A 111,412-nucleotide genomic window follows, 5' to 3' on the forward strand; every position below is an offset into this window, starting at 1 on the left:
TAAGTCTTCGGCGAGGTCAGGATCTCCATCTCCTCGCTGACCCAGTCGCTTCGCCCGCGCTTCTTCAGGTCGGCATCGAGCGCGGCAAACACGTCGCGCAGATGGGTGACATCGGCCTCGGCGTAATGCGCCTGCTCCTTGGTCAGCGGCCGCCGCGACCAGTCGGTGAAGCGGTGGGTCTTGTCGGGGCGGTGGCCGGTGATGCGCTCGACCAGCTGGTCGTAGGCGATGCTGTCACCGTATCCCAGCACCATCGCGGCGACCTGGGTGTCGAAGATCGGGTGCGGCACGATGCCGGCGCGGTGCCAGATGATCTCGATGTCCTGGCGGGCGGCGTGGAAGACCTTCAGGACCTTCTCGTTCGCCATCAGCTCGAAGAAGGCTTTGAGATCGATGCCCTCGGCAAGGGCGTCGATCACCACAGCCTCGTCCGGGCTCGCCATCTGCACGACGCAGAGCAGGGGGTAGTAGGTGGTCTCCCGCAGGAACTCGGTATCGACGGTGACGACCGGGTGCTGGGCGAGGCGGGCGCAGGCGGCCGCGAGGTCCGCGGTGGTGGTGATCAAGTCCATGAACGATCCATGACGAGGCACTTACGCCGTCGTCCGAAAACGCTGACAAGTCAAGGGTGTCGGCAAAGGGGAAGGAACGAAATTCGTCTTCGCTTGTCGGCCCAAACCGCCCGGAACGCAAGCGCTCCGGTGTCAGCTGATCGCTCTATGGTTGACGATGGGCGGTCCGGGGTGGCCTCAGTGATGCCGGACGCGGCCCGACGGCCGCCGCGCCGAGGGCACCGCGAGCACGATCAGGCACAAGGCGATCATCGCCAGACCCATGAATTCGAACACCAGCGCGTCCACGTGCGCGACCTCCCGACTTGTTGCTTCAACTTGTCGGGGCTGCGTTGATCGTTTCTTAAGGACCCGGGCGTGACGCCGGCGATGGTGGACGCGAGGTTAAGGCAGGGAGCTTGCCGTTTACGTGCCGCAGAACGTCTGCAGCACGCGTTCCTGGGGCTGCGGCGGCTCGGCATAGGCGGCCTGGTCCGGCTGGTCGTCGTACGGCCGGGCCAGCACCGCATGCAACTCCTCGAACGGCGCGTAGTCGTCGTTCTCGACCGCCGCGGTGATGACCGCCTCGATGCGGTGGTTGCGCGGGATGAAGGCCGGATTGACCTTACGCATGGCCTCGCCCCGCTCCGCCGCCGTCTGCGGTTCCTCCGCGAGGCGCCGGCGCCAGCGCTGAGCCCATTCGTCGAAGTCCGTGGGATCCTCGAACAGGGCGCGGACCTCGCTGAGATCGCCGCTGCCGGCGGCGTCGCTGAGACGGCGGAACGTCAGCGTGAAATCGGCTCGGGCCGCCGCCATCGCATCGAACAATGCTTGCGCCAGCGGCTGGTCGCCCTCGCGTTGCATGAACAGGCCGAGCTTGCGGCGCAGCCCCGCCTGGTGCGCGTCGGTGAACTGGGCGGCAAAGCCGTCGAGCGCCGCCTCGGCCTCCTTGATCGCCTGGTCCTTGTCGTCGCCGAACAGCGGCAGCAGGCATTCGGCGAGCCGGGTCAGGTTCCACATTGCGATGCGCGGCTGGTTGGCGAATGCATAGCGGCCGAACTCATCGATCGAGGAGAACACCTGCTTCGGGTCGTAGCCGTCCATGAAGGCGCACGGGCCGTAATCGATGGTCTCGCCGGACACCGAGGTGTTGTCGGTGTTCATGACGCCATGGATGAAGCCGACCAGCAGCCAGTCGGCGATCAGCCGGGCCTGGCGCGCGATCACCGCATCGAGCAGGGCGTGATAGGGCCGCTCGGTGCCGGCGAGGTCAGGGTAGTGCCGGCTGATGACGTGGTCGGCGAGCCGGCGCACGGCGTCGGTGTCCTGGCGCGCGGCGAAATACTGGAACGTGCCGACCCGGATGTGGCTGGTCGCGACCCGCGTCAGCACCGCGCCGGGCAGGGCGGTCCCGCGATAGACCTGCTCGCCGGTCACGACCGCCGCCAGCGACCGGGTGGTCGGGATGCCGAGCGCCGCCATCGCCTCGCTGACGATGTATTCGCGCAGCACCGGCCCCAGCGCGGCGCGGCCGTCGCCGCGGCGCGAGAACGGGGTCGGCCCGGAGCCCTTGAGCTGGATGTCGCGGCGGACGCCGTTGCGGTCGACGACCTCGCCGAGCAGGACCGCCCGGCCGTCGCCGAGCTGCGGCACGAAATGCCCGAACTGGTGGCCGGCATAGGCCATCGCGATCGGCTCGGCGCCCTCCGGCACGGTCTTGCCGGCCAGGATCTCGGCGCCCTCCGGTGTCTCCAGCTCGGCCGGGTTCAGCCCCAACTCCGCGGCGAGAGGCCGGTTCAGCTTGATGAGACGAGGCGCTGCGACGGGGGTCGGCGCCACCCGGGCAAAGAAATTGTCCGGCAGCGTGGCGTAGGAGTTCTGGAAGGGGAAATGCACGGTCATACCTTCCAAGATAGGCGCGAGGAGGCCGCTTTTCGAGCCCAAACGGCCGCCAGATGAGCGTTTCAGCGCCAGCTCAATTCGGCGGCAGCGCGCCTGGTTGCATCGGTGGCTCGAGCGAGGCGGCCTTTTCCCCGCTGCGAGGCGGAAAAGGAGCCGTTCCTGCGGTTGCCGCGCCGGGGCGGCTCGGCTAAACCCTGCGCGCATTCGGAGCGCGCCTTTAAGGGCTGCGCCGATTCCTTCTCCTCACGACGACCATTCAGGACGACCATGCATCGCTACCGGACCCACACCTGCGGCGCGCTCCGCGAGAGCAACATCGGAGAGACGGTCCGGCTGTCCGGCTGGTGCCATCGCATCCGCGACCATGGCGGCGTCCTGTTCGTCGACCTGCGCGACCATTACGGCATCACCCAATGCGTGGTCGATCCGGACTCGCCGGCGTTCAGCCTGGCCGAGAAGCTGCGCTCGGAATGGGTCGTGCGCATGGAGGGCAAGGTGCGCCGCCGCCCGGCCGGCGCCGACAACAAGAGCACCGACAATGACGATCTGCCGACCGGCAAGATCGAGCTCTACGTGTCCGACATCGAGGTGCTCGGCCCCGCGGACGAGCTGCCGCTGCCGGTGTTCGGCGAGCAGGAGTACCCCGAGGACATCCGGCTGAAATACCGCTTCCTCGACCTACGTCGCGAGAAGCTGCACCAGAACATCATGACGCGCGGCGCGATCATCGATTCGATGCGCCGGCGCATGAAGGAGCAGGGCTTCTTCGAATTCCAGACGCCGATCCTGACCGCGTCGTCGCCGGAGGGCGCGCGCGACTTCCTGGTGCCGTCGCGCATCCATCCCGGCAAGTTCTACGCGCTGCCGCAGGCGCCGCAGCAGTACAAGCAGCTGCTGATGATGTCGGGCTTCGACCGCTACTTCCAGATCGCGCCGTGCTTCCGCGACGAGGATCCGCGCGCCGACCGCCTACCGGGCGAGTTCTACCAGCTCGACGTCGAGATGAGCTTCGTCGAGCAGGAGGATGTGTTCGCGGCGATGGAGCCGGTCATCACCGGGGTGTTCGAGGACTTCGCCAAGGGCAAGCCGGTGACCAAGGGTTGGCCGCGCATCCCGTTCGCCGAGGCGATCCGCAAATACGGCTCCGACAAGCCTGATCTGCGCAACCCGATCGAGATGGCCGACGTTTCCGAGCACTTCCGCGGCTCCGGCTTCAAGGTGTTCGCGCGCATGCTCGAGGACCCCAAGAACCAGGTCTGGGCGATCCCGGCGCCATCCGGCGGCAGCCGCGCGTTCTGCGACCGCATGAACTCGTGGGCGCAGGGCGAGGGCCAGCCCGGCCTCGGCTACATCATGTGGCGCGAGGGCGGCGAGGGCGCAGGTCCCCTGGCGAACAACATCGGTCCGGAGCGCACGGCTGCGATCCGCAGCCAGCTCGGCACCAAGGAGGGCGACGCTGCCTTCTTCGTCGCCGGCGATCCCGACAAGTTCTGGAAGTTCGCAGGCCTCGCCCGCAACAAGGTCTCGGACGAGCTGAACCTCGCCGACAAGGATCAGTTCAAGCTGGCCTGGATCGTCGACTTCCCGATGTACGAGTACAATGAGGACGACAAGAAGGTCGACTTCTCGCACAACCCGTTCTCCATGCCGCAGGGCGGCCTCGAGGCGCTGCAGACGCAGGACCCGCTGACCATCAAGGCGTTCCAGTACGACATCACCTGCAACGGCTACGAGATCGCCTCCGGCGGCATCCGCAACCACAAGCCGGCGGCGATGGTGAAGGCGTTCGAGATCGCAGGTTATGGCGAGCAGGAGGTGGTCGACCGCTTCGGCGGCATGTACCGCGCCTTCCAGTATGGCGCCCCGCCGCATGGCGGCATGGCCGCCGGCGTCGACCGCATCGTGATGCTGCTCTGTGGCACCACGAACCTGCGCGAGATCTCGCTGTTCCCGATGAACCAGCAGGCCATGGACCTGCTGATGGGCGCGCCGTCGGAAGCCAGCACGAAGCAGCTGCGCGAGCTGCACATCAAGACCAACCTGCCGAACAAGTAGTTCGGCGGACTGAGGTTGATGCTCGAATCTTCGTCATTGCGAGCGCAGCGAAGCAATCGAGGGTGGCACGAGGACTCTGGATTGCTTCGTCGCCTGCGGCTCCTCGCAATGACGATCGTGTGGGGATCGCAGAGCGGTCGTCACGGGTCGCGCATCGTTCACGCGGCCGAACGGCCCGGCAGCATCCGTGTCAGGACGCCGTCGCGGCGGACGACGTGATGAAACAGCGCGGCCGCGACGTGCAGGGCCACCACGATCCACGCGATCCATTTGCCGACGACATGGTGGATTGCGTCGACCGGCGGCTCGAACGCCTCCCAGGTGATCCCCCAGCGCGTCTCGATCCAGCCGAATAGCGCCGTCTCACGGAAGTTCGGCAGCGCGAACGCTCCGAAGTCGGTGGCGGCATCGGTGCCGATATAGCCGGTCAGCGGCATCAGGATCAGCAGCACGTACAATCCCCAATGCGCGGCGTGCGCGAGCCACGCCTCGGCATGCGATGCATGCGGCTGATCGGGCTGAACGTTGACGAGCCGCCACAGCAGGCGAGGCAGGACGGACAGGCCGACGATCATGCCCAGCACCCAATGGACGTTGAGCACGGGCAAGGCGTCCGGGGAAGTGTCGTCCATGAACCAGATGACATAGTACACGACGGCATAGGCCGCGATGAAGGCCCCGGCGCCGGTCCAGTGGAAGAGCTTGGCGATCGCACCGAACTCCATCGTCGTATTCTTCCATGGCATCACGAACCTCTTCCCACCGCTATGAGCTGCGATCTGCTGCTATCGCCAAAATCGGCAGCGAGCCAGCGATGGGCCGGCGGGTCAGGACGCTTCTCCCGTCAATTCAGTCTCACCTCGTCGTTATCGGATGCTGAGCTGCGGCATGTCGTCGCCGGTGACTCGAGACTGCGGCGCAAGATGACCCAGCCTTGAAGGCGTCGCCCGGCATTTGATGGTCTCGCGTTAATGCTGGTTAAGACTGCGAACAACTTCGTCCGGGCATCCCGATGGCGTCCAGGCGGCTCCGGAGACGCCTCGCGCATCACGCTGAGCTCTTCGACCGGCCGGTGAAGCCGGTCGCCATGCCCCGCGGCAAACTGTTGATTCTGAGAACTAATCGTTCGTGCCGCCTGTTAGTTCGGCGGGTTGCGCGACACGGCGCGAAACACGATCGAGCAGTGCGCCCCGCTATGAGTTCCAGGCGACCGCGATTGGCCGAATGGATATTGCGGTGTCATGCAACCTGTCCTTAATAGGAAGCCTGTCTGACTCATGGTGTGAACTTAGCCAACCAATCACAAGAAGACGGATAGTTCAAAATGACCGTTCGCTGGTGTGCGCTCCTTCTCGGAACCTGCTTCTTCGTCCCTGCCGCCTCCGCTGCTCCCATTTCCCCCGATGTCGTTCGTGATCTCGCCGCCCGCGTCGGTCCGGTCGTCGGCCAGGCCGCGACGTGCCGCGAGATCGCCCAGGGGCGCGTCCAGACCATCATCGATCAGTTCAGCGAAGTGATCCGCCAGGGCTCTTCGAACGGCGGCGAGCGCGATGGGCTCATTCGCACCTTCAACAGCTACATCGCCGAGGGCCGCGGCCGGGTCGCGTCCTCGCAGGTGAGCTGTCAGACCGCAGAACGCCAATTGGCGGAGCTGGAGCGGTCGCTCAGCCAGCAGCAGTCGGCGGCTCCGTCGCTGTCCTTCGCGCTGGCGCCCTCGACCGCAGCCGCGTCGACGCAGCCCACGGCCAACCTGCCGCCTCCGCTTCCGCACGGCGTCAGCGACACCGAGATCCGGTTCGGCACCGTCATCCCGTTCTCCGGAGTCCGCAAGGAGTCCGCGCGCCAGATGAAGCTCGGCATCGAGACCGCCTTCAATCGCGCCAACGACGCCGGCGGGATCAACGGCCGCAAGCTGCGGCTGATCGCGGCCGACGACGGCTATGATCCGACGCGGACGCTGGGTGCGATGACGCAGCTCTACGAGAAGGACCAGGTGTTCGGCTATATCGGCAACATGGGCACCGCCAACAACGCGGTGGCGATCCCCTACGCGCTGGAGCGCCGCGCGCTGTTCTTCGCGCCGTACAGCGGCTCCGCCGTCGTCCGCCGCGATCCGCCCGACCGCTACGTCTTCAACTATCGTGCGAGCTATGCGGAAGAGACCGCGGCGATCGTGCGCTACCTGATGAAGGTCAAGCGCATCCCGGCGAAGCAGATCGCCGTATTCGCGCAGAACGACGCCTATGGCGACGACGGCGCCAACGGCGTCGCCAAGGCATTCCGCGCGCTCGGCATCACCGATCCGATCATCCGCTACGGCTTCCCGCGCGGCTCGCTGGACGTCGACGAGGCCGTCGGCAAGCTGAAGGCGCAGACCAAGCCACCGATCAAGGCCGTGATCATGATCGCGACCGACCGCGCGGCGGCGAAATTCATCGAGAAGACCCACGAGGCGGTTCCAGGTCTGATCTACGCCAACATCTCGGCGGTCGGATCGTCGTCGCTCGCCGCCGAGCTGAAGCTGCTCGGCTCGAAATACACCAACGGCGTCATCGTCACGCAGGGCGTTCCATCGGTCGCCGGCTATTCGAGCCTGGTGCTCGACTACAAGACTGCGCTGGAAAAGTACTTCCCCGGCGAGGCGCCGGACTACACCTCGCTCGAGGGCTTCATCTCGGCGAGCATCCTGATCCAGGCGCTGAAGCAGACAACGCCGCTCGAGACCGAGCGGCTGGTCGACACGCTGGAGTCGATGCAGAGCATCGACCTCGGGCTCGGCAGCAAGCTCTCGTTCGGACGCGCCGAGCACCAGGCCTCGCACAAGATCTGGGGCACCGCGCTCGACGAGACCGGCACCTACCAGGCGATCGAGCTGGAATGACGGGCGGGGGGCGGCACGACGCAGCCGAGCTTGTCGTCCCCCGTCAGCGCCGCAGTGCAAACGACGTCCCCCGGCCGGCTTGTGGCCGGCCGGGCGACACGGAACCGACCTCGAGACCATGGTGAGCCGGAACTGTTCGACGGATACTTCATTGACTTGCAGGCGCAACAACCGTGAGCGACCGCAATGTCCATGCGAACACAGATTTCGGCGATGGTCTTCATGATGGTTCAGGCCGTGCTGTTCGGTGCGGGAGTTCTGACGATTCTTCTCACGCCGCTCAGCAATCACGCGATGCTCGCAGTGCCGGTCATGATTGCCCTGAGCGTGGCGCTGTCAGCCATCGTCTCGTGGCAGATCGCACCGCGGCTGCGCGCGCGATATTGGCGCCGGCGTGGAATCAACCACGACCTGATCTCGGGCTGACGCCAGAGCGAAACCGGCGACCGCCCTGGCTCAGCCTCCCAGCTCTCTTCTGCGTCCGGTTGTCATCTGCTCTGCGGTGCAGCATCGAAAGAGCAGGTGTCGTTCGAACCAACGCTGACCCGCACGGTTAGACAGCCTTCTCTTGGAGGATGAACCATGCGCGTTCCGACAGCAGCGACCGTCCTATTGATATCCTCTTGTCTCCTCTCCGCGGGAGCGTCCGCTCAGCAGGCCGACAGCACGCCGGGAGCCGGCCAAACCCAGGCCGTTCCGGTGCAGCCGGAACGTACGCCCCAGCAGTCGGACCGGGCTCGTGAACGCGAGCGCCAGAGTGCCGAAGACACGCGGGTGAACCGCGACTGGACGGCACAGCAGCGCGACGACGAACGCATGGGCATGGATCGCATGGACATGGATCGGATGCGCCAGCACCGCATGGGCCGGATGATGGATCAGGACATGGATCATCGCACCACGGGCCGAAACGCGCGAATGCAGCGCGATGATGACGACATGGATCGTCGCGCGCGCAGCTCCGAGGGGGATCGGCCCTACCGGCGCGTCAAGATCTGCTACGAATACGAGAACGGCGACGAGCTCTGCCGCTATCGCGATTAGCCCGGCAGGGGCGATCGCAAAGACGCATCGGCTCGTGCGTGCCGGCATAGCGATGCCGGCACGCCGCGGAAATGTTGGTATGGAACGTGACTTGGCGCCAGAGCCAGTCTGGTCGTCAGCTCGTGCGCCGCGCCAACAACAGCGCGCCGCCAAGGCTGCACATGACGGCGCCCGACGCTTGCCGCATCCGCGTCACGAGGCTCGGCCGGTGGGCGAAACGATGCCGCGCCTTGGCGGCCCAAAACGTCACGACCAGGTCGACGCTGGTGTTGAGCGTCACCGAGATCAGCCCGAGCACGACGAACTGCGCGGCGACAACCCTTGCAGGATCGACGAATTGCGGGACGAAGGCGAGGAAGAACGCCGCCGTCTTCGGGTTCAGCGCCTCGACGATGATGCCCTCGCGAAACGCGCGCCGGCTGCCGGTCGTCGTTACTTCGGTCGGTTCTGCGCCCCAGGCCTCACGCCAGGTCTTGATGCCGAGCCAGATGAGATAGAGAGCACCGGCGATCTTCAGCACCGTGAACGCCTCGGCGCTCGCCATCACCAGCGCGGAGAGGCCAACCGCACCGGCGATCACGTGGACCAAGCCGCCGAGACCGAGGCCAGCGCTCGACGCCAGCTCTTCCGCACGGCCGCCGGCCAGCGTCCGCGCCGCGATGTAGAAAATGCCGGGGCCTGGCGTCAGCGCGACCACAAGGGCGGCGGAGAGATACAGGAGGAAAGTGCTGAGTTCGGGCATGGGGCTTTCTTTGCCGGGAGATGGCCGCGTCTTGTAGGGCAATCCGCTAGACGGAGCAAAGCCGCCTCAGGTGCCACGTGCTCGCCGGCCGCCCGGTCGCGCCGCCGCTGACTGCGTCATGGTCGCAAACACCTGTATGTTGATCCGGCACAATGATGGATTGAGCCGCACGCCCCGCATGTTGACGATCTCACCGGAAGATCCTGCTTCTGCCGATGCGTAAGTCTCGATGGTCAGCTCTCAGCGACGCTCGCCCGCATCACCGGCGATAGCGGCCAGTCATCGTTGGACCCGGCGGACGTGAGCGGACGGCCGGCGAGCTTCCTCATGGCGCGTGATGAGGCCGGGCCGGCCGCCGGCTGCGGCGCGCTGCAGAATGGCACTACCGAAGCGAAGCGGATGTATGCGCGACTGGGTACACGCGGCGATCCTGTCGCATCTCGAAACTGCAGCGGCCGGCTTCGGCTATCACGCGATCCGGCTGGAGACGCGTCTGGTGAACACGCGCGCTGTCGCATTCTACCAACGTCAAGGCTATTGTCGAATCCCGAGCTACGGGAAGTACGTCGGCGGACCAGAGGCTGCAACTGCAATCTCCCCAGTCGTCCTGGGCAAGTCGAGCTTGGACTCATACCAACAAATGCGAAGCGGGTGAGTTGATGATAGAATCATGCTGAGCTTGTTGATAGCGCGCCCTGCGCAGTCAAATACCGTGCGGCGGGATGCCGGACGTATTGATGTGTACCCAAGCGAATGGTTCAGCGACGGTTCGAAAACCTATACGATGTCCTCTTCATCGTCGTCCTCTTCATCGTCGTCTGACTGCACGGCCATTGTTTCGATGTATCTGCGCCTCACGTCCCGCAACGACTGCTTACTGGTCTGATCTGTCAAAAAGAACCACCACCCGCCGATCTTTCTTCCGGCTATGGCGGTCGCGGCTTCATTGGGCGTATCGTATACCTTCCCATCTACATCAATTTTTCCATCACTGAGCAAGGTTGCCGTCACGTGGCTATACTTTTTCCTTCGGGGAAAAAGAGCTATTCCCACTTGGAGCATCCCGGCGGTTAGCAGGTCGACGAGTTCGACCGTTCTGAAGGTCTTCGGCTTGTCGGGAGCAAATTCCGACTTGTAGTTGGCTGGTACCGGCCAAATCTCTTGTATCAGGTCTACAAGCTGTTCACTCCGTTGGCGGATAGACTCTTCTGTCCATGCTTGTTCTGAGTTCCTCAAAAGCTCGCGATTCAAAAATAATACATCATGCGCCTCGAGGCCTTCACGCTTTCCCCCCGAGCCGATCCATAGTCCATTTGACACTTTCGAATTAAGTTTTCCTGTGAGGAGGGTCAGGTTTCCTATGCTATGGATTATTCGGTCACGCTCTGCATCCCGACCTGTGTCGGATATGGGCCAATTGGCTTGCCATTTCCGTGGCATGACATGTTCGATCGCGAGTTTTCCTCTCGATACCCTCTCACTGCCTAGACCCTTCTTGCCGTTTTTCCAGCCGCGCAAGTAGTCTTCGATGCCTTCTAGGACCATTCGCAATCGTCCGCGGCCAAGGCGCCGGTACGCTTGCATTTGGGTCAGTTCTTGCGTGAGTTCTGTGTTGTCCGGCCAGTATCGGCTTGCGCTTCGTTGGCTTGTTAAAAAGTCCTCTATAATGTCGCCTGCGCGGGCGCGATCTGATTTGGAGAGGCGGGAGATTATTTCTGCAATTGCTTGACTGTATGATTTTGTGGTGGCTCGCACCAGCATGCGTCGAACCATCCAGCTCTCGATTAGTTCAAGGCATTTCGACAATTGAGGTTCTGGAATTTGAGATTTTTCTGTATCGAAGAGGAAGATCACTAGTGGCTTTACGACTTCGCTCTCCAAGACACTAGTTCGATAGGCAAAGAGATCAATTCGGTTTGAGGAAAGGCTATTGGACTGAGCGGCGGTTATAAACGCTCGATAGTTCCCCGCTGCATGATGAATCTGTCTCAACAGCACTTCCATTTTGAATTCAGATTCATCGTCAGCGTACCGCTTGAAGCGATCAAAGACCTCGCGGGCAACAACTTCCTCGCCCGTTTTGGCTACCAGCCAATGGTTCAGAAAAAGCGCGGAGCGAGGATACCGCAATCTGCCAACGCTTATTTCCGTTTCCCAGAATCCGGTCTCAAACTCTTTCCAGTATTCTTGGTAGGCGAGCTCTACATCCGCGCCGTCTTCTTGCAGTCGCTGGAATATAAAATTCTTGATCAGATCTGCAGCCGAGAGTTGGGCTCCTCTCGCGTTTAAAGTTTCGAATATTTCCTGAGCGTTTTCGTCTGCCGTTAGATCAATTACGACAATCTGAAGTAGCTCCCTTGCGGCGGTTTCGATAGCTATCGCTCGCCTTTGAGTCTCGTTTGGGTCTTCTGATTTCAGCCAGGTCTCTGCTTGCTCACAAAAAAAGCGGTGAGCCTCCACGATACGCTCGCCTCGTGGACCTTCAACGTTTGGTCCTTGAGAGTTGCCGTTGCTCATTACTTGATAAAATGCGGGGCGATCGCGGTTTGTTGGCCAGACTTTGAATTTGTCTTCTGGGGCTGAGCAGAACGGCTCGGCGTTCCGAACTAATGCTTCTATTCGCCGTGATGGTTGAGTAGCCTGCGCTACGGACAGCTGAGATGCGAGTGCATCCAATAGTATTTGGAGGGTCGTTAGTCGTTGCTGTCCATCAATGATGGTTCGCTCTTGCATTAGGCCGGTCTGTCGTGGAACTTGTTGCAATACCACCGCACCCAAAAAATGTGGCTGGTGCTTTTCGGTGGGATTCTTCATCAAGCGGTTTGCAACCCGGGTAAGGTCTTCCCAAAGTGGCTCCCACTGATTTTCTTCATTCCAGACGTAAGGTCTTTGGAATAGGGGCGCCACAAGGCGCTGCGGTTGCATGAAAATCAGTTGAGGAGTACGGACTTGAGTTTCCATTGTTCTTCCTTGCAATCAATCAACGTAGGCTAGAAGTTTGTTGGGGCGATTTCAATCCTTCACGGTCAAATTCAAACGGAGATGAAGCTGATCGCCGCGCTCGTTCTTCCTTTGTGGCATTGCAAAAGTGGCCGAACATTTGGTTATGTTGGATGCCTTGTTTAGGTGCCAATGGATGCCGATGAATGGGTCGTGCGTAGCTATAACAGCGCGGCTGGCCATGAAGTCCCAGTGAATGAATGTGGTCCGACGGGCACTCCTCGCAACTCCGTCATGCGCCAATTGCCCGTCGTGTTAGTTTGTCGCAGCATCGGGGCTTGCACCGTCGGGCAAATCACCTTCACGTTTCGGCCATCCCGCCTCGATGAAGAGGGACGGTTCGCGGTCGTCACGAGACGTGAGGCGGGGAGGCGGTGGCCGCAGTCTGTCGCAACGCGTGTGAGCGCGCGGACGAACGGCGGGTTGCGGGCGGTCAAGTCGCGTGGTCCTGGCACCCCGATGCTGGTGTCAAGCTCGCGCCGATGCCTTCCGGCATTGCGCGGATGACGGGGGCAAACAAGCCGGTCCCCGGGGAGAGCGCGAAGCAGCCGAAAAGCCCACCGCGCAGGGAATGCCGGATGATCGGCAGCACCTGTGGTACCTGCCGCCTGCATTTTTTTTCGCAGGCGGGCCATGGGTGAGGCCTTCACCCGGCATTCCCTGCGCCCTCTTCGAATGAGAGAGGGCCGAACGACCGGACGAACTCGGGTGGAGAAAGCCGCGAGATCGTGGAGGCGCGGGTTGAGTTCATGCGCATGAATCGGCGACATGGTGAGAGCGGACGTCATGGGTCCCGCGCGGTCCTCACCGTCGGCGCCGATGTCAGCCCATGCGGAATCCCTCCGTCGTCATTCCGGGGCGCGCGCAGCGCGAGCCCGGAATCCATACTCCCGAACAGTAGTTGGTGAAGAATGTCGTGCGTTCAGGCGTCTCGATCCTCGCGCAGAGTCGTGACTATGGACTCCGAGCTCGCGCTGCGCGCGCCCCGGAATGACGGAGGAGAGAGACGGGTACTCGCTCCTCCTTCCACGTCACGGCTCAAGTTACGGCGCGGTCTGCGCCTCGATCTTGAACTGCGCCAGCGCGCTCGGCGGGTCGATGGCGATGAGCTGGGCGAGCTGCAGGGCCGGGACCTTGGCGCGCGGCGAGAGCTTCAGCGTGAAGGTCTGGTGCGGCCGCTCGACGAAGCGGCTGATGGCATCGACGGCACCGGCGACATCGACGTTGTCGGCCGCGACCTGCGCGCCGATTGCCTTGATGCTGTCGACCAGCGCCTTGCGCGCGGCGTCCCGCGTGATCGCATGACCGCGCGCATAATTGGCGACGAGCACGTCGACCGCGCCGAGATCGCGCAGGGTCAATTCCAGCCCGCTGGCCTCGATCTGCGCCGCGGCCGTCGTCGCCTGCTGCAGGTCGATGGTGAACACGTCGCGCGGCACCTGCGACAGCGACATGCTGGCCGAGGCTGCGATGAGGTTGCTGACCTCGAGCTTGAACGGTTGAAGCGCGAAGGCGCCCGAGCTCTCGGTCCAGCCGAGGCCGAGATCGGCGTCGAAGGCGGCGGTGTCGATGCCGGCGACCAGCAGCGGCAGCAACGCCGGATTGGACGCATCGAGCGGTCCGGCCATCTTGGCGACCAGGTGTGCCTGGGTCGGGATGGGACCGACGAACTGGCCCCAGTCGAGGCTGAAATTGTCGATCTGGACCGGCTTGGTGCTCGCCTTGTAGGACGTCGTCAGCGCCTTCAGCTCGATGCCGCCGATCAGCTTGAATAGCGCCAGGGCTTCGGCCGGACCTGGCTTGGCTCCCGGTACGGCGAATTTGGCGGTGTGGCGCAGCAGGCCGCCCATGTCGAAGCGCTTCACGGCGAAGCGGCCGAGCTTGACCGGTCCGTTCGGGGTCCGGCCGTCGAAGCCCTCGAACGCGACGTCGCCCTTGCCGTCGTCGAGGTCGAACCGCGTCAACGCGACCTTGACCGGGCCGTCGGGAGTCTCGACCGCGAGGCCTCGGACCTCGACGTTCTTGAACAGGACGCCGTCATAGATGCTGGCCACCTTGTCGATGAGGTCCGGCGTCATGGCGCTCGTTCGCGGCGAGGTCGGCGTCAAGGCGGCGACCAGCGCCGGCAGTTGGATGCGCGACGGCCGCACGCCGAACTGGTCCATCGTGAGGCTGTCGATGTGCATGCGCATGCCGAGATCGGACGTGATCTCGTAGAGGCCTGCCCCGGCGACGCCGCTCAGGCGGACGACACGATCGTCGGTGGTGGACTCGGGCGCGAGCAGGGCGACGATGGCGTTGACGTCGATGTCCTTGGTCACGACGTCGAGCATGCGGCCGCGCACCGTCTCGACCTTGCCGTTCGGCGGTTGCGCCGCGGTGCTGAAGGTGACCTCCTGGATCTTGTAGTTGCCGATGCGGCCGCCCTTGATGTCGTCCACCACCAGCCCGGAATAGCCGAACTCGGTCGGCCCGACCGAGGGGCCGCCTTCCATCGTGCCGGTGACCCGCGGCACCGTGGCCGAGGTGGCGCTGATGGTGGCGAGCTGTTGGGCGAGCGCGCGGGAGGTCTCGAGCATGCCGGCGCCGGCCGGGAGCGCGGCGAACCGCGTCGGGCCGGCATAATCCTTCACCAGCAGTTGCGGCAGCTTGTAGCTCAGCCGGAGCGGCGACGGGCCGGGGATCTGGCCGGCCATGGCGATGTCGCTGATCTCGATGCTGGCGGCCGTGACATGCTCGGAATCAGGCTGGCTCAGCCCGGTCGCGGTGATGGTGCCGAGCGTGACGCTGGCCGGCGGCTGGGCGGCCGATTCGAGCTTGACGTCGGCGATGGTCAACTTGCGGCTCCAGAGGTCGAAGGCGACCTTGCCATGGGTCGCCGTGGCGCCGCTCCGCCGGATTTGGGCAAAGCTGGCCTCGACCTCGCGCTCGGCGCGGCTCTGGGCGTACCAGGGCACGCCGACGAAGCCGGCGACGGCCAGCGCGGCAGCCGTGAGAATTCCGATCAGGATACGGGTCATTTGATGTGCTCCGCCCAAGGCTTAGGCAGCAAGTGATGATGGTCTCAATGAAATCGATGGAGTAGGGATGTGCTTCTGCGAACTGGGGAATCGCTGGCCCGGGATGCCGGCGAACATGGTTTCGGATGTTGCATGAAAGCCGCCCAACGTGCATCACATGCACTTCCACCGGCCGGAAAAACCGACGTCTGACCGAGACTCAAGAGACCAAAAATCCGGGTCGGAAACGCTGGAGCACGTATGTCGTCGTCCTATTCTGAAGATCTTCGTTCCGCAGCCCTGGCCTATCACCGGCTGCCACGGCCGGGCAAGCTGGAGATCCAGGCTACCAAGCCGCTCGCCAACCAGCGCGACCTGGCGCTGGCCTATTCGCCGGGCGTTGCCGCCGCCTGCACCGAGATCGCCAACAGCCCGGCCGAGGCCGCCACGCTGACTGCGCGCGCCAACCTGGTCGCCGTCGTCTCCAACGGTACCGCCGTGCTCGGCCTCGGCAATATTGGCCCGCTGGCGTCCAAGCCGGTGATGGAGGGCAAGGCGGTCCTGTTCAAGAAATTCGCCGGCATCGACGTGTTCGACATCGAGATCGCGGCCGACACGATTGATCGGGTGGTCGAGACGGTCGCGGCACTGGAGCCGACCTTCGGCGGCATCAACCTCGAGGACATCAAGGGACCGGAGTGCTTCGAGATCGAGGCGCGGCTCAAGGAGCGCATGAAGATTCCGGTCTTCCATGACGATCAGCACGGCACCGCGATCATCGTCGGCGCCGCGATCAAGAATGCGCTGTCGCTGGCCGGCAAGCAGCTCTCCGAGGTCAAGATCGTGACGTCGGGCGCCGGCGCCGCCGCGATCGCCTGCCTCAATCTGCTGGTCTCGATGGGCGCGCAGCGCAAGAACATCTGGGTCTGCGACATCGACGGCGTCGTCCATGAGGGCCGCAACACGCTGATGGACCCGTGGAAGGCGGTCTATGCGCAGAAGACCGACAAGCGGACCTTGGCCGAGGTGATCGGCGGCGCCGACATCTTCCTTGGTCTCTCGGCCGGCGGCGTGCTGAAGCCGGAGCTGCTCAAGCAGATGGCCGAGAAACCGCTGATCATGGCGCTGGCCAATCCCAACCCGGAGATCATGCCGGAGGAGGCGCGCGCGGCGCGGCCGGACGCGATGATCTGCACCGGGCGTTCGGACTTCCCGAACCAAGTCAACAACGTTCTCTGCTTTCCGTTCATCTTCCGCGGCGCGCTCGACGTCGGCGCCACCGCCATCAACGAAGCGATGAAGCAGGCGGCGGTCGACGCGATCGCGCAGCTTGCCCAGGACCCGCCGTCGGACGCGGTCAGCCGCGGCTTCGACACCGGCGAGACGCAGGGTTTTGGTCCGGGCTCGCTGATCCCCTCGCCATTCGATCCGCGCCTGATCCTGCGCATTGCGCCGGCGGTGGCGAAGGCGGCGATGGAGTCCGGCGTCGCGACGCGGCCGATCACCAATTTCGACGAGTACACTGCGCTGCTGGAACGTTTTGCGTTCCGCTCTGGCCTGGTCATGAAGCCGGTGTTCGCCAAGGCGAAGACGCAACCGGTCCGCGTGATCTATGCCGAGGGCGAGGACGAGCGTGTGCTGCGCGCCACCCAGGTCGTGCTGGAGGAGAAGCTGGCGCGGCCGATCCTGGTCGGTCGTCCCAGCGTGGTCGAGGCCCGCATCAAGCGCTTCGGCCTGTCGATCAAGGCCGGGCGTGATTTCGACCTGATTAACCCCGAGGACGATCCGCGCTACCGCTCTTATGTGCAGAGCTACATCGAGATCGCGGGACGGCGCGGCGTGACGCCGGATGCGGCGCGCACGGTGGTGCGCACCAACGCCACCGTGATCGCGGCGCTCGCCGTCGTCAGGGGCGAGGCGGATGCGATGATCTGCGGCGTCGAGGGCCGCTACATGAGCCATCTGCGCCACGTCCGTGAGATCATCGGCTTCATGCCGGGGGTCAGCGACTACGCGGCGCTAGCGCTCACCATCACCAGCAAGGGCGCCTATTTCATCGGCGATACCCAGGTGCGGCCGGATCCCACGGCCGAAGAGCTCGCCGAGATGGCGTCGCTCGCGGCCAACCACGTCACGCGATTCAACATCAAGCCGAAGATTGCCTTCGTCTCGCATTCCGATTTCGGTGGCTACGACACCGAGTCCTCGCGCAAGATGCGGCAGGCGACGGCATTGCTGAAGCAGCATCGTCCCGACCTCGAGGCCGACGGCGAGATGCAGGGCGACACCGCGCTGTCGGCGACCGCGCGCAAGGCGATCCTGCCGCATTCGGATCTCGAAGGCTCGGCCAATGTCCTGATCATGCCGAATCTCGACGCCGCCAACGTCGCCTATCAAATGATCAAGGTGCTGGCGGATGCGGTCCCGGTGGGGCCGATCCTGATCGGCCCGGCGCGCCCGGCGCACATCCTGACGCCGTCGGTGACGGCGCGCGGCATTCTCAACATGACGGCGGTGGCCGCGGTCGAAGCCCAGGAACGGGCGGGGAGGGCGCAGCCGACGCTGTTTGCGTGACGTTGTTGGCGTGATCGAAGTGTGGCGGAATTCGTCCGGTTTCGGTCGTATTCCGCCCGCCTTTATTGTTGAAAAGCGTTCGCGACGTCACATATCCGGCCCGGTGGGCCGACGACACATCGTTTGAAGTTGATCCGTGAGGGCGAGAATGCCGGGTTTCATTACATTCGGGCGCGTTCTGTTCGCCGTGATCTTCATCTACACGGGCGCGACCAAGCTGTTCGGCATTCCCGCCACCGCCGATCTCATCGCCGCCAAGGTCACGATTCCCACGATGCTCGCGCCCTATGCGGCGCAGCTCGAGGCCGCTGCCAAGATGCCGATGCCGCAGATCCTGGCGATCGCGGCCGGCGCGTTCGAGGTGATTGCCGGCGTGATGATCGCGCTCAACTTTCTCGGGCGTTTCTTCGCGGCTCTGATGATCGTGTTCGTCGGCGCGACCATCTTCTACTTCCATGACTTCTGGAACCAGGCCCCGCCCGACAACGCCAAGACCCTGATCGACGCGCTGAAGAACCTGTCGATCATCGGCGCGCTGTTCATGATCTTCGGCTACGGCAAGGGCCCGAAGGCACCGGAGCAGAGCGCGTATGGAGACATCTAGAGGGGAGCCTCAAGCGGTGCGTTTCCAGGCGGTCACGCTGACGTCGTGGGCGGGATCGAGCATCAGCTGATTGGCGGGCGTGTAGCCGTGGGCCGTCAGCACCTGCTGCGGCGAACGGTCGGGACCGATGCCGGGAAAGCACGGCACGCCGCCGGGCAGGGAGACGTGGGGCGCGAGCGACAGGAAGAAGGTCTCGTAGCGGTCCATGAACATCTCGAACACGACGGGGCCGCCGATCACCGCCACCGTGCCAGAGCTGACGCCCGCGGCTTCACAGGCGGCTTCGAACGAGGCACCCGCCGGATTCCAAAGGGTGGAGAGCGGCTTTTCCGGATCCGGCGCCAGCCCCGCGACCTTGCCGGTCACGACGATGCGCCGGCGCTTCGGCGAATTCGGCTGGTCCTCATAGGAGTTGCGGCCGTGGACGATCAGATCGGCGCCATCGAGGGCCTGGGAAAAGAATGCGGCGTCGCCGGGAAATTTCAGGGCGGGCGGCATCGCATTGCTCGCGTCGGCCAACATCCCGTCGGCCGACACGATCACGTAACCTTCGAGACGAAGCTTGGTCACTGACGAAAGGAATCCTGTCTCATTCGGACACTGTCGTCACAACGCTCGAGACCGGCCGTTGGCTCACCGTCGGCAGCTTCGCGACCTTGCTGAGCTGCTCGTCATACTGCGGCAGCGACTGCACCGGCGCCTTGGCGCGCATCGCGACCACCTTGTAGCCGCCGGCCTTCAGGCGGCGCAGCAGCTCGGGCAGGGCCTCGGCGGTGTGCTTGTGGAAGTCGTGCATCAGGATGATGCCCTTGCCGAGCTTGTCGAGCTTCTTGAAGGTGACGTCGATCACCGCCTGCGCATTGCGCGCCTTGAAGTCGAACGAGTCGAGATCGCAGGAGAAGATGCCGATGTTGCGGGTGCCGAGATAGGTCACGATCTCCGGCGGATGCTGCAATGCCGGGAAGCGGAAGAACGGTGCCGGCGAATTGCCGCCGAGCGCCCATTTCACGGCGCTGATGCCGAGCTCGATCTCTTCCTTGCGTTGATCCTCGGTCAGCTTCTTGTTCGTCAGCGCCGCGTGCGACCAGGTGTGCGTGCCGACCGTGTGGCCGGCATTGTAAACCTGCTTCAGGATCTCCGGATAATAGGTCGCATGCTTGCCGATGATGAAGAAGATGCCGGTGGTGCACTGGTCGGCAAGCGCCTTGAGCACGCTGGGCGTGTTCTCCGGCCATGGGCCGTCGTCGAACGTCAGGACCACTTCATGATCCTTGAGGAAGTCGAGGTCCTTGAAGTGCTCGAAGCCGAATCCCGGACCGCCCGTCGTGTCGATCTCGACGGTGCGGCCGACGCCGAGCGCCTCGGGGTTCATGCAGGGTGCGCGCGGCGGCTGCGTCTGGGCGGCCACGGCGGGAACAGGGGCCGGTGCGGGACCAGCAGCAGCCGGGGTCGGCGCCGCCGCCGTGCGCTGCGCCTGCGACCAGGCCGCGCCAGACGTCAACAGCGAAGCCGCCAAAGAACTCGCGAACACCAATCCTGCTGCAATCCGCATCGTGTTTCCTCGGGGTTGTTGCAACGGGAGCGCCAGCGTCGAGAGTCGCTCCGTCATCCGGTTGGGGATACTAGCCCAGCTGCCGGATGGGCGCCAAAAGGAAACGAGGCAAAAACACGGGGGAAGTTGCCGGCTTCCGCCGCATTCCTGTCGAGTGTTGCTCAGCCGTCCGCCAGCAGCCGGGCGACCGTGGTCTTGACCCGCGTATCCGTCGGCTCGACCGAGGAGGCGAACACGTCGGCGATGTAGCCGTCACGGCCGATCAGATATTTGTGAAAGTTCCAGCGCGGCGTCTCCTTGGGCAGCGCCTCGGCGGCCCAGCGGTAGAATGGGTGGGCGTTGGAACCGGTGACCACCGCTTTTGCGGTCATCGGGAAGGTGACGCCGTACTCCTTGTTGGCCAGCTCGGCGATGTCGCCCGCGATCCCGGGCTCCTGGTTGAAGTCATTGGAGGGGACCGCGATGATCGCCAGCCCGCGCTGATGGAACTCGCTCCACAGCTTCTGCAGGCCGGTGTATTGCGGGGTATAGCCGCACTGGGAGGCCGTGTTGACCACCAGCACCGGCTTGCCCGCGAAATCGGCGAGCCGGATCGGCTCACCGGCCAGCGCGGGGAAGGAGAAGCGATAGGCGGTCATCTTGCTCACCGCATTGTCGGCATGAGCGGCCTGCGACGTGAGCGTCGCGCCCGACAACGAGGTGCCGATGCCGAGAACAACCATCCTGCGATCGATCATGTGAATCTCCCTGAGCAGAGCCAGCCCCGTCAGCATGAATGTGCCCGCGCTCGACCGGCCGCTGCTTGAACGGCCGCGACGTGGCGCTGGATCAGACTGCGTTCCGGCACGGGATACCCCTGCCGTGGGGCGGAAAGAGGGACGTCGTCGGTCGTCAGCGCAGCGAAAGGATGAACTCCGTGCCCTCGCCGGTTTCGCCCTGGTTGATGCCTTGATCGGAGACGATCAGCGAACTTCCGGTCGACAGGGCTTCGCCGAGCCACGCCATGACGTCGGCGGGAATCGTGATGCGATCGAGCGCCTCGGCTGCGCTGCTCAGCGGAACGACCTGTTTCAGCTCGGCATCGGCGCCCGCGGACCTCTTGCCGCGCCGGGCCGCCTTGGCCGCGCCATCGGTCGCCGCGGCGCTCCGCGCCGAGGAGGGCAGCGAGACGACCGACCAGCGCATCGTCGCCGGATCGGCCTTGTCAGCCGTCGCGGTGAACACGTGGGTGCCGAGCGGCTTGTCGCCCGGTGCGATCGTGACGGGGGTGTTGAACACCGGAGCGAAGTTCTGCCGCACGTACAGCTTCGAATCCTTGCGGCTGATGAAGATCGCGATCTGGCTGTTGCGCTTCAACTCGGGCTTGGGCGCAATCGGCTTGTCTGGTGCGGCAACACGCGACTGATCCTTGGCGAGATCGTTGGGGTCGACTGGCTTCGCCGGTGCCTCTGCCGCCACTGGAGGCGGCGACGCAGGCTGGTCCGCGATCGGGGCGTCGGCAGGCTTGGACTCTGCCGACTTGGACTCAGCAGGCTTGAGTTCGGTTGAACCGGTGGCTTCGGCATTCGCCGACGCCTCAGCCGGCTTCTCGATAGCCGGAGCGGTCACCTGCGCAGCAGTCGTGGGCTGACCCGCCGGAGCGGCGTCGCTGGGGGCAGACTTGGCCTCGTCCTGCTGCTCGATCCTGGCCGCGGCCGGAGCGCCTGGCTTGGCCTCTGCTTCGGCGGTCGCGTGCTCAATCATGGTCTCGGCGACACTGGGCTTCAGATCGGCAGCATCGCTCCGAACCTCCGCCGCGGGTGAACGCGGTGGTTCGGCGCTTGGCGAAGCGTCCGAGATCTTCGGTGGCAGCCCATTGGCGTTGCTGGCATCGGCGGTCCGCACCTGGCCCGACGCGGTTGGCGATCCTTCGCCGGAGCGCGGATTCTCGGCATGACCGATCGTGGCGCGCAGATCCGTCGTCGCGACTGTGATCGCGGTGGTGACGGCGGTGCCCTTGTCCGACTTGATCGCTGCGGGCGCAGTCGCATCGGGGTGCACCGATGCGCTCGGCTGCGGCGCTTTCAGTGCAGCGAGCATCGGATGCGAGAAACTCGCAGGAGCCACCTCGCTCGGCGTGACCAGGACCCGGGATCCCATCCGCGTCCAGCCATAGATGCGGGTTGCAAAGCTTGCCGGCATGCGGATGCAGCCATGCGACGCCGGGTAGCCCGGCAGCACGCCCGCGTGGAGCGCGACGCCGGACCAGGTGATGCGCTGCATGAACGGCATCGGGGCGCCGCTGTAGATGTTGGAGCGATGGTATCTCTGCTTCTGAATGACGCTGAACACGCCCATCGGCGTGGAATGACCCTTCATGCCGGTCGAGACGGGTGCTTCCGCGAACAGGCCGTTTGCGTCGTAGACCTTCAGCTGCTGCTTGTTGATCGACACCGCGATCGTGAGCGGCGCTTGCGGCTTGGCAGCCTCCTTCTCGGTCTTGGTCAGCATCTCAAGGTGGCGCGCCTTGGGCTTGCGCGGAGCGGCCGGGCGTACGGTCGGAGCAATGGTGATGGGCTGCGCGTCGTTCCAGTAGTAATAAGACGCTGCGCCAGCCTGTGAGGTCACTGCTATGGCAAGCGGGACTGAAACGATTGCTGCACAATAGAACCGCCCCCTGGCGGCTGCACGAACGCAGAGCATTCCGGCAAATCCTCAAGAACCATCTGGTCTTTAGTGTCGCAGACGGAGTCTGCGTTCACCAGCTTGGGCTTCTGCCCTGCGTGATTTCGTTCCAATCGTAGCAGAAAAGCCTCACATCCCGTTAAACGGGTAGTGGAAGGTCAGGGGCTGGAGCGCCTTCCTTGCAGGCATTTGTGTCCCTACATGGGCGGTATGCCGAGCATCGGCGGTATAACGGAGACCGACATGTCGTTCAGAGCCACCAAACGGTTTGATCTGTGGCTGAAAACCCTCGTTTGCCTACTGCTTATCGGATTGTCCTCGCCTGTGATCTCAGCATACGCCGCAGACGAGCCGGATCTGATCTTCCGTCGGTCGACCGTGTTCAAACTGCTCAGCCCGAATGACAAGCTCGCGACCTATGGCGTTGATGATCCAGAGGTAGAGGGCGTCGCCTGCCACTTCACGGTGCCGCAGAAGGGCGGCTATGCCGGTTGGCTGGGCCTGGCCGAGGAGGTCTCCGACATCTCGCTCGCATGCCGGCAGATCGGCCCGATCAGGTTCAAACGCAAGCTCGAACAGGCCGACGACATGTTCCGGCAGCGACGGTCGCTGTTCTTCAAGAAGATGCAGATCGTTCGCGGCTGCGACGCCAAGCGCAACGTGCTCGTCTACATGGTTTACTCAGACAAGCTGATCGAGGGATCGCCGAAGAACTCGACCTCCTCTGTTCCGGTCATGCCTTGGGGCAAAGCCGACGACGGCGTCGTCCAGAAGTGCGGCGATTTCATTCAATAAGGGACCTGCCACGAGACGATCGGCTGCCGAAAGCCTTGCCGGGCAATTTGTGCTTGGCAGGATCGTGGCAGCCGATCAGCCGCACCAGGCTCTGTGGCGTCGAGCCGGCGTAGCTCTCGGTTCGCTGCTGCGCCATCGGCGCAGCCAGGGAGCTGCGGCGTGATACCTTCGGTTTGGGTGTGTGCGAGCGCTTGTCCATGGTGACCCTGAGGGAGCAACGTCGTCTCCCAACGCGCCGCGCGCTGCTGGGTTGCCGTGGTGAGCTGGGAGGTTCTCCCTGCCGGCCACAGTTAACGTAAGGTCGTTAAGAAGCTCGCCATCGGCAGAAATGGCGGCTGCCCCGGAGGGCGCTGGCTCGCCCAAGGCAAGTGAAACATTCTTCTGCTTGGGGTTTTAGATCACTCTCGTTTTGATTGTATTTTGTGTCGTCGGGTCGGTCGCGATGAAACGAAGCGGCGGGGCCATGAAACCATTTTGGGCCTGTGCCGCAGGCCGCTTGAAACGTGAAGCGGATATGAAACCGATGCTGGCGTCAGCGACATGCGAATCGTGTCGTCCAGGCCCGCGTGGATGACATGACGAAAAACAAATACCAGCGGTCCACCATGCGTTTTCGACTGGGTGCTGCGGCGCTTGCCGTGCTGTCGTGCCTCTTCTGGTCCTCCGTCGAGGCGCGGATAACGACCCGATTGTCCGATCTGCGCAGCGAGTTCGTACGGCAATGTGCGCCTCATATGCTTGACCGGTGGGCGCATCCTGAAGCTGTCTGCTCCTGCCTGCATGATCATGCGGCCGCGATGGTGGAGGATGCCGACTTGCGAGAGGCGCTGCTGCGCGGCATCAGTGAGACCGGCGTGCCGACCATCGAGACCGATTGGGTGCCCGCGCCGAAGCAGGCCGAGATCGGTCCTACGTTCACCAAGATCGCGAAGCCTGCCCTGCAGTGCATGTTCGATCCGGCCAACTGATCAGCCGCCGGACCTGACGTCGATCGGCGTCCATCGTCCGGCGGTGCTGGTTGTCAGTCCAGGCCATACTGCGACATCAATGACTGCACCTCCGGCCGGCGCATGATGCGCGAGATCCGCGTGCTGATGGCGTCGTCGTCGCTGTGCCTCGACGATCTCGCACTCGGCTTGGGAGCAGGGCGGGCCGCTGACGCATCGGCACTCGTCGGCTGATGCCGCGCAAGTGCAGTCTTTTCGGCGGATGGCAAGGTCGCCGCTTTCGTCCGCGTCGTCTGCGTGGGCGCCGCGGCCGTCAGACCGGGCTGGGTCGGCGCGGCAGCAGGAGCGACTGCGGGGACGATGGCCGGTGAAGCTGCGGTCGTGGCGGGCGGCGTCGCGGTCGGTGCCACAGGGCGTGTTTCAGTGGTGGCCGCCACGGGCGGAGTTGCGAGCACGGCATTCGACGCCTTGGCAGCTTCAGCAACGGGCGCGGCGGTCGTGAGCGAGTTGGTACGCGATTGCAACAAAGCCCCCTCAGGTGCCGGGACGGGCACGGCCAATGCGGTGAGCGTCGATGCTGGCGCCGAGATCGGCGTCGGCGGCTCGATTACCGGAAGCGGGGCTGCGATGGAAGCACCGCCCGAGGCGGCGGACTCGCTGACGATCCTTTCACTGCTGTCCGGCGCCGGCTGCTTGATGTCGCCGGGGACGTTGAGAGCTTGGGTTTGCGCGTGGGCCAGCATCTGACGCGCGGTCATCGGTGTCTCCGCTGAAGCCGACATCGGCAGCAGGACGGCGGTCGCGAGCGCCAGCTGGAGTGTCCGTGCGTGCGATGTGAACTTGATCATGGCTGGCTCCTTGCGGTGTGCGATCTGCATTGGGGTCCGTTCAGGCCGCGGCGCTGGCCGTCGCCCGGTCGTGGGCGACGACGACACGCTGGCCGCGCATCTTGGCGATCACCTCGTCGCGCGGGCCGAACGCCAGCGTCTTGCCGAAGGCCATCACCATGATGCGGTCAACATGCGCCAAAAGCTGCGGCCGGTGCGTGACGACGATCACGGTTCGGCCGGCGGCCTTCGCCTGGGCCATGGCCTGCGCCAACGCCCGCTCGCCGTCCTCGTCGAGGTTCGAGTTCGGCTCGTCGAGGATCAAGAGCCGTGGATCGCCGTACAGCGCGCGGGCCAGGCCGACGCGCTGGCGCATGCCGCCGGACAACGCCACGCCGCCTTCGCCGATCGGAGTGTCGTAGCCGTTGGGCAGGCGCAGGATCACCTCATGCGCGCCGGCGGCCTTGGCGGCAGCGACGACGGCGGCCTCATCCACCTTCGCAAGCCGGGCGATGTTGTCGGCGACGGTGCCTGCGAACAGTTCGATGTCCTGTGGCAGGTAGCCGATATGCTTGCCGAGCCGGTTTGGGTCCCACTGGCTGTAGGCGGCGCCGTCGATGCGGATCACACCTTCGCGCAGCGGCCAGACGCCGGCCATGGCGCGCGCCATACTCGACTTGCCGCTGGCGGAGGCGCCGACGATCGCGAGACTCTCGCCGGCCTTGAGCGAAAAGCTGACGCCCTTGACCGAGGGGCGGCCGGCCGCCGGCGGCCACACCACGGCGTTCTCGACGTCGATGTCGCCGCGCGGCGTCGGCAGCGCCGTCGGTGCAGCCGTGACCGGCAAGGCCTGGAACAGCTCCTCCAGCCGGCGATAGGCGGAGCGGAATGCGATGATGCGCTTCCACTGCCCGACGACCTGCTCGACCGGGGCCAGCGCGCGGCCCATGATGATCGACGTCGCCATCATCGCGCCGGGCGAGATCTGCTGCTCGATCGCGAGCCAGGCGCCGATGCACAGCAGCGAGGTCTGCACCGCCATGCGCGCGAACTTGGTGACGGAATGCATCGCCGCGCCACGCTCGACGAGGGTGCTGTGGGCTTCGACCATCGCTGACTGACGGCAACTCCAGCGGTCCATGACGATGTCGCCCATGCCGAGGCCGCGCACGACCTCGCCGTTGCGCAGCGCCGCCGCGACGAAACGCGAGGCCTCGTTGGCCAGCGCGTTGGTGCGCTCGACGCTGGCGCGCGTGTAGAATTCGGTGAGCAGCGCCAGCGAGAACAGCACGATCGCGCCGAGCAGCGAGAGGATGCCGAGATAAGCGTGCTGCAGAAAGCACAGCGCGACGAACACCGGGGTCCACGGCAGATCGCAGGCGATGGCGGCGGTGCCGCTGGAGATGCAGTCGCGGATGGTCTCGGCGTCACGGATGATCTGCTGGCCGAAGCGATGCCGCGGCGACAGCTCCGCCTTCATCATCGTCTCGAACAGCGGGTGGCGCAGCGTGCCTTCGAACTGCACGCCGGCCCGGGCCAGAACGCCGGAACGGGCGAATTCGAGGACGCCATACAGCACCAGGAAGACACCGACGATGAGCGTCAGCATGACCAGCGTGCCGAGATTGCGGCTGGTGAGGACGCGGTCGTAGACCTGCATGGAATAGAGGGGCGAGGCGAGCATGCTCGCATTGATGAAGAGGCTGAGCACGAAGGTCGCGGTGAGCGCGGGAAAGCAGGCGCGGAGCGCGGTTCCCAGCGGGCTTCGGGTGGTGCTCGTCATGTCGGATCCCCTTGCGATGGTGCTGGAGAACTTCGCCTGGGGCGCCCGTCGTCGACCGTGATAGACCTCACATAGCTCGAGGCTGATCTGCCAGCGCTTGAGTTGGCCGGTTGCAGCCGCTACCGGATGGATCAGCCGTGCTCAGATTTCGCAGCTTGCCTGAATCACAGTGACCTCATGCCTGCCGTAACGTCCCAGAACATCCGGCTCGTGTCGGGCCTCGTCCTGTTTGCGTTCGCCGCGACGCATTTTCTCAACCATGCGGTGGGTCTGTTCAGCCTCGAGGCGATGGACGAGGTGCAGGAATGGCGGCTGGTCGTCACCCGATCGTGGCCGGGGATGATCGTGCTGGCGGCGGCATTGCTCGCGCATGCCGTGCTTGCTTTCGTCAAGACGGTTCAGCGCGGCACGTGGCGGCTGTCCTCGTGGGAGTTTGTTCAGATCGCCACGGGATTTGCGATCCCGCTATTGTTGCTGCCGCACGTCATCGAGACCCACATCGCTCATGCGCTGTTTGGCGTTCAGGATGGCTACCTCTATGCGCTGGCGTTGATGTGGCCCAAGGCGGCCTGGATTCAGACCGCGCTGCTGCTGCTGGTCTGGATCCACGGCTGCGTCGGCCTGCATCACTGGCTGAAATTCCGGAGCTGGTACCGCCTCGTCCAGCCGCTGCTGTTTGTCCTCGCCGTCGCGGTGCCGATGGCGGCGCTGATGGGTTTCGTGGTGTCCGGGCGCGCCGTCGCCGCGTTGCTCGGCAATCCCGGCATGGCCGAGCAGATGCGCCAGGTCACCCATTGGCCGAGCGAACTCGACGGGAGGTGGATCGCCTTGCTGCAAATTTCGGCGCAGATCGCAGTCGTCGCGCTGCTCGTTGCAGGCGTGACGATCATCGTGTTCCGCTACGTCGCGTCGCTCGCGGCGCCGAAGATCGTCATTGCCTTCACGGGTGGCGCGACGGTGCGGGCCGCGGTCGGTCCGACGCTGCTGGAGATCATCGGCAGCAACGAGCTCTCGCAGCGGTCCGACTGCGGCGGCCGTGCCCGCTGCGGTCTTTGCAGCGTCCGGGTTGATGAAGGTGCGGAGACGCTGGCGCCGCCCGGCCACGCGGAGCGCGTCATGCTCGCCGACTTGGCGGCTCCGGCGAATGTGCGGCTGGCCTGCCAGATTCGTCCGGCGGCGCCGCTGACGATCACGCGTCTCCTCGGCGGCGATCAAGCGGAGAGGGCGCCCCTCGTCGACCACCTTCCCGCCGAGCGCCGTGCGGTATGCCTGGTCCACGTCCGCGTCCGTCCGCTTACGGCCATTGCGCGCGACCGGCTGCCATCCGACCTCGGGTTCATGATGAACGAGATCTTCGGCGCCATTGGCAGGGCGATCGAAGCCCATTCCGGGCGCATCGATCGCTTCCTCGGCAATGGCGTGCTCGCCGTCTTCGGCGAGGAGCAGGGAGCAGAACAAGGCTGCCGCGATGCGCTGCAGGCGATCGGTGCCATGGACGTGGTCATGGACCGCGTCAACGAAAAGATCGCTGCGGAGATCGGTCGGCCCGTCGAGTTGACGATTGGTGCTCACCTTGGCGACATCGTCGTCGGGCAACTGACCCTTGGACGCACATCGCAGGTGGCTGTGCTCGGGCTCGGGACGGAGTGGCCGGCGCGTCTGGCTGAATTGGCGGAGACCAGAGGTTGGCAGCTCGCGATGTCCGGGGGCGTAGCGACAGCTGCCGGCCTTGCTGGTCTGGATGGAGCGATACGTGAGAGGCTTGCCGATCCGGAGCAGGGCAGCGAGCTGGACGCCATCGGCGTGCGGCGTGCCCGCGACCTTGCTGTCGTCGCGGGCGCGCCACCGGTGCCGTCGGCCTAGGTGCTCTCGGCTCATTTCTCACGGAACGTCTTGGCGAGCGTGTTGAGCAGCGGCCCGACCAGATATTCGAGCACGGTGCGCTCTCCCGTGGAGATGATGACGTCGGCCTGCATGCCCGGCAGAATCTTCTCGGCGATCTCGGGCGGGATGGTCGAATAGTCGATCACGACCCGCGCCGAGTAGTAGCTCTGCTTGTTCGCCTCGTCCGACATCGCATCCGCCGAGACGCTCGAGACCTTGCCGAAGATCGTCGGCGTCGTGCGCGAGGAGAAATTGGAGAAGCGCACCTCGGCCCTCTGGCCGATGGCGACGCTCTCGATGTCGCGCGGCGAGACGTGCGCCATCACGTCGACGCCTTCGCCGACCGGGACGATCTCGGCGAGCGTATCGCCTGGCTTCACGACGGCGCCCACGGTCTGGACTTTCATGTTCATGACGATGCCGTCGCGCTCGGCGCGGATGTCGACCCGGCGCAGCACGTCCTCGGCGATGACGAGCTTCTCGCGCAGGTCCGACAGCTTGGCACGGGTGCCGTCGAGCTGCTGGCCGACCTCGGTCAGATATTTCTGCAGCGCCTGATCGATCTGCAGGCGCGATTGCGCCGCCGTCTGCGTCAGCCGCGCCACGTCGGCCTGCGCCTGGCCGAGATCACCTTCGACGCGGGCGCGCTCGCGTTCCAGTTCGAGGAACTTGTTGCGCGGATAGTAGCCTGCGGCGACCGCCGGGCGCACATTGTTCATCTGCGTCTCGAAGCTCGCGAGCTGCGCGGAGAGTGCGGCGCGCTGGCGGTCGCGGCCGGCGAGCTCCTGCTGCTGCTGGGCGATCTGCGAGTTGAGGATGTTGATCTGGCTGATCAGGCCATTGCGGCGCTCGACGAACAGCCGCTGCTGGTCGGCGATGGCAAGCGCCGCCTCCGGCACGTTCTGGCGGTTGAGCAGCGCGTCGGGAAACGTGATCATCCGCGCATTGCCGCGCTCGGCGAGCAGGCGCGCTTCCTCGGCGAGTGCGGCATCCATCTGCTTGCGCAGGAGATCCGTGTTGGCCTGTGCCTCGGTCGGCTGCAGCCGGAACAGCAGGTCGCCGCGATGCACGGCGTGAGTCTCCTTGGCCAGGATCTCCCTGATGATTCCGCCCTCACGGTGCTGAACCACCTTGTGATCGCCGGAGACGGACACGGTGCCCGGTGCGATCGCCGCGCGATCGAGGGGGGCGTAGGCGGCCCATACGCCGAAGCCGCCGAACACCAGCGCAATCGACAGATAGCCGAGCAGGGCGTAGCGGCTGAAATCGGCCTTGACCGGCTGCGGCCGGTCGGCCGGTTCGAAGAAACCGTGATCCTGCACCGCTGACATCGACATGCTGCGTCCCCGCTTGTCCACGGGCAGGAGCATCGTCGATGCGCGGCTACGGGACTGTGCGGAAGGTCACGCGCCGGAGGTCGGCGGCGTGAGCCGCATCAAACGAGATCAGCTACTTCTTCTTCGGCCCGAAGCGCGGCACGCATTTCGTGGTGCGGACAATACCGGTTTCGGCCATCTTGGAGCCGGAGACCTCCTTCACCTGGCCGGCGGGGCAGGTGCCGTCATCGACCAGCACGCGCTGGCCAAGCCGGAGATCGGTGACGTCCTGCTCGCGCCCGACATATTGCGCCTGCGCGGGTGCGGCAACCAAAAGCAGGACACCGAGGACGCCGAGAGGGCGCGCTGCGACATTCGCGAACGAGGAGATTTGAGAACGCATCACTTTCCTTCGATCTTCAGGCCGTTTGGCCCGATATTGATCTGGACACCCTCCGGCTGCTTCTTGGCCTGATAGAAATTGTAGCCGAGCACGATGATCGCCGCGCTGAGAATGCCGAGGAGGAAATAAAGGATATTGCGGTGATCCGACATGCCAAATTCCAAAGTATGTTGCAGTCATTTTCGTATGCGCGAATGTACGGGCGGCCTTGCGATTCTGAAAGCAGCGGCGAATCCGGTGCAACTCTGCATGAGATTGTGATTTGCTGCAGTCATCGGCAATTGGAACCTCGACAGGCATGATCACCCAGGACATTACGCAGCGCATCGTCGACGCCGTCGATGCCGACTTCGACCGGCAGCTTGCGACCACGAGCGACTTCGTCGCCATCCCCTCGACCCGCGGCGCCGAAGGGCCGTGCCAGGACATGTTCAGCGATCTCCTGCGCTCGCGCGGCTACGAGGTCGACGACTGGCACATCGATCTGGACGATCTCAAGGAGATGCGCGGCTACGGCCCGATCGAGCACGATTTCTCGAAGGCGCGCAGCGTGGTCGGAACCTACCGGCCGGCGACGTCGGCCGGGCGATCGCTGATCCTGCAGGGGCATTGCGACGTGGTGCCGGCCGGTCCGCTCGACATGTGGGAGACGCCGCCGTTCTCGCCGGTGATCCGCGACGGCCGGATGTATGGCCGCGGCGCCTGCGACATGAAGTCCGGCACCATCGGCGCGCTCTATGCGCTCGATGCCATCAAGGCTGCCGGCTTCAAGCCGACGGCGCGCATTCACATCCAATCCGTTATCGAGGAGGAGAGCACCGGCGTCGGCGCGCTGTCGACCCTGCAGCGCGGCTACCGCGCGGATGCCTGCTTCATCCCGGAGCCGACCAGCGGCAAGATGGTGCGTTCTCAGGTGGGCGTGATCTGGTTCCGCCTGAAGGTGCGCGGCTTCCCGGCGCATGTGTTCGAGGCCGGCGTCGGCGCCAATGCGATCCAGGCGAGCTATCATCTGATCCATGCGTTGGAGAAGCTCGAGGCGGACTGGAACGAGCGCGCCAAGAGCGACCGTCATTTCAAGACGCTCAATCATCCGATCAACTTCAATCCGGGCATCATCAAAGGCGGCGACTGGGCCTCGAGCGTGCCGGCTTGGTGCGACGTCGATTGCCGCATCGCCATCCTGCCGGGCTGGTCGGTCAAGGACTGCCAGAACGAGATCCTCGCCTGCGTCGCCGCGGCTTCGCGCGATCATCGCTTTCTCTCCAACAATCCGCCGGTCGTCGAGTGGTCGGGCTTCCTGTCCGAAGGCTACGAATTGACCAATTCCGCCGAGCCGGAGGCGGCGTTCGGCAAGGCATTCACCGCCGTCTACGGCGGCGAGGTCCAGGATCTCGTCTTCACGGCGCTGACGGATACCCGCTTCTACGGGCTCAACTACAACATCCCCAGCCTCTGCTTCGGCGCGACCGGCGCCGCGATGCACGGCTTCAACGAATATGTCGAGATCGACTCGCTGCGCCAGGTCACCAAGACCATGGCGTTGTTCATCGTGGAGTGGTGCGGGGTCGAGAAGGCCTGAGCGGCGCTACGATCGGACTGAAGCAATGACCTTTCAGGTCATTGCTTCGGGTTCGAAGCCCGGCGCATCCAGATGCGGCGCTGACCCGCGAAGACGGGTCGTCCGATCAAACGGGGGAGGGAAGGCATGACGCCACTCGACAAGATCAATGCGATGAAGATGCCGTTCGCGGACTTGAAGGGCGTCACCTTCACCGAGGCCAGCGCCGATCGCGTCGTGGCGCAGATGCAGGTGCGGCCGGATCTCTGCACCCTGCATCACACCATCCATGGCGGCGCCGTCATGGCGCTGGCGGATTCGGTCGGCGCGGCCGCGACCGTGATCAACCTGCCGCAGGATGCCAAGGGCACCACCACGATCGAGAGCAAGACCAACTTCATCGGCGGCGCCAAGGAGGGGACTGTGGTGACGGCAACCGCCACGCCCGTGCATCGCGGCCGCCGCACCCAGGTATGGCAGACCCGGGTGGAAACCGAGGACGGGCGTCTGGTCGCGATCGTGACCCAGACTCAGCTCGTGCTGTGATGATTCGTACACAAACGAATCGTTAACTCACGCGATCCTTGCATGGCCGCATGTTCTCTCCGTAGAGCATGGGGCTTGCAATGAATGTTGCGATGCACAATATAGCTCCTGTCTAGGGAAAGACGTCTGTGCGAGGGCTCTCGAGAGGAGTCTCAGGCAGTGTCACAGGTAGATACTTTTCGTCCCCGGCCGGGCTTCGGCTATGTGCGGACGCTCAGCCAGCACGAGGAACTGCCGTTGCTGCGCGATCATCTGTTGCGGCTCGATGCGGAAAGCCGGCACGATCGATTCAACGGCTTCCTCGATGACAGTTTCATCGAACGCTACGCGGCCCGCTGTGCGGCCGACGGCACGATCGTCGTCGCCTACATGGAAAACGGCCTGGTGCGCGGCGCCGCCGAGTTGCATCCGCCGGAGCAGTCCGAGGATGGGCTTCCGGAGATTGCGTTCAGCGTGGAGGCTTGCGTGCGTCGCCGTGGGGTCGGCAGCCTGCTGTTCCAGCGCGTGATCTCGGAGGCGCGGTGGAAGGGCTATCGCAAGCTTCGCGTGACGACCGGATCGCAGAACCATGCGATGCGGGCGCTGGCAGCCAAGTTCGGTGCGCATCTGGCGTTCCGTCACGGCGAATCGACCGGCACGATCGATCTGACCGAGCAGCCCCAGGATGAGCTGGCGAAGCTCGTGATCGAAGCACCCATCGCGGCAGCGCGGGCGTTCTTTACCCTCAATCGCGCCTGCTGGAAGCTCGTGACCCGGATGTACGGCGACAAGCGCGCCGCCTGAGCCGAGCCGTTGCTGCGACGACAAAGGCGCGACAGCGATCACCGCTGCCGCGCCTTTCGTTTGATTGCATTGGCCGATGCGCCCCGGAGGGCGGCGTTCAGGTGCCGGTGCGTTTGTCGAAATTGAAGCGGCGCACGGTACGGCGCTCGACCACGACGGCACGCTGCTGCGTGCCCTGATCGGCCGTGATGACGCGCGTGTTGGTGCGCGCGGCAACGCGGACTGCCTTCTTGACCTCGGGGAGCACCTGCTCGAGCGGCAGACCCATCAGCGCCGACGCGATCTCGGCCTGAGCCTGCACATCGTCGGTGATCCCTGACGCAGCGAAGATCGCCTCCTCCAGAGTCGGGGGATCACGCCTGACGCGACGCGGACCGTACTTGGTGTTCCAATCTTCGCTCATGGGGGCCTCGTGAATCGTCCCGGATACCTAGAAGCAGGATTGTTGCATTGCAATATATATTCCGCGAGGCAGCCCAGCTATGCGTTCACCATGTCGCGATCGGGCAACGCTGCCTGCGTCATGTGGATATCCTGGGGCCAGCGGCGCAAGGCCGCGAGCCCGGCTTTCGTGAGGACATAGACGCCGCGCTCGGCGCGGTCGAACCAGCCATAGACGTTACGCTGCAAGATCTTCGGCGCATCCGGAATGTCCGCGCGGAGGTCGCGGACGCGTCTCGGCCCGTCCGACAGCGCCGAAGCGCAGGCCAGCGCCTGCTGCCGATAGGCCGTCATGATGGGTGCGCGGGTCGAGCCGCCCGCGACGGGGTCGCCCTTGCGCCGCTGATGCTCGATCACAAGACGCGAACGCTTCTTGGGATTCTTGCGCGGCGCGGTGGTGGGCGGCTGCACCAGCACTTCGATGTCTCCGGCTGAGGTCACGGTCAGCATGCCGAAGCCGAGCCGGCGGCACAGATTGCGATAGCGCGCGTCGCTCTCGCGGCCCTTGCCGCGTGCCGACAGCTTCGCCGCGATCCAGACCTCGTCGCAGGCACCGGCCCGGTCGACCGCCTGCAGCAGCAGTTCCAAGTTGAAGACCTGCTTCAGCTCGCAGACGACCACCACCGGCGGGTCGTCGCCCTTGAGCGCCACCACGTCACAGCCGCCGACTTCCCCTTTGACCGAGAAGCCGAGGTTTTCGAGGAAGCGTTTGACGGGAAGGTAGAGCGCGGTTTCCAAGGGGCCGTCCGATGTGTGCGACTCAGAGCGCGCGCGAGTCTAGCCCGCCGAGTCCGGTGATGTCAGCGCCAAGGCGGGGTGACCGGCTGGCTTCGCTACACCCGGCCGATAACCGGTATCAGTGCGCCGGTCACGCCGCTCGCGGCGTCGCTGGCTAGAAACAGAATGACCTCTGCGAGTTCCTGCGGCGTCACCCATTTGTCGAAATCGGCCTTGGGCATGCTGGCGCGGTTGGCCGGCGTATCGATCGTCGACGGCAGGACGGCGTTGACGGTGATCTTGCCCTTCCATTCGGCCGCGAGCGCTTCCGTCAGGCGATGCACTCCCGACTTGGAGGCCGCATAGGGGCCCATGCCGGCACTGGCCTGGAGCGCGCCCATGGCCCCGATGTTGACGATGCGGCCCGTGCTGGAGCGGACGAGATGCGGTATAGCCGCGCGCGATGCGTGCAGCGCGGTCATCAGGTTTCGCGCATGCATCGTCTCCCAGACGGAATCGTCGCCATCGGCAGTCGTCTCGAACGCGAACGCGCCGGCGATGTTGATCAGCGCATCCAGAGTGCCGAAGTGGGCGGCGACGGAGTCGATCGCGACCTTTGCCTGCTCGGGGTCGGAGAGATCGACGCCTCCGAGCTCGATGCGGTCGTCACTCGCCGGGATTTCGGCCTGGGCATGGTCGATCCCGGCCACATGTGCGCCCCGTGCGAGCGCGAGATCGGCCACGCTGCGCCCGAGCGCCCCTTGCGCACCCGTTATGACAATCACTGCTCCGTTCATTCCGTCCCTGGTCTCCGTTGACGCGCCCCACAGCGCCGCTTGCTATACTATGATCCTGCCGATGAGTTGCAATGGCCGGGCGGCCGGGGCATGGAATTGCAATCAGAAGGCGTGGTTCGTCAGAGGTGACCATGACCGCGACAGGCTCTCTCGAATTTCCTGACGTCCCCACCAGTTTTTCTCGTCCAATCAAACGTTTCAGACAGAGTCTGGATGCGCAGCGCAAGACCCGGATCGTGGCGCTGGGCTCATCTTCCACCGCGGGCACCAACGGAATCATCGCTTTTCCGGCCCGGATCGAGCAGTCGCTGCGCAAGGCCAATTTCGGCTGCATGATCGACGTCCTCAATCGGGGTGTGGGCGGACAGGAATCCCCGGACCAGCTCTCGCGCTTCGAATGCGACGTGATTGCGGAGCAGCCCTCGCTCGTCATCTGGCAGCTCGGCACCAACGCCGCCTACAGACCCGAGGTCTACAGTCCCGATGACGTCGAGGCGGCGCTGCGCGTCGGCGTTCGATGGCTGACGGCGCTGTCCATCGACGTCATCGTGATCGACCTGCAATACACGGCTGCGATCGTGACGGTGCCGAACAGGCTGGCGCGTGCCGAGGACATTCAGCGACGGATCGAGAAGGTCACGTCTGCGGCCAACGTCAACCTCTTCGGGCGCTGGAATTTGATGAAGAGCTGGTATGAGGCCGGCCAGATTCCGTTGTCGGCGCTCGACGACGGGCACGGTGACCGCTTGCATGTGAGCGAAGCCGCCACCGCGAAGATCAGCGACGTTTTGGCCAGCGCCATCCTGACGGCGCCGGTTGCGCTGGCCTGATCGATAAAATTTGCCGGACTTTCGTAAGTGGATTGCCAGCGCAGCCCGCTAGCCTGTCGCTATGCCGCTTGAGGGGCGTTGGAGCTTTGACATGATGAGACATCTGCCGGACCATGGTTTACCGCTGGTGCAACTGAAGGAGCAGCGGCGGGATCTGGTGGTCGCCCTGCAGAACCGGGCTGGTCCGGTGACCGGTTGGGAATTGATGCAGATCGCGGCGGTTCAGCAGGCGATTTCCGCATTCGAGGAGGTGATTGCCGATCTCGACGCGATGGAAGCCGCCGAGACAGCCGATATCGAAGCGGCCTGATCGGGCTCAAGCGTATTCGCGCCACACCGGCTCACGGCGTGAGATAGCGCTCCTGTAGCGTCTTCCGTGCTGCGTCGTCGATGCCGAGACCGTCGCGCAGGTAGGTGTCGACGTCGCCGAAATCATCACGCATGGCGTCGAACGCAGCTGCGAGGAACGACGTCTGGACCATCCCGATCGTCTGGACGACATCAGCGGGAAGATCTGGGTGAGCCGCGGTCTCGCGACGATAGGGCTGGTTCGTGAGCAGGTAGTCTTCCAGGATGACGTCATCCGCAACGTCGAGCGCGTGTAGGACCAGCGCGCAGGCCACACCGGTGCGGTCCTTGCCGGCCGTGCAATGGATCACCAACGGGACGTCCTCATTGAGAACATGCTGGAACAGCGCGCGGAAGCGCGGCGTGTAGTTGCGGATGTAGTTGCGGTAGGACTCGCGCATCAGCTCCAAGGCATGGTCGGTCGTGAGCTGTCCTCGTGTCGCCAGGGCCCGCAGCGCCGGCACGACGCTCGGCTCGATCGGCACGGAGTGCACGGTGATCTCGGCGATCGTGCAGAGGCCGGCCGCGCGCTCGTTGCGACCGCGGAAATCGAACGCTGCGCGAATGCCGAGCTCCCGCAGGACCGCGACGTCGGGCTCGGTCAGCTGTCCGAGATGGTTCGACCGAAACAGCCGCCGCCATCGCACGTGCCGGCCATCCCTGCTGGGATATCCGCCGAGATCTCTGAAGTTGCTGGCGCCGTGAAGGCCGAGATGGCGAAGTGGATAGGCGGACATCGTCTTGTTCTAGGGGACGCGGGCTTCGATGTGAAACGCCGTTTCATCGACGGACGCGACGCCGCAGGCACAGCCCTTCGACAGGAAAGTGAAGACCATGAAACGGGTCACGACGGCGGCTTGTTTGACCCGGCTGGTCGAGCCCGCCGGCGACCGTCAGCAGCGGCGAGAGACATGCAGACGGCAGCGCAAGAAAAAAAGGGCCGGAACCTTGTCGGTCCGACCCTTCAGCAAAGGCGTGATGGCGTCACGGTACGGTCTGACATCAGCGATCCCACGCCGGCTTGGCTTCCTGGATCGCCTCGTCATGATACCAGCTGCCGCTGTAGATCGTCGGCTGGATCGACGGCGCGATCAGCGGCGCGGGCGATGATCCGGATTGGCTGTGCGCAAGACCCGCTCGCCCTCCGCGCGGAAATTGGTAGATCCTGGCGGATCCCTCGTCCACATTTGTGTCCATTCCTCAGTCTCCTTCCAGCGGGCCACACATCAGGTTGCGCCCGACTCGTTCTCTTGTGGTGACCAGTCTCGATATCAGCGCTGCCCGGAGGGAATGCAACATGATCAAAACGAAATCACATGTTGCGCGTTTTGCAGGCATTTTTTCTTGTGCTCCCTCCGCAGCAACGCGCCGCTGACCAACACTTGGGCTGGACCAAAGGTTGCGAAGTGGAGCTCAAGTCTTTTCGAAAATGTCCGGGAGGTGCTGACGGCTTGTTCGGCCTCTCTTGCGCATCGCCGCAAATGCTAAGGAATCAAGCGGGTTTTCGACAGGCTCTTTTCTCCGCCATGCGCTCCGTGCAATCCCGGTCGCGCTGCTTTGCCGCACCCCTGACGTGCAAAATCCGCCGCCGGCTCCGCCCCGATTGGTCTCCGTCCATGCGACGGGACGTCGCGGGATTTGGCACGTTCCATGCTTAAGAGTGCGCTGGCCGATCGTGGCCGGGTAAGCGGGGAGCCTTCGATTGCTGGGCTCCCACCTTTCGATAAGACAGAGAGGCTCAATGACGAAATACAAGCTCGAGTACATCTGGCTCGACGGCTACAAGCCGGTGCCGAATTTGCGCGGCAAGACACAGATCAAGGAATTTTCCTCTTTTCCGACCCTGGAACAGCTGCCTCTTTGGGGCTTCGACGGCTCGTCGACGATGCAGGCCGAAGGCCATAGCTCCGACTGCGTGTTGAAGCCGGTTGCCGTGTATCCCGACGCCGCCCGCACCAACGGTGTGCTGGTGATGTGCGAAGTGATGATGCCGGACGGCAAGACCCCGCATCCGTCGAACGCCCGCGCCACCATCCTGGACGATCCAGACGCGTGGTTCGGCTTTGAGCAGGAGTACTTCTTCTATAAGGACGGCCGTCCGCTCGGCTTCCCGGAATACGGTTATCCGGCCCCGCAGGGCCCGTACTACACCGGCGTCGGCTTCAAGAACGTCGGCGACGTCGCCCGCAAGATCGTCGAAGAGCATCTCGACCTCTGCCTCGCGGCCGGCATCAACCACGAAGGCATCAACGCCGAGGTGGCGAAGGGCCAGTGGGAATTCCAGGTGTTCGGCAAGGGCTCGCGCACGGCTGCTGACCAGATGTGGATGGCCCGCTACCTGATGCTGCGCCTGACCGAAAAGTACGGCATCGACATCGAGTTCCACTGCAAGCCGCTCGGCGACACCGACTGGAACGGTTCGGGCATGCACTGCAACTTCTCGACCAAGTACATGCGCGAAGTCGGCGGCAAGGAGTATTTCGAGAAGCTGATGGACGCCTTCAAGGAAGCTCGTGCCGACCACATCGCGGTGTACGGTCCGGACAACCACATGCGCCTGACCGGCAAGCACGAGACCGCCTCGATCGACACCTTCAGCTGGGGTGTGGCCGACCGCGGCGCCTCGATTCGCGTGCCGCATTCCTTCGTGAACAACGCCTACAAGGGCTATCTGGAAGACCGCCGTCCGAACTCCCAGGGCGACCCCTACCAGATCGCGTCTCAGGTCCTGAAGACGATCGCGATGGTTCCGACCGGCGCGAAAGCCGCAGCCTAAGACGCCGAACACAACACCCCGGGGCCGGGGGCTGATATGATGATCCGCCGAGGCAGCCGCTTCGGCGGATCATTCGTCTGGCGGGCTCGAACGATCGGAGGCGGCCTCGGCCTTGATCAATCGCAAGTCCGGTTTCGATCGCAGCGGTATGTCTTCCGTAGCGGTTTGTTTGGAAGCGGGGCATGGAATGAGCTATCGCAAGTGGGTTTCAGGCGTTCTGGTCGCCTGTTCGGCCATCTCCCTGGCTGCAGCGCAGTCGCAGTCAAATGCAGAACAATATCTGCCGCGACTCGGCGACATCATGAATCTGATTCAGGTCAGACACGCGAAGCTCTGGTTCGCGGGACAGTCCAAGAATTGGGATCTCGCGTCCTATGAGCTCGCCCAGTTGAGGCAGAGCCTGACTGACGCTGCGGTCTTCTATTCGGGCCTGCCGGTGGACAACGTCACCACGCTCGGCCAGCCGATCCAGTCGATCTCGGACGCCATCGCTACCAAGGATGGCAAGCGCTTCGCTTCCGCCGTGACCGAATTGACGTCGGGATGCAACGCATGCCACGCGTCGATGGATCGGGGCTACGTCGCGATCCGCATTCCGACCGACAAGCCGTTCGGCAACCAGGATTTTCGGCCTCAAGGCCGCTGACCGGCTCCGCTCGAGGCGTGAGTTGCGCTGCAAAATTGCGCCTTCCACCGGCGGCGCGCATCGACTAAGAGCGGCGGCAACCTGTCCACCGCCTGAGCCCTCATGATCCGCCTCGATAACGTCTCCAAGCAAGTCGGCCACCAGATTCTCTTCATCGAAGCCTCCGCCGCCCTTCAGCGCGGCGAGAAGATCGGCTTGGTCGGTCCGAACGGGGCCGGCAAGACGACGCTGTTCCGGATGATCTCAGGCCGCGAGCAGCCCGACGAGGGGCAGGTCTCGATCGATCGCGGCGTCTCGATCGGCTATTTCAACCAGGATGTCGGCGAGATGTCCGGTCGCAGCGCGGTGGCGGAGGTCATGGACGGCGCCGGGCCGGTGTCGTCGGTGGCGGCCGAGCTCAAGGAGCTCGAGGCCGGCATGGCTGATCCGGACCGTGCCGACGAGATGGACGACATCATCGCGCGGTATGGCGAGGTGCTGGCGCGGTTCGAGGAGCTCGACGGCTACGCGCTCGACAGCCGCGCCCGCGAGGCGCTGGCTGGCCTCGGCTTCTCCGAGGAGATGATGGACAAGGACGTCGGCCTGTTGTCCGGCGGCTGGAAGATGCGCGTCGCGCTGGCGCGCATCCTCTTGATGCGCCCCGACGTCATGCTGCTCGACGAGCCGTCCAACCATCTCGATCTCGAGAGCCTGATCTGGCTGGAGCATTTCCTCAAGGGCTATGAGGGCGCGCTGCTGATGACCTCGCACGACCGCGAGTTCATCAACCGCATCATCAACAAGGTGATCGAGATCGACGCCGGCCAGCTCACGACCTATTCCGGCGACTACGATTTCTACGAGCAGCAGCGGGCGCTGAACGAGAAGCAGCAGCAGGCGCAATATGAGCGCCAGCAGGCGATGCTCGCCAAGGAGATCAAGTTCATCGAGCGTTTCAAGGCGCGGGCCTCGCACGCGGCGCAGGTGCAGAGCCGGGTCAAGAAGCTCGACAAGATCGAGCGGGTCGAGCCGCCGAAGCGGCGCCAGACCGTGGCGTTCGACTTTCTGCCCGCGCCGCGCTCGGGCGAGGATGTGGTGGCGCTGAAGAACGTGTCCAAGAGCTATGGCAGCCGCCGCATCTACGACGGGCTGGACTTCATGATCCGGCGCCGCGAGCGCTGGTGCGTGATGGGCGTCAACGGCGCCGGCAAGTCGACTTTGCTGAAGCTGGTTGCCGGCACCGCCGAGCCCGATGACGGCTCGGTGGCGATCGGGGGCAGCGTCAAGATGGGCTACTTCGCCCAGCATGCGATGGACCTGCTGGACGGCGACGAGACCGTGTTCGAGTCGCTCGAGCATTCGTTTCCGCAAGCTGGTCAAGGCTCGCTGCGGGCGCTGGCCGGCTGCTTCGGCTTCTCTGGCGACGATGTCGAAAAGAGATGTCGGGTGCTGTCGGGGGGCGAGAAGGCGCGGCTCGTGATGGCGAAGATGCTCTACGATCCGCCGAACTTCCTGGTGCTGGACGAGCCGACCAACCATCTGGACATGGCGACCAAGGAGATGCTGATCGCGGCCCTGTCGAGCTTCGAGGGCACCATGCTGTTCGTCTCGCACGACCGCCATTTCCTCGCCGCGCTCTCCAACCGCGTGCTCGAGCTGACCCCTGACGGTCTCCATCAGTATGGCGGCGGCTATACCGAGTATGTCGCCCGCAGCGGCCACGAAGCGCCGGGCCTGCGCAGCTGACGACGCGGCCATACTCGTCGCTCGTGCTCTGCTTGCGCTTTGTTCGCATCATCCCCGGCTAGCTCATCTGGACGTGGGTGAAGACGAACAGGAACAGCGCGCCGATCGCGATCAGGAAGATGCCGACCCAGAGCGGCGCCGTGACGCCGCTCTTGTTTGTGGGATCGAGCACGGCCGTCTCGGGTTGTAACGGATCGTAGTAGACGGTGACGTCGGTGTTGACCGGGTATTTGGCGGCGACGGCTTCAGCGCTCGACCTGTCGGAATGCAGCGCGGTCCAGCCCCAGTTCCAATGCGTGCTGTGGAAAGAGCGACCATTCACCGTGTAGCTGTATTCGATCGTGACCCGGAAACGCTCCTCTTCCGTTTCTCGTCCGCGATCGTCCTCACGTCGTGTGATCTCCATCGTCACGCCGGAGCGCGTGATGCGCCCCGGCGCAGTCGGCCAGGAGCGGCTCGCCAGGCGCTCCTGCCGCAGCTTCCAATAGGAGGCGAGTGCGACGGCTCCGAAGCCGAACAGGGCGAACGGCATCAGGAAGGCGAACAACGGCACGCCAGCCTCGGTCGTGAGCACCTTGCCGGCGAGCGAATGCGCCACCAACACGGCGGTCACGGCCGACAGCACGACGAACAGCGCCACAAGCGCCGCCGTGCCGCTGGCATTGGTGGGCTCGAGCACCGATTGCGAGGGGCGTTTCGGATCGTAAAAAACGCGAACCTTCGCGCCTTGCGGATATTTGCCGGCGAGCTCGTCGGCTTGCAGGCGCGTGACGCGGCTCGGGCTGCCGAAACGGATGCGGCGACCTTCGTAGCTCTTGCCCAACACCTCGTAACGGTAGCGGATGTCAGGCTTGGCATCGGTGTCATCTGCGGACCGATGCGTCGCCGCGACAGACACCGCCGAGGCCACGATCTCCCCCTCGACGACCGGCCAGTCGCGGCCGCCGCTGGTCTTCTTGCGCTGAAGCCAGAGTCCGTAGCCGGAATTGAGGGCGAGAAAGCCGAAGATGCCGGCGGCGACACGGGTCCAGAGCAGGGCGGATGCGGTGAGCATGATGATCTCGCATGGGCCCGCCAGGGCGGGCGACATGCAGTGGTGTCCTGCGGGTTCCCCTCGGTTCAACAGTGTGCCGGTCCTACGACGCGGGGAGGCGAGCACCTCGATGTCGAACGGCTTGGACCCCGCCGGCATGGCTTTGCCCCGCCAAGCATCATGGCGGGGCGCCAGTGTCGTCAGCCGCCAGCGCGTCAGCCGCCGGCCTCGCACTTCTTCATGAAGCTGGTCTTGGCCGCGCCGGAGAGCTTCTTGCCGTCGGAGCCGACCGCCTTGGTTTCGCAGGTCTCGGCCATGCACTTCTTCATGAACGAGGTCTTGGCGGCGCCGGCCAGCACTTTGCCGTCCTTGCCCACGGCCTTGGTCTCACAGCTATCTTGGGCGAAGGCAGATCCGGCGGCGAAGGTCGCGAGCGCGGCAATCAGGAAAAACTTCTTCATGAGTGTGTCTCCTTGGGACAAACAACGCGGCGGATGGGAGCCGCAAATCTTGGCGCGATCAAGTTTCCTGTTCGGGCTTGTCACCCGAAATCCGGCCGCACGGCAGAGCTGGTTCATTGCCGTGTCGGCCGTATGAGGCCGAGATGCGCGTCTGCGGTAACCGTGTGCTCATGCGGTGCGGTGCTGCAGAAACGCGAGCGTCGCCGGGTCCCGCGCACCGTCGCAATAGCGATCGAGCGCCCGAGCGAAGATCCCGTTCGGGCTGATCGAATCGAACAGCGTCATGCAGGAGCGGAATTTGGCATCGTCCGGAACACCCAAAATGTCGCGCAGCGACTTGCCCTGCACCGCGAGCACCAGACGGGTACATTCGAGCAGTCGCGGGCCGAGCAGGGGATGCGTCAGATAGGCCTCGGCCTCGGCACGGGAGCGGATCGCGTAGCGCTGGGCCATGGCGGAGTGGCCGAGCCCTTCGACCTGCGGAAACACGAACCACATCCAGTGGCTTTGCTTGGCGCCGGCCGCAAGTTCGGCGGTCACACGCGAATAAATCGAATTCTGTGCGTCGATAAATCGGCCGAGAGCATCACAATCCGCCTTCATTGGCTGCTCCAAATATTTGAATGATCGAGGTAATTTCTTGTTCTGGGAAGACATGGCGGCGCCAGGACGGCCCGATCCCCCCTGGGGCGCCGTGGCACTCCGGGCTGGCGTTTGTCTAGATTATGCCGCACTCTTGCCATCCTATGTCATGACGGGTCGAATCGTACCCCTTGGGGTCGGGCACCTTTCCCGGGTGGTCCGAAAAAGGGGGTATATCGGGGACGTGATGGCTTCCAGTGAAGCAAGCGTAGACGTTCTGTTGTCGCAAGGCCGCTTCGGGCGCTCCGAAGCGATCGCATTCGTGCTTGCAGCACTTGCGATCGCGGCGGGCGCGGCTGCATGGGTCGGCGCCAACAGCGAGGAGACGTCGCTTGCGACCGCGGCGCTGCCGGCCGCCGGCGCGCCGTCCATCACCTTCGAGACACGTTTCGCACCGGCCTCTGCCTCGGCCACGGCCTATTCGGAAAAAGACGCGATTCGCGCGCTCGACCGTTTCGCCCTTCGCGGCGCGATCGACCGCCAACTGCTCGATGCCCGGGCCGCGCTGGTCAAGGGCATGGAAGCGCGCGATTCGGGCGGGCGCGACCCCAGCAACAGCGATTGGCGGCCGATGCTGACGGAGGGCAATACCGTCACGATGCCTGCACCGGGCGTGCCGCTGCCGCGACCGCGCCCGTCCGTCGCCAACCTGCCGACCAGCCTGGTTTCGGCCAGTGCGCCTGAAGCGGTCGGACGCGTCGACGATCGCTCCATCCTGCAGAAGCTGTCCGACCTGTTGCCGAGCCCGACCAAGTTCGCCTCGCTCGGTCCGGATAGCGGCATCGTGCGCTCCGGGATCGATCTCGGCGCGCTCGGCTATGACAAGACCGCCGTGTACGACATCAAGGCCAGGATGGTGTATCTGCCGTCCGGCATCGGGCTCGAGGCCCATTCCGGCATGGGCAGCCTGCGCGACGACCCAGAGCACGTCAATCAGCGCATGGTTGGCGCGACCCCACCCGCCACCTATGACCTGAAGCCGCGCGAAAAACCGTTTCACGGCGTGCGCGCCCTGCGCATGAACGTGGTGGAAGGATCGACCCTGGGCCGGAGCGGATTGCTGACCCACCCCTATATGCTGGGTCCGGAGGGTGATTCGAACGGCTGCGTCTCGATCAAGAATTACGATCGCTTCCTGAAGGCGTATGATGACGGCGAGTTCAACCGACTCGTTGTCGTCGTCGGGCTCGAGGCTGGCACCCCGACGCGGACCGCGCAAAAGACCGAGTGACGTTTTGTTGCTGGGCCTCGGCGCGACCTCGGCGGTGACGCCCGTCGCATCTTCCGGAAGGTCCCCATGATTGATCCCGCAAACTCGGAAACGCGTCTGCGTACCACCTTCAACATCAAGGTGAACGGCAAGCCAGTCGTGATTTCGACGGTCGGGCAGGCCCATCAGTTCCTCACCAGCCTCAATGCCGTCGAGTGGATGGAGTTCAAGTCGCTGCACGACCAGGCCATGGCCGCGCTGCAGGCCGCGGCCGACAACGCGATCATGACGGTGCAGGCCACCAACGCCGTGCGCACGCTGTTCGTGAGCGCGAAGCTGTTGTGATGCAGACGATGACGCGTTTGAGACAACGACCTCGTGCGGCCTTCCGGGCTGAGAATTCCTGCTCGGCGTCATCGCCCGGCTCGACCGGGCGATCCGGTATTCCGGGACGGCAGTGATCGACCGAAAGGCCGCGGCGTACTGGATGCCCCGCCTGCGCCGGGCATGACAGCCGTGGGATGGGCCATGACCTCGCTCCATCGTCGTGCCGGGGCGCGCGCAGCGCGAGCCCGGCATCCATAATCCAGAGCGGGCATGTGAGGCATGCTGGTCACTCCATCTCGTTTCATAAGTTCTGCTGCGGCATATGGATCCGGACTCGCGCTGCGCGCGCCCCGGAGTGATGACGTGTGTGTTGAGGCGCCTCGCGAACAAGAGCCTCCCACCATCCGCCATCATCCACCCATGATCTCGCGATCTCGCGACGCATCCTGCGTCCGAGTGATTCCATTCGTCTTGCCCTCCGCACGGCAGAGGGCGCGGGGAATGCCGGGATGCTGGCCGCAACCCATGGCCCGCCTGCAGAAAAAAAGCAGGCGGCAGTGACCACAGGTTCAACCGGGCAACCGGCATTCCCCGCGCGATGATCTTAACGGCTACTTCGCGCGCTCCCCGGTGCGCCGGGCTTTCTGGTCACCGTGCACGACAACGCGCTTTGGGCGCGCCACCGTGGGGGCATCAGCGTCGGGATGCCAGGACCACGCGACTTGACCGTACGCGACATCAGCGTTCGTCGGCGCAAAGATGCGCTGCGCTGCCATCGCGTCCACCGCTCCTCCCGCTCCACGTCCGTGACGACCGCGATACGCCCCTTGTGTACGCCAGATCTGCCAGAATGCGCGAACGGGCGGTTCTCGCAAAACCGCCCGTCGCTGGATCTGAGCCCGGTACGCCCCAAACGCGGCAGAGCCTGTATCAGAGCGAGGGACAGCTCCGGTGATCTTCCTCAACCCGAACAGTTGCAAGGGCTTCGAGCCCATACAAGGCAAGGAAGGGAGTGGATGATGACACAGATCGCAAATGGTGTCGCTGGTATCGATGTGGCCAAGGACAAGGTGGACGGCTGCATTCGGAAACTCGGAGTACGGCAGATATTCCCGAGCAGTTCGCTTGGGCATCGCCAGCTGGTGGCCTTGCTTCGCAAGCACAAGGTGACCAAGGCCGTCATGGAGGCCAGCGGCGGCTATGAGCGCGAATGGGCCAAGGCGCTGCGCGAGGCCGGGATAGAGGTGCGGATCGTTGATCCCAAACGGGTTCGCAGCTTCGCCTTGTCGGCGGGTCGATTGGCGAAGAACGACACGATCGACGCAGAGATGATCGCCTGGTTCGCCGAGACGTTCGACGAGGCACCGAGCCAGACCTACGATGCTGCACGCGAGGAACTGGCGGGGCTGGTGAAAGCGCGCAAGAATCTGATGGATCTGAAAACCCGTTTGCAGAACCAGACCGAGCATGTTGTGCCGGGATTGGCGCAGAAGGCCCATTCCCAGGTGTTGAAGACGCTCGCGGCTCAGATTGCGAAGCTCGAGGCTGCGATCTTCGCCAGGGTCAAGGCGACGCCGGAATTTGCCGAGCGCGCCGAGATCATTGAAAGTGTGCCGGGGCTTGCCGTCATGACCTCCGCGCTCCTCATCGCAGGAGCGCCGGAGCTCGGCAAGGTGAGTGACAGGATCGCCGCTGCCCTGATCGGTGTTGCCCCTTACGACGACGACAGCGGCAGGCGCCGAGGCGAGCGCCACATCAAGGGAGGTCGGCGCTGGGTGAGAAACGGCCTGTTCCTTCCCTGCCTCGGGGCAGCGACGCAGCATAATCCGGTGCTTAAGACCTACTATGAACGCCTCATCGCCAAGGGCAAAGAGCCGAAAGTTGCCCTCATCGCCTGCATGCGCAAGCTGATCATCATCCTCAACACGATGATCGCCCGCGGCGAAAAATGGAATCCCAAGCAGCCGCGCGTTGCGATGAACTGATCGAGCGCCACACTGCGCTCGGTCCACGACCGAGTGCATGCCAAGCCAACAGGACGGCGAGCGGACGGGGTCAAGGCCTTCAGCCGCCGAAGGCGGGGGCGCGTCTCGCGCCAGCCTTGAGGCCGGCCGTTCGCCGGCCTACCTCAACAGCACAGTTGCTCTTGCGAGCGAGAGATGGCACGACAAAAGCACTGAATCCGATTTAGGAAAAGCGGAATATTTCTGACGATGGGACTGGACAGGCCAAATCAGCTTGATGGGCCTGCTGAAAATCGCTTCTGCGCGCATCGCTCTTCTCGTCGATTCAGCCTCTGGAGCGACGCCGTCAGATGGAAATGCCGCTTGATTTGCCCGGCGGGCAGCCGGTTTCTTCGTTGCGATGATCGTTGTTCGACCGAGAGCCGCGATGCGAGCGTATTTGTTAGTCGCCCGGCGCAGGCCAATCGCGCAAGGAAGCCGCGCCATCCAAGGACGCAAGATCGTGGCGCAAGGTCTGCGGCTGGCTTGATCTTTGATGCGGCGGTCGCTGTGGCTACGGTCGACACCGCTGGCCGATCGCATGCGTATACCGCGGTGCACGCGCGGGGCCGTCCAACATCATTGCGCGTCAATGGATCGGCGAGGCCCAGGTCGGGCTGCCGTTGGAGCAGTTCTACGAAGGCGGCGAGTGACTCTCGCTGATGCTGCGGCGCGGCGGCAGTATCAGTCGGCCATCTCGGCGGCGTCGAGCGCGATCTCCTCGCGCTCGGCCTTCTCGGCTGTCGGAGCGTTGGCGGTCTCGGCCGTTTCGAAATCGTCCTCGGCGATCTCCTGGACCGCAGCTTCCTGGACCTCGGCCGTCTCGACCTGCTCGGCGGCGAGTTCGGCGGCCACGATGGCCTCCGGCTCGGCGTCGTCATTGGCCGGCGTCGAGAACAGGTTGGGGGCTGGGATGGTGGTGGGCACCACCGGCCGCTGCTTGGCCTTGTACCAGGACGAGAATTTCTGCGAGATGCCAGCTTCGAACTCGGCGAGCGGCAGGCTGTTGCCGTCCTCGTCGGTGATGACGACCTGCCAGCCTTCTGCCTCCATCACCTGTGCGTTGGCGAGAACGATGAGGGCGCTTTCGCGCTGCTTGCGGATTGTCTGCTGCTCCCGCTCAGCCACCATCGTGTACGCCATGAACCTGACTCCCACACCTAAACTCGGGACACGTGATGGTCCGAAGCACCATCAGCACGCCGCCACTACGCCGTGAGAGTGTGAGCGCGGCTGGGCCGGATTGCGTTCGCCTAATGACAATTTGGCGGCGTCTCACGGGTTTCGGCAGCGCAAAAGGAGTCGAAGATGCAACAGGCCGCAAAATTGTGGTGCAGGAACGAGAGCGCTTGTTGAAGGCGCGCCGCGACGTGTCATCATTTGATTCTGCGGCGGCAACTGCTTCGCGACATCAGCGAAAGCAGCGGGTGAACCGGACAAACAGCGGGCGAATTGGGGACGGCGATGCGAACTCATCTGTTCAGGATGCGGAATTGGAATGTGGCAATGGCAGGGCTTGCGCTGGCGATGGTCGCCAGCCCGCGCGCGGGCCATGCCTTCACGGAGGACGACCAGCGGCGGCTGTGCACCGGCGACGTGTTCCGGCTGTGCTCGTCGGAGATTCCCGATCGCGACCGCATCATTGCCTGCATGATGAAGCAGCGCGCCAGCCTCAGCGACGGTTGCCGCAGCGTGTTCGGCCGGCCATCCGAGCGCTCCGCTTCGGCCACGGTGACGCGCTGAGCGTGCCAAGCCTCGTTTCCGCCAACCACGCGCCGCCGGTCGATCGATCCGCGGCGTGACCATAGTGACCTCGATGGCAATGCGGCGTGGTAGTCTGGCGCGGATCGTCCGGCCAGGAGTTGACGCGCCATGAGCTTCCGCATCCTCGTCCTCTACGGCTCCTATCGCTCCGACCGGATGGGCATCCGGCTCGCGCAATTCGTCGTGGACGGGTTGCGCGCCAGGGACCAGGACGTCGAGCTGATCGACGCCAGGGCGGTCGGCCTCCCGATGCTCGACCGCATGTACAAGGAATATCCGCCCGGCCAGGCGCCAGCGGCCATGGCCGAGCTTGCGGCCAATATCCGTGCCGCCGACGGCTTCGTGTTCGTCACCGGCGAATATAATTGGGGCATGCAGCCGGGACTGAAGAACCTCACCGACCACTTTCTCGAGGAATGGTTCTGGCGTCCGGCGGCGATCGCGAGCTATTCCGCCGGCCGGCTCTCCGGGGCACGCGCCGCCACCGCGTGGCACGGCACGTTGTCGGAGATGGGGATGGTGGTGGTGTCGAGCACGCTTGCCGTCGGCCCGATCGGTCAGTCGCTATCTGCCGACGGCAAGCCGACCGGCGATTCCGGCCAGGCGCTGGAGCGCGCGTTTCCGCGCTTTGCCGACGATCTGTTGTGGTGGGTCGAGGCGGGCAGGGAGCAGCGGGCGCGCAGGGCGCCGCCCTACTGAGCGCGGCACCAGCGCAGGCCGGAGCGCAAGCGCTCCGGCTCTCGTGCCAAGTCCGCTAACCACACGTCCGCTAACGTTGTTCCGCGCTGCCGGCCCCGTTGGTGACCGCGCGCTGACGCGCCGGCGCGCTTGCGCCCTGGCCCTGACAGGGCCGCTCCATCCATGTCCCGTCGGGAGCCTGCTGGTAGGCGCGGCACGGCAGGGACGATGTGGCCTGATCATCCGGTTTGGGCGTCTGGGAGCTTTTCGCCAGTGCGGGGGCGGCCGTCGCGACGAGGGCTGCCAGCGAACCGACGGAGATCATTTGGCTGATCCGCATCTTGGGGGTTCTCCTGCTCGAAGCACTGCCGATTCAAAGTCGAATTGTGGAAACTTTTTGGCAAATGGCGCCTGTCGGGGCGGGGAGGCTTAAGGATCGTTTGCGACGCGGCCTGCCACGTTAAGACGTCCGCGAACGTCCCGCCCGCGAGTGTGGCTTTCTCTGGGCTGGCATTGCGCCGATGCTGACGGTAAGAGCGGCATGACGCGCGCAAGCGCCCTCGTGACCGCGATGCGGCGCTCCGCCCGGAACGCCTCGTGCGGTCAACGGACGCCGCCAAGGCAGCCGGCGCTCCGACATCAGCCGCGCGACAGACGGATCGTGGCGGTTCCCGCTTGAGGGCGGGGAGGGGGATCGCGCAGGCTGAGAACTGTGCGAGCATGACGAGACCTCGATTGCCCTCCCTGATCGCGCTGCGTGCCTTCGAGGCCGTCGGCCGCAAGGGCAGCGTGCGCGCCGCAGGCGACGAGCTCGCCGTCAGCCACACCGTGGTCTCGCGTCATCTGCAGAATCTGCAACGTAGCCTGGGCGTGGCGCTGGTGCGCGCCGAGGGGCGGGGCCTCGCGCTGACCGAGGCCGGGCGCCAGTTTCATGCCGAGGTCAGCCAGGCCTTCGACATCATCGCCCGCGCGACAATTTCGGTGCGGCCCGCAGCGCGTCCGACCCTGAACATCTGGTGCATTCCAGGCCTCGCCAATCGCCGCCTGCTGGCGCGGCTGCCCGAGCTGAGCGGCCCGCCGCGCAACTGGGACATCAATCTGCAGCCGACGCTGGCGCACCCCGACCTGCAGCGCGGCGAAGCGGATGCGGAGATCGTCTATGCCGAGGCGATCGACCGGGGCGGCGGCGTGGTCGCCGAGGAGCTGGTGCGCCCACGTGTATTCCCGGTCGCAAGCCCGGCCTATCTGGCAAGGTTTCCGGCGATCGCGACACTCCCGGGCCTCGCCAGGGCCTCGCTGATCCACGAGGAGTCCACCGCGCAATGGGAGCAATGGTTCGAGCTGGCGGGGTATCGGGAGCCGGTCACGTTGCGCGGCCAGCGGCTGTGGCACGCGCATCTCGCCATCGAAGCCGCCCGCTTCGGCCAGGGCGTCGCGCTCGCCAACGAGGTGCTGGTCGCCGATGATCTGCGCAGCGGTGCACTGGTCGAGGTGATCCCCTCGGCACTCCACATGGGAGCCTATCAGCTCGTCGCGCTCCGGGAGCGCTGGGACGAGCCCGCGATCGTGGCGCTGCGGGCGTGGCTGAAGAAGGTGCTCGCCGCGTAGCCGCGCGCTCATCCCGCTGGGTCTGGTGCATTGCAGGCACTTGTCATCGGGAACAAGCTGATTGATCAAGACGGCTCTCGGCGTAGCCTTCTGCTCGATTTTTCCCACGAGGAGTTGAGCCATGGCTGTAATTTCGGCTGCAATTTCGGCTGCGAACGAAGACCTGCTGGCGCGACGACACGAGGCCGTCGTCAGGGGCGTGAGCTATGCGACGCCGCTGTTTGCTGATCGCGCCCTCAACAGCGAGGTGTGGGACGTCGAGGGCAAGCGCTATGTCGACTTTGCCGGCGGCATCGCGGTGCTCAACACCGGCCACTGCCATCCGCATGTCGTTGCCGCGATCCGGGCGCAGCTCGACCGCTTCACCCACACCTGCTTCCAGGTGCTGCAATACGAGCCGTATGTGCGGCTGAGCGAACGGCTCAACGCGCTGGCGCCGATTTCGGGGCCGGCCAAGTCGATCCTGCTGACGACCGGCGCGGAGGCGACCGAGAACGCGATCAAGATCGCGCGCGCGGCCACGGGGCGCAGCGGCATCATCGCCTTCACCGGCGCCTTCCACGGCCGCACCGCGCTCGCCAACGCCATGACCGGCAAGGTGATGCCGTACAAGAAGCATTTCGGACCGCCGCTGCCCGGCGTCTGGCACGCGCCGTTCCCGATCGCCGGCAGCAGCGTGTCGGTCGAGGACACGCTGTCCTACATCAACTTCATCTTCAAGGCCGACATCGACGCCTCGCAGGTCGCGGCCATCATCATCGAGCCGGTGCAGGGCGAGGGCGGTTTCCACCAGGCGCCGCCGGAGCTGATGCGGGGCCTGCGCCGGATCTGCGACGCCCATGGCATCGTGCTGATCGCAGACGAGGTGCAGACCGGCTTCGGCCGCACCGGCAAGATGTTCGCGATGGAGCACTACGACGTGCAGCCGGACCTGATCTGCGTCGCCAAGAGTCTCGCCGGCGGCATGCCGCTGTCCGGCGTGATTGGACGTGCCGCGATCATGGACGCCGCGGAGCCGGGCGGCCTCGGCGGCACCTATGGCGGCAATCCGCTGGCCTGCGCGGCGGCGCTCGCCGTGCTCGACGTGTTCGAGCAGGAGAAGCTGCTCGACCGCGCCAATGCGATCGGCGACCGATTGCGCGCGGCGATCGAGCGCTTCTCGCGCGCCAACAACCTGGTTCCGGTTTCCGAGCCGCGCGGTCCTGGCGCGATGGTTGCATTCGATATCCTCAAGCAGCGCGGCAGCGACGAGCCGGATTCCGAGATGACCAAGCGCGTGACCCGCGTCGCGCACGAGAACGGACTGATCCTGTTGTCCTGCGGCGTCACCGCGAGCACCATCCGCATTCTGGTGCCGCTGACCGCGTCCGACGAGATCGTGGACGAAGGGCTCGCGATCCTGGAGAAGTGCCTGGCCGCCTGACGCGCGGCCGAGGTGAATGGGAAGGCTGGAGGTTTGAGACGTGACTGACGCTGCGGCGGCTGTGCCGAATGACGTGATGGAGCGGCTCGCCGCCGCTATCGATGCCAACTTCGCCAAGCAGGTCGCCTTCCTGCAGCAACTCGTCCAGTTCCGCAGCCTGCGCGGCGAAGAGGCGCCGGTGCAGGACTGGCTGGCCGGCGAGTTCGAGACCCGCGGCTATCAGGTCGACCGCTTCAGCCTTGAAGACGTCGACCTGATGCGCCATCCCAAGGCGGCGCCGATGGACAGCATCGCACTCGACGGCTCCAAGCAGGTGGTGGCGACGCTGGACGGCGCGGGCAAGGGACGCAGCCTGATCCTGCAGGGCCACATCGACGTCGTGCCCGAGGGCCCGACCGATCTCTGGAACGATCCACCCTATCAGGCGATCGTGCGTGACGGCTGGATGATCGGCCGCGGCGCGCAGGACATGAAGGCCGGTGTCTCCGCGATGATCTTCGCGCTTGATGCCATCAAGGCCGCCGGCTTCGTGCCGGACGGGCGCATCCATCTGGAGACCGTGACCGAGGAGGAGAGCACGGGCAACGGCGCGCTCTCGACTCTGATGCGCGGCTATACGGCCGACGCCTGCCTGATCCCGGAGCCGACCGGCCACACGCTGACCCGCGCGCAGGTCGGCGCCATCTGGTTCCGGCTGCGCGTGCGCGGCACGCCGGTGCACGTCGCCTATGCCGAGACCGGCACGAATGCGATCCTCTCGGCGATGCATCTGATCCGCGCCTTCCAGGAGCACACGAAAGAGATCAACGCGCGTGCCAAGTCGAACGCCTGGTTCGCTGCGGTCAAGGATCCGATCAAGTTCAACGTCGGCATCATCAAGGGCGGCGACTGGGCGAGCTCGACGCCGGCCTGGTGCGACCTCGATTGCCGGCTCGGCGTGTTGCCGGGCGAGACGCCGGCGCAGGCCATGGCCGGCATCGAGCAGTGTCTCGCGAAGGCGCAGGCCGCAGACAGCTTCCTGTCGGAGAATCCGGTCGAGCTGGTGTGGAGCGGCTTCCAGGCCGATCCTGCGGTGTGCGAGCCCGGCAGCGCCGCCGAGGCGGCGCTGGCCGAGGTACATGCACGGGTATTCGAGAAGCCGCTCGACGTGCGGCTCTCTACGGCGGTCAACGACACCCGCTACTATCAGGTCGACTATGGCATCCCGGCGCTGTGCTACGGGCCCTATGGCATCGGTCCGCACGCGTTCGACGAGCGCGTCGATCTCGACAGCGTGCGCAAGACCACGCTGTCCATTGCGATGTTCGTCGCGCAATGGTGCGGACTGCGGCCGGCATGATCACGGTCGCGCTTCTCAGCCGTCCCGGACTGATGGATCCGATGCAGGCGCTGCTCGCGCGCGAGCTGCCGGGCGTGACCGTCGCGTCATGGCCGGAGTCGGCGGCACGCGATGCCGAGCTTGCGGTGTGCTGGAAGCCGGAGCCCGGCGCGCTCGCGACGATGCCGAAGCTGAAGCTGATCCATTCGATCGCGGCGGGCGTCGACAACATCCTGTCCGATCCGACCGTGCCGGATGTGCCGCTGTGCCGGATCGTCGATCCCGATATCTCCGCGGCCATGACCGAGTTCGTGCTGTGGGGGACGCTGTATTTCCACCGCGACTTCGATCGCGTGGTCAGCAATGCGCGCAACGGCGTGTGGCGTCGGTACGAGCAGCGTGCCGCGAAGGACCGTCGGGTCGGCATTCTCGGGCTCGGCGAACTCGGCTCCGCGGCGGCGATCCGTCTGGTCGAGCTGGGCTTCGCGGTGAGCGCGTGGTCGCGCTCGCCCAAGGCGCTCGCCGGCGTGCGGACCTACAGCGGCGCCGATGCGCTCGACGACTTCCTGGGTGAGACGGAGATCCTGGTCTCGCTGCTGCCGCTGACGGCCTCGACCGTGGGCCTGCTCAATGCCGGGCGCCTGGGCCGGCTGCCCAAGGGTGCCGCGGTGATCCTGTGCAGCCGCGGCGAGCATCTGGTGACGGAGGATCTGGTCGCGCTGCTCCGCAGCGGCCATCTGCGCGGCGCCGTGCTCGACGTCTTCGAGCATGAGCCATTGCCCGCGGACCATGCGCTGTGGCGCGAGCCGGGCGTGCTGGTGACGCCGCACATGGCGGCGATCGCCTCCTGGGAGGTGATCGCGCAGCAGGTGGCGGAGAATGCGCGGCGTCTGCTGCGCGGAGAGACGTTGCTGAACGTCGTCGATCGCGCCCGCGGCTACTGATTTACCAGCGGTCTACTCGAGTGTCTGCACCGGCGGCGCCACCGGGCCGCGCGGCGCCGGCGGAGCGACAGCAATGGTCCGTGCAGGCGGTGGTGCGCTGCGCGGCGCCGCCTGCGGCTGCTGCTGAGGCTCGGTCATCGCAGCCTGGCTGTCCCTGACTGGACGCCGGACCTGCTGCGACCGGGCTGCACGCGAGCGGCGGAAGCCCCAGGAGCGCGCGATCGAAGGACCTGCGGTATAGCCGACGACGGCGCCGGCAACGGCTCCCACCGGTCCGAATACGACGGCGCCCGACAAGGCGCCCAGCGCGGCATCGCCGCCGCGGTGCTCGTCGGCCATCGCCGCCGATACCGTCAGTGTCAGCGCCAAGGCCGCGGTCGTCAGCAGTCTGGTCATGAGATGTCCCCTCCGTCGCATCAGCGCCGAAATGGCGGACAAATGTGGCGATAAGAATGCGAGGAGCGGAACCTGTGAGGGAGCCGGTAACCCTAATGCGGACACAATGTCTCAGCGCCGCGGCAGGGCGCGCAGCTCCGTTCAATGCATCGGGCCGAGCACCGACGCGAACGGCATGGCGATGATTTCCTCGCCGAGATCGTCGGAAATGTGCAGCACCCAGTCGCGCCAATCCTCGTCGCTTTCGGAGGAGATCAGCGAATGCATGACGCGCTCGGCGTGATCACAGGCCTCGGCGAGATCGATGACCGCGGTTCCACGCCGATCGACGAGGAACTCATCGGGATTGGAGCAGTGGAAGAAGACCTGCGTCATGTCCGTCTCCTCAAATCGCCATCCGGCGAATCTCAGTCAGAAGTAACAGTGCGGCGGCGTGCGCGAAATCGGATTGATCACGTAAGGTAAATTACGGGGCGCAGTCTGAGCCGGTGGAACCGGACGTGCAGTGATCCAGCTCACGGAACGCATCGGTGTAGAGAAAGTTGTCGCGGACCATTCGATCCGGCGACAGGAGCTCGACATGATGTCTGAAGTCCAGATCCACGCGATCGCCCGGCAGATGCTCGAGGTGCACGGCGCCTCGGCTGTCGCACAAGCTGCGCAGAAGGCGCAGCAATGCGAGGCCAGTGGCGAGGCCGACGAGGCCCGCGAATGGCGCCACATCTCGGACGCCATGAGGATGATGCGCGGTCCCCATCAGAGCTGACATCGGATCCCAATTTTCAGAATATGCCGCGCGTTCCGGCGGCCTCGCTCGACTCTGCCCGGCTGCAGCCGGCGGTGGATACGTTTCGTCAAGGGGAACGTGTGCCGCATCTCATCCTGGTTTCCGACCCATTTTCCACGCAAGAATCGGGCAACATGATTCGGCAGTGGATTCGCCGCTGACCGACGTTGCCGGCGCGCCCGCCGTCCAGGGATTATTGCCATGGTCTTTTTCAAGCGTGAGCTGAGCCCCGTCGAGATCTTCGAGCGTGCGCTGAAGGACAAGCAGGCCGCGCGGCGGCGGCTGACGGATCGTCTCCGGGTGGCCGAGGCGGCGCTGGACGAGAAGCGCGTCGCCGCGGAGCGGCTCGCCAAGGCAGGCGCCAGCAACGGGCAGCTCGATCGTGCCGAATCGAAGATGCAGGCGGTCGAGCAGAAGGCCAAGGCGCTGCGCGCATCGGTCGCCGAATGCGACGAGCAGATCATCCTGGCGGAGCGCGCCTTCGCCGACGCGGTGGCACAGCGCGACCGCGACCGCGCCGCCAACGACATCGAGGCCGTCGCCACCGCAATCGAGCAGGCGGTTCCTCGCTTCGAGATCGGTGCGGCGGCGCTCGTCGATGCGGTCACGCGCGGCCGTGCGGCGCTGAGCGAGGCCAGCCGCTTCGCGTCCGATGTCGATGACATCCGACGCGAGGTGCTGTCCGCCGCGGAGCTGATCTGCTGGGAGCTGCGCGCGGCCGCGAGCCGGACGCGGGCCGGCAACATCAATGTGGCCCTGCTGGCGCCGCCCGAGGTGAGGCAACTGCCTGCGCCCGAGACCGACCGTCAGATGATCTACACGCTGAGTCCGCTGACCTGGCGTGAGGGTGAGGAGGTGAAGCGCGTCGCCGCGTTCACCATGACCGCGCTGCCGAAGGCCCTGCTGCCGCTGGCGCTGGCGCATCAGCACGTCGACTATCTCAACGCGCGCCGGGTGCAGACGCTGATGCACGTCCATGGCGGCGGACAGCAGCAGAGCGAGCCGATGCCGGACGATCCGGCGCTGGTCGATCTCGATGCGCTGGGTGTGCAGGCGGAGGAAAGCCCGCGGGCTGATGTCGCCTGAGCGCGTCCACGCGCGCGGGCGCGCCGGGGCGCGGCTGGGGTTTGTTGGATCGGCCGCGCTGCTGCTGATTGTCATCAGCAGTGCACAGGCGGAAGATCTCGATGCCGGCAAATCCGGCGCGCGGCTGTTTGCGGACAGCTGCGCCACCTGTCATCGCTCGGCACGTGGGCTCGCCAAGGGGCGCTTTCGCCTGACGCTCTATTTGTTCCTGCAGAAGCACTACACCAGCAGCGACGACTCCGCGTCGGCCTTGAGCACCTATCTGCAGTCGGTCGATGCGCCGGCGGCCGCGCCGGCCCGCCGTTCCCCTTCGCGGCGACCGGCCTATCGCGGTGAGACAAGACCGCCGCGGCCGCCGCTACCGGTGCGAGGACGTTAGCGATCGACCTCGATCGCGTCAGATTCAGTCGCTTGGCCCGCAGTTTTCCGGTGTGTGCTCGTCCGGGTGTGGCCGATATCCGCAACCTGGGCTATGCTCGTCGGCCAAGGTGCTCGAACGCTCCGGGGGGCCAATCTCGCGCGTGTCCGTGCGAAGCTGGCCGTCCTGAGCCGTGTCGTCCTGACGTCTCAGTCGTGCCGCGAGCCGCGTTATCGTGATTGTGTTTTCGGGCGTTATGTCTTTTGACGTTGTGTTTGGGCTGTCTGAGGCGGGGCAGCGGCGATGATGACCTTACCGGAGCTCGCGGCAGCGGCGTTGGAGCGTTTCCTCAGCTCCTATATGCGACGCCGTTTCGGATCGTCTCATACCCAGTTGACGGAGATGCTTCCGGCGGCTGCGCGCATTGCGCTGGAATGCATCGGCAACAGCGATGCGCTGTATCACAACGTCGAGCACACCTTGCTGGTCACGCTGGCCGGCCACGAGATCCTGCGCGGCCGCGCGCTGCACAGCCACATGACGGCGGACGACTACGTCCACGTCATCCTGGCCTGCCTGCTTCACGACATCGGCTATGTCCGCGGCCTGTTCAGGGAAGACGACGTCGACGGCTTCGTCATCGATCGCGGCGGCCGCAAGATCTGCCTGCCGCGCGGCGCCTCCGACGCCAGCCTGATGCCGTATCACGTCGACCGCTCGAAGCTATATGTGATCAACCGCATCGAAGGCATGGCGCCGCTGGACAAGGATCGCATCGCCCGCGCCATCGAGGGCACCCGCTTTCCGCCGCTCGCCGGCCAGCAGTTCGACGAGGAGCAGTCGATCGTGCGCGCCGCCGACCTGATCGGACAGCTCGGCGACCCCAACTACATCCGCAAGGCCAACGCGCTGTACTACGAGTTCGAGGAGGTCGGCATCAACCGGCAGCTCGGCTATGAGTCACCGGCCGATATCGTCAACCGCTATCCGCAGTTCTATTGGAACAGCGTCGCCCCGCACATCCAGACCGAGATCCGCTATCTCAACATGACATCGACGGGGCGCCAGTGGATCGCCAACCTCTATGCCAACGTGTTCCGCGCCGAACGCGACATCTCGCTGTCGGGCCCGCAGAGTTGACCGGCTGAGTTAGCGCCGGCCGCCGACCTCGTCGATGTGGCCGAGCAGGTCGGCCGGATCCTCGTAGACGCGGATGGCGCCGGACTGGCGCAGTTCCTCCGAACCATAGCCGCCGCTCAACAGGCCGACGCCGAGCGCCCGGCAGCGGGTTGCGGCGAGCATGTCCCAGATGCTGTCGCCGATCACGACCGCGCGCTCGATCGGCGCGTCGAGGCGGGCGGCGGCCGCGAGAAACAGATCGGGATCAGGCTTGGCGTAGCGGACCTCGTCGCGTGTCACGACAGTGTTGGTCTTGGGATCGACGCCGAGCGCGGCGAGATTGACGGCCGCCGTTTCCATTCTCCCGCTGGTCGCGATCGCCCAGGGGATACCGGCATCGGTCAAGAAGCCGAGCAGCTCGCGTGCGCCGGGCAGGGGCCGAACCTGGCCTCCGAGCTTCTGATAGGCCGCGGCATGCGCTTTCCGCAGCCGCTCGATCCGATCGGGCTCGATGGCAAAACCCGTCTCGCGCAGCAGCTGGTTGGTGAACAGGCCGCCGCTCATGCCGATCTTGCGGTGGATGCGCCAGACCGAGAGCTCGATGTTCTCGGCATCCAGCGCCGTCTTCCAGGCGAGCACATGCTGATAGACGCTGTCGACCAGCGTGCCGTCGAGGTCGAACAGGAAAGCGGTTTCGATGCGCATGGCTCGCTCCGGGCTGGATGTCTGCTGCGTAGCAGCTGCAAGGCCAAGCGGCAGCGGTCATCCGGGTTCCTGCCCGCCGCGGGGCTGTGCCGTGCCCGCTATGGCGGTGCGCAGACCGACGAACGGCGCGTCGTTCGGCCATGGCCGGCAAACGTGCCGTGCGGTCTTTCCGCTCCGTCGGCAGCCCCGAGGCCGCTCCGGGGTCAGCCCTTGGGACGGATGAAGCCGGCCAGCGTCTTCTTCTGCTCCTCGCACCAGTTCGTCATGCCGAGGCGGCGCTGATCCATGTCGATGGCCTGCGTGGCGACGGCCACCTCCGCCATCAGATCGTCGTCCTGCTTCTCGCCCATCTTGCCGCCGGTGTGCATATAGGCGATCGCCTTGCGCACCTTCTCGGTCGTGCCGTCAGGCATCTTCATGTCCTGCGCCTTCTGGACCAGATCCTGATAGACGACATCGACGCCGGGACATTCGACCTTGGTGGCGAACGCCTCCAGCACCATGGTCGTATACATATGGCGTGGCTCGGCGCTGCCCGGTGTCAGGGCCGCCAGCAATGCCGCAGTGGTCAATGCCGCAAGGGTTGACGTGTAAAGCAGACCGTTTCGCATCCTCTGGCTACCTCCCGCTTGTTTTCGGCGAGGCTAGCCTGTGGGCGACGCGCGGGCAACAACGAGCGCAGTGCAGCACGCGCGAAATGATCGAAGGGGCCGGCCGGCTATTTGTTCAGCCGCCGCTCCTGCTCCTTGAGCAGAACGTCGAGCTCTTCGCTCTGCTGCGCGAGGCGGTCGGCGTTGCGCTCCTCGTCGGCCGCACCCGACTGCGAAGCGGCCTGCTCGGTGATCTGGCGGATGTTGTCGCGCAGGATCGCGATGCGGTCTGCGAGGTCGGAGGCGGACAGGACGGTCGGATCGGTCAGGCTCATGAACCCCTCGGCGATGCGCATTGTCAGGCGCAGTTCCTTAGCTCGGAAAGCCGCGTCGCGACAAGTGCATCGACGAAATCGATCACCGCCGCGTCGATCGGCGCGGACCAGCGCGGGCGCCTGTGCGGATCCCTCAGCGCACCGGCATTGGCGGACGCACCACGGGCTGGTCCGGATCGACCGGCGCCGACGGCAGCGGCATCGGAGCAGGCGGCGGAGGAGCCATGCCGGCTGCGGCCGGCGGCGGCGTGCGCGGCCGGTGCACAGCTGCTGCACCAGGCAGTGCTGGGGTCACGGCCGCGGTCGCAGGGCGTGGGGCCGGGCGCGGCCGGATCGTCTGCTCGATGGCGCGCGGATCGAACGACCGTGCTTCCGCGGTCCGCTCGCTCGACCGCTCGGCGGGCCTGTCGCTGGGCTTGGCCTCGGCGACCCGCGCCATGTCGCGGACCATCTGCTCCTGCCCGGCCTTCAACTGTGCGAGGCTCGTCTTCAGCTCGCCGATCTGCTGGCTCAAGGCAGCGAGGTCGTGGGCCATCGATTGCAGCAACTGCTCCTGCGACGCGGTCGCGCCAACCGCGCTCGTTGCGTGCTCCTGCGCCTCAGCCGGCGCTTCGGCGGCCGTCTGCTGGGGCGCGGTCGCGGCTGGCTGTGCCGCGGCGTCCTTGTCGGCGTTCGATGCCAGCGTGATCCGCGGCATCCAATGCGCGATCATCTCCTGGGCTTGGTCTCCGTAGCTCTGCCAGGCGGCCGCGGCGACCGCGCTGCCGACGGCGAACAGCACCGCCAGAATGGTGCGCACGGCCCAGGTGGCGAACGTGCTGCGCTCTCCGGTGACCGCGAGGTCGCTCGTCGCCTGCGTCCTGTAGTCAGGGTCGATCTTCGGCAAGGGGACATCCGGCGGCCGTTGCGAGCTGCGCCTGTCCGCTTCGGCGGCGGTGCGATCCGCGCGGGCCGCCAGCACGATCTCGGGATCGATCATGGCATGAGGCTGCTGATCGCCGTCTTTGGTCGTCGTTGCAAGCATTGACGCTCCGTCCTCCGTTGTCGTCCGCCTCGCAGGCGGCGCTCGGCTCTGTACCGATGTGTCGTCCTACCAACGCCCTCGTGCACCAATGCTCCGCGTACTCACGCTGCATCGTACCTACGCTTCGTGACACCAACGTCGGATGACGACGGCGCCACAGGACGCTCGGCCTCTCGGCCGCATCAGCACAGAACCTGGATACCGGTTGTCCCTCGTGCCCACGCATCTGCATGTTCACGGTGATTCATCTTGGCCAGAGCCGCATGCTCAGGAACGTCCCATCATCGTTCCGTCGCGTCGACGCTCGGCCGATTCCCAATCTCATCGACACTTGGTCATATCCGCCCAAACCAAGGCGAAGACATGGCGGTTGCGCGACCCATGCGACCTCCACCTCTGGCCGCAGGCGGAGCATACCCCGAATGCACCGCGAAGGCTATGCCGACGGCGTTTCTCCGCGCCGACGAGATCCCGGCCATTGTTGCCGACCGGTGCCGCGAAATGAAGCTTCGATCGGCCCGTCAACGCTTGAGAATGTCGTCGGTGGGCAGCCGGATCTCGCAGCAGAGGCCGCTCGGCTCGAAGCGCCGCACGACGCGGGCACCGACCTCGTACGGCAGCATCTGTTCCAGCAGCACGGTTCCAAAGCCCTGGCGCTGCGCACTCAGCGTGCGTCCGGACATGCCGGTCTCGGTCCAGTCGATGACCAGCCAGTCGACCGCGTCGTGCTTGTCGAGCCGCCATTCGATCCTGATGAAGCCCCGCGGCACCGTCAGCGCGCCATATTTCAGCGCATTGGTCGCGAGCTCGTGCATGGCAAGCCCGATGCTCTCGGCCGCCTTCGGCTTCAGCCGCACCTGGGGGCCCAACAGCGAGAATTGCCTGTCCTCGCGCGCGGCTCCGGCGCGCAGCTCATCGGCGATCAGCTCGGCCAGATCGAAACCGGCGAGGGGATCGCGCGTGACGACCGCCTGGATGCGCGACAGCGCCGTGATGCGGCCTTCGAGGTGACTGGCGAAATCCTCGACACTGTCGCTCGAGTCGCCCGTGCGGCGGATGATCGAGCGGATCACGGCGAGCATGTTGCGGACGCGGTGCTGCAACTCGGCGAGCAGCAGCTTCTGGTGCTCGGAGGCCGAGACCAGCGCCGTGATGTCCTGGGTGATGCCGCCGATGCGCTGCACCCGCCCCACCTCGTCGACCATGGGAAAACTACGGATGCGCAGCCAGCGCATGACGCCGTCTGGCTGCCTGACGATACGGACGTCCAGGCTGTCGCGCTGGCCGCGCCGGGCGCGCTCCAGGCTCTCGAGGGCGCGGGGCCGGTCCTCCGGCAGCATGAGCTCGGTCCACGATGCGAGATGGTCGCCGCGGAGCACGGCGGTGCGCGGGACGCCATAGATCGTCTCGAATGCGGGGCTGAGATATTCCCATTGCAGGGTCTCGGCATCGCGGATCCACACCACGTCGGAGGACGCTTCGCCGAACTGGCGGAAGCGCGCCTCGCTGTCGCGCAGCGCGGCCTCGGTGCGCTTGCGGTCGTCGATGTTCATCACGAGCTCGACGAGGGTGCCGTCGCCGAGGTCACGGCCGGCGAACATCATCCAGGCGCGTTCGCCGTTCTTGCGAAAATACTGCTTCTCATAGGGACCGAGCCGGCCGGTCTGCCGCAGCAGCTCGATCTGGTCGCTCGCAGTGCGCATCCATTCCGGGGGGGTCAGGCTCTTCCAGGTCAGCTGGCCGCTGTTGATCTCCTGGCGCGAATAGCCTGTCATCGCCAAGAAGGCCTCGTTGGCGTCGATCAGGGTGCCGGCTGCATGATCGAAGAACAGCACGCCGACCGAATCGATCTCGAGGAGGCGGCGCAGTCGATGATCGCTGGCATCGCCGCCATTCGAATGCGGCTGCTGTGCGGGCGGCCCAGCGTCCGGCAGCTCGCTGCAGCCGAGGCAGACGGCGAGCTCAGGATCGGCCTGTGCGAGGGCAAGGACGTCCGAATCGATCGTGAGCAGGTGAGCATCGGCCCAGAAATGCGCTGTGCGCAGATAGGCGAGGAAGGCCGCCAGCAGATCGAACCTGGTGTTGCCGAAGGCGTGTCGGATCGCGCGCCGCGAGCGGTCGGAATCAGCACTTTGCATGAACAGCACCGACGCGGCCTCGAACAGGTCCGCCTCGCCGTCGCTGCCCGGCTCCGGGATGTCGAGCGGGGGCTGGAGAATCTCAAGCCGGCCCAGCGCCGCCGCGGTGCGCGCGGGATCCGCGAGCGGCCGCGCGAGCAGTTGACGCGCCCGATCGATCGTCTCGGGGCGGGATGCCGAGTCGCCCGCGGGCTTGCCCAATCCGACCAGAAAACCGAAATGCCGGGTCAGACAATAAGGCGAATGGTTGAGGCGCGACAGATGGACGGCGAGCCGCTCCTTGAACAGGGCCGGCAGCGGGGTGTCGAGATAGGCGGATTTGGCGAACTGCCAGAGCTGTCGGGTCGCCTCAGGCGCTGACGGCGCCGACCTGAACAGGTTGGGCATCAGCCCGAGGCGCTGCACGATCTCCTGCTCGAAGGGTCCGTCAACCATGCGCTGTTCGACCATCGCCGTTTCCCCGGCAGAGTGCCGAGCCGGTCAGCATAGCGCAAGCGCCGCTCCGAACCTCTCACTCATTCGCGTCGAGCTGACGGCCTTCGCGGTCCAAATGCAAGTAATTCGCGTTGAACAGGCCTGCGCTCATCAGGCGCTCGAGGTCCGGAAGTACCAGCATCTTGCCTTTGAGCACGATCAGGTTGCTGGCGCGCAGTTCCTGCAGCGTGCGGTTGACGTGGACCTTCGACAGGCCGGTCGCCTCGGCGAGATCGGCCTGGGTGAGCGGGAAGCTGCAGCTGCTGTCGTCGGCGAGACCCGCCAGGCGCAGCCGGAAGAACAGTTCGCACAACAGGTGCGCCATGCGTTCGGACGCGGTGCGCTGCCCGAGATTCATGGTCCATTCGCGCTGGATCGCGGCATTGACCAGCGTCTCCCACCAGAACGCCGTCGCAATGCGCGGATAACCGGCGCTGATCTCGTCGAAGAACTCGCGCGGCAGATCGGCGATCGACACCGGCGTGATGGTGCCGATCGAATGGTCCATCTCGCGCAGAATGAAGATGTTGAGATCGCAGATATCGCCAGGAAGGAAGAACGAGACGATCTGGCGGCGGCCGTCCTCGAGCTGCTTGTAGCGGCAGGCCCAGCCATTCAGGATCAGATGCACGTCCTTGGGCTTCTCGCCTTCGCGCGCGATGTCGGTGCGTGGCGCGAAGGTCCTTACCCGCTGAGCCGCAGCGCGGTTGAGCATCAGGCGGTCGGCCGCAGAGAGGCGGACGAAATTCTCGAGCTTGCGTACCAGATGACTCAAAGAGCGGTTCCCCCGAGTTAGTTTATTGGGGTTCCATGTGGTGCGACTTCAATAACTTATGTTAGCATTGTACCGCGTTGACCGCTGGATCTTTCTACACTTGCATGAGGACTGCATGAGGAACCAGCGCGGGCCCGGAGTCGGAGAGATTGCCGCGGCTTCCTGCGCTGCCCGTGCTCCCAAGCGATGCTCGAAGCACGAGCAACATCGCGCGATCCCGACCAACCCTTCGCGCCTCTGTCGTGGAACTCTCATGAAAACTGATGAGGACCACCGTCGAAGCCCGTTGATCTACGGGAATCGACGCGGAGCGGCGACGATCTGGCGCCACGCCAGGTCAGCGGATTTAAGACCCCCTCAGGCTCCGCTTCCTAAGTTGATCAAAACAATCAACTGGAAATGCATCATGCGAGTCGGTCAGCTCTTTGCGGTGTCGATGCTCTCGATCACGGCGCTTGCCTGTGTTCTCGGGGCCCCGGCGATCGGCGCCAAGCGCCCGCTGGCTGCGGTCGAGTACTCCAGTATCGATCGCGCGCAAGGCCGGATCGCGGTCGATCGCGAACGGGATCGAATCGAGCATTGATCAACTCGGCAATCCTCCGAAAGTCGCGCAGGCGATGTCTGAGGCGGTCGAGGCGTATTTCACCAATGCAGCGGGACTGATCGAGAAGGAGACCGTGGTGTCGCGCAGCAATGCCGGCTGATGGCGACCTGCTTGACGAAGTCCTCCGTGCTCGGCGCAATGCCGAGCGCCGAATTCACCCCGGTCTTTTCGCAGACTGATTGGGCGAGGGCAGGGCCGGCGAGTACCAGGCAGCCAAGCGTGCTGAGTGTGCGTCGCATGGGTGGTTCCTCTCGTTGGTTGCGGCCTAAACCGAGAGATGTCCACGATGTTCTGTCGACCTCGCGCGCGCCGCGCCGTGTGTCCGGTGAGGGGACGCCGCGAGCAACCGGCGCAGCCGCAAAGCGTCGGCGGGCGCCGCGCTCTTCTGGTCGTTGTCGAAATAGACGTAGACGTCGATCCCGTGCGTCGCCCAGGCGCGAATGCGCTTGGCCCAGGTCGCGAGCGTTGCGTCGGTATAGTTGTCCTTGTAGCGGCCGCCGGGGCCGTGTCCGCGCACATAGACGAAATCGGCCGTGCGCTTCCACGGCGCCGGGGCGTCGTGATGGTCCGACAGGCAGAGCGAGATGTTCGCGTCCCTCAGCAGGCGCATGATGGCCGGCGTGTACCAGCTCGGGTGACGGAATTCGAAACTGTAGCGCCGGTGCCTCGGCAGCAGCGGCAGAAAGGACTCGAGGCGCTCGGGATTCGCTTCGAAATGCGGCGGCAGCTGGAACGGCACGGGGCCGGCCTTGTCGCCGAGCAGCGACAGCCGGCTCTCCATCAGCGCAATGCTGTTGACCGAGCGCGCGGACAGGCGCTTCCAATGCGTGATGAACTTGGAGGCTTTCCAGGCAAAAACGAAATCGGGGCCGGTCTGATCGCGCCAGCCGCGGACGGCGGCTTCCGTCGGCGTCCGGTAGAACACGCCATTCAGCTCGGTGGTCTCGAACTGGCTGGCGTAGTAGGGCAGCTGGTGCCTGATCAGAAGGCCCTGCGGAAAGAAGGCGCCGCGCCAGGACCCGTAATGCCATCCCGATGTGCCGACCACGACCCGGGCCATCATCGTCCTCTCGCCGAGACAAGAACTCGAGAGCAAAGCGTCGTGCCGGCGTTCGGGTTCCTCTCGCAATCGCGACAGATGACGAGGCGAGTGTCCTAACGCCCCGCGGCGTGCAGCACGGGCGCACTCAACAGCTCGTTGATATGCGCCGCCGTCTCGGCCTGCATCGCCTTCTTCAGCATGATGTCGCGTTCGGGGCCCACGGGAAGACGCGCTGCCGCCTCGCGGGCAGCGGTTGCAGCCTGCTGCAGCCGCTGGCCGAACGACTGCTTGCGCCGGTTCCGGTTGACCTTCATGGCGAAACTCCTGCTCCTTGTGAACAGAAGTGTGCGGCGCCGAGCCTGTGACGTCGCTAACACACGTTACCGTGCAATTCACTATCCCTGGAGGTCATTTTGGAACCAACAACAAGGATGCCGTGCTGATTAGTTATTTGATCGATCGGGATCGTTACCCGGAACGCTGAGATGCACCTCATGACCCTGCTTGATGGCAAGCGTCGCGGCTGATGCCGCCGATTCGAACGCTGCTTCCTTGGTGGCATAGTCGCCGTGCGCGTTGCCGTCGTGCAGCACGCTCCAATGATCGTCCACTGCTACGATGGCGTATTGAGCCAGTCCCATGTCGTCCTCCGTTTCTCCGCGTCCAATTCGAGGAAGTCGATGAGGCCGGCAATGCCGGCCAACACGCCCATGATCGGTCCGGCCAGCAGCAGCCAGGCGGAAATATCCGCCCACATGATTTCGGCGGTCCGCCAATAGGCGATGTCGGTGACGAGTGCTCCGATGAAGCAGACGATAGGGAGTGGCACCAGCATCGGGTGGATCGGACGCCGTGCGATCTGCGCCGTCGGCTGCAGGGAAGGTCGGGTGGTTTCGGCGGTCGCCACGGGGGGTCTCCTCGATTGGGCACGGCCTGTTGCTGCGTGGAGAACCGTCGGCCTGACCGGGCGTTCCGATGATGACGACGGATTTGGCGTGGCGCTCACGCGTGACACGCGACGGCGGGTCGACCGCCCGGTCACCCGTGCCTGCGTATCGGTCAGTGGCTCCTGTTCAGCGGTCCGCTGCCGCGCCCGGCGCGGCTCATCTCGCCGAGCACGAGTCCAACCAGAGCAAGTTGCATCCGTTCCTGCGCATGCGGACGAACCTCGGGTGACGCGTCCGCTTCCAGACGCCGGCGAGCCGTGGGGCAACCGGCCCGGTCTGGCTCGTCGTGGTTGGGTCTACCCGGCCGGGCGATAGCCTGTTAAGCAACGGCGCAGGACGGGGCGGTCCCCGCGGATACGAGACTGAGAGGAAGCGGCAATGATTCAGACGGTCGGCATCATCGGAGCAGGCACCATGGGCAACGGCATCGCGCAGGTTTGCGCCGCCGCGGGCGTTCCGGTCGTCATGGTCGACATCTCGGAGCAGGCGGTGGCGCGCGGGCTCGCGACCGTAGGCTCCAGCCTCGACCGCCTGGTCAAGAAGGAGAAGATGACGGCCGCCGACAAGGACAGGGCGTTGTCGCTCATCACCGGCACTGCCGACAAGGCAAAGCTGGCGAGCTGTGACCTGGTCATCGAGGCGGCGACGGAGAACGAGGAGCTGAAGCTCAAGATCCTCAAGGACCTCTGTGCCGGCCTGAAGCCCGAGGCGCTGATCGCGACCAACACCTCTTCCATCTCGATCACCAAGCTCGCCACCGCCACCGATCGGCCCGACCGCTTCATCGGCATGCACTTCTTCAATCCGGTGCCGATGATGGCGCTGCTCGAACTGATCCGCGGCCTGCAGACCTCGGATGCGACCCATGCGGCCGCCGCCGAATTCGCCAAGCGGATCGGCAAGGTTGCGATCACCGCGAAGAACAGCCCGGGCTTTGCCGTGAACCGCATCCTGTGCCCGATGATCAACGAGGCGATCTTCGCATATTCGGAAGGCATCGCGACCGCCGCCGACATCGATGAGGGCATGAAGCTCGGCTGCAATCACCCCATCGGTCCGCTGGCGCTGGCGGATCTGATCGGTCTCGACACGATGCTGTCGGTGATGGAGGTGTTCTACAACGGCTTCAACGATCCGAAGTATCGTCCGGCGCCGTTGCTGAAGGAAATGGTGGCTGCAGGCCAGCTTGGCCGCAAGACCGGCAAGGGCTTCTACGACTACAGCAAGTAGCTGCGGCAGATTGCTTCGGCGGCGGGTGACGCCTGCGCCCGCCGCGCATCAGCCGATGATGGATTTCGTTTCGGGGACATTGGGAATGCGGCGATGACGCGAGCCGATATCTCGGCTGGCATTGGTCACCTGATCGCTGCACGCGATCGGCTGATCACACGCTCCAATGTTCGCGTTGCGCAGTATCAGCCCGAGCGTTGGGTCTCGAGCCGCCGCTCCCGAATGATAGCTACCAGGCTCGCGCTGAAGTGATCCAGATGGACGGCACAGCGCCGGGCGGGCAAGGGGCCATGCCTCGCTGATGCAGCCCACTAAGCCGCGACCCGGCGTGCCGTTCGTGATTTGCCGCTATGCGATGGTCCGAAGCGAGTCCCGTCGCACTCAGCGGATCTGGTACGGAGGTGGAGTCATAGAACCTCCCTGCAATCAGATGGGTTGTTGTCGTTCGGACATCACCGGCACCGTGGTGAGCGGCCACCGGAAATGGACGACGGGGTGGTCGTCCTCCCGGCTGTCTGCGCTGTCAAGGTGCATCCTGACGCATTGATGAATTCGGCGTTACAGGGCGTCGATACGCGCCTGCAGGAAAACTTTGATCACGCGCTGGTCTGATGACAAATCCGCGCAAATCACTACATGAGGGGGGCCGAGCCGTGTCGGTCGAAGAAGGTTCGCGATTGCGCCCGGTCGAGCGCGCGTCGTCCGCAGGGCGGAGACGATCGGGATCTTGTATGTAGGCGTAGTGCTTGGGGGCACCAAAAAAGCTGCACGGCGCAGCGACATTGATTGCGGTGCGTCAAACGGCCCAAGGTCGTTAGCGACGAAGCTGAAGGTTTCGGGAACCAAAGATTTCGTGGTGTTTTGTTTGGCGCGAAAAGCAAGGCAGGAGAACAGCGATGAGAGCAGTTGGCATTACTCTGGCGACGGTCGCCCTGTTTGCGGGGACTCTGCCCGCTCTCGCAGCGGAGCAGGGCACGGCGGGCATGGTCACGGGGATCAACCGTCTCAACGGCACAATCGCGATCAAGCGCGTTCCCAACGGGACCGTCGGCGCCAACACGGCGGGAGCGGACCAGGAGTTCAAGATCAAGGACAGCGCCATGATCGAGAACATCCACGCCGGCGATCGGGTGACGTTCTCGACGTCCGACGCCGCCACACCGACGATCATCAAGCTCGATCGGCAGAAATAGCCGACATAGCCGGATCGAGGGCGCGATGCAGCAGTACGGTGTTCTCCGCGGGCTGGGCGCTTGGCGTCTCGGGCTCTGGGTGATGATGACGGTCGGGGCCTGCACTGTTGCGAATGCGGCCTCGACCGACCTGTACCAGGCGCAGACGGTCGTGACCGGTCAGGGCGAGGACAATCGCCGGGCAGCCTTTGCAGCATGTCTGGAGGACGTGCTGATCAAGGTATCCGGTGCATTTCAGCTTAGGAACGACGCAAGGCTCGCGCCACTCGAGGCGCGGGCGGCGGAGTTCGTCGCCGGTTTCGACTATCACGATCAGATGTCGGGCAAGCCGAAGCACGACGAGCAGGGCACGCGCGACCGGCCGTATGACCTGACTGTGTCATTCGATCGCGTGCGGATCGATCAGTTGCTGGCGAGCTTGAACGTCAAGCCGTGGCCGGGGCCTCGCCCGTCGATTGCTGTGATCGTGGCGATGACGGCAGGCGGCCGCACGTTCCTCGTTGCATCCGACGACCGGACGTCCGATCTGCAGCGCGACGCATTGCGCGCGGCTGCCGTCAAGCGTGGACTCGAGATCGCTCTGCCAAGCGCCGCCGAGATCTCGAAGGCCGCTATTGAGAAGACCAAGCTGAACGATGTCCAGCCCGTGGCCGTCGCGTCATGGTTTCCCGGAGCTGAGGTCATGCTCTTCGGTGATCTCACCTGGGACGACGCCGAACTGGGCTGGGTCACGCGATGGCGCCTCGATCGCGCGGGCAAGCAATATCGGTGGCAATTCCGTGGCGTGACGTTCGACGAAGCATTTCGCCGCGCTCTCGGTGGAGCCGCGCAGCTTCTCTCCGACAACGGAGCGCCGTGAGGTTGCCGCGATAGTCTGCAACCATCCCTGTCGAGTGCATGCCGGAGCCGCGCATGCGGGTCGCGAGAGTCTCGCGCCCGAGCTCGCTCCGGCAAACAGACAGGAGGGTGTCCGTGGTGAAACTCAGAACGTGTCTCGTTGCTGCGCTGTTGATTGCCACGCCCGCCTCGCTGGCGGTGGCTGCGCCGGGCCTGGTGCGCACCGCGGCCGCCATGCGCGCAGGACCTGGCCCGGGTTTTCCCATCGTCGAGCGCATTCCGGCCGGGGCCCGGATCACCATCCATGGCTGCATTCAAGGCGGCGCGTGGTGCGATGTCAGCTTCGGAGGCGAACGCGGCTGGGTCGCGGCGCGGACACTCGCCTATCTGTACCGTGAGCAGTACGTCTACCTGCCCGAATATGTCGAGTACGTGCCGACTGTCGGCTTCACGCTGACCACCTATTGGAGCAGCTTCTATTTCGGACGGCCCTGGTATCATAGGCACGCGTTCTGGAACCGCTACTGGCATCGCCATCCGCCGGTCATGGCGCAAAATCCGCCTCAGCCTGGCATGACCCCGGGGATGCCGGGTCGTGGTCCCGGCGGAACGATCCAGCCTGGCGCCGGAGCGGGCGCGGTCGCCGGCACAGGCCAACAATCCGGACCGCCTTTGGGCATGCAAGGTCGTGTGCCGCCTGCGACTGCCGCCGGCCCCGCCGCACCTCCAGTCGTGGCTGGTGCTCCCGCTCGAGCTGGAACACCACCCATGTTGCAGCCTCTGATGAGCCGGAGCGGCGGTGCGCCGCAGAGCGCCCGCGCGCAGATGGGCGGCATGCGCATGGTCGGGACTTCGCCGCAAATCGGCTTGGCGCATATCGGGGGTGGCACCGCCATGGGTGCTGCGCGTGTCGGCGTCAGCGGCCCTCGCGGCGGCGGCGGGCGTTCCGGTCCGGGCGGTGGTTTCCGCCGGCACTGAGTCTTCAGCGCTGGCGTGGTGTCCGGATTGTGAAGGTGGCGTGCCGGCCGGCGCTGGCGACGGCGGGCGCGATGACTACATGGATGTCATTCCTCAGTGCCTCCATTGTCCTCGCCTATCGCGATAAGGCCTGTGCTCACCTTCCTGCTGCTCATCATCATGCCCATCACGCTGTCGGCCGCGAACTATCTGCGCGGCGATCGCCGCGGCAGCTGGCAGACCGCGGACCGTTCGAGCGCGGGCCTGCTGCCATCGCCGGCGCAGCATGCCGACGCGGTGGTGCGCGTGTTCGCTGCGCGCACGGTGCGTTGGCGTGGCATCTTCGCGGTCCACACCTGGATCGTCGTCAAGGAGAAGGGCGGCCCGCGCTACACCCGCTACGACTACACCGCCTGGGGTGAGCCGATCCGTGTCGATGGCTTCGCGCCCGATGGTCGCTGGTTCGGTGCATCGCCGGAGACCGTGCTGGCCGTCGACGGCGAAGAAGCCGAGCGGGTGATCCCGAGGATCCGCAGCGTGATCGAGAACTACCGCTTCCGAGCCTATGGCGACTACAACGCCTGGCCGGGGCCCAATTCGAACACCTTCGTGCAGGCGGCGTTGAACGCGCTTCCTGAGCTCAACGCCGTGCTGCCGCCGACCGCAATCGGCAAGGACTTCCCCTTTGACGGCTGGTGGGGGCGCACGGCCTCCAGGACCGGTCTGTTCGTATCGCTCGGCGGCTATCTCGGCCTCACCGTCGGGTGGATCGAGGGCGTCGAGCTGAACATCTTCGGGGGAGTTCTCGGCGTCGATCTGCGACGGCGGGCGCTGAAATTTCCCGGCATCGGCCGCCTCGGCATGCCACCGGCCTGAGGCCCGCGATCTGCCTGTCGGGCACTCCTGGCTGGCATGCTGCTTGCTGCGAGCCTCTTCAGCGCGCCTGCGATGTCGCGGATGCGCCAAACGCCGGGCGAGGCGAAAAGAGGCGGATGATGAGCACGCTGTTTGCGATCTGCGCGACCTATGAGGTGGACGATGGCGCGGCGCGGGGCTTCGTTCTCCAGCGCCGCGAGCCCGATGGCAGCGCCAAGCCCTGGCCGATCCTGGTCACGCGCAAGGGCAACAATTTCTACGGCTTCGAGAATGCCTGCCCACATCAGGGCGCTCGCCTCGACAAGCATCCTGGCGAGTTCATGGACGAGGAAGGCAATTTCCTCGTCTGTGGCGAGCATGGCGCGCAGTTCGACCTCGATACCGGACAATGCTTCATCGGGCCCTGCCAGGGCCGGACGCTGTCTCCGGTCGAGCTCGTGATCGATGACGGTGACATCTGCCTCTCCGGGATCGATCTGGATGAGGAGGACGGCCTCGACATCGACGATCCCGAGGATGACGTGCCCGAGGTGCAGATCACATCGGACTGAGGCTGAGGGCCGGCCGCCGCTGCCGGGTTAGCGTTTCTTCCGTTCGGCGCGGCTGTAGTTGCTGAAATGCCCCTCGCGCGCTGCCTGGCTGCGCGCGGCCTTGATCAGGCCGGGGCTGCGCGCTGGCGGCGCCGGCAGCGAGGGCAGGCGGGTCAGCTTGCGACTGCCACAGGTCGGACAGACCGGCCTTTCAGAAATCCCGATCAGCAACTCGAAATCCTCTGCGCAAGCTGCGCAATGGAAGCTGTAGAACGGCATGACGTCATCCCCCATTGTCGCGAGGGGCATTGCACGAAGCGGGCCAGCGTCATTGCGGGTCGAATCGCCGATTCCGGGCTCGTTGGCACGCGAACGGCAGCATTCTCTTTGCTGCGCGTGTCCCGAATGCGACGCGGCTGGGGTCGAACATTCGACAGCAGCGCAGAGGTCCTGCGCCCGGCCGGCCGGTCCCGGATACCCGGGCGCCAGCCGGACGGGCAAAGCGGATCAGGCGTTGGTCTTCGGCACGTACTTACCGGCGACACACTTGTAACTCTGCAGACGCCACTCGTGATAGGGACCCTTGGACATCCAGTCTGCGATTCCGATCTGCGCGCTGACGGCGCAGGATGTCATCGTGATGCCGGACATCTCGCTGTTGGTGACGACCTTCTCCATGCAGAGCTGGCCGTTGCATAGCATTGCGACGAGAGTGACGAGCACGTTGATTCTGCCTCCATAGAGTGGGACCCGGTCAGGATCGAGAAAGCAGAGTTCATGCCAAGTTATGAATCTGGGCCGTGCTCCTACAGAACGGATTGCTACGGGTGTCACTTCACGGCTACAGAAGCGTGATGGATTCACTGCTTGGATCACGCAGCATTCGGCAACGGACCCGCGCGGGCTGGCCGATGAATTCGGGATTTGCTTGTATGCGGTGCCTTCGGCCTGATGGTCGAGGCTGACCCGGGTCTGCCGCGCCAAACAACAGGCACCGCCTGCGCAGTCCTGCGGCGCTCGCGGCTATTGGACGGCCGGGTCCCTTGGTGAACGCCGGGGCCGAACACGTAGACTTGCGCGACCAATATCCGATGCCCAGGACACGAGAATCAGTCGGAAGCCCGTCTCATTTGGCGGGCTGATATCAACGCCTTGATGCAGATGCCAGGGCCCTTCGGTCGTCCGTGGCGTCAGGCCTCGTTCAATCCGGCACCTCGATCGGTCAGGATCTTCTGCCCCTTCGCCGTCAGCTCGTAGATGTCGCCGTCCTTGGCGACATAGCCTTCGCGGATCAGTCCATCGAGCTCGTCCTGCCGGTCGGGCGAGAAGGCGATCGCCTGGCCGATATCCGAAAGCGTCGCGATCTGGTCGTCCGTCAGCATGGCCATCCTCCCGTTGTTGATCCGAACGTCATAGCGTCGCGAATGTTCCGGGAGCACTCGGTCCTACGCCTTGCGCACGAACTCCGACTTCAGGTTCATCTGGCCGATGCCGTCGATCTTGCAAGCGATGTTGTGGCCGTCGCTCGCTTCTTGCAGGCGGATGTTGCGGACCTTGGTGCCGCCCTTCACCACCGAGGACGATCCCTTCACTTTCAGGTCCTTGATGACGATGACGCTGTCACCGTCGGCCAGAACGTTGCCGTTGGCGTCGCGGATGCTGGCATCGTCGCTGGACGCTGCCGCAACCGCGGCGTCGCCGCTCCATTCATGGCCGCATTCCGGACAGACCCATAGCGCGCCGTCCTGATAGGCGTGCTCGGAGCGGCATTGCGGGCAGGTCATTGCGTCGGTCATCTCATCCTCGGGCGCGGGCAGGAGTGTAGCGCAGCGTTAGAGGCTCGGACGGAACCGGGCAAGAAAAATCCCCGGGGGAGGGCAGCGCGCGGCACAGATCGGCAGCGCGCCGCCATCGTCGGTCGGCAGCGTGTCACGCCGCCTTTCGCTCGGGGGTTTTGCTGGCCGGCGCGGTCTCGGCCGCTTCCATCGCCCGGAGGTAGGTATCGAGCAGCGTCTCGTGCTCGTCCCGCTCGTCCTGGTCCTGCTTCCTGAGCTTGATGATCTCCTTCAGGATCTTGACGTCGAAGCCTTCGCCCTTGGCCTCGGCGAACACTTCTTTCTTCTGCTCGTTCAGTTCCGCCAATTCGCCATCGAGGTGCTCGATCCGCTCGATGAAGGACCGGATGCGCGCGCCGGGAATGCCGATCTCTGACATGGTGACTCCTGTACTAATGGGATGGAGAAAATGCGCGGCAGTTCGTTGCCAATGTCTTAACGCGCGCGCCTTGCACACACCCGCAAATCCGACGTGCTTAACGCGGGACCGGGCGGGCTGCCGATGTTGCCGAGCGGGCGCCATGCGCTAACTTCGCTCCGCTGCCGAGAGCTTCTGAAACTGCTTCTTCATCGCATTGACGCGGCCGAGATAGCCGGCGACCGAATGGTCGCCGCAGCGCTCGCCATCCGCCGGCTTGAAGCCGCGGCGCACGAATCCGGCCGCCGGCCCGGCGCCGCACAGATGAATGACGGCCGCGAGATCCTGCCGCTGCTGCGCGCTCGGCTTGGCGCCAGGCTGCCGTGCGAGCGCGGCGGCGACTTGGCGGTCGAGCGAGATCACCGTGAGCGCCACCGCGTGCGCCGGCCAGGCGCGAACGTACAGGCTCGGCGAGCCGCAGCCGTCGCTGACCACCTCGTGATCCCGAATGCAGAACCGTGCGGCGTCCGCAAAGGCGCCGTCGGTCATCTGGAACAGGCCGACGGCGCTGGAAGCCGGCTGATAGAGCGCGAACGGATTCCACGCGAACCGCCAGCGCCAATAAGTGCGCGCCACCGGATTACCCGAGCTCTCGGTCTGCGCCAAGGCGGCGAGCAGCTCCGGCGTGATCGATCGCGTCGCGCTCTCACGGAACAGCGCGCCATATTGACGCCAAGTCTCCTCCGGCTCCTTGTCGAGCGAATGACCCGTCACCACGAACAGCTCGGTCGGCTTGCGCACGACATGATAGGCCAGATTGACCAGCGCGAAGGTCACGAGCAGCACCAAGGCGCCGCAGGTGATCTTGATCCACCGCGGCGCCGCGCCCACCGTCCGGCCCAGCCACTGCGCACCACGCCCTGCGATTCGCTTCGCATCGCGCCGCAGCGCGCGCCAACGGCTGCCGCGTTGCGGCTTGCGCATTTTTTGTTGTCGTGGAGCAGGGGGATTCGGCAACTGATTACCTCGGTCGCCGGTGTGCCGGTCCATGGTTAAGGAAGAATTTGTGCAATGGCGTCATCCTGCCACTTTCCGGTGTGGGGCGGTGCGTGATGAAGAAGTCGGTGAGTACCCTGCTGATGGTGCTGCTGTCGGTGCTGGCGGCGGGCATCCTGGTGTCCACGGCGATCCTGATGAGCGGTGCCGCGGGCCGCTATCGCGAGAGCGTCGCGACCGAGCAACTGACCGCGGCCGACAAGGCGATCTTCCAGAACGTCCTCGTCATGCGCGCCCACCGCGGCGACATCCAGAGCGTGCTGCTGAGCGAGGACGATCCGCGCGCCAAGCTCACCGAATATCAGGGCATCGAGGCCAAGGGCTATGACGGCATCGTCGCCGCGCTCGTCGGCGTCGACATGCCCGAGCGCGACGACCTCATGGCAAGGTTGAAATCGAGCTGGGACGCCACGGTTCCGCAGTTCAAGCTGCTGTTCGATGAAGCCGCGAAGCCGCGCGCCGAACGCGTGCTGGCGCGCACGCAGGCCTGGTACCAGGCAATGACCAAGACGCTGGACGTCGCCAACGCCGCCTCGCTCGCCGTCTCGAACCGCGCCTGGATGACCGATCCGGCGATCGCCAAGATGGTGCAGGCGCGGCGGCTGGCCTGGCAGGTCCGCGACCGCTACGGCCTGCAATGCTCGGCGCTGCGTCCCAACATCAACGCCTCCAAGCCGCTCGACGACACCCAGAAGGGTGGGATCGCGCAGTGGCGCGGCACCGTCGCGGCCGGCTGGTCCGGGCTCGACGACCTCCTGGCGGGGGGCGGCAGCACCGCGCTCGCCGGGGCCGTGAAGACCTCGCGCGCCGAGGTCGAGGCCGCGCATCAGCGCATGGACCAGCTCGCCAAGGGGTTTGACGGCAGCGGCAAGCCGGCGATGCCGGCGCCGGAATGGAACGCGTTCTGCCAGGGCCCGTTCGCCGGCATCATCGCGATCGGCATGACCGCGCTCGACGGCTCGATCGCCCGCGCCGAGGAGATCAAGACCGCGGCGCTGAGCAGCCTGATCGTACAGTCGCTCGCCTTCATCGCCGCGCTCGTGGTGGCCGGCCTGGCGCTGCGCGCGGTGCGCGTCCGCCTGATGCGCCCGGTCGGCGTCCTGATGCAGGCGATCCAGCGCATCGGCCAGCGCGACTACCAGACGCCGGTGCCGCAGTTCGCTCATGCCGACGAGTTCGGCGCCATGGCTGCCGCCCTCGAGGGCCTGCGCGAGAGCGCCGCCACTGCCGAGCAGCTGTCGCGCGAGCGCGAGCTCGACCAGGGCCGCCGGCTGGAGCGCTCGCAGGCGATCGACAGCGCCTGCAAGAGCTTCGACGACACCGTGCAGGCGGTCATCGTCAGCATGGGCAACTCGACCGGCCAGCTCGATTCCAGCGCCGGCGACGTCCGCAAGCTGGTCGATGAGTCCACCGAGCAAACGGCCGCGGTCGCCAGCGCCGCGGAGACCGCGACCACCAATCTCGAGACCATCGCCGCCGCCACCGAGGAGCTGACCGCGTCGGTCTCCGAGATCGCGGCGCAGGTGCAGGCCTCGGCGGCCGATGCGCGCCAGGCGGTGGAGAAGGCGGCGCAGACCAACGCCACCGTCGAGATGCTCGACCGCGCCGCCAACCGCATCGGCGAGGTGGTCAAGATGATCACCGCGATCGCCGCGCAGACCAACCTGCTGGCGCTCAACGCGACCATCGAGGCCGCGCGCGCCGGCGATGCCGGCCGCGGCTTCGCTGTCGTCGCCGGCGAGGTTAAGAATCTCGCGGCGCAGACGGCGACCGCGACCGACGACATCACCCGGCAGATCGCCGAGATCCAGGCCGCCACCGGCGAGTCGGTCGAGGCGATCCACGCCATCAGCCACAACATCTCCAGCATCGACGAGAAGATGACGGCGATCGCCGCGGCGGTCGAAGAGCAGCGCGCCGCCACCACCGAGATCTCGCGCAACTTCCAGCACGCCGCGCAGGGCACCCGCGCCGTGACCGACACGATCGGCTCGGTCGCAGCCCTCAACCGCCAGACCGGCAATGCGGGCGCGGCGATGGTCGACTCCGTCCGCCGCATGTCGACGGATGCCGATCGTTTCCGCGTGGCGGTCGAGGGCTTCCTCGGGACCGTGCGCAAGGCTTGAAGCCGGTGCCTGCATCGTGGCGGCGACGCTGCCTTGCGTCGTCGTCAGGACATGCGCTGAAACGTTGTCAAACAGCCCCGTGAGCGGATAAGTTCGGCGCACGATATGCGCTGACGATCCCGCGACGCAGATTGCGCCCGAGTCTTGCTCTTGGTTTGCCCTCCGAAGCAGAGAGGGCGCGGGGAATGCCGGGCGCTGGCCGCACCCATGGCCCGCCTGCAGAAGATAAGCAGGCGGCAGTCACCACAGGTTCAGCCGAGGCATCCCGGCATTCCCCGCGCGATGGTTTTCACGCTTATGTCGCGATCTCCTCGGTGTCCGGCTTTTTAGCCACCGTCGCCCTCGGGATCATCAGCCCCTCGGACTTGGCGCCAGCATCGGGGCGCCAGGACCACGCGTCTTCACGTCCGCAAGCGTGCCGTTCGTCGGCGGGCATCAAGCCCGTTGCGGCACACTCACAGCCACCGCATCTCCGGCCCACGTCTCGTGACGATCGCGATGCGCCCCTCTCGGCGGGCCGGGATGGGCGTAGACAATCATGATTTTTGAAAAAGCGAAAGTAATTTATTTTTCACCGAAGGACTGGACAGGCCAAATCAGCTTGAGACCAAACACGAATTGGCTGGTGACGCGCACGGGCCTCTCCCGGCGTCATTGCGCTCGCGATGACGGCAGATGAGGCGGTCGGGTGGGCAAAGGCGCCCGGCTGGACATTGTCCGACAGCATGTTTCGCGCGCCGTGCCCACCGTCCGCATCCGCCGGCACCGATGGTGGGCACGCGCCGCCTCGCGGCGTCGCTTTCCTACCCTACGACAGCGTCTGCGTGGAGGTACGTTCCGGAACACTTCCCCGAGCCACAGGTTGAAAATGCTTCCACATCGGACACGGAGCCCTTCATCATGCAGGACATCAAGGAACACATGGAAGTCATCGGCGCCGACGGCGTGCATGTCGGCACCGTCGACCACGTCGAAGGCAATCGCATCAAGCTGACGAAGAAGGACAGCGGCGAGGGCAGCCACAAGGGGCATCATCACTTCATCGACAAGGGCCTCGTCGCCGACGTCGAAGGCGACAAGGTGCGGCTGTCGGCCATCGGCGCCGTCGCGGTGACGATGGAGGAGGAGAAGTAGGACGCGTCCACTTCTGTCTGCGTCGCTGCGCTCGCAATGACGATGAGTGACAACCGTAGGGTGGGCAAAGCGGCGCCGTCGGGCGGCGCGTGCCCACCATCAGGGCGGGCGGGTGCGGCCGGTGGCACGGCGCGGAATACATCATGTCCCATATCAACGTGAGGGGCGCGCCTTTGCCCACCCTACGTTTCTACGCCTACTCCGCGTAGCCGACGATCGTCTTCAACAATTTCGGGAACCTTGCGTTGAGGTCGGCCTCGCGCACGACGTTGCGGTGTTCGACGCCCTTTTTCGTGGTCTGGATCAGGCCGGCCTCGCGCAGGATCCGGAAATGGTTCGAGAGCGTCGATTTGGCCATGTCGGGGCAGGGCGCCGCCGCCGAGCAGGACATGCAGTCGTTCTGCTGCATCAGGCTCTTGACGATGCGCAGCCGCATCGGGTCGGCGAGCGCCGAGAGCACGCCGGCCAACGTGATGTCCTCCCGCGACGGATGAAACAATGGCGCCATGAAAAAACATATAGCGACGGCCTTGCGCCCGTTCAATAGTTCATTAGTTCTGAACTATTGAACAGAGCGCCGCGGCGCAAGGAGAGCAGGATGAGCAGGAGATTCGAAGGCAAGGTGGCGCTGGTGACCGGCGCATCCAAGGGGATCGGCGCGGAGATCGCCGCCAGACTTGCCGCGGAGGGCGCTGCGGTCGCCGTCAACTACAGTTCCAGCCGCGAGGGCGCCGACCGCGTCGTGGCCGCGATCACCGGCAAGGGCCGCAAGGCGGTGGCCGTGCACGGCAATCTCGCCAATCCCGGTGACGTCAAGACCGTCGTCGCCGAAACCGTCAAGGCGCTGGGCCCGATCGACATCCTCGTCAACAATGCCGGCGTCTACGCGTTCGCGCCGCTCGACGGCATCACGCCGGAGCACTTCCACCGCCAGTTCGACGTCAACGTGCTCGGCCTGCTCCTGGTGTCGCAGGAGGCCGCGCGGCATTTCAATCCGGCCGGCGGCAGCATCGTCAACATCTCCTCCGGCGTGTCGACCCTGACGCCGCCGAACACCGCCGTCTACACCGCGACCAAGGCCGCCGTCGACGCCATCTCGTCGGTGCTGTCGAAGGAGCTCGCGCCGCGCAAGATCCGCGTCAACACCATCAATCCCGGCATGATCGTGACCGAGGGCGTCGTCGCCGCCGGCCTGCACGAGGGCGACATGCGCAACTGGATCGAAACGACCACGCCGCTGGCCCGTGTCGGCAAGGCCGAGGAGATCGCCGCGGCGGTCGCGTTCTTTGCGTCTGACGACGCGTCCTACGTCACCGGCGAGACGCTGCACGTCACCGGCGGTCTGCGCTGAGCGTCACGCCGCTCCGCTCGTAACAACGGCCGGCGAACCGTAGGGTGGGCAAAGCGCCGCCGCAAGGCGGCGCGTGCCCGCCATCGGCGCCGGTGGGTGTGGGCGGTGGGCACGGCGCGTGAGATATTGGGCCTAACAACGTCGTGCGGGGCGCGCGCCTTTGCCCACCCTACGCGCCGGAAACCGGCTCTGGCGAATGGGCCGTCATTGCCTCCGCCAGTGCGGTCGAAGACGAATGGCGACAACAACTATAGATTGATTATCTATTTGATATCGGATCAAATCTGGCCTGCCGAATCCGTGATGCGCGCATCGCGGACAAGATCAGCGTTTCAACCTCCGGCCGGCCGGACGATGGCGTTTTGCCATCTATTCACTTTCCCGCCTGCTGCATTTCGGATGACCAAGGAGTTTCCATGCGCATTGGCATTGCACTTTCGACCCTCTCCGTCGTCGTGGGATTGGCGGTTCTCGGCTGGGGGCTGACCGCGCCGCGCACCGCGCACGCGTTCCTGGAGGACATCTGCGTCCCGCGCGTGAAGGGCGGGCTGAGGAATTGTCTCGCGCCGGCCAGCGCGTGCCGCAATCCGGCGGAAGCGCTCAACCGCGGCTGCCTGCTCGAGGCGGTGCAGTTCGCCGTCATTCCGCCCGGCCGCAGCATGGTCCACGCCGATTCGACCTATTTCATCGCCCAGGCGCTCGGCTATCGCGCCGACGTGGCCTATTGGATCGCCGCGTACAACGAGAACTCCGACTACGCGCAATATGCGCCGATCGACCAGTGCGGCGGGCAGGCGACATCGACCAATTCGGGCGCCAGCTACATCACCGCCAAGTTCAACGGCTTCCAGCGCACCAACAACACCACCGACGGGCCGCTCTATCATTATCTCCTGAACTTCTCGCCGAACGGGCAGGGCACCGACGTGCACGGCGCCAGCGGTGTGCAGGCGGTGTATCCGTTCCACTATCCGCCGCCCGGCTATCCCGTGACCATCGACAGCGTCTATCAGGGCACGCTGTACGATCTCCGGCAATGGGCCATGAAGGGCGACGAGGCCCCGGGTCTGCTGTGCACCGCCGGATTCACGACGCCGAACGGCTCCTCGAACTTCAGCGGCCCGCAATGCCTGGCGAACGTGCCGATCAGCGGCAACGTGCCGCTGCTGGAGAACTACGCGATCGGACCGGCCATCAACATCACCTCGGGACCGAAGGTGCTCGACAACAGCAACGGCGTCGTCGACTACACCCAGCTCAAGTCCTGGCTGGACGACAAGAGCCGGACCACCGGCGTGCTGTTCGACGACCCCAGGAAGCCGCCGGTGCCGGTGCAGATCGCCCGGATCGGGCTCTATCTGCACTCCTTGCAGGATGCCTCCTCGCACGGCACCTTCTGCGGCGACGACGCGCCGTCGCCGCCGGGCGGCTCGGACGTCGGCAGCTACATGGCCATGAGCTCCGGCAGCGTGAAGCTCGCGTTCGGCACCTATTGCGCCACCGGCCCGCATCTGGCGAGCCATGTCCAGGAGACCGGCACGGGTGACGCCAGCCTGCCGCTGCGCGACTATGTGGCGCTGAACAACACGCTCGACGAGCTGATCCTGTTCGGCAACAACGTCGCCAAGCCGCGCGGCTGGATCGTCAACCCCAGCCTGCTGCCGCCGAACGTCGTCGGGGCTAAGAGCGCCGCCGGCGACAGCGCCGCCGATTTGAAGTCGCGCCTCGTCGGCCGCATCGTGCAGGGCCAGCAATGGTCCCGCGCCGAGGTCTATGCGTCCGGCATCATCACCCTGCCGCTGCAGCGCACCGACGCCCAGGACCGGCTCAACACCATGAACGCCGCACTGGGTGCGTACTCGAAGCGGCTGACGAATGCCAACCCCAAGCTGACCCCGCTGCAGCCGATGCCGGGCAATTCGTTCGTGCCGGGCGATACGTCGGTGTGCTTCCGCTAAGTAGCCATGTCGCTTCGCTCATCCGGGCTACGCGCTGATCATCGCGGTGCGTGGAAGAAAACACGCAGCGCCCATGAATGCGCCCTCTCCCCTTGTGGGAGAGGGCGTGTCAGGAAGGTCGGCAAGCTCGGTCGGGTGAGGGGTATGCCTCCACGCGCATCGTTTGCGGAGAGATACCCCTCACCCAACCGAGTCCGTGGACGGAGATGCCCTCTCCCACAAGGGGGGAGGGCGCTATATCGCTCAGCGCGAGTCGATGGGATGCGCAAAGCGCCGCCGTCGGCGTGCCAGCAATGTCACCCGTTCGGGCCGCGGTGGGTACGATGCGACGCGGCGTCGCGAGGCAGCAGGGCGCGATCCGCTCATCCGCGCGCGTGGCGTGGTCGGCCGATCAGCACCATCCCTTCTTCCAGTGGCCCGGCGGACAATGATGGCCGCGCCAACCCACCTTTCGGCCGCGACTCCAGCCGAAGGCCCGGTGACCGCCTCCGCGGCCCCAGCCATGACCATGACCATGGCCATGACCGCCTCTCACCTCGATGAGATCAGATGCGCCGCGATCGACCTGAAGGGGAGCGCGGGGCAACGCGCTGGCAGGCATGACCAGCGCGGTTGAAATCGATGTTGCCAAGATGAAGATCGCTTTGCGCATGTGACTCCTCGGATGTCATGGAAGATGAACTGAGAGGCTTACGGCTTTTCTGTGTCTTCACGCGAGAGGCGCGCCAGGAAGCGGGATCGTATCCCGTTCGCGCGCCCATTACTTCCTATGCGTGCTGGAGCCGGTGGTCGTCATGCGCTGGCCGGGAGCGCTCTCCGAATGCCCCGGGCCGGCGGCGGTGTTGCTCTGGTGACCGGGCGCGTACTCTGAAGCGCCGGGCGCCGTCGACTTTTTGCTATGCTGCATCTGTTGACCGGGAGCATTCTTTGACGCGCCGTGCGAGCTAGCGCCGGTCTCTGCGGAGAACACCGGCGAAGCGGCGAACAGAGCCGCCGTCAAAACGATTGCCATCTTCATGAACGAACCTCCTTCGTTGTTGGGTTCGTAGCAAACTTCCGTTTGACGGCGATCGTTCCGGTCCTCCGTGAAATCCCGGGATCGTACAGGGGGCGCGGTATGATGTTCGGGCAGGGTTCAAGTGCCTCGGTCTCGCCAAACACGAACATGGAAGTCGGTGCAGGCCGAGCGCCTCCTGCGGCCGGAAGCGCAGCCAGGGCTCTTTGCGCCAGGTGATGCGGCGATGGTCGTTCATCCGGTCGCGGCAGACGGCCATGGTGTGGACCTCGGAGCCCGCGCCGAAGATCGCATAGTCGGTCCACAGCGTGGCACCCGCAAAACGCACGCCCGAAATCACGACCGCTTCGTTCTCCAAGAGATGCACCCCGAACCGCGCCGCCTCGGCCCGCGCCAGCTTGAGCTCCTCGGAGTAGATGCGGTGATAATATTCATGGTTACCCATCACCATGACGATCGGCACGTCCTCCGGCACGATCTCGCGCAGGCGCGCAAAGCCGTTCACCGCCCCCTCGCAGACATCTTGATGTCGGCCATGTCGGCGTGGAGATCGGAGAAGATGTGGAGGTGCATGGGGGGTAGGGAGGTGGAGCCCAGGACGCGGTGCGTAGGGCGCGTTAGCGAAGCGTAACGCGCCGATCTGGTCAAGCGGCGGATTACGCTCCGCTAATCCGCCCTACGCTTGCTGAGGGCCTCGCGGCGCGGCTGACGGAGGGCGAGACGGTCCTGATCCATTGCCGGGCCGGTATCGGCCGCTCGGCCGTCATCGCAGCGTGTGTAATGATTCGGCTGGGCATTCATGGAGCTGAGGCCTTCGACCGGATCGCCGCCGCACGCGGCGTGCGCGTGCCGGATACGGAAGATCAGCGGGAGTGGGTGAGGGCGTTCGAGCGCAAACAGATCGAGTAAAGTGCAGCGTCACCGTAACTCCGACGACTATTCGGCGTAATTCCTGAAGGGCTGCGTGGAGGGCATTCCCGACGAGCGCCGCGACGTTCAGCCTAAAAAGACTGCGTCACCGTAGCCCCTTCATCGGTTGGGTTTTCAGGGCGTGAGGACGGGTAGTCGAAGTCAAGCGTAATGCGGCCGTGATGCGCCGTGATCGTATTGCGTGTTAGTTGTCTTCTGGGTGGTCGCCGATGTATCCGCAGCCTTCTCCATTGCATCCGACTTTTGTTGCCAGAGGAAGTAGCGTTTGACGCCTGCAAGAAGGGCACAAGGCTTGCAAATAGTGGTTCCTCTCTTTCGATTTGTTCACCAAAGTCTGAAACGCTTTACTTCCTTCCATAATCCTTGCAGATGCAGCTTCTCGTTCGCGCTTTGCTTGAAGGCGCTCGAAACAGATTTCTGCAGCTGAGATGCTGACTAGAAACTCTAGAGCGATCTCCGTTGGATTGGCGAGTTCTGCCGCGCGCTGATCGTCGATCAGAAATGCTGAAGCGAAGATCTTTGCCTGGTGTTCGGCCGATTCCGAAGCGTTCATCTTGGAAATGGTGGTTGTGCCGGTGGCGCCGGTCGCGCGATGGTCAACCGTGCCTTCTTCGGCATGCATCACCCCATGACCAAGCTCATGCGACATGGTCATCCGCGTCCGCCGATCACCCCATATAATGGTAGAGTCGACTGACTGTTTTGCGGTTATTATTACAGAGCCTTTGATCAGTTCCGTTCTTGCATCCTTTGATCCCAGAACATGATCAGGGACGACCCGGTACACAAGCGGCCTCTCGCCACGGAGAGTCAATATTTTTCCAGAACGAAGAATGCGGCCAACATTTACTGGCCACGTTCTTCCGATGCCGTAATAGTGCTTCGTCCGTTCAGCTATTCGCCGACACTCGTCATTAGAGCGACGTGTGACCTTGCGATCGTCGTTCTCGTCGTCCATTAGAACTCCTTGCTGTCGTCGAATCCTTTGTGCTAGGTGGTTCTCGTACGGAATAGGCTGTGCGTCGGCGTCATGCAGGCGCGGTTAGTTAGGTAGTTGTACATCGACCGAAAGATCTTCGTCGAATACTTCCCCGCCGCGCATACGTCGTTTGGCCAGAGCGACCGCATCGTATCGTCATATGAGCGGACGTGAGTGACCGAAATGATAGTGCCTATGCTCGCTGGATTAGATAGTCATTCCCGGATACTGGGATGGGCTTAGCCTTTCGCCAAACCCATCCGATGGTGCTGCTTTATCGAGTCGCCCGCGAGATGTTTCACTTCTCTTTCCGAACCCCCTTGAACGGCTTGTCGTCAGCCTTCTGGTCAATGAAGCGACCAGTGTCAGAATCGCGTTTGGTCCAGTTTTCGGTCTTGGGATTGTAGACCTGCGAACGATCGCGAACGGCACCGTTGCGGTGGCCGTCACCCTTGGGAGGATTGGTAGCCATATTGGCTCTCCTGTCGAAAGACCAAGGCTCCGTCCGACAAATGATTTGTCGCCGCCAGTACCTTGGCTGGATCTCCGCGGGTTATGGGAAGGACGTAACGCTCGCCATTGCTTGCCATTGCATATTGCTAGTCGGATACGTTGATTCACTTTTCGTTCGTCTTAGCAGCTTGCGGCGAAGCTCAGGGCTCGCCGCAAACTCTTGTTGTCATTCATACGTTATCTGCTGCGCTGAGCAGCAGGCGGTGCCTTGTATTAAGAACACCCCGTCGTGCTTCCGCACGTATCGCACTTCATACAGGTGCCATTCCGCACCAGGGTGAAGTTGCCGCACTCCGAGCACATCTCGCCTTCGTAGCCCTTGGCCTTGGCTTCGGCGCGGCGTTCGGCCTTTGAGGCGACCTGGGCGTTCGCCGTGCCGGCCTTGCTCCATTGCAGGGCCTCGAGCTTCTCGGTGGGCGAGAGGTCGTGCTGCGGCTCCTGCTTCAGGGCGGTGGCGCCTTCGACGGAATCGCCGGCGCGGGCATGGGAGAGGGCGGTGACAGTCACCCCACCCCGATCGGAAGCTGCGCTTCCGATCGACCCTCCCCCTGCAGGGGAGGGTGAGGAAGAGCCGCCGCGCATCACGACGAGATTGTCGGTGCGGGAGCGGGTCAGGCCGCGCGACACGTACCTCGCGGCCTGCTGGCTCCCGTCCTCCGACGGCTTGCCTTCGTCGACGCCGCGGCCGAGCGCGTCAAAGTTGCTCTCGGAGGGGTCGACATGGGCGAGGTCGAAGCGCGACATGTAGCTGACGGCGAGCTCGCGGAACACGTAGTCGAGGATCGACGTCGCGTATTTGATCGAGTCGTTGCCCTGCACGGGACCTGCCGGCTCGAAGCGGGTGAAGGTGAAGGCGTCGACATACTCCTCCAGCGGCACGCCGTACTGCAGACCCAGCGACACCGCGATGGCGAAGTTGTTGATGAAGGAGCGCAGCGCCGCGCCCTCCTTGTGCATGTCGATGAAGATCTCGCCGAGACGGCCGTCGTCATACTCGCCGGTGCGCAAGTACACCTTGTGCCCGCCGACGACCGCCTTCTGGGTGTAGCCCTTGCGGCGATCCGGCATCTTCTCGCGCTCGCGCATCACGACGATGCGCTCGACCAGCTTCTCGACGATCTTCTCCGAAACCTGCGTGGCGCGCGCGGCCATCGGCTTCTCGTAGAAGGACTCGACCGCATCGTCCTCGTCCTCGTCGTCGGCGATGAGCTGCGAGTTGAGCGGCTGCGACAGCTTCGAGCCGTCGCGGTAGAGCGCGTTGGCCTTCAGCGCGAGCTTCCACGACAGCAGATACGCCGCCTTGCAGTCCTCGACCGTGGCGTCGTTCGGCATGTTGATGGTCTTGGAGATCGCGCCCGAGATGAACGGCTGCGCCGCCGCCATCATGCGGATGTGGCTCTCGACCGAGAGATAGCGCTTGCCGATCTTGCCGCAGGGGTTGGCGCAATCGAACACCGCGTAATGCTCGGCCTTCAAATGCGGGGCGCCCTCGACCGTCATCGCGCCGCAGATGTGCACGTTGGCGGCCTCGATCTCGCGCTTGGTGAAGCCGATCGCCGTGAGCAGGTCGAAGGTGGGGGCGGCGATCGCATCAGTGGTGACGCCGAGGTGCTTGACGATGAAGTCCTCGCCGAGGGTCCACTTGTTGAACACGAACTTGATGTCGAACGCGGTCGGCAGCGCCTTCTCGACCTTGGCGATGGCTTCGTCCGTAAAGCCCTTGGCCCTCAGGGTCGTGGCGTTGACGCCGGGGGCGTTCGACAGCGAGCCGTGGCCGACCGCATAGGCCTCGATCTCGGCGATCTCGCTCTCGCGATAGCCGAGCACGCGCAGGGCTGCGGGAACGGCGCGGTTGATGATCTTGAAGTAGCCGCCGCCGGCCAGCTTCTTGAACTTCACCAGCGCGAAATCAGGCTCGATGCCGGTGGTGTCGCAATCCATCACCAGGCCGATGGTGCCGGTCGGGGCGACCACGGTGACCTGGGCGTTGCGATAGCCGTTGGTCTCGCCGAGCGTGAGCGCGTCGTCCCAGGCCTGGATGGCGTGGCTGACCAGCGAGACCTGCGGGCAGTGGGCGTGATCGAGCGGCACGGGCGCGACCGAGAGCGCCTCGTAGCCGGTCGCCTCGCCGCGCGCGGCCCGGCGATGGTTCTTGATGACGCGCAGCATGTGCGCGGCGTTCTTCTTGTAGCCGGGGAAGGGGCCGAGCTCGCCGGCCATCTCCGCCGAGGTCTTGTAGGCGATGCCGGTCATGATCGCCGAGAGCGCGCCGCACAGCGCGCGGCCTTCCTTGCTGTCGTAGGGCAGGCCCATGGTCATCAACAGGCCGCCGATATTGGCGTAGCCGAGGCCGAGCGTGCGGAACTCGTAGGACAGCTCGGCGATCGCCTTCGACGGGAACTGCGCCATCAGCACGGAGATCTCGAGCACGACCGTCCAGAGCCGGCAGAGATGCTCATAGGCGCCGACGTCGAAGTGCTTCGTTTCCGTGTTGTAGAAGGTCAGCAGGTTGGCCGAGGCCAGGTTGCACGCCGTGTCGTCCAGGAACATGTATTCCGAGCACGGATTGGACGCGCGGATGTCGCCGGACGCCTTGCAGGTGTGCCAGTCGTTCATCGTGGTGTTGAAGTGCAGGCCCGGATCGGCGCTGGCCCAGGCGGCGTGGCCGATCTTCTCCCAGAGGTCGCGCGCCTTCAGCGTCTTGACGACCTTCTTGTTGGTGCGGCCGATCAGATTCCAGTCGCCGTCGGTCTCGACCGCGCGCAGGAAGTCGTCCTTCAGCGACACCGAGTTGTTGGAGTTCTGGCCGGACACCGTGAGATACGCTTCCGAATCCCAGTCCGTGTCGTAGATCGGGAAGTCGATGTCCTTGTAGCCCTGCTTGGCGAACTGGATGACCCGCTTGATGTAGTTGTCGGGCACCAGCGCGCGGCGCGCGAGCTTGATCTCGCGGCGCAGGGCAGGGTTCTTCTCGGGATCGAAGCAGTCGTCGCCGGAGCCCTCGCAATTGACGCAGGCCTTCATCACGGCCTTGAGGTGCTTCTGGTTGATCTTGGAGCCGGTGACCAGCGCGGCGACCTTCTGCTCCTCCTTCACCTTCCAGTCGATATAGGCCTCGATGTCCGGATGGTCGGCGTCGACCACCACCATCTTGGCGGCGCGGCGGGTGGTGCCGCCCGACTTGATGGCGCCGGCGGCGCGGTCGCCGATCTTGAGGAAGCTCATCAGGCCGGACGAGCGGCCGCCGCCCGACAGCCGCTCGCCTTCGCCGCGCAGCCGCGAGAAGTTGGAGCCGGTGCCGGAGCCGTATTTGAACAGGCGTGCCTCGCGCACCCACAGGTCCATGATGCCGCCGTCATTGACGAGGTCGTCCTCGACGCCCTGGATGAAGCAGGCGTGCGGCTGCGGATGCTCGTAGGACGATTTCGACTTGGTCAGCTTGCCGGTCTTGTAGTCGACGTAATAGTGGCCCTGGCCGGGGCCGTCGATGCCATAGGCCCAATGGAGACCGGTGTTGAACCATTGCGGCGAGTTCGGCGCGACCATCTGCTTGGCGAGCATGAAGCGGAGCTCGTCGTAGAACGCGACCGCATCCTCCTCCGACGAGAAGTAGCTGCCCTTCCAGCCCCAATAGGTCCAGCAGCCGGCGAGGCGGTCGAACACCTGCTTGGCGGAGCGCTCGCTGCCGTAGCGCTCGTTCTCAGGGAGAGCGGCCAGCGCCTCGGTGTCCGGCACCGAGCGCCACAGCCAGGACGGCACGGTCTCTTCCTCGACCTTCTTCAGGCGCGCGGCGACGCCCGCCTTGCGGAAATACTTCTGCGCCAGCACGTCGGAGGCGACCTGCGACCAGAACTCGGGCACCTCGACATTCTCGAGCCGGAACACCACGGATCCATCCGGATTCTTGATCTCGGACGTGGTCAGGCGGAAGTCGATCCCTGCATAGGGCGACTGTCCTTCGGTGGTGTTGCGCCGTTCAATCCGCATCGCGAGCCCCAATAGTTCTTGCCGGACCGCGCTTGGCGGCCGGGATCATTGCATCCAAGGGCGACGGCTGGAAGTCCCCGGACGCTGCCGGAAAATTCGTCTGCCGCCGCAGTTCAACCGGTTGCCCGGTCCGCATCTGTTCAGCCTCGAAGGCGAAGGCCTTGCGCCGTTGACCGGCGTCTCGCCCCGTCTTTCCTCGCCGGCCCGTGCAGCCCGTCCGCTGCCCGCGCCGCCGTCTCAACGCATCACGCTCTCAACGCATCACGCCCGCCATCCGGCTCCGTCGTCACCGCAGGGGAGCCCCCACATCTAGTGGGGTTCCCTTAAGGGGACACCGGCTGCCACCGTCCCAGCCTGGGACAGACGAGGCCCCGCACGCCGGGCCGACTGGCCAAAGAGCGTGATTGTCCTCGAACCCTGCTGGGAAGCGGCCGGCCAGACCCGAAACTGACTGTGCGCCGAACCGGCCGGAAGCTAGGACGACTCCGCTTCCCACGTCAAGGACTAGTGGGGGTTCCCTAATCAAACACTAAATATGGGGGAAAGTACGGGAAAACCAGGGCGCGTGCCGGTACCGTGATGGCCGTAACTATCGGCGAGTCCTCGCGGATTCGAAACCGAAAAAATTTGCCCGGAGCGCTGTCCACAGGGCTTCGTCCCGCTGTTCACAGGGGCAGATTTATTCGCGTGCGGACGACGTGTTTTGCTTGCATCGGCGGGACTCACGGGCCCCTACGGAGCGTTCGCGGGGCTGGCATGCCCCACAATCCCTGGTGTGGCCGGAAAAACGCCGGCAAGCTCATCGTCCCACGGACGGTGCCGGTGATTCCATGACAGACAAGCCAGTGGCCAGCGGGCGGATCACGCCCGCCGGGCTGATGTTCCTCGCCATCACCTCGCTTGGCTGGGGCTTCAACTGGCCGGTCACCAAGCACCTGGTCGGCGTGCTGCCGCCCCTGACCCTGCGCGGCACCACCGGGGTGGTCGGCGCGCTGCTGTTGGCGCTGCTGGCCGTCATCCGCAGCCAGAGCCTTGACGTGCCGCGCGAGGTCTGGCCGCGGCTCATCCTGGCCGGGATGCTCAACGTCACCGCCTGGATGGTGCTGATGGGGCTGGCGCTGCTGTGGCTGCCGGCGAGCGAGGCGGCGCTGATCGCCTACACCATGCCGGTGTGGGCCTCGCTGCTGGCGTGGCCGATCCTGGGCGAGCGGCCGACGCTCTTGCGCGTGCTCGCGCTGGTGCTGGCCTTCGCGGGGCTGGCCTCGATCATGGGCAGCAACGGGCTCACCGCCAGCCGCGACAAGCTGCCGGGCATCCTGATGGTGCTCGGCGGCGCGTTCGGCTTCGCGCTCGGCACGGTCATGGCCAAGAAGCTCCCGATCAGGCTGCCGCCGGTGTCGGCGGCGGCCTGGCAGATCGGCATCGGCTGCGTGCCGATCGTGATCGTCGGATTCGTGGTCGAGCACTCCGACTGGACGAAGCTCGACCAGCTCGACTGGGCGCTGATGTTCTATTCCACCGTGATCCAGTTCTGCGTCGCCTATGTCGCGTGGTTCGCGGCGCTGTCGCGGCTGCCGGCTTCCGTCGCGGCGATCGGCACCATGGCGGTGCCGGTGATCGGTGTCTTGGCCTCCGCGATCGCGCTGCGCGAGCCGCTCGGGGCAGGGCAGGTGGCCGCGTTGGCCTTCACGCTGGCTGCGGTGGCGATGGCGACCCGCGGCTAGCGTCAGCCGCCCGCCGGCCTGCCGTCCAGCGCCTGCCGCACCATCTGCGCGAGCTCGGCGCGGCGATAGGGCTTGGTCAGCAGCAGCGCGTCCGGCACAAGCTGCCGGTTCTCGGCGATCGCATCGTCGGTGTAGCCGGAGGTGTAGAGCACCCGGAGCGCGGGGCGCGTCGTCATCATGGTTTCGGCCAGCTGCCGGCCGCTGATGCCGCCGGGCATGATGACGTCGGTGAACAGCAGGTCGAAGGGCTGGCTCTGCGCGGCGATGGCCAGCGCCTCCGTGGCCTGCGAGGCGACGAGGGTGGTGTAGCCGAGGCCCTGCAACTGGGCGAGCACGAAGTCGCGCACCAGCGGATCGTCCTCGACCACCAGGATCGTCTCGCGGCCATGCGGCAGCGCCTGCTCGTGCTCCGGCTCGATCTGCTGCACCGCCTGAGCCGCCGGCAGATAGAGCCGGATCGTCGTGCCGCGGTTCTGCTCGCTCTGAAGCTTGAGGTGGCCGCCGGACTGCCTGACGAAGCCATAGACCATGCTGAGGCCGAGACCGGAGCCCTTGCCGGCATCCTTGGTGGTGAAGAACGGCTCGAAGGCGCGATCCTTCACCTCCCGTGGCATGCCGCTGCCGGTGTCGCTGACCGCGACCATGACGTAGGAGCCGGGCACGATGCCGGGATTGGCGGCTGCGTCGGCCTCGTCGAGCGCGGTCTTCATCGTCTCCAGGCGCAGCCTGCCGCCGTCGGGCATCGCATCGCGCGCGTTGATCGCCATGTTGACCAGCGCGTTCGCGAGCTGCGCGGAATCGACATGAGCGATGAGATCCTCGTCGGCGAGAACGGTCCTGATCTCGACCTGCTCGCCGAGGGTCGGCCGCAGCAGCTTGGCGATGTCCTCCACCGTGGCGTTGACGTCGATGTCGCGCGGACGTAGCGGCTGCTTGCGGGCGAAGGCGAGCAGATGCCGGATGAGCTCGGTGCAGCGATCGGTGGCCCTGCCGATCAGGGCCGCGAACTCGGCCGCCGCCGGCCGGTCCTGCACCGCGTCGATCAGGACCTCGATCGACCCGGTGATGATCGTCAGCATGTTGTTGAAGTCGTGCGCGACGCCGCCGGTGAGCTTGCCGATGGCATCGAGCTTCTGCGCCTGCTGCAGCAGGCGCTCGGTCTCATGCACGTCGGTGACGTCGTGATACACCAGCGCCGCGCCGCTGATCGCGCCCGCGGAATTGCGCAGCGGCCGCCCGCTGACCATCAGGCGAAACTGCGGCCGGCCGTCGGTCGGCTTGACCACGACCTCGCGGCGGTCGAACGACAGCCCGCGCAAGGCGCACGCGATCGGGAGCTCCTCGTCGACGATGCGGGTGACGGCGTCGCTCTCGTAGAACTCGTTTGCGGCCAGCATCTCGACGAAGGTCTCGCCCACATTCGTTCCCAAGAAACGTCCCACCGCCTGGTTCGACAGCATGATCGTGCCTTCGGGATCGACGACGAGGACGCCCTCGGCCATGCTGTTGAAGGTGTTCGTGAGAATGGCGGAGAAGCGGCGCAGCTCGTCATAGGCGGCGGCGAGATCGCCGCGCTGCTGCACGGCCTGGGCTTCCAGCGAGGTCGCGGTCTCCTGCGACCGGGTGAGGGACGAGCGCAGCGCCCGGTCGGAAAGATGAGCGCGCCGGACGAGATAGGCCGACATCAGGAGCAGCAGGCCGACGCCGGCGAGGTCGATCGCCAGCAGCCAGGATCCGGTCCGTCGCGAGATCGTGGCGCGGTCCGCCAGCAGCCGGCGCTCGTCGTCGGTGAAGGCGTCGAGTGCCTGGTTGATCGTCGTCATCGCCGCCGGACCGGCCGCGCTCGCCGCCGCCGCCTGCAGGCCGTCGCGATCGTTCGCCGCGTGACGACGGATCAACTCGCCGGCAAGCTGGATGCGCCGCTGCACGATGCCGTCAATCGATCGCAGCCGCTCGCGCTGCGAGGAATTATCCCGGACGAGCCCCTGCAGGTCCGCCCAGGCCGCAGGGATAAATCCGCTCGTCTCCCGAAGCTCGGTGATGAACCGGTCGGCTCCGGACAATGCGAAGCCGCGCGAGGCCGCTTCTGCCTGCCGCAGCAGGACGCGGAGCTCGGAGGATTTCTCCAGCACCTCCATCGTGTGCTCGACCAGGGCGGTGTCGTTGCGCGCCTTGATGTCCAGCCCCGTCGACGCGGCGCCGATCGCGAGCAGAGTTCCAAGGCCGAGCCTGATGACCACGCGCCGGCGGATCATCGGTGGCTTCCAATGGCGCGGGATGCGCTCGGTCGATCAAGCAGCATCGTGACTATGACTTGCCCTATCGTGAATGGCGAATAGTTCGGTCAGCCAATGTCGTGAGTTGTAAGCAGCGCGGCGCGTCCTGCCAATTGCATGGGGTCGGTTTCCATCGGAATTTGTGGCGCCAAGCTCCGTGATGATTGCAGTTCCAATCCGCGCGATGGTCAAGTCAGGAGAAGCGAGCGCGCGTCGGCGCGTCCTCGGAAAAGGCGTTCTCGGCCAAGGCATCATCGGCCAAGGCGTCCGCGGCGGCGCCGGCCAGCGCGAGCCGCACCATCTTGGCGAGCTCCGACTTGCGATAGGGCTTGGTGAGCAGCAGCGCCGCCTGGTCGAGGCGGCCGTGCTCGACCATCGCATTGTCGGTATAGCCGGACGTGTACAGCACCTTGGTGCCGGGCCGCTGCCGCAGCGCCTCCTCGGCGAGCTCCTTGCCGTTGACGCCGCCGGGCATGATGACGTCGGTGAAGAGGAGATCGAAGCTTTGGCCGGAGTCGATCTTGGCCAGCGCCTCGACTCCGGTCGATGCGGTGATGGTCTTGTAGCCGAGGCTCTGCAACTGCGTGACGACGAAATCCTGCACCAGTGGATCGTCCTCGACGATGAAGATCGTCTCCTCGCCGCGCGGCGGCGGCGGCTCGGGCGGAGCGGGGCTCGCAGCCTGTCCCTTGGGTGTGGGGATGTAGAGCCGGATCGTGGTGCCCCGTCCTTCCTCGCTGTAGATCTTGATGTGGCCGCCGGATTGCTTGACGAAGCCGTAGACCATGCTGAGACCGAGGCCGGAGCCCTTGCTGGCTTCCTTCGTCGTGAAGAAGGGCTCGAAGGCGCGGTCGCGGACCTCCGGCGACATGCCAGTACCCGTGTCGCTGACGGCGACCATGACATAGGATCCGGGCGTCACGCCGGCGTTGGCTGAGGCATAGGCCTCATCGAGCTCCACCCGGCGCGATTCCAGCAGCAGCTTGCCGCCATTGGGCATCGCGTCGCGGGCGTTGATCGCCATGTTGACCAGCGAGTTGGCGAGCTGCGCCGAGTCGATATGCGTGATCAGCGTCTCCTCTTCGAGGATCGAATTGATCTCGATCTGCTCGCCAAGCGTCGGACGCAGCAGCTTTGCGATGTCGAGGATCGTGCTGTTGACGTCGCTGTCGCGCGGATGCAGCGGCTGCTTGCGGGCGAAGGCGAGCAGATGCCGGATCAGCTCGGTGCAGCGGTCTGCCGCCTGTCCGATCAGCGCGGCGGTCGCCGCGGCGGCGGGGCGGTCTTTCACCTCGTCGGCCAGCGTCTCGATGGTGCCGGTAATGATCGTCAGCATGTTGTTGAAGTCGTGTGCGACGCCGCCGGTGAGCTTGCCGATCGCATCCAGCTTCTGCGCCTGCTGCAGCAGCCGCTCGGTCTCGTGCGCCGTAGTGATGTCGTGATAGACCATCGCCGCGCCGGTAATGCCGCCGGCGGCGTCGCGCAGCGGGCGGCCGGAGATCATCAGCCGCAGCGTCTCGTCCCGGTCGGTCCGGTAGACGATCAGCTCGCGGCGGTCGAAGCTCTCGCCCCGCAAGGCTCGCGGCGTCGGCAGGTCGTGCGCTGCGACCGGCGTCACGCCGTCGCTTTCGTAGACGCGGAGGTGCGCGCGGACGTCGGTCAGATTCTTTCCCGGGCTGTAGCCGAGCAGATGTTCGACCGCGGGGTTCGAGAATACCACGGTGTCCGCGGCATCGATGACGAGCACGCCCTCCGCCATGCTGTTGAACGTGCTCTGCAGGATGTCGGCGGAATGGCGCAGCCTCTCATGGGCGGCGATCAAGTCGAGATGCTGCTGCTCGGCCTTTTCCGCCAGCGAGATGGCCTCGGCTTCGGAGCGGACCAGGGACGCGCGCAGCGCACGATCGTGCAGATACGTCCGCCGGATGAGGTAGAAGGCGATGATCAGCAGCAGCGCGAGGCCGCACAGGTCGATCGTGAGCAGCAGCGATCCGGTGGCCTTCGACGTCATCGAACGCTGCGTCAGCAGCTTGCGCTGATCGGCAACGAAACGGTCGAGATGGGCCGTGATCTCGCTCATGGTCGCCGGGCCTTCGGCGCGGCTTCTGAGCGCTTCGAGCCCCGCACGATCCGAGGCGGCGCGCAACCGGATCAGCTCCGCAGCGAGCTCGACCCTGCGGGCAATCAGGGCTTCGGTCTCGGTCAGAAGCTCCAGCGGTTCGGGATTGTCGGCCACGGCGCGCCGCAGCTCGGCCACAGCGACCGGGATTCTCGTGCTGACATCGGCAAACTCCGTCCTGAACTGATCGTCAGCGATGAGCGCGTAGCCGCGAGAGGTCGCTTCCGCTTCGCGGAGCAGCAGGCGCAGATCGGAGGTCTTCTGCAGGATGTCCAGCGAGGAATTCACCCAGGCCGCGTCGTGGCGCGACTTGATGTCGAGCGCCGTGGACGCAGCGCCGATCGCCAGCAGCGTTCCAAGACCGAGCCCCAATGCGAGGCGCTGATAGGTCATCTGCGTTTCTCAATCATCGACATGTCCGCCAGCTGGGCCGGGGATCACCGCGGCCGGCCACATGCATCCGAGTTGCGATGCAGCTGCGTCCAAGCAGTGAAGATATGTCGGCAAGGCGCGCCTCCTTGTTCGAAGTTCCTGGCGCGTTCGCGGGCGGCAGGCCCAAGCCGCTCACCCGCGGCGTTTGCACTGCGCGAGTCCCGCGAAAATCCATGTGTCCATCAACAGATGTCAACCAAGCCTGCGAAACGGCCCGAACGGGCAGAATCACGAGCTCAAACGATATTGGACCGGAACGGGCGGATCATCTGCATGTCGCGGGGCACATTTTGGAATATGGGCGAAAATCAGCCTACAACGTGGCGCTTCAGACACAGAACAAACAACAATGCGGCGCGAAAAAGGCGGCGAGCATAGCCTCGCCGCCTTATTGTCGCAGCTACTACGTCAGACTCTTACGGGCATGGATGGCGAAAACCGTCATAGCCGAGATAGGTTCCCGAAGCCGGATCATACGAGCGGTACCGGCGTGCGCAATAGCTCGGGTCGACGCCTTCGGTTCCGATGACGGCGACAGGCGCGGAGTCGTCATAGTACGAGTAGTCGGAGTAATAGTCGGGCCCGTAATAATACGGATCATTGTAGTAGGCATAGCTGCTACCCAATCCGATCCCGACGCCAACGCCGACACCCGGCCAGAAGCCGCCGCCGCGGCGATGCCAGCCGCCACGGTGACCGCCCTGCCAGCCGCCGCCACTCCAATTGCCGCCGCTCCAGTTGCCGCGGCCGCCACCAGTGTTGACGGCGACGTTGGCGCCGGCCGCCGGGCCGCGGCCCGCCAGGGCTGCGCCGCCAACGGCTGCGCGTCCGGCGAAGCTGCCGCCGCTCATGCCGCCGCCACCCGGGCCGGCCGCAAAGCCGCCGCGTCCGCCGGCGCCGATCGCGCCGCCGCCACCACCACCGATAGCCGCGCCACCGCCACCGCCCCCGCCACCGCCGATGGCGGCACCACCACCGCCCGGACCACGACCGCCGCCGCCGGGACCCTGGGCAAAGCTCGTCGTCGCTGCCGCCAGCGGCAGAATCAGCGCCACTGCCGCCGCAGTGCTCCATGTCTTCAGTCTGGTCATCGCTATCGCTCCATCAGGGGAAAATGACCTAACCGCAGGCCGCCGATGTCGTTCCCCGCCGCGAACCGATACATCGTCGCGGGCGGAGGCGGTGCAACACTGGACAAGATGCGGGCGGGGTGGCATCAGAGCCGGGACCTTCACAGAACCGGCCCCAAGCCCATGAAACAGTTCTTTCTCAAGCTCTTCACGTGGTGGAACGGCCAGACTTTCGGCACGCAATTGTGGACCTGGCGGTTCGGCGAGCTCGTGGGGCAGGATGCACAAGGCAACCGCTATTACCGGACCGCCGGCGGCAAGATCGATCCGGTGCTGCATTTCGAGCGCAGGTGGGTGATCTACAACGGCCTGGCCGAAGCCAGCCGCATTCCGCCCGAATGGCACGCCTGGATGCATCACATGGTCGACGTGCCGCCGACTCAGGACGGCTACAAGCCGCGCGAGTGGGAAAAGCCGCATCAGCCGAACCTGACGGGGACTGCTCTGGCGTATCGCCCGGCCGGCTCGACCTTGGCCAGCGGTCGCAGGCCAAAGGCCACCGGTGATTATCAGCCCTGGACTCCTGGCAGCTGATTCGATTTCGCTCAAGATGATCCGATCGGAAGAGGCCGCCCCCAGCTCCGGGCGGCCTCTTTGCTTTCGGGAGCCTGCCAAGCCTGCGCTACGTCGGGTTGGTCCTGAGGGCGGCCGCCGCATGCTCCGCCGCCGCAATCCGCCGCTTCCGGGACGGTGCGATCCGCTCCAGCATGCGTGACACCACTTCGGGCGGTGCCGTGTCGGGGGAACCGGCGGTGAAAGGGGGCGCCGGATTGTATTCGAGCCTGAGCTGGATCGCCTCCGCCGTCTGACGATCGACCAACTGCGCCACCAGGGTCAGCGCGAAGTCGATGCCGGCCGTGACGCCTCCGCCGGTGATCCGGTTGCGGTCGATGCAGACGCGCTCGGTGCTGACGGTCGCGCCGAACACCGGCAGGCACTCGCGCGCGCTCCAATGGGTCGCCGCGCGATAGCCATCCAGCAGGCCGGCGGCGCCGAGCGCGAGCGAGCCCGTGCAGACCGACGTGACGTACCTGGCCTTTTCGGCCAGGCGGCGCATGAAGCCGATGACCTCGTCGTCATCGAGGATGGCGTCGACGCCGAAGCCGCCGGGAACGCAGATCACGTCCGCCTGCGGACAGTCGGCGAAGGTCGTGGTCGGCATCAGAGTGAGAACCGAGTCTGTCGGAATGGGCTCGATCCTCTTCCACGCCAGATGCAGCGTCGCGCCGGGCACGCTGGAGAACACCTGCACCGGACCGGTGAGATCGAGCTGGGTCAGATGTGGAAACAGGACGAGAGCGATCGAGAGCGGTTGGGCCATGGCGGTGCTCGCAGGGTCTGGTGCTTGACGGCCGTCATTCTGCATGGTCCGCTGGATGGCTGATATGCCAAAGTTCCCTCGTTTCCGGACAGACTTGGATTTCACACCTGGGATCGCGGACTTGGGATCACGGACTTGAGATCACGGAGCCATCCACCATGATCGGCGTGCTCATCTATCCCGATTTTCAGTTGCTCGACGCCGCCGGGCCGATCTCGGTGTTCGAGATCGCTTCGCGCTATGCGCGCGCCACGCCATCGATCAGGGTCGTCGCCGCCACGCCCGGACCCGTGCGGTCGTCGTCGGGGGCCGAGATGTTGGCGCGCAAATTCGGTCCGGTGTCGGCGCTGACCACGCTGCTGATCGCCGGCGGCGAGGGCGTGGAAGCGGCGAGCCGCAACGCATGCACGCTGAACTTCGTCCGTAAGGTCGCGCAGCGCGGCACCCGTCTTGCCAGCATCTGTTCCGGCGCCTTCGTGCTGGCCGAAGCGGGCCTGCTGGACGGGCGGCGCGCGACGACGCATTGGCAGCGCACGCGGCAGTTCCTGCGCGCCTACCCCCATGTGAAGCTCGAGCCTGACAGCATCTATGTCCGCGACGGCAATGTCTGGAGCTCGGCTGGGATCACTGCCGGCATCGATCTCGCGCTTGCCATGGTCGCCGACGACCACGGCGAGGAGATCGCGCAGAAGACGGCACGGCAGCTCGTACTGTATCATCGCCGCAGCGGTGGGCAGTCGCAGTTCTCCTCGCTGCTGGAGCTGAAGGCGCCGAGCGGCCGTTTTGCGGATCTGCTCACCTGGGCGCGGGAGCACCTCGATGCCCCGCTGACCGTCGACGATCTCGCCGAGCGTGCCGGCATGAGCACGCGGCATTTCACCCGCGCCTTCGTCGCCGAGACCGGCACCACGCCGTCGAAGGCGATCGAGCGTCTGCGGCTGGAAGTGGCGCGCGATCGGGTGCAGGCCTCGCATCAGCCGATCGAGCTAGTGGCGGAAGCGACCGGCTTTCGCGATCCTGAGCGGATGCGTCGCGCCTTCATTCGCGCCTTCGGCCAGCCGCCGCAGGCCCTGCGGCGCGCGGCACGCGTCACCACCTGACCTGCATCAGCGGACGAGGAGCCGCGGGCAGAGATCCTCGTTGGCAATTCAAACAATTTAAAGTTGTGTCACATGCAGGAAACGCTCATAGTGAGCGCATTGCCACTGTTCATGGAGGATACGATGCGCGTATTGCTTTACCTGATTTTATTCGTTGCTGCCGTGGTCGGCGGTCTCGACAGCGCTTTTGCGGCGAAGGCCGAACTCACCGGAATGTGCGTCTGCAAGAAGGGCGGCAGCGTGCTGAGCACCTATAGCGAGACGCAATGTGTGAAGAACGATCATGCGGGCTGCACGTCGGTGAAGGTGGCCTGCGTGAACGCCAATGCCGCCGCATGCCGCACGGCCGGCGGCACGATCTCCCAGTCGACCAAGACGTGCAGCGTCGGCGCCAAATGCTGAGCAACTGATTTTATCAGCTTCGCTCGGACGGTTCCGAACGTCTGAGGTAACAGGCAGTCCCGCGCGGCGGACATCGGCGCATGTCCGTCCGCGTGTTGGCATCGGCAGGTCCGGGACCTATAGTCCGCCCCGCGAAACGAGGGGCAGACCAGGGCGCGATGCGTGTCACCATCATCACCGGCAGCGGGGCCGGCATCGGCGCTGCCGTGGCGCGCCGCCTGGCCGCGCCGGGGCAGGCCGTGATGCTGCACGGGCAGGGGGCTGACGAACCGGGTCTCGCGCGTCTGCGGGACGTCGCCGTGGCGTGCCGGGAGGCCGGCGCCGAAGCCGAGTTTCATTGCGGTGACTTGGCCAGGCAGGGCGTTGCCACCGGTTTGGCGGCTGCGGCACGAACGCGTTTCGGCCGGATCGACGCGGTGGTGCATGCCGCTGGCTTTGCCGACCGCCGCAGCTTTCGCGATCTGCCGCGCGACGGGCTCGACCGCTCGCTCGCAGTGATGCCGGCGGCCTTTCATGAGCTTGCCAGCGCCGCGCTCCCGGACCTCGTGCAGAGCACCCATGCGCGCGTGGTCGCGATCTCCAGCTTCGTCGCGCACCGCTTCGTGCCGGGCGGCACCTTCCCGGCCTCGGCCGCCGCCAAGGCGGCGCTGGAGGCGCTGGTGAAATGTCTGGCCATCGAGCTGGCTGCGTGCGGCGGCACGGCGAATGTCGTCGTGCCCGGCTATACGCGCAAGGATGCGGGACGGCTCGGCTCGCTCGATCCGGCCGCGTGGCAGACGGCGGTGTCTGCCAATCCGCAACAGCGCCTCGCCGAGCCCGACGACATCGCCGCGGCTGTCGCCTTCTTGCTGTCGAAAGATGCCGGCCACGTCACCGGCGCGGTGCTGCCGGTCGATGGCGGCCTGACCCTGATGTAAACGGCGGATGGATCGAGAGACGATGGAGCGTATGCAGCAGACAGCCGACGTGGTCGTGCTGGGAGCGGGGATCGTCGGCGTCTCCTCCGCCTACGCCATCCGGGAGCGTGGGTTCTCGGTGGTGCTGGTCGACCGCAAGGCGCCGGGCGAGGAGACATCGTATGGCAATGCCGGCATTCTCTCCTCCGGCTCGATCCTGCCGCTCAACAAGCCCTCGCTGTTCTCGGCGTTGCCGTCCTATCTCCGCAATCGGAGCGCGGCCGTGCGCTGGGATCCATCGTGGACTCTGCGCAACCTCGAATGGGTGCTGCGCTTCCTCGCCAATGCCGTGGAGTCCCGCGTCAAGCCGCGCGCGACCGCGCTGCATGGCCTGATCGGCGCGTCGCTGACGCTGCATCGCGACTGGATCGTCCGGTCTGGCGAGCCGCAGCGCATCCGCGAGACTGGCTGGCTCAAGGCGTGGCGCAGCGATGCGATCGCAGCCGCCAAGGCCGAGCAGGCGTTCCTGGCCGAATTCGGCATCAAGAGCGAGCTGCTCGACCGCCAGGGCATTTCGGCGCTCGAGCCGAATTTGCTGCCGGTCTACAAGGTCGGCCTGCTTCATAGCCAGACGGCGTCGGTCGATTCGCCCGGCAACGTCACCAAGGCCTATGCGCGCATGTTCGAGGGCACGGGCGGCGTGCTGCGCCAGTCCGAGATCAGGGCCTTGCTGGCCGACGGCGATGGCTGGCGCGTCGTGCTCGGCGACGGCGAGATCGGCGCCCGCCAGGTCGTGGTCGCGCTCGGGCCGTGGTCGCCGGACATTCTCAGGTCGCTCGGCTACCGCGTGCCGATGGCGTTCGAGCGCGGCTATCACCAGGAGTTCACGCCCAATCCGGCGCGCATGCTGCACCGTCCGATCCACGACGCCGAAGGCAGCTTCCTGATGACGCCGATGGAGAACGGCGTGCGCGTCACCTCCGGCGTCGAGCTGACCGATCGCGATGCGCCGTCGAATTTCGCCCAGCTCGAGCAGGTGGTGCCGCTGGCGCGCGGCGTGGTCGAGTTCGGCGAGGCCGTGGCCCAGCCCTGGCGCGGCGCGCGGCCGACCTTGCCGGATTCGCTGCCGATGATCGGGCCGGCGCCGCGCCATTCCGGCCTGTGGCTTGCATTCGGCAATCAGCACATCGGCTTCACCACGGGGCCGGCCACGGGCGCGGCGATCGCCGCGATGATCGCGGGCGAGGCGCCGCCGTTCGACGCCTCCGCCTTTGCTCCGAGCCGGTATCTGTGAGGGGCCGCGACCGCGTTACGCCGGAGCTGCGATGAACTATACCTGGGATTTCGCCATCCTCGCCAAGTACAGCCATCTGTTCTGGGTGGGGCTCGGCTGGACCATGGCGTACACGCTCGGCACCATCCTGCTCGGCTCGGTGATCGGGCTCGTCGTCGGCATCGTCAGGCTGCGCCGTCCGGTCGTGATCGACTGGCTGCTGATCGGCTATATCGAGCTGTTCCGCTGCACGCCGCTGCTGGTGCAGATCATCTGGTTCTACTACGCGTTCCCGGTGGTGATCGGCGTCAACATTCCGGCGCATGTCGCCGCCGTCACCGTGCTGTCGCTCTACGCCGGAGCGTTCTATGCCGAGATCGTGCGCGGCAGCATCGAGAGCGTGCCACGCGGGCAGTGGGATGCGGCGCGCGCGTTGGGCTTGCGTCCGTGGCGGATGATGCGGCTCGTGATCCTGCCGCAGGCGCTGAAGCCGATGCTTGCGCCTTATGTCAACCAGTCGGTGACGCAGTTGAAGAACACCTCGCTGGTGTCGGTGATCGCGGTGCCGGATCTCGTCTACAACGCGACGCTGATCAATGCCGACACCTACCGGCCGCTCGAGGTCTACACCATCATCGCGCTGATCTACTTCGCGATCCTGTTTCCGGCGACGCTGCTCGGCCGCCGCTTCGAGCGCGGCATGACGTACGACAAGGCGTGAGGCGATACATCATCGAATGCCTCCGTCATTGCGAGCGAAGCGTAGCAATCCAGGGCGGCACGCGCGGTCCTGGATTGCTTCGTCGCTGCGCTCCTCGCAATGACGCTAGGAGAGAGCGTGGCTTCGCTTAGATATTCACCTCGACCGGCACGTCCTCGGCCTTGACGCCGGCCAGCCCCAGGCCCTTGACGAACCATTCGCGCATCTGGCCGATGCCGCGGTTGTAGTCGATCCACACCGCGAGGAAGTCGCGCCAGCGCTTGTCGGCCTCGCGGCGCACGCCCATGCTGGAGGGGATCGCGACCGAGGGCGACTGCAGGATCTTGTAGGTGCCGAGATTGGGGTTCTTGGCGATCGCGGTGAGGCCCAGGATCAGCGCGTTGACGACGACGTCGACGCGGCCCGAGGCCATCTCCAGCATCACCTCGTCGCGCGACTTCAGCGACTTGATGGTCGCGTTCGGCGCAAAACGGCGCGCCACCGCCTCGTTGGCCGAGCCGACGTCGACGGCGATCTTCACTTCCGGCTTGTTGATGTCGGCCCAGGTCTTGGCCTCCATCCCCTTCTTCAGCATCGCGCCGAACGGATGCGGAAACACCGTGCCGCAGAAGTCGATGACCAGCGCGCGCTGTGGCGTCGGGTTGAGCGCGAAGCCAAGATCGATCTTGCCGGCCTGCAGGTCGAGCACCGAATTGCCGTAGGTCGACTCGACATATTCGAGCTTCACGTCGAGCAGCTTGGCGATGTCGTTGGCCATCTCGATCGAGAAGCCCGACCACGTGCCTGAGGCGAGGTCCTTGTTGAAATAGGGCAGCTCGCCCGGCAGCACGGCGATGCGCAGCACCTTGTTGGCGCGGACGCGGTCGAGCGTGTTGTCGGCCGCTTGCGCCGAGGCGGGCGTCGTCGTCATGGCGGACGCGAGCGCGGCACCGGAGCCGATGGCGAGCGCGTAGCGCAGCGCATCGCGGCGGTCTTCGGAAATTTTCTGATCGTCTGACGTGGTCACATAATCCTCCTGCACCAACAGCACGGAGCGTAGCGCCGGCCTTGCACGCCAGCAACAACCATGTCGGCCTTGATAGTAAGCGGCTGGCCGTCGCGTCATGCCGAAGCGGCCGCATGCTGTTGCTGCTCTGCCTCATTCCGATGCAGGGCTGGTCAAGCCGTGATCGGTCCCGCCAGATGGAAGCGCCTTGGGACGCAGGCGCTCGGCGAGCGGCCGCAGCAACTGCGGGGCAAGGTGAATCGGGAACTGGCTCATCGCGAAATACAGCCAGGTGGTGCCCGGGATCGCGCCCTCGGTCGCCGCCAGCATCAGCCCCATGTTGCGCAGCGACACCATCATGCCGAGCGCCATGGCGCGTTCGCGGCCCGCGCCGCGAAACAGCAGCATCGTGGTACCAAGCAACAGCAAGAACACGGCGAAGGCGAGCAGCGCCAGTCCCAGCATGCGGAACGGGCTCGCGGCCAGGTCGGCCAGGAAATGAGCCATGATGGCGGAGGCGAACACGAACAGGATGAGGACGTTGAGGCCGTCGATCGGCGCGCGATGGCGGCGGATCGTATCGATGCCGAAGGCAAGGCGGATCGCGGCGGCCGCAGCCAGCGCGCCCGCAAGGATGGCGGCGAGCTTCAGTCCGAGCGCGGCCGGAGACAGTGACAATGTCTCGCCCAGGAACACATAGGCGAACAGCGGTGCCGTCAGCGGCACCAGCGCGGTCGAGGTCACCAGCGTGATGAGAACGAGCGTCGCGTCGAGCCCCATCAGCGCGGCGAGCGCGGGCGAGGCCATCATCGGCGAGGCCGTCCCCTGCAGCATCAGCGCGAGATACAGGTCGGGTGCTGTGGCATCGACGCCCGTGATGCGCCCGATCGAGCCGACCAGCGCCGGCACGGCGATCGTGGTCCAGGCCGTCGCGGCCACCACCAGCAGCGGGCGGCGCAGATGCGCTGTTAGCATCGCGACGTCGACGCGCATGAACGAGATGCAGAGCAGCAGGAAGATCGCGTGCGTGACGTAGGGTCGCGCCAGCTCGCCGAGCGGCGGCACGGCGATCGCCAGCAGCAGCACCGCGACGATGGCGCGGGTGCCCTGATTGCCGAGCCAGCTCAGGGCCTGCAGAGGAAAAGCGAGAGGCCCGAAGGACGGCATCTTCATCCGAACGCTGTGAATCAATGAACGCGCGAACCATGCGTTGGCCGCGCGTTCATGCAAAGTCACATCTGGTTACGGACGATGTCGGCGCCTGCTCATCACTGCGCGCTGGAGCCGCCGACCACGATCTTCTCGTTGAGCTTGAAGTCGACGGTCTGCACCGTCTGGTCGATCTCGGCATTGGGCATGCCGAGCTGCTGCGAGATCAGCTTCACCAGAAGGTCGACGCGCTCGATGAACGGCGCGCCCGCGGCGACGGCCCGCGCGGCCGACGACGGCTTGAGCAGGCTCTCGGCCGCCTTGGCGTATTTTTCGAACGGCACCTGGTCGCTCGGATCTGCGCCGAGCTTGCGCGCGATGGCATCGACGTGCTCGTAGATCGATTTCGACTGGGCGAGATTGCCATGAACGGCATCACGGATGGCCTGCGGCTCACCGCGCGTGATGCAGCGATAGTTGCCGGTGAGCAGCATCGACCACTTCGCCAGCGGCACGAACAGCGAGTCGAACACCTTCAGCTTCACCGGCACGTCCTGGCCGTCGAGCCTGACCGCGTCGATGTCGCGCTCCAGCTCACGCAGCAGCGCATTGTGCTTTTCGTCCTCGAAGGCGGCGGCCTTGAAGTTGGTCGGCAGGCCGACATGCAGCACGTTGGCGGCTTCCTCCGGCGGACGGAAGGCCTGCGGATCCGGCGAGCACAGCGTGACGAGCCCGGGCGTGAAGCGTTCCCACACCGCGGGGTTGGTGTAGGCCTCGTCGAGGTCGACGTTGGCGAGCGCCGGGATGCGCTTGAGATAGGGCAGCGGCGGCATGTTCATGATCGACAGGCACGGAAGCCCGGCCTCGGCGATCTTCACCATCAGCACGCGAATGGTGTGGTTGGTGTATTGCGGCTCCTGCATCGCAAGACCAACCAGGTCGTAGCGCGACAGGTCGACGCTATCCGGCGTGGCCGCGTCGAGCTTGCCCGGCAGGTCGCGCGAGAAGATCGAGCGATGCGCCGGCTCGTCGCGCAGCTTGATGCGGACCTCCGTGCCGTCGCGGTTGATCAGCTCGGCGGTCTTCTTGCGGCAGACCAGCGTCACGTTGTGGCCGGCCATCAGCAGCTTGGTGCCGAGGAGGGAGCCGTAGGAAGCCCCGAGAATCAGAATGTTGCGTGCCATACCTTGGTCGTCCCCAGAGATCGGTTCGAGATTTTGCGTTCGCGTTTCTTGTTGGCGATCCAGCCGCACCGAAGAGTCCGTCAGGCGCCCGCAGGGGCGGACGGAGGCGGTAACCCATTGCCTCGGTTGCTGGCATACCAGAGCTTTCATCCCACGGAATGCGCCGTCTGGCAAGGTGCAGCGCACCCATGCGGCATCCGGCGCGTGTCACGGTGGGGGCTATCCGAGCGCAGATCGACCTTGCGGTTGAAGCTCGGCCGTTCAGCTTAGCGCCATGTAGCGTCCCGGCTTGTGGTTGATCGCGATGATGACGTTGACGATCACGATGCCGATGATCGACAGCGCCAGCCGGTTCACGGGGATGACGAAAAAGGCGGCGATCATGATCAGGACGTCGACCGCGAGCTGGAAGTAGCCCGCCCTGATCTTCCAGTGCTCCTGCAGATACAGCGCCAGGATGTTGATGCCGCCGAGGCCCGTGCGATGGCGGAACAGCATCAGCAGCCCTGTGCCGGTCAGGCCGGCGCCGATGATGGTGGCATAGATCGGCTCGATCCACGCAATCTCCACCCAGGACGTCGTCAGGCGCGAGAACAGCGCCACAAGCCCGACCGCCAGGAAGGTGCGGATCGTGAACGGCCAGCCCATGCGCTTCACGGCCAGCACGTAGAAGGGCAGGTTGAGCAGGAAGAAGCTCAAGCCGAAGCCGTAGCCGCTGACATAGCTCAGCAGCAACGACAGGCCGGCGGTGCTGCCGACCAGCAGCACCGTCTTGCTGTAGATGAGCATGCCCAGCGAGACGAACAGCGTGCCGAGCGTCAGGGCCATTGCGTCTTCGTAGAGCTTGTGCCGTTCCTGGACGATCTCGGTCACGCTGTCGTTCCTCGCCCGCGCTCGCTCAAAGCGACTTGAACAGGCCGGCGACGCGCGTCACGTCTGACAGCTTCAGGCCGGCGACATTGATGCGGCCCGAGGTCGGCATGTAGACGCCGCTCTTCTCACGCAGGGTCAGCACCTCCGACGGGGTAAGTGGCAGCAGCGAGAACATGCCTTCCTGGACGCCAATGGCGACCGTGTTGGACCAGCGGCCACCGAGCGCCTCGGCAAAGGCACGGCGCAGCGTCGCAAGGCGAAGGCGCATCGATTCCAACTCTTCGCTCCAGTCGCGCCGCAGATCGGGGCTGCCGAGAATGGTCTTCACGATCGCCGAACCGTGGTCCGGCGGCATCGAATAGCTGGTGCGCGCGATCGCCACGAGGTTGGAGCGCGCGGTGTCGGCCGCCGCCTGCGATGCCGCGACGGCGTAAAGAGCACCAGTGCGCTCACGATAGAGTCCGAACGACTTCGAGCAGGACACTGCGACGAGCGCCTCGGGGACGGCCGCGATCAGCATCCGCAGACCGGCCGCATCGCCGTCGAGGCCGGCGCCGAAGCCCTGATAGGCGGAATCGATCAGCGGCACGAGGCCGCGCGCTGTGATCATGGCGGTGATCCGCGTCCAGTCGTCGGCGCTGAGGGGAGCGCCGCTCGGGTTATGGCAGCAGGCATGGATCAGGACGGCATCGCCCGGCTGAGCGCGCCGCAGCGCGTCGAGCATGCTGTCGAGCTGCAGGGTCTGCGATGGCACGTCGAAGTATGGATAGGTCTCGACCTCGAGCCCCGCCGCGGCGAAGATGCCGGCGTGATTGGGCCAGCTCGGCAGGCCGAGCCAGATCTTGCCGGTGCCGGCCTGCCGGATCAGATCGGCGGCGAGGCGGAGCGCGCCCGAGCCGCCCGGAGTCTGCACGCCTGCGGCATGGACCGATGGCGCGGGGCCGCCGACGAGCGACCACAACAGGTCGAGGAAGCGCTGGTCGCCTTCCGGCGCCACATAGCTCTTGCTGTCCTGGCTCTCCCAGATGATGCGCTCCGCAGCTTTCACAGCGCGGAAGATCGGCGAATGGCCGGCCTCGTCGCGATAGACGCCGACGCCGAGATCGACCTTGTCCGGCCTCGGATCGGCTTTGAAGATGCCGATCAGAGCGAGCAGGGGATCATCGGGCTGGCGGGTCAAGCGGTCGAACATCGGGGCGATCCTATCGGAGGAGGGGCCTGCCAGACGGCCACAAGCCGTCCTTACGGGCGACGGGACACTATCTCGGTTGCAGCGCAAAAACAGCGGACATTTCGGCGATGCTCCGCTTCGTCCGCTGCATGGGCGGCCGTTGCGCCCTCAGAACTTGCCGTGGCCCGCCTGAGCGAACTGAGCGACAAGCGTCAGCGACCGCCTTCTGAGCCAGAACGGGGCTCGGGAGCCGGCTGTGGGGGCTCGGTGCGGATCTTGCGCGCGCCCCTGGCGGCAAGCTGTGAGCGAACCCTGCCATCGACTTGGCGCCCGGTCGCGCGTTGCCATTTCCGAAGCTCGACCGCGGTCGGGATCACTTTCACGATCCGCTCGTCCGGGCGACTGCCGATCGTGTCGATGACCTCCTGAGCGCTGGCCAGCCATTCTTCGTAGGTGTCGTGCTGATCTGGACAGATCCGCCTGATATCCTCCCACTCTTCGGGCTTGAACCAAGCCAGCGCAATCTCCAGAGTTGGCTCAATGTTCATCCTGCTCACCTGTCCGCTCTGAATGATATCTCAAGCTCGCGGAGTCCCGAAGCTCTGACGTCTTCCGGCGAGTCAGATGCGCGGCTTGGGCGCGGGCACCCTGTCGGAGTCGCCGGAGTTCGGTTCGCCCTTGGGTTCGATCAGGAGCACCTTGACCTCTTTGGCCGCGCGCGGCCGGTGGACGACCCCTTTGGGGACGACGAACAACTCGCCGGCCTTCACCGTCCGCGAAGGCTGTCCCTGAATGTCCATCTCCATCTCGCCTTCCAGGACCAGGAAGAAGTCATCCGTCGTGTCATGCTTATGGAACGGGAATTCTCCCATGAACTTCACGACCATCACGTCATTGTCGTTGTAGTCCGCGATCACGTGCGGGTCCCAATGGCCTGAGAATTGGCTCAGCTTGTCGGCGAGGTTCACGGTCTTCATGCGGGAGTCTCCTGCTGCGAGGAATGAGATGTGAGCTGTCCAGTCGTCCCGCCCGGCTTGCACGGGATGTAGCTGCTGCTCGAGCGCGAGCAAGCCGATCTCACACGAGACGACTTCGGCCGCATGTGAGCACGACCCGCGAACTCGCGGGTCGTTGCGTTCTGAGCTCAGCGCGGTAACGCTCAGATGCCGCCGGGCCGGTCGAGCTGCTTCAGCCAGACGCCGATGTCGCGCGCCGCGACATTGGCCTGGTCCAACAGCTTGCCCATCGTGAAGAAGCCGTGGAACTGGCCGGGATGCGTTCGGTAGGTCACCGCCACGCCGGCCTCGCGCAGGCGCCGCGCGTAGTCGTCGCCTTCGTCGCGCAGCGGATCGGCGCCGGCGGTGAGCACATAAGCGGGCGGTAGCCCCACCAGGCTTCCCGCCTTCGCCGGCGAGGCCCGCCAATCGTGAATGTCGGCGACGCTGTTGAGATAATGGTCGCGAAACCAGCGGATGACCGAATGCGTCAGCAGCACGCTGGTCTCGGGCTCGCTGTGGGAGGGATGGCTCATCGTGAAGTCGGTGGCCGGATAGATCAGCACCTGGCCTGAGAGCTTCGGGCCGTTGCCGTCACGCGCCGAGAGTGCGACGACGGCGGCGAGATTGCCGCCAGCGGAATCGCCGCCGACGCTGAGCCTGGCGGCATCGATGCCGAGCGCGGCGGCATTGTCGGCGATCCATCGTATGGCCGCGACGGCGTCGTCGACCGCAGCCGGAAACTTGTGCTCGGGCGCGAGGCGGTAGTCGACCGAGATCACGATCAGTTCGCCTTCGTGCGCCAGCGCGCGGCATACCACGTCATGCGAATCCAGATTGCCGATCACCCAGCCGCCGCCGTGATAGAACACCAATCCCGGCGCAAGACCGTTGGTCTGCCGCACCGCCCTTGGCCGATAGAGCCGTGCCGGGATTGCGCCATGCGGGGCAGGGATGGCGAGGTCCTTGACGTCCGCAAGCTCGGGCGGCTCGGGATTGCTCACGACGCGCGCGGCCAGATAGTAGTCCCGCGCCTCCTGCGGTGTCAGCGTCTCATAGGCCGGCCGACCGCCCTCCTGGAACGCCTTGTAGACGGCGGCGGCATCGGCATCGAGCTGAACGGGCATTGCAATCGACCTGTGCGTTGAGGGGACGTCAAGCGGCGGTGCGGCCACCATCGACGGTGTAGGCGGCGCCGGAGACGTAGCTGGCATCGTCGGAGGCGAGGAAGGCGACGATCGAGGCGACCTCTGCGCCCTGGCCGAGTCGGCGTGCGGGGACGCGATCGACCACCTTGTCGGCCGGAACCGCGGCG

Annotated in this window: 110 protein-coding genes and 1 pseudogene (2 of these 111 only partly in view); 50 read left to right on the forward strand and 61 right to left on the reverse strand. The window is 65.3% G+C overall.

Going from position 1 to position 111,412, the window contains the following annotated elements; genetic code table 11:
- Together rnd and QX126_RS08790 are read right to left on the reverse strand one after the other, a co-directional pair.
- Positions 1–572, reverse strand: the 5' end (the start) of a protein-coding gene (rnd, locus tag QX126_RS08785) for a ribonuclease D (protein ID WP_315739434.1). Its footprint begins 577 nt before the window's first position; only the first 572 of its 1,149 coding nucleotides appear in the window; it begins with the start codon at positions 570–572; its stop codon lies beyond the left edge, outside the window.
- Between the two features lie 405 nt (positions 573–977).
- The gene (locus tag QX126_RS08790) at positions 978–2,453 is read right to left on the reverse strand and encodes a protein adenylyltransferase SelO (protein WP_315780484.1); all 1,476 of its coding nucleotides are present in this window, start codon (positions 2,451–2,453) and stop codon (positions 978–980) included.
- A gap of 267 nt (positions 2,454–2,720) precedes the next feature.
- On the opposite strand from QX126_RS08790, the gene aspS reads away from it, so the two are divergent.
- On the forward strand, positions 2,721–4,508 hold the full coding sequence (gene aspS / locus QX126_RS08795; protein ID WP_315780486.1) for an aspartate--tRNA ligase: 1,788 nt from the start codon (positions 2,721–2,723) through the stop codon (positions 4,506–4,508).
- Positions 4,509–4,666: 158 nt separating this feature from the next.
- Here the strand turns inward: aspS and QX126_RS08800 are convergent, their stop codons facing one another.
- Complete coding sequence (locus tag QX126_RS08800; RefSeq protein WP_315780488.1) at positions 4,667–5,254, reverse strand: cytochrome b; 588 nt, start codon at positions 5,252–5,254, stop codon at positions 4,667–4,669.
- Between the two features lie 578 nt (positions 5,255–5,832).
- Between QX126_RS08800 and QX126_RS08805 the strand changes: the two genes are divergently transcribed.
- The 3 genes from QX126_RS08805 (at position 5,833) to QX126_RS08815 (ending at position 8,433) form a co-directional block, all read left to right on the forward strand.
- Positions 5,833–7,389 carry an ABC transporter substrate-binding protein gene (locus QX126_RS08805; RefSeq protein ID WP_315739440.1) on the forward strand — a complete coding sequence of 519 codons (1,557 nt, stop codon included), beginning with the start codon at positions 5,833–5,835 and terminating at the stop codon, positions 7,387–7,389.
- A gap of 186 nt (positions 7,390–7,575) precedes the next feature.
- Positions 7,576–7,815, forward strand: coding sequence for a hypothetical protein (locus QX126_RS08810; protein ID WP_315780490.1), 240 nt, complete (start codon positions 7,576–7,578; stop codon positions 7,813–7,815).
- A gap of 156 nt (positions 7,816–7,971) precedes the next feature.
- Positions 7,972–8,433, forward strand: coding sequence for a hypothetical protein (locus QX126_RS08815; RefSeq protein WP_315780492.1), 462 nt, complete (start codon positions 7,972–7,974; stop codon positions 8,431–8,433).
- A gap of 115 nt (positions 8,434–8,548) precedes the next feature.
- On the opposite strand, the gene QX126_RS08820 is transcribed toward QX126_RS08815, so the two are convergent.
- Entirely contained in the window at positions 8,549–9,175 is a 627-nt protein-coding gene (locus QX126_RS08820) for a LysE family translocator (protein ID WP_315780494.1), read from the reverse strand.
- A 403-nt stretch (positions 9,176–9,578) separates the two neighbouring features.
- On the opposite strand from QX126_RS08820, the gene QX126_RS33540 reads away from it, so the two are divergent.
- The gene (locus QX126_RS33540; protein ID WP_409999082.1) at positions 9,579–9,830 is read left to right on the forward strand and encodes a GNAT family N-acetyltransferase; all 252 of its coding nucleotides are present in this window, start codon (positions 9,579–9,581) and stop codon (positions 9,828–9,830) included.
- Positions 9,831–9,952: 122 nt separating this feature from the next.
- On the opposite strand, the gene QX126_RS08825 is transcribed toward QX126_RS33540, so the two are convergent.
- On the reverse strand, positions 9,953–12,136 hold the full coding sequence (locus QX126_RS08825) for a DUF262 domain-containing protein (RefSeq protein WP_315780496.1): 2,184 nt from the start codon (positions 12,134–12,136) through the stop codon (positions 9,953–9,955).
- Between the two features lie 1,082 nt (positions 12,137–13,218).
- On the reverse strand, positions 13,219–15,195 hold the full coding sequence (locus tag QX126_RS08830) for a hypothetical protein (protein WP_315780498.1): 1,977 nt from the start codon (positions 15,193–15,195) through the stop codon (positions 13,219–13,221).
- Positions 15,196–15,435: 240 nt separating this feature from the next.
- On the opposite strand from QX126_RS08830, the gene QX126_RS08835 reads away from it, so the two are divergent.
- Both QX126_RS08835 and QX126_RS08840 read left to right on the forward strand, forming a co-directional pair.
- Entirely contained in the window at positions 15,436–17,748 is a 2,313-nt protein-coding gene (locus tag QX126_RS08835) for an NADP-dependent malic enzyme (RefSeq protein ID WP_315755711.1), read from the forward strand.
- Between the two features lie 148 nt (positions 17,749–17,896).
- On the forward strand, positions 17,897–18,352 hold the full coding sequence (locus QX126_RS08840) for a DoxX family protein (RefSeq protein ID WP_315780500.1): 456 nt from the start codon (positions 17,897–17,899) through the stop codon (positions 18,350–18,352).
- 9 nt (positions 18,353–18,361) lie between these two features.
- Here QX126_RS08840 and QX126_RS08845 read toward each other — a convergent pair whose 3' ends face one another.
- The 4 genes from QX126_RS08845 to QX126_RS08860 all read right to left on the reverse strand — a co-directional run bounded on the left by QX126_RS08845 (position 18,362) and on the right by QX126_RS08860 (position 22,586).
- Positions 18,362–18,922, reverse strand: coding sequence for a dihydrofolate reductase (locus QX126_RS08845; RefSeq protein ID WP_315774571.1), 561 nt, complete (start codon positions 18,920–18,922; stop codon positions 18,362–18,364).
- A 19-nt stretch (positions 18,923–18,941) separates the two neighbouring features.
- Positions 18,942–19,904 carry a polysaccharide deacetylase family protein gene (locus QX126_RS08850; RefSeq protein ID WP_315741112.1) on the reverse strand — a complete coding sequence of 321 codons (963 nt, stop codon included), beginning with the start codon at positions 19,902–19,904 and terminating at the stop codon, positions 18,942–18,944.
- Between the two features lie 161 nt (positions 19,905–20,065).
- Positions 20,066–20,641, reverse strand: coding sequence for a glutathione peroxidase (locus QX126_RS08855; RefSeq protein ID WP_315780502.1), 576 nt, complete (start codon positions 20,639–20,641; stop codon positions 20,066–20,068).
- A gap of 154 nt (positions 20,642–20,795) precedes the next feature.
- Positions 20,796–22,586 carry a L,D-transpeptidase gene (locus QX126_RS08860; RefSeq protein WP_315780503.1) on the reverse strand — a complete coding sequence of 597 codons (1,791 nt, stop codon included), beginning with the start codon at positions 22,584–22,586 and terminating at the stop codon, positions 20,796–20,798.
- A gap of 225 nt (positions 22,587–22,811) precedes the next feature.
- Between QX126_RS08860 and QX126_RS08865 the strand changes: the two genes are divergently transcribed.
- A complete protein-coding gene (locus QX126_RS08865; RefSeq protein WP_315780505.1) occupies positions 22,812–23,363 on the forward strand; it encodes a CreA family protein in 552 nt (183 codons plus the stop codon).
- Between the two features lie 575 nt (positions 23,364–23,938).
- Positions 23,939–24,331: a hypothetical protein gene (locus QX126_RS08870; protein ID WP_409999089.1), complete on the forward strand. Its 393-nt coding sequence runs from the start codon at positions 23,939–23,941 to the stop codon at positions 24,329–24,331.
- A gap of 53 nt (positions 24,332–24,384) precedes the next feature.
- Here the strand turns inward: QX126_RS08870 and QX126_RS08875 are convergent, their stop codons facing one another.
- Positions 24,385–25,158, reverse strand: a complete 774-nt coding sequence (locus QX126_RS08875) for a hypothetical protein (protein WP_315780507.1) — start codon at positions 25,156–25,158, stop codon at positions 24,385–24,387.
- A gap of 40 nt (positions 25,159–25,198) precedes the next feature.
- A complete protein-coding gene (locus QX126_RS08880) occupies positions 25,199–26,920 on the reverse strand; it encodes a type I secretion system permease/ATPase (RefSeq protein WP_315780508.1) in 1,722 nt (573 codons plus the stop codon).
- A gap of 102 nt (positions 26,921–27,022) precedes the next feature.
- Here QX126_RS08880 and QX126_RS08885 point away from each other — a divergent pair, with 102 nt between their 5' ends.
- Positions 27,023–28,783 carry an adenylate/guanylate cyclase domain-containing protein gene (locus QX126_RS08885; RefSeq protein WP_315780509.1) on the forward strand — a complete coding sequence of 587 codons (1,761 nt, stop codon included), beginning with the start codon at positions 27,023–27,025 and terminating at the stop codon, positions 28,781–28,783.
- Positions 28,784–28,794: 11 nt separating this feature from the next.
- Here QX126_RS08885 and QX126_RS08890 read toward each other — a convergent pair whose 3' ends face one another.
- The 3 genes from QX126_RS08890 to QX126_RS08900 all read right to left on the reverse strand — a co-directional run bounded on the left by QX126_RS08890 (position 28,795) and on the right by QX126_RS08900 (position 30,675).
- Positions 28,795–30,141, reverse strand: coding sequence for an HlyD family type I secretion periplasmic adaptor subunit (locus tag QX126_RS08890; RefSeq protein WP_315780511.1), 1,347 nt, complete (start codon positions 30,139–30,141; stop codon positions 28,795–28,797).
- 112 nt (positions 30,142–30,253) lie between these two features.
- Positions 30,254–30,523, reverse strand: a complete 270-nt coding sequence (locus tag QX126_RS08895; protein WP_315780512.1) for a DUF6719 family protein — start codon at positions 30,521–30,523, stop codon at positions 30,254–30,256.
- Positions 30,523–30,675, reverse strand: coding sequence for a hypothetical protein (locus QX126_RS08900; protein ID WP_315712328.1), 153 nt, complete (start codon positions 30,673–30,675; stop codon positions 30,523–30,525). Before QX126_RS08900 ends, QX126_RS08895 begins: the two co-directional genes overlap by 1 nt.
- A gap of 146 nt (positions 30,676–30,821) precedes the next feature.
- Here QX126_RS08900 and QX126_RS08905 point away from each other — a divergent pair, with 146 nt between their 5' ends.
- The 3 genes from QX126_RS08905 (at position 30,822) to QX126_RS08915 (ending at position 33,410) form a co-directional block, all read left to right on the forward strand.
- A complete protein-coding gene (locus QX126_RS08905; protein ID WP_315780514.1) occupies positions 30,822–32,102 on the forward strand; it encodes an ArgE/DapE family deacylase in 1,281 nt (426 codons plus the stop codon).
- Between the two features lie 126 nt (positions 32,103–32,228).
- A complete protein-coding gene (locus QX126_RS08910; protein WP_315741123.1) occupies positions 32,229–32,627 on the forward strand; it encodes a PaaI family thioesterase in 399 nt (132 codons plus the stop codon).
- A gap of 126 nt (positions 32,628–32,753) precedes the next feature.
- The gene (locus QX126_RS08915) at positions 32,754–33,410 is read left to right on the forward strand and encodes an N-acetyltransferase family protein (RefSeq protein ID WP_409998061.1); all 657 of its coding nucleotides are present in this window, start codon (positions 32,754–32,756) and stop codon (positions 33,408–33,410) included.
- 97 nt (positions 33,411–33,507) lie between these two features.
- Here QX126_RS08915 and QX126_RS08920 read toward each other — a convergent pair whose 3' ends face one another.
- The 3 genes from QX126_RS08920 to QX126_RS08930 form a co-directional block, all read right to left on the reverse strand.
- A complete protein-coding gene (locus QX126_RS08920; RefSeq protein ID WP_172109527.1) occupies positions 33,508–33,813 on the reverse strand; it encodes a hypothetical protein in 306 nt (101 codons plus the stop codon).
- A gap of 77 nt (positions 33,814–33,890) precedes the next feature.
- Positions 33,891–34,589, reverse strand: a complete 699-nt coding sequence (locus QX126_RS08925) for a DUF2161 domain-containing phosphodiesterase (RefSeq protein WP_315741125.1) — start codon at positions 34,587–34,589, stop codon at positions 33,891–33,893.
- A gap of 95 nt (positions 34,590–34,684) precedes the next feature.
- Positions 34,685–35,365 (reverse strand): SDR family oxidoreductase, encoded by a 681-nt coding sequence (locus QX126_RS08930; RefSeq protein ID WP_315755694.1) that lies wholly within the window; start codon positions 35,363–35,365, stop codon positions 34,685–34,687.
- Between the two features lie 71 nt (positions 35,366–35,436).
- On the opposite strand from QX126_RS08930, the gene QX126_RS08935 reads away from it, so the two are divergent.
- Entirely contained in the window at positions 35,437–36,195 is a 759-nt protein-coding gene (locus QX126_RS08935; protein WP_315780516.1) for an SGNH/GDSL hydrolase family protein, read from the forward strand.
- Positions 36,196–36,289: 94 nt separating this feature from the next.
- The gene (locus QX126_RS08940) at positions 36,290–36,505 is read left to right on the forward strand and encodes a hypothetical protein (RefSeq protein ID WP_315780518.1); all 216 of its coding nucleotides are present in this window, start codon (positions 36,290–36,292) and stop codon (positions 36,503–36,505) included.
- A gap of 31 nt (positions 36,506–36,536) precedes the next feature.
- Here QX126_RS08940 and QX126_RS08945 read toward each other — a convergent pair whose 3' ends face one another.
- Positions 36,537–37,280: a tyrosine-protein phosphatase gene (locus QX126_RS08945; RefSeq protein WP_315780520.1), complete on the reverse strand. Its 744-nt coding sequence runs from the start codon at positions 37,278–37,280 to the stop codon at positions 36,537–36,539.
- A gap of 265 nt (positions 37,281–37,545) precedes the next feature.
- A complete protein-coding gene (locus tag QX126_RS08950) occupies positions 37,546–37,740 on the reverse strand; it encodes a DUF2735 domain-containing protein (protein WP_315780522.1) in 195 nt (64 codons plus the stop codon).
- Between the two features lie 544 nt (positions 37,741–38,284).
- On the opposite strand from QX126_RS08950, the gene QX126_RS08955 reads away from it, so the two are divergent.
- The 3 genes from QX126_RS08955 to QX126_RS08965 all read left to right on the forward strand — a co-directional run bounded on the left by QX126_RS08955 (position 38,285) and on the right by QX126_RS08965 (position 41,690).
- Complete coding sequence (locus tag QX126_RS08955; protein WP_315712320.1) at positions 38,285–39,319, forward strand: glutamine synthetase beta-grasp domain-containing protein; 1,035 nt, start codon at positions 38,285–38,287, stop codon at positions 39,317–39,319.
- 187 nt (positions 39,320–39,506) lie between these two features.
- The gene (locus QX126_RS08960) at positions 39,507–39,965 is read left to right on the forward strand and encodes a hypothetical protein (protein WP_315780638.1); all 459 of its coding nucleotides are present in this window, start codon (positions 39,507–39,509) and stop codon (positions 39,963–39,965) included.
- Between the two features lie 102 nt (positions 39,966–40,067).
- Positions 40,068–41,690: an ABC-F family ATP-binding cassette domain-containing protein gene (locus QX126_RS08965; protein WP_315774584.1), complete on the forward strand. Its 1,623-nt coding sequence runs from the start codon at positions 40,068–40,070 to the stop codon at positions 41,688–41,690.
- Between the two features lie 58 nt (positions 41,691–41,748).
- Here the strand turns inward: QX126_RS08965 and QX126_RS08970 are convergent, their stop codons facing one another.
- From QX126_RS08970 to QX126_RS08980, 3 genes are all read right to left on the reverse strand, one after another.
- Positions 41,749–42,744, reverse strand: a complete 996-nt coding sequence (locus QX126_RS08970) for a DUF3592 domain-containing protein (protein ID WP_315780524.1) — start codon at positions 42,742–42,744, stop codon at positions 41,749–41,751.
- A gap of 194 nt (positions 42,745–42,938) precedes the next feature.
- Entirely contained in the window at positions 42,939–43,184 is a 246-nt protein-coding gene (locus QX126_RS08975; RefSeq protein ID WP_315741131.1) for a hypothetical protein, read from the reverse strand.
- 168 nt (positions 43,185–43,352) lie between these two features.
- Positions 43,353–43,787, reverse strand: coding sequence for a DUF1810 domain-containing protein (locus QX126_RS08980; protein WP_315780526.1), 435 nt, complete (start codon positions 43,785–43,787; stop codon positions 43,353–43,355).
- A 226-nt stretch (positions 43,788–44,013) separates the two neighbouring features.
- On the opposite strand from QX126_RS08980, the gene QX126_RS08985 reads away from it, so the two are divergent.
- The 3 genes from QX126_RS08985 (at position 44,014) to QX126_RS08995 (ending at position 47,348) form a co-directional block, all read left to right on the forward strand.
- The gene (locus tag QX126_RS08985) at positions 44,014–45,057 is read left to right on the forward strand and encodes a DUF2778 domain-containing protein (RefSeq protein WP_315741164.1); all 1,044 of its coding nucleotides are present in this window, start codon (positions 44,014–44,016) and stop codon (positions 45,055–45,057) included.
- A gap of 66 nt (positions 45,058–45,123) precedes the next feature.
- Positions 45,124–45,381 carry a hypothetical protein gene (locus QX126_RS08990; protein WP_315712312.1) on the forward strand — a complete coding sequence of 86 codons (258 nt, stop codon included), beginning with the start codon at positions 45,124–45,126 and terminating at the stop codon, positions 45,379–45,381.
- 1,001 nt (positions 45,382–46,382) lie between these two features.
- Complete coding sequence (locus QX126_RS08995) at positions 46,383–47,348, forward strand: IS110 family transposase (RefSeq protein ID WP_315778699.1); 966 nt, start codon at positions 46,383–46,385, stop codon at positions 47,346–47,348.
- Positions 47,349–48,050: 702 nt separating this feature from the next.
- On the opposite strand, the gene QX126_RS09000 is transcribed toward QX126_RS08995, so the two are convergent.
- Entirely contained in the window at positions 48,051–48,509 is a 459-nt protein-coding gene (locus tag QX126_RS09000; protein WP_315741133.1) for a hypothetical protein, read from the reverse strand.
- Between the two features lie 363 nt (positions 48,510–48,872).
- Between QX126_RS09000 and QX126_RS09005 the strand changes: the two genes are divergently transcribed.
- The 6 genes from QX126_RS09005 to QX126_RS09035 all read left to right on the forward strand — a co-directional run bounded on the left by QX126_RS09005 (position 48,873) and on the right by QX126_RS09035 (position 55,101).
- Positions 48,873–49,109, forward strand: coding sequence for a hypothetical protein (locus tag QX126_RS09005; protein ID WP_315712310.1), 237 nt, complete (start codon positions 48,873–48,875; stop codon positions 49,107–49,109).
- 129 nt (positions 49,110–49,238) lie between these two features.
- A complete protein-coding gene (locus tag QX126_RS09010) occupies positions 49,239–49,829 on the forward strand; it encodes an NAD(P)H-dependent oxidoreductase (protein WP_315780527.1) in 591 nt (196 codons plus the stop codon).
- A gap of 699 nt (positions 49,830–50,528) precedes the next feature.
- Complete coding sequence (locus QX126_RS09020; RefSeq protein ID WP_315741136.1) at positions 50,529–51,416, forward strand: LysR substrate-binding domain-containing protein; 888 nt, start codon at positions 50,529–50,531, stop codon at positions 51,414–51,416.
- A 121-nt stretch (positions 51,417–51,537) separates the two neighbouring features.
- On the forward strand, positions 51,538–52,839 hold the full coding sequence (gene gabT, locus QX126_RS09025) for a 4-aminobutyrate--2-oxoglutarate transaminase (RefSeq protein WP_315780529.1): 1,302 nt from the start codon (positions 51,538–51,540) through the stop codon (positions 52,837–52,839).
- 40 nt (positions 52,840–52,879) lie between these two features.
- Positions 52,880–54,178: an ArgE/DapE family deacylase gene (locus QX126_RS09030; protein WP_315780531.1), complete on the forward strand. Its 1,299-nt coding sequence runs from the start codon at positions 52,880–52,882 to the stop codon at positions 54,176–54,178.
- Positions 54,175–55,101 carry a glyoxylate/hydroxypyruvate reductase A gene (locus QX126_RS09035; protein ID WP_315741165.1) on the forward strand — a complete coding sequence of 309 codons (927 nt, stop codon included), beginning with the start codon at positions 54,175–54,177 and terminating at the stop codon, positions 55,099–55,101. The genes QX126_RS09030 and QX126_RS09035 overlap by 4 nt, the downstream gene beginning before the upstream one ends.
- A 12-nt stretch (positions 55,102–55,113) precedes the next feature.
- On the opposite strand, the gene QX126_RS09040 is transcribed toward QX126_RS09035, so the two are convergent.
- Together QX126_RS09040 and QX126_RS09045 are read right to left on the reverse strand one after the other, a co-directional pair.
- A complete protein-coding gene (locus QX126_RS09040; RefSeq protein WP_315780533.1) occupies positions 55,114–55,497 on the reverse strand; it encodes a hypothetical protein in 384 nt (127 codons plus the stop codon).
- Between the two features lie 141 nt (positions 55,498–55,638).
- Positions 55,639–55,872 (reverse strand): DUF6894 family protein, encoded by a 234-nt coding sequence (locus QX126_RS09045; RefSeq protein ID WP_315741140.1) that lies wholly within the window; start codon positions 55,870–55,872, stop codon positions 55,639–55,641.
- Between the two features lie 208 nt (positions 55,873–56,080).
- Between QX126_RS09045 and QX126_RS09050 the strand changes: the two genes are divergently transcribed.
- From QX126_RS09050 to QX126_RS09065, 4 genes are all read left to right on the forward strand, one after another.
- Positions 56,081–56,263, forward strand: a complete 183-nt coding sequence (locus QX126_RS09050; RefSeq protein WP_315780639.1) for a hypothetical protein — start codon at positions 56,081–56,083, stop codon at positions 56,261–56,263.
- Positions 56,264–56,485: 222 nt separating this feature from the next.
- Entirely contained in the window at positions 56,486–57,370 is an 885-nt protein-coding gene (locus QX126_RS09055; RefSeq protein ID WP_315741141.1) for a hypothetical protein, read from the forward strand.
- Positions 57,360–57,749, forward strand: coding sequence for a cytochrome C (locus tag QX126_RS09060; protein WP_315780535.1), 390 nt, complete (start codon positions 57,360–57,362; stop codon positions 57,747–57,749). Before QX126_RS09055 ends, QX126_RS09060 begins: the two co-directional genes overlap by 11 nt.
- 282 nt (positions 57,750–58,031) lie before the next feature.
- Positions 58,032–58,868: an HD domain-containing protein gene (locus tag QX126_RS09065; RefSeq protein WP_315741143.1), complete on the forward strand. Its 837-nt coding sequence runs from the start codon at positions 58,032–58,034 to the stop codon at positions 58,866–58,868.
- A gap of 9 nt (positions 58,869–58,877) precedes the next feature.
- Here the strand turns inward: QX126_RS09065 and QX126_RS09070 are convergent, their stop codons facing one another.
- The 6 genes from QX126_RS09070 to QX126_RS09095 all read right to left on the reverse strand — a co-directional run bounded on the left by QX126_RS09070 (position 58,878) and on the right by QX126_RS09095 (position 64,888).
- Positions 58,878–59,552 (reverse strand): HAD family hydrolase, encoded by a 675-nt coding sequence (locus QX126_RS09070; RefSeq protein WP_315780537.1) that lies wholly within the window; start codon positions 59,550–59,552, stop codon positions 58,878–58,880.
- A gap of 203 nt (positions 59,553–59,755) precedes the next feature.
- A complete protein-coding gene (locus tag QX126_RS09075; RefSeq protein WP_315741145.1) occupies positions 59,756–60,163 on the reverse strand; it encodes a hypothetical protein in 408 nt (135 codons plus the stop codon).
- Positions 60,164–60,270: 107 nt separating this feature from the next.
- On the reverse strand, positions 60,271–60,477 hold the full coding sequence (locus tag QX126_RS09080; protein WP_315712292.1) for a hypothetical protein: 207 nt from the start codon (positions 60,475–60,477) through the stop codon (positions 60,271–60,273).
- 133 nt (positions 60,478–60,610) lie between these two features.
- A complete protein-coding gene (locus tag QX126_RS09085; protein WP_315780539.1) occupies positions 60,611–61,501 on the reverse strand; it encodes a hypothetical protein in 891 nt (296 codons plus the stop codon).
- A gap of 521 nt (positions 61,502–62,022) precedes the next feature.
- A complete protein-coding gene (locus QX126_RS09090; protein ID WP_315780540.1) occupies positions 62,023–64,089 on the reverse strand; it encodes a PAS domain S-box protein in 2,067 nt (688 codons plus the stop codon).
- A 61-nt stretch (positions 64,090–64,150) separates the two neighbouring features.
- The gene (locus QX126_RS09095; protein WP_315712288.1) at positions 64,151–64,888 is read right to left on the reverse strand and encodes a Crp/Fnr family transcriptional regulator; all 738 of its coding nucleotides are present in this window, start codon (positions 64,886–64,888) and stop codon (positions 64,151–64,153) included.
- A 406-nt stretch (positions 64,889–65,294) separates the two neighbouring features.
- Here QX126_RS09095 and QX126_RS09100 point away from each other — a divergent pair, with 406 nt between their 5' ends.
- Positions 65,295–65,471: a hypothetical protein gene (locus QX126_RS09100; RefSeq protein WP_315774596.1), complete on the forward strand. Its 177-nt coding sequence runs from the start codon at positions 65,295–65,297 to the stop codon at positions 65,469–65,471.
- Between the two features lie 116 nt (positions 65,472–65,587).
- On the opposite strand, the pseudogene QX126_RS09105 reads toward QX126_RS09100, so the two are convergent.
- From QX126_RS09105 to QX126_RS09125, 5 genes and pseudogenes are all read right to left on the reverse strand, one after another.
- Positions 65,588–65,731, reverse strand: a pseudogene (locus tag QX126_RS09105) (DUF305 domain-containing protein); the annotation flags it as partial.
- A 26-nt stretch (positions 65,732–65,757) separates the two neighbouring features.
- Positions 65,758–66,552, reverse strand: coding sequence for a DUF72 domain-containing protein (locus QX126_RS09110; RefSeq protein WP_315780640.1), 795 nt, complete (start codon positions 66,550–66,552; stop codon positions 65,758–65,760).
- A 95-nt stretch (positions 66,553–66,647) separates the two neighbouring features.
- Entirely contained in the window at positions 66,648–66,848 is a 201-nt protein-coding gene (locus QX126_RS09115; RefSeq protein ID WP_315780541.1) for a hypothetical protein, read from the reverse strand.
- Between the two features lie 129 nt (positions 66,849–66,977).
- Entirely contained in the window at positions 66,978–67,175 is a 198-nt protein-coding gene (locus QX126_RS09120; protein WP_315755672.1) for a hypothetical protein, read from the reverse strand.
- Positions 67,148–67,441 (reverse strand): DUF2231 domain-containing protein, encoded by a 294-nt coding sequence (locus tag QX126_RS09125; RefSeq protein WP_409999083.1) that lies wholly within the window; start codon positions 67,439–67,441, stop codon positions 67,148–67,150. The genes QX126_RS09120 and QX126_RS09125 overlap by 28 nt, the downstream gene beginning before the upstream one ends.
- Positions 67,442–67,859: 418 nt before the next feature.
- On the opposite strand from QX126_RS09125, the gene QX126_RS09130 reads away from it, so the two are divergent.
- The 6 genes from QX126_RS09130 to QX126_RS09155 all read left to right on the forward strand — a co-directional run bounded on the left by QX126_RS09130 (position 67,860) and on the right by QX126_RS09155 (position 73,125).
- Positions 67,860–68,711 carry a 3-hydroxybutyryl-CoA dehydrogenase gene (locus QX126_RS09130; RefSeq protein WP_315741150.1) on the forward strand — a complete coding sequence of 284 codons (852 nt, stop codon included), beginning with the start codon at positions 67,860–67,862 and terminating at the stop codon, positions 68,709–68,711.
- An 896-nt stretch (positions 68,712–69,607) separates the two neighbouring features.
- Complete coding sequence (locus QX126_RS09135) at positions 69,608–69,904, forward strand: copper-binding protein (protein WP_315741151.1); 297 nt, start codon at positions 69,608–69,610, stop codon at positions 69,902–69,904.
- Positions 69,905–69,929: 25 nt separating this feature from the next.
- On the forward strand, positions 69,930–70,763 hold the full coding sequence (locus QX126_RS09140; RefSeq protein WP_315780542.1) for a DUF2066 domain-containing protein: 834 nt from the start codon (positions 69,930–69,932) through the stop codon (positions 70,761–70,763).
- 116 nt (positions 70,764–70,879) lie between these two features.
- Positions 70,880–71,719 carry an SH3 domain-containing protein gene (locus QX126_RS09145; RefSeq protein ID WP_409999084.1) on the forward strand — a complete coding sequence of 280 codons (840 nt, stop codon included), beginning with the start codon at positions 70,880–70,882 and terminating at the stop codon, positions 71,717–71,719.
- 132 nt (positions 71,720–71,851) lie between these two features.
- A complete protein-coding gene (locus QX126_RS09150) occupies positions 71,852–72,574 on the forward strand; it encodes a DUF3750 domain-containing protein (protein WP_315780546.1) in 723 nt (240 codons plus the stop codon).
- A 116-nt stretch (positions 72,575–72,690) separates the two neighbouring features.
- Positions 72,691–73,125 (forward strand): Rieske (2Fe-2S) protein, encoded by a 435-nt coding sequence (locus tag QX126_RS09155; protein WP_315712272.1) that lies wholly within the window; start codon positions 72,691–72,693, stop codon positions 73,123–73,125.
- A 27-nt stretch (positions 73,126–73,152) separates the two neighbouring features.
- On the opposite strand, the gene QX126_RS09160 is transcribed toward QX126_RS09155, so the two are convergent.
- From QX126_RS09160 to QX126_RS09185, 6 genes are all read right to left on the reverse strand, one after another.
- The gene (locus tag QX126_RS09160) at positions 73,153–73,383 is read right to left on the reverse strand and encodes a zinc ribbon domain-containing protein (RefSeq protein ID WP_315755665.1); all 231 of its coding nucleotides are present in this window, start codon (positions 73,381–73,383) and stop codon (positions 73,153–73,155) included.
- A 228-nt stretch (positions 73,384–73,611) separates the two neighbouring features.
- Positions 73,612–73,827 (reverse strand): hypothetical protein, encoded by a 216-nt coding sequence (locus QX126_RS09165; RefSeq protein WP_315741157.1) that lies wholly within the window; start codon positions 73,825–73,827, stop codon positions 73,612–73,614.
- 467 nt (positions 73,828–74,294) lie between these two features.
- Positions 74,295–74,486 carry a hypothetical protein gene (locus QX126_RS09170; protein ID WP_315712266.1) on the reverse strand — a complete coding sequence of 64 codons (192 nt, stop codon included), beginning with the start codon at positions 74,484–74,486 and terminating at the stop codon, positions 74,295–74,297.
- 63 nt (positions 74,487–74,549) lie between these two features.
- The gene (locus QX126_RS09175; RefSeq protein ID WP_315741159.1) at positions 74,550–74,900 is read right to left on the reverse strand and encodes a zinc ribbon domain-containing protein YjdM; all 351 of its coding nucleotides are present in this window, start codon (positions 74,898–74,900) and stop codon (positions 74,550–74,552) included.
- 133 nt (positions 74,901–75,033) lie between these two features.
- Positions 75,034–75,318 carry a DUF2312 domain-containing protein gene (locus QX126_RS09180; RefSeq protein ID WP_315780548.1) on the reverse strand — a complete coding sequence of 95 codons (285 nt, stop codon included), beginning with the start codon at positions 75,316–75,318 and terminating at the stop codon, positions 75,034–75,036.
- Positions 75,319–75,465: 147 nt separating this feature from the next.
- The gene (locus tag QX126_RS09185; protein ID WP_409999085.1) at positions 75,466–76,281 is read right to left on the reverse strand and encodes a transglycosylase SLT domain-containing protein; all 816 of its coding nucleotides are present in this window, start codon (positions 76,279–76,281) and stop codon (positions 75,466–75,468) included.
- A 128-nt stretch (positions 76,282–76,409) separates the two neighbouring features.
- Here QX126_RS09185 and QX126_RS09190 point away from each other — a divergent pair, with 128 nt between their 5' ends.
- Both QX126_RS09190 and QX126_RS09195 read left to right on the forward strand, forming a co-directional pair.
- Complete coding sequence (locus QX126_RS09190) at positions 76,410–78,479, forward strand: methyl-accepting chemotaxis protein (protein ID WP_315780550.1); 2,070 nt, start codon at positions 76,410–76,412, stop codon at positions 78,477–78,479.
- 900 nt (positions 78,480–79,379) lie between these two features.
- On the forward strand, positions 79,380–79,613 hold the full coding sequence (locus tag QX126_RS09195; protein WP_315780552.1) for a DUF2171 domain-containing protein: 234 nt from the start codon (positions 79,380–79,382) through the stop codon (positions 79,611–79,613).
- A 196-nt stretch (positions 79,614–79,809) separates the two neighbouring features.
- Here the strand turns inward: QX126_RS09195 and QX126_RS09200 are convergent, their stop codons facing one another.
- Complete coding sequence (locus QX126_RS09200) at positions 79,810–80,121, reverse strand: helix-turn-helix domain-containing protein (protein WP_315737741.1); 312 nt, start codon at positions 80,119–80,121, stop codon at positions 79,810–79,812.
- 90 nt (positions 80,122–80,211) lie between these two features.
- Here QX126_RS09200 and QX126_RS09205 point away from each other — a divergent pair, with 90 nt between their 5' ends.
- Positions 80,212–80,964: a glucose 1-dehydrogenase gene (locus QX126_RS09205; protein ID WP_315780554.1), complete on the forward strand. Its 753-nt coding sequence runs from the start codon at positions 80,212–80,214 to the stop codon at positions 80,962–80,964.
- 416 nt (positions 80,965–81,380) lie between these two features.
- Positions 81,381–82,922 (forward strand): hypothetical protein, encoded by a 1,542-nt coding sequence (locus QX126_RS09210; protein ID WP_315780556.1) that lies wholly within the window; start codon positions 81,381–81,383, stop codon positions 82,920–82,922.
- A 944-nt stretch (positions 82,923–83,866) separates the two neighbouring features.
- Here the strand turns inward: QX126_RS09210 and QX126_RS09215 are convergent.
- Complete coding sequence (locus QX126_RS09215) at positions 83,867–84,442, reverse strand: hypothetical protein (RefSeq protein ID WP_315780558.1); 576 nt, start codon at positions 84,440–84,442, stop codon at positions 83,867–83,869.
- Positions 84,443–84,606: 164 nt separating this feature from the next.
- On the opposite strand from QX126_RS09215, the gene QX126_RS33545 reads away from it, so the two are divergent.
- Positions 84,607–84,846, forward strand: a complete 240-nt coding sequence (locus QX126_RS33545; RefSeq protein WP_409999090.1) for a dual specificity protein phosphatase family protein — start codon at positions 84,607–84,609, stop codon at positions 84,844–84,846.
- Positions 84,847–85,051: 205 nt separating this feature from the next.
- On the opposite strand, the gene QX126_RS09225 is transcribed toward QX126_RS33545, so the two are convergent.
- From QX126_RS09225 to QX126_RS09235, 3 genes are all read right to left on the reverse strand, one after another.
- Positions 85,052–85,825 carry an ImmA/IrrE family metallo-endopeptidase gene (locus tag QX126_RS09225; RefSeq protein ID WP_315780562.1) on the reverse strand — a complete coding sequence of 258 codons (774 nt, stop codon included), beginning with the start codon at positions 85,823–85,825 and terminating at the stop codon, positions 85,052–85,054.
- A gap of 319 nt (positions 85,826–86,144) precedes the next feature.
- A complete protein-coding gene (locus tag QX126_RS09230) occupies positions 86,145–86,318 on the reverse strand; it encodes a hypothetical protein (protein ID WP_315780564.1) in 174 nt (57 codons plus the stop codon).
- A 254-nt stretch (positions 86,319–86,572) separates the two neighbouring features.
- Positions 86,573–90,346: a vitamin B12-dependent ribonucleotide reductase gene (locus QX126_RS09235; RefSeq protein WP_315780566.1), complete on the reverse strand. Its 3,774-nt coding sequence runs from the start codon at positions 90,344–90,346 to the stop codon at positions 86,573–86,575.
- Between the two features lie 830 nt (positions 90,347–91,176).
- Here QX126_RS09235 and QX126_RS09240 point away from each other — a divergent pair.
- Positions 91,177–92,070, forward strand: coding sequence for a DMT family transporter (locus tag QX126_RS09240; protein WP_315780567.1), 894 nt, complete (start codon positions 91,177–91,179; stop codon positions 92,068–92,070).
- Between the two features lie 2 nt (positions 92,071–92,072).
- Here QX126_RS09240 and QX126_RS09245 read toward each other — a convergent pair whose 3' ends face one another.
- From QX126_RS09245 to QX126_RS09255, 3 genes are all read right to left on the reverse strand, one after another.
- On the reverse strand, positions 92,073–94,325 hold the full coding sequence (locus tag QX126_RS09245; RefSeq protein ID WP_315780569.1) for a CHASE3 domain-containing protein: 2,253 nt from the start codon (positions 94,323–94,325) through the stop codon (positions 92,073–92,075).
- Between the two features lie 214 nt (positions 94,326–94,539).
- On the reverse strand, positions 94,540–96,858 hold the full coding sequence (locus QX126_RS09250; protein WP_315780571.1) for a CHASE3 domain-containing protein: 2,319 nt from the start codon (positions 96,856–96,858) through the stop codon (positions 94,540–94,542).
- Between the two features lie 455 nt (positions 96,859–97,313).
- Positions 97,314–97,988, reverse strand: coding sequence for a BA14K family protein (locus QX126_RS09255; protein WP_315737752.1), 675 nt, complete (start codon positions 97,986–97,988; stop codon positions 97,314–97,316).
- Between the two features lie 162 nt (positions 97,989–98,150).
- Between QX126_RS09255 and QX126_RS09260 the strand changes: the two genes are divergently transcribed.
- Positions 98,151–98,561 carry an NADH:ubiquinone oxidoreductase subunit NDUFA12 gene (locus tag QX126_RS09260; protein ID WP_315755810.1) on the forward strand — a complete coding sequence of 137 codons (411 nt, stop codon included), beginning with the start codon at positions 98,151–98,153 and terminating at the stop codon, positions 98,559–98,561.
- Between the two features lie 88 nt (positions 98,562–98,649).
- Here QX126_RS09260 and QX126_RS09265 read toward each other — a convergent pair whose 3' ends face one another.
- Positions 98,650–99,348, reverse strand: coding sequence for a DJ-1/PfpI family protein (locus QX126_RS09265; RefSeq protein ID WP_315780572.1), 699 nt, complete (start codon positions 99,346–99,348; stop codon positions 98,650–98,652).
- Between the two features lie 158 nt (positions 99,349–99,506).
- Here QX126_RS09265 and QX126_RS09270 point away from each other — a divergent pair, with 158 nt between their 5' ends.
- The 5 genes from QX126_RS09270 to QX126_RS09290 all read left to right on the forward strand — a co-directional run bounded on the left by QX126_RS09270 (position 99,507) and on the right by QX126_RS09290 (position 103,740).
- Positions 99,507–100,448: a GlxA family transcriptional regulator gene (locus QX126_RS09270; protein ID WP_315780574.1), complete on the forward strand. Its 942-nt coding sequence runs from the start codon at positions 99,507–99,509 to the stop codon at positions 100,446–100,448.
- Positions 100,449–100,520: 72 nt separating this feature from the next.
- Complete coding sequence (locus QX126_RS09275) at positions 100,521–100,850, forward strand: hypothetical protein (protein ID WP_315780575.1); 330 nt, start codon at positions 100,521–100,523, stop codon at positions 100,848–100,850.
- 158 nt (positions 100,851–101,008) lie between these two features.
- Positions 101,009–101,767 carry an SDR family NAD(P)-dependent oxidoreductase gene (locus tag QX126_RS09280; RefSeq protein ID WP_315780577.1) on the forward strand — a complete coding sequence of 253 codons (759 nt, stop codon included), beginning with the start codon at positions 101,009–101,011 and terminating at the stop codon, positions 101,765–101,767.
- A gap of 22 nt (positions 101,768–101,789) precedes the next feature.
- Positions 101,790–103,040 (forward strand): FAD-dependent oxidoreductase, encoded by a 1,251-nt coding sequence (locus tag QX126_RS09285; RefSeq protein ID WP_315780579.1) that lies wholly within the window; start codon positions 101,790–101,792, stop codon positions 103,038–103,040.
- A 31-nt stretch (positions 103,041–103,071) separates the two neighbouring features.
- Entirely contained in the window at positions 103,072–103,740 is a 669-nt protein-coding gene (locus QX126_RS09290; RefSeq protein WP_315780581.1) for an amino acid ABC transporter permease, read from the forward strand.
- A 127-nt stretch (positions 103,741–103,867) separates the two neighbouring features.
- On the opposite strand, the gene QX126_RS09295 is transcribed toward QX126_RS09290, so the two are convergent.
- The 9 genes from QX126_RS09295 to QX126_RS09335 all read right to left on the reverse strand — a co-directional run.
- On the reverse strand, positions 103,868–104,746 hold the full coding sequence (locus QX126_RS09295; protein ID WP_315737759.1) for a transporter substrate-binding domain-containing protein: 879 nt from the start codon (positions 104,744–104,746) through the stop codon (positions 103,868–103,870).
- A 132-nt stretch (positions 104,747–104,878) separates the two neighbouring features.
- The gene (locus tag QX126_RS09300; protein ID WP_315780643.1) at positions 104,879–105,892 is read right to left on the reverse strand and encodes a Na+-dependent transporter; all 1,014 of its coding nucleotides are present in this window, start codon (positions 105,890–105,892) and stop codon (positions 104,879–104,881) included.
- 101 nt (positions 105,893–105,993) lie between these two features.
- A complete protein-coding gene (locus QX126_RS09305; protein WP_315737760.1) occupies positions 105,994–107,058 on the reverse strand; it encodes a ketopantoate reductase family protein in 1,065 nt (354 codons plus the stop codon).
- A gap of 261 nt (positions 107,059–107,319) precedes the next feature.
- On the reverse strand, positions 107,320–107,931 hold the full coding sequence (locus tag QX126_RS09310) for a YitT family protein (RefSeq protein WP_315780583.1): 612 nt from the start codon (positions 107,929–107,931) through the stop codon (positions 107,320–107,322).
- 25 nt (positions 107,932–107,956) lie between these two features.
- Positions 107,957–109,123, reverse strand: a complete 1,167-nt coding sequence (locus QX126_RS09315; RefSeq protein ID WP_315780585.1) for an amino acid aminotransferase — start codon at positions 109,121–109,123, stop codon at positions 107,957–107,959.
- 191 nt (positions 109,124–109,314) lie between these two features.
- Positions 109,315–109,650: a hypothetical protein gene (locus QX126_RS09320; RefSeq protein WP_315780586.1), complete on the reverse strand. Its 336-nt coding sequence runs from the start codon at positions 109,648–109,650 to the stop codon at positions 109,315–109,317.
- Positions 109,651–109,722: 72 nt separating this feature from the next.
- The gene (locus QX126_RS09325) at positions 109,723–110,079 is read right to left on the reverse strand and encodes a cupin domain-containing protein (RefSeq protein WP_315737764.1); all 357 of its coding nucleotides are present in this window, start codon (positions 110,077–110,079) and stop codon (positions 109,723–109,725) included.
- Positions 110,080–110,261: 182 nt separating this feature from the next.
- On the reverse strand, positions 110,262–111,224 hold the full coding sequence (locus tag QX126_RS09330; protein ID WP_315737765.1) for an alpha/beta hydrolase: 963 nt from the start codon (positions 111,222–111,224) through the stop codon (positions 110,262–110,264).
- Positions 111,225–111,252: 28 nt separating this feature from the next.
- A protein-coding gene (locus QX126_RS09335) for an SDR family oxidoreductase (RefSeq protein ID WP_315712210.1) crosses the window boundary here: on the reverse strand, positions 111,253–111,412 show its 3' end. It continues 614 nt past the right edge of the window; 160 of the gene's 774 nt are visible here — the last part of the coding sequence; the start codon falls outside the window, past its right edge; it ends in the stop codon at positions 111,253–111,255.

Origin of the sequence: Bradyrhizobium sp. SZCCHNPS1003 (genome assembly GCF_032381555.1) — a bacterium.
Classification (GTDB): Bacteria; Pseudomonadota; Alphaproteobacteria; order Rhizobiales; family Xanthobacteraceae; genus Bradyrhizobium.

What these genes read in the sequence shown, in the direction of transcription:
- QX126_RS08790 (WP_315780484.1), bottom strand. Translation starts at nt 2,453, where the DNA reads ATGACCGTGCATTTCCCCTTCCAGAACTCCTACGCCACGCTGCCGGAC.
- aspS (WP_315780486.1), top strand. Translation starts at nt 2,721, where the DNA reads ATGCATCGCTACCGGACCCACACCTGCGGCGCGCTCCGCGAGAGCAAC.
- QX126_RS08800 (WP_315780488.1), bottom strand. Translation starts at nt 5,254, where the DNA reads ATGCCATGGAAGAATACGACGATGGAGTTCGGTGCGATCGCCAAGCTC.
- QX126_RS08805 (WP_315739440.1), top strand. Translation starts at nt 5,833, where the DNA reads ATGACCGTTCGCTGGTGTGCGCTCCTTCTCGGAACCTGCTTCTTCGTC.
- QX126_RS08810 (WP_315780490.1), top strand. Translation starts at nt 7,576, where the DNA reads ATGTCCATGCGAACACAGATTTCGGCGATGGTCTTCATGATGGTTCAG.
- QX126_RS08815 (WP_315780492.1), top strand. Translation starts at nt 7,972, where the DNA reads ATGCGCGTTCCGACAGCAGCGACCGTCCTATTGATATCCTCTTGTCTC.
- QX126_RS08820 (WP_315780494.1), bottom strand. Translation starts at nt 9,175, where the DNA reads ATGCCCGAACTCAGCACTTTCCTCCTGTATCTCTCCGCCGCCCTTGTG.
- QX126_RS33540 (WP_409999082.1), top strand. Translation starts at nt 9,579, where the DNA reads ATGCGCGACTGGGTACACGCGGCGATCCTGTCGCATCTCGAAACTGCA.
- QX126_RS08825 (WP_315780496.1), bottom strand. Translation starts at nt 12,136, where the DNA reads ATGGAAACTCAAGTCCGTACTCCTCAACTGATTTTCATGCAACCGCAG.
- QX126_RS08830 (WP_315780498.1), bottom strand. Translation starts at nt 15,195, where the DNA reads ATGACCCGTATCCTGATCGGAATTCTCACGGCTGCCGCGCTGGCCGTC.
- QX126_RS08835 (WP_315755711.1), top strand. Translation starts at nt 15,436, where the DNA reads ATGTCGTCGTCCTATTCTGAAGATCTTCGTTCCGCAGCCCTGGCCTAT.
- QX126_RS08840 (WP_315780500.1), top strand. Translation starts at nt 17,897, where the DNA reads ATGCCGGGTTTCATTACATTCGGGCGCGTTCTGTTCGCCGTGATCTTC.
- QX126_RS08850 (WP_315741112.1), bottom strand. Translation starts at nt 19,904, where the DNA reads ATGCGGATTGCAGCAGGATTGGTGTTCGCGAGTTCTTTGGCGGCTTCG.
- QX126_RS08855 (WP_315780502.1), bottom strand. Translation starts at nt 20,641, where the DNA reads ATGATCGATCGCAGGATGGTTGTTCTCGGCATCGGCACCTCGTTGTCG.
- QX126_RS08860 (WP_315780503.1), bottom strand. Translation starts at nt 22,586, where the DNA reads ATGCTCTGCGTTCGTGCAGCCGCCAGGGGGCGGTTCTATTGTGCAGCA.
- QX126_RS08865 (WP_315780505.1), top strand. Translation starts at nt 22,812, where the DNA reads ATGTCGTTCAGAGCCACCAAACGGTTTGATCTGTGGCTGAAAACCCTC.
- QX126_RS08870 (WP_409999089.1), top strand. Translation starts at nt 23,939, where the DNA reads ATGACGAAAAACAAATACCAGCGGTCCACCATGCGTTTTCGACTGGGT.
- QX126_RS08875 (WP_315780507.1), bottom strand. Translation starts at nt 25,158, where the DNA reads ATGATCAAGTTCACATCGCACGCACGGACACTCCAGCTGGCGCTCGCG.
- QX126_RS08880 (WP_315780508.1), bottom strand. Translation starts at nt 26,920, where the DNA reads ATGACGAGCACCACCCGAAGCCCGCTGGGAACCGCGCTCCGCGCCTGC.
- QX126_RS08890 (WP_315780511.1), bottom strand. Translation starts at nt 30,141, where the DNA reads ATGTCGATGTCAGCGGTGCAGGATCACGGTTTCTTCGAACCGGCCGAC.
- QX126_RS08895 (WP_315780512.1), bottom strand. Translation starts at nt 30,523, where the DNA reads ATGCGTTCTCAAATCTCCTCGTTCGCGAATGTCGCAGCGCGCCCTCTC.
- QX126_RS08900 (WP_315712328.1), bottom strand. Translation starts at nt 30,675, where the DNA reads ATGTCGGATCACCGCAATATCCTTTATTTCCTCCTCGGCATTCTCAGC.
- QX126_RS08905 (WP_315780514.1), top strand. Translation starts at nt 30,822, where the DNA reads ATGATCACCCAGGACATTACGCAGCGCATCGTCGACGCCGTCGATGCC.
- QX126_RS08910 (WP_315741123.1), top strand. Translation starts at nt 32,229, where the DNA reads ATGACGCCACTCGACAAGATCAATGCGATGAAGATGCCGTTCGCGGAC.
- QX126_RS08920 (WP_172109527.1), bottom strand. Translation starts at nt 33,813, where the DNA reads ATGAGCGAAGATTGGAACACCAAGTACGGTCCGCGTCGCGTCAGGCGT.
- QX126_RS08930 (WP_315755694.1), bottom strand. Translation starts at nt 35,365, where the DNA reads ATGAACGGAGCAGTGATTGTCATAACGGGTGCGCAAGGGGCGCTCGGG.
- QX126_RS08935 (WP_315780516.1), top strand. Translation starts at nt 35,437, where the DNA reads ATGGCCGGGCGGCCGGGGCATGGAATTGCAATCAGAAGGCGTGGTTCG.
- QX126_RS08940 (WP_315780518.1), top strand. Translation starts at nt 36,290, where the DNA reads ATGAGACATCTGCCGGACCATGGTTTACCGCTGGTGCAACTGAAGGAG.
- QX126_RS08945 (WP_315780520.1), bottom strand. Translation starts at nt 37,280, where the DNA reads ATGTCCGCCTATCCACTTCGCCATCTCGGCCTTCACGGCGCCAGCAAC.
- QX126_RS08950 (WP_315780522.1), bottom strand. Translation starts at nt 37,740, where the DNA reads ATGGACACAAATGTGGACGAGGGATCCGCCAGGATCTACCAATTTCCG.
- QX126_RS08955 (WP_315712320.1), top strand. Translation starts at nt 38,285, where the DNA reads ATGACGAAATACAAGCTCGAGTACATCTGGCTCGACGGCTACAAGCCG.
- QX126_RS08960 (WP_315780638.1), top strand. Translation starts at nt 39,507, where the DNA reads ATGAGCTATCGCAAGTGGGTTTCAGGCGTTCTGGTCGCCTGTTCGGCC.
- QX126_RS08965 (WP_315774584.1), top strand. Translation starts at nt 40,068, where the DNA reads ATGATCCGCCTCGATAACGTCTCCAAGCAAGTCGGCCACCAGATTCTC.
- QX126_RS08970 (WP_315780524.1), bottom strand. Translation starts at nt 42,744, where the DNA reads ATGCTCACCGCATCCGCCCTGCTCTGGACCCGTGTCGCCGCCGGCATC.
- QX126_RS08975 (WP_315741131.1), bottom strand. Translation starts at nt 43,184, where the DNA reads ATGAAGAAGTTTTTCCTGATTGCCGCGCTCGCGACCTTCGCCGCCGGA.
- QX126_RS08980 (WP_315780526.1), bottom strand. Translation starts at nt 43,787, where the DNA reads ATGAAGGCGGATTGTGATGCTCTCGGCCGATTTATCGACGCACAGAAT.
- QX126_RS08985 (WP_315741164.1), top strand. Translation starts at nt 44,014, where the DNA reads ATGGCTTCCAGTGAAGCAAGCGTAGACGTTCTGTTGTCGCAAGGCCGC.
- QX126_RS08990 (WP_315712312.1), top strand. Translation starts at nt 45,124, where the DNA reads ATGATTGATCCCGCAAACTCGGAAACGCGTCTGCGTACCACCTTCAAC.
- QX126_RS08995 (WP_315778699.1), top strand. Translation starts at nt 46,383, where the DNA reads ATGACACAGATCGCAAATGGTGTCGCTGGTATCGATGTGGCCAAGGAC.
- QX126_RS09000 (WP_315741133.1), bottom strand. Translation starts at nt 48,509, where the DNA reads ATGGCGTACACGATGGTGGCTGAGCGGGAGCAGCAGACAATCCGCAAG.
- QX126_RS09005 (WP_315712310.1), top strand. Translation starts at nt 48,873, where the DNA reads ATGGCAGGGCTTGCGCTGGCGATGGTCGCCAGCCCGCGCGCGGGCCAT.
- QX126_RS09010 (WP_315780527.1), top strand. Translation starts at nt 49,239, where the DNA reads ATGAGCTTCCGCATCCTCGTCCTCTACGGCTCCTATCGCTCCGACCGG.
- QX126_RS09020 (WP_315741136.1), top strand. Translation starts at nt 50,529, where the DNA reads ATGACGAGACCTCGATTGCCCTCCCTGATCGCGCTGCGTGCCTTCGAG.
- gabT (WP_315780529.1), top strand. Translation starts at nt 51,538, where the DNA reads ATGGCTGTAATTTCGGCTGCAATTTCGGCTGCGAACGAAGACCTGCTG.
- QX126_RS09035 (WP_315741165.1), top strand. Translation starts at nt 54,175, where the DNA reads ATGATCACGGTCGCGCTTCTCAGCCGTCCCGGACTGATGGATCCGATG.
- QX126_RS09040 (WP_315780533.1), bottom strand. Translation starts at nt 55,497, where the DNA reads ATGACCAGACTGCTGACGACCGCGGCCTTGGCGCTGACACTGACGGTA.
- QX126_RS09045 (WP_315741140.1), bottom strand. Translation starts at nt 55,872, where the DNA reads ATGACGCAGGTCTTCTTCCACTGCTCCAATCCCGATGAGTTCCTCGTC.
- QX126_RS09050 (WP_315780639.1), top strand. Translation starts at nt 56,081, where the DNA reads ATGTCTGAAGTCCAGATCCACGCGATCGCCCGGCAGATGCTCGAGGTG.
- QX126_RS09055 (WP_315741141.1), top strand. Translation starts at nt 56,486, where the DNA reads ATGGTCTTTTTCAAGCGTGAGCTGAGCCCCGTCGAGATCTTCGAGCGT.
- QX126_RS09060 (WP_315780535.1), top strand. Translation starts at nt 57,360, where the DNA reads ATGTCGCCTGAGCGCGTCCACGCGCGCGGGCGCGCCGGGGCGCGGCTG.
- QX126_RS09065 (WP_315741143.1), top strand. Translation starts at nt 58,032, where the DNA reads ATGATGACCTTACCGGAGCTCGCGGCAGCGGCGTTGGAGCGTTTCCTC.
- QX126_RS09070 (WP_315780537.1), bottom strand. Translation starts at nt 59,552, where the DNA reads ATGCGCATCGAAACCGCTTTCCTGTTCGACCTCGACGGCACGCTGGTC.
- QX126_RS09075 (WP_315741145.1), bottom strand. Translation starts at nt 60,163, where the DNA reads ATGCGAAACGGTCTGCTTTACACGTCAACCCTTGCGGCATTGACCACT.
- QX126_RS09080 (WP_315712292.1), bottom strand. Translation starts at nt 60,477, where the DNA reads ATGAGCCTGACCGATCCGACCGTCCTGTCCGCCTCCGACCTCGCAGAC.
- QX126_RS09085 (WP_315780539.1), bottom strand. Translation starts at nt 61,501, where the DNA reads ATGCTTGCAACGACGACCAAAGACGGCGATCAGCAGCCTCATGCCATG.
- QX126_RS09090 (WP_315780540.1), bottom strand. Translation starts at nt 64,089, where the DNA reads ATGGTCGAACAGCGCATGGTTGACGGACCCTTCGAGCAGGAGATCGTG.
- QX126_RS09100 (WP_315774596.1), top strand. Translation starts at nt 65,295, where the DNA reads ATGCGAGTCGGTCAGCTCTTTGCGGTGTCGATGCTCTCGATCACGGCG.
- QX126_RS09110 (WP_315780640.1), bottom strand. Translation starts at nt 66,552, where the DNA reads ATGGCCCGGGTCGTGGTCGGCACATCGGGATGGCATTACGGGTCCTGG.
- QX126_RS09115 (WP_315780541.1), bottom strand. Translation starts at nt 66,848, where the DNA reads ATGAAGGTCAACCGGAACCGGCGCAAGCAGTCGTTCGGCCAGCGGCTG.
- QX126_RS09120 (WP_315755672.1), bottom strand. Translation starts at nt 67,175, where the DNA reads ATGGGACTGGCTCAATACGCCATCGTAGCAGTGGACGATCATTGGAGC.
- QX126_RS09130 (WP_315741150.1), top strand. Translation starts at nt 67,860, where the DNA reads ATGATTCAGACGGTCGGCATCATCGGAGCAGGCACCATGGGCAACGGC.
- QX126_RS09135 (WP_315741151.1), top strand. Translation starts at nt 69,608, where the DNA reads ATGAGAGCAGTTGGCATTACTCTGGCGACGGTCGCCCTGTTTGCGGGG.
- QX126_RS09140 (WP_315780542.1), top strand. Translation starts at nt 69,930, where the DNA reads ATGCAGCAGTACGGTGTTCTCCGCGGGCTGGGCGCTTGGCGTCTCGGG.
- QX126_RS09155 (WP_315712272.1), top strand. Translation starts at nt 72,691, where the DNA reads ATGATGAGCACGCTGTTTGCGATCTGCGCGACCTATGAGGTGGACGAT.
- QX126_RS09160 (WP_315755665.1), bottom strand. Translation starts at nt 73,383, where the DNA reads ATGCCGTTCTACAGCTTCCATTGCGCAGCTTGCGCAGAGGATTTCGAG.
- QX126_RS09170 (WP_315712266.1), bottom strand. Translation starts at nt 74,486, where the DNA reads ATGCTGACGGACGACCAGATCGCGACGCTTTCGGATATCGGCCAGGCG.
- QX126_RS09175 (WP_315741159.1), bottom strand. Translation starts at nt 74,900, where the DNA reads ATGACCGACGCAATGACCTGCCCGCAATGCCGCTCCGAGCACGCCTAT.
- QX126_RS09180 (WP_315780548.1), bottom strand. Translation starts at nt 75,318, where the DNA reads ATGTCAGAGATCGGCATTCCCGGCGCGCGCATCCGGTCCTTCATCGAG.
- QX126_RS09185 (WP_409999085.1), bottom strand. Translation starts at nt 76,281, where the DNA reads ATGCGCAAGCCGCAACGCGGCAGCCGTTGGCGCGCGCTGCGGCGCGAT.
- QX126_RS09190 (WP_315780550.1), top strand. Translation starts at nt 76,410, where the DNA reads ATGAAGAAGTCGGTGAGTACCCTGCTGATGGTGCTGCTGTCGGTGCTG.
- QX126_RS09195 (WP_315780552.1), top strand. Translation starts at nt 79,380, where the DNA reads ATGCAGGACATCAAGGAACACATGGAAGTCATCGGCGCCGACGGCGTG.
- QX126_RS09200 (WP_315737741.1), bottom strand. Translation starts at nt 80,121, where the DNA reads ATGGCGCCATTGTTTCATCCGTCGCGGGAGGACATCACGTTGGCCGGC.
- QX126_RS09205 (WP_315780554.1), top strand. Translation starts at nt 80,212, where the DNA reads ATGAGCAGGAGATTCGAAGGCAAGGTGGCGCTGGTGACCGGCGCATCC.
- QX126_RS09210 (WP_315780556.1), top strand. Translation starts at nt 81,381, where the DNA reads ATGCGCATTGGCATTGCACTTTCGACCCTCTCCGTCGTCGTGGGATTG.
- QX126_RS09225 (WP_315780562.1), bottom strand. Translation starts at nt 85,825, where the DNA reads ATGGACGACGAGAACGACGATCGCAAGGTCACACGTCGCTCTAATGAC.
- QX126_RS09230 (WP_315780564.1), bottom strand. Translation starts at nt 86,318, where the DNA reads ATGGCTACCAATCCTCCCAAGGGTGACGGCCACCGCAACGGTGCCGTT.
- QX126_RS09235 (WP_315780566.1), bottom strand. Translation starts at nt 90,346, where the DNA reads ATGCGGATTGAACGGCGCAACACCACCGAAGGACAGTCGCCCTATGCA.
- QX126_RS09240 (WP_315780567.1), top strand. Translation starts at nt 91,177, where the DNA reads ATGACAGACAAGCCAGTGGCCAGCGGGCGGATCACGCCCGCCGGGCTG.
- QX126_RS09245 (WP_315780569.1), bottom strand. Translation starts at nt 94,325, where the DNA reads ATGATCCGCCGGCGCGTGGTCATCAGGCTCGGCCTTGGAACTCTGCTC.
- QX126_RS09250 (WP_315780571.1), bottom strand. Translation starts at nt 96,858, where the DNA reads ATGACCTATCAGCGCCTCGCATTGGGGCTCGGTCTTGGAACGCTGCTG.
- QX126_RS09255 (WP_315737752.1), bottom strand. Translation starts at nt 97,988, where the DNA reads ATGACCAGACTGAAGACATGGAGCACTGCGGCGGCAGTGGCGCTGATT.
- QX126_RS09260 (WP_315755810.1), top strand. Translation starts at nt 98,151, where the DNA reads ATGAAACAGTTCTTTCTCAAGCTCTTCACGTGGTGGAACGGCCAGACT.
- QX126_RS09265 (WP_315780572.1), bottom strand. Translation starts at nt 99,348, where the DNA reads ATGGCCCAACCGCTCTCGATCGCTCTCGTCCTGTTTCCACATCTGACC.
- QX126_RS09270 (WP_315780574.1), top strand. Translation starts at nt 99,507, where the DNA reads ATGATCGGCGTGCTCATCTATCCCGATTTTCAGTTGCTCGACGCCGCC.
- QX126_RS09275 (WP_315780575.1), top strand. Translation starts at nt 100,521, where the DNA reads ATGCAGGAAACGCTCATAGTGAGCGCATTGCCACTGTTCATGGAGGAT.
- QX126_RS09280 (WP_315780577.1), top strand. Translation starts at nt 101,009, where the DNA reads ATGCGTGTCACCATCATCACCGGCAGCGGGGCCGGCATCGGCGCTGCC.
- QX126_RS09285 (WP_315780579.1), top strand. Translation starts at nt 101,790, where the DNA reads ATGGAGCGTATGCAGCAGACAGCCGACGTGGTCGTGCTGGGAGCGGGG.
- QX126_RS09290 (WP_315780581.1), top strand. Translation starts at nt 103,072, where the DNA reads ATGAACTATACCTGGGATTTCGCCATCCTCGCCAAGTACAGCCATCTG.
- QX126_RS09300 (WP_315780643.1), bottom strand. Translation starts at nt 105,892, where the DNA reads ATGCCGTCCTTCGGGCCTCTCGCTTTTCCTCTGCAGGCCCTGAGCTGG.
- QX126_RS09305 (WP_315737760.1), bottom strand. Translation starts at nt 107,058, where the DNA reads ATGGCACGCAACATTCTGATTCTCGGGGCTTCCTACGGCTCCCTCCTC.
- QX126_RS09315 (WP_315780585.1), bottom strand. Translation starts at nt 109,123, where the DNA reads ATGTTCGACCGCTTGACCCGCCAGCCCGATGATCCCCTGCTCGCTCTG.
- QX126_RS09320 (WP_315780586.1), bottom strand. Translation starts at nt 109,650, where the DNA reads ATGAACATTGAGCCAACTCTGGAGATTGCGCTGGCTTGGTTCAAGCCC.
- QX126_RS09325 (WP_315737764.1), bottom strand. Translation starts at nt 110,079, where the DNA reads ATGAAGACCGTGAACCTCGCCGACAAGCTGAGCCAATTCTCAGGCCAT.
- QX126_RS09330 (WP_315737765.1), bottom strand. Translation starts at nt 111,224, where the DNA reads ATGCCCGTTCAGCTCGATGCCGATGCCGCCGCCGTCTACAAGGCGTTC.